The following is a 112,713-nucleotide window of genomic DNA, read 5'->3' as shown; positions in this document are numbered from 1 at the left end:
CGCCTCGGCCTGGCGGCTGACGCCGGAGCTGCAGATCGGGGTCGTGTCGGTGCGCGATCCGGACCAGGTCATGGAGCTGTTGCGGGAGAACCCGCGCGGGCGGGTCGGGATGAGCCCGGTGTTCACCGGCCTCGGCGACACCGCGCGCGCCCTGCACCTGGCACGGGTGGCACTGTCCAGCCTGCCGCCCGGGACGAAGGACGTGGCGCGGTTCCACGAGTCGCCGCTGGCCGGGCTCGTCGCGAGCGACCCGGAGGCGTCGGCCCAGCTGGCCGGGCAGGTGCTGCGGCCGATCCTGGAGCTGCCCGCCGAGGAGGGCAACGTGCTGCTGCTGACGTTGCGCGCCTGGTTCGACTGCGGTGGGTCCACCAAGCAGGTCGCCGAGCGGGTCTACTGCCACCCGAACACGGTGCGGCACCGGTTGAAGCGGATCACGGACGTGCTGGGCCGGTCGCTGAGCGACCCGTCGGACATCGCGGAGCTGGGCACGGCTCTGCGGGCACTCGCCATGTTCGGTGAAGGCGCCCGCAGAGCCGTGCGGAATTGACACGGACATCGCCTTGCTTGGCGGTGCGGGTAGCGGAACCTCAGACGCCCCCTCGCTGTGGGATCGCCTCCTCATGAATGCCGATTCACCACGTCGGCGCTGTCCTCGCGAGGGGCCGCCTGAGAACCCGCGGCGGTGCAAGGTGGCGGCCGCCGCCGGGAAAGCTCAATCGCCCAGCTTCTTCCCGGTCGCCTTGGTGAACGCCTTCGCGCCGGCGCGGTCCACCGCCGCCTTCACCCCGCCGAAGATCGCTCCCTGCAGCACCGCCGCGGTGAGCACCTCCTTGGTGGAGTAGTCGCCCGAAGTGGCCTCCGGCGCGTTGTCCTCGCCGGTGACCGCCTTCCAGGCCTGCTTGAACAGCATCCCGGCGAGGATCCCGCCCAGCGCGCTCACGGCCAGGTTCAGCGGCTTGTACAGCAGTTTCATCCCGTCACCTCTCCACAGTGGACCCGGCTCCACCCATCCGGGTACCCCGCGGTCCGGTGGCTGACACCCGGACCCTCCCGCTCGCACGTTGTGCGGCGGCGGCGAGGGGCGTACCTTGGCGCGATAGTTCGCCTGGAGGGTCGCTGGTGGTCAGGGGCAAGGTCGTCCGGTTCGACGAGATGCGCGGGTACGGGTTCGTGGCGCCGGAGGGGGGTGGCGAGGACGTCTTCATGCACGTCAACGACCTCGACGTGGACAAACACCTGATCACGCCCGGGGTGGTCGTGGAGTTCACGGTCGAGGACGGCGAGCGCGGGCTCAAGGCGTCCGACGTGCGGCTGGTGCGCCAGGCCGGCGACGAGAACAGCGACGACGGGTACTCGGCGCGCGACTTCCGCGAGGAGCTGACCGAATCGCTGCTCACCGGCGTTCCGACGCTCACCGCCGAGGAGGTCCTCCGGGTCCGCCGCGTCGTCCTCGAACTGGTCCGCGACCACGGGTGGCTCGGCGGCTGAATGTTTCGGTGACCCGGGTGCGGGCACACGAACACCCATGAAAGCTGTTACCTGGCACGGCAAGCGGGACGTCCGAGTCGACGAGGTCCCGGACCCCCGGATCGAGGAGCCCACGGACGCGATCGTCCGCATCACCTCGACCGGCATCTGCGGCTCCGACCTGCACCTGTACGAGGTGCTCGGGCCGTTCATGGGGGAAGGCGACATCCTCGGCCACGAGCCGATGGGCATCGTCGAGGAGGTCGGCTCCGGCGTCGCGAACCTCAAACCCGGCGACCGCGTCGTGGTGCCGTTCAACATCTCCTGCGGCCACTGCTTCATGTGCGCCCAGGGCCTGCAGTCGCAGTGCGAGACCACCCAGGTGACCGACAAGGGCAAGGGTGCCGCGCTGTTCGGCTACACCAAGCTCTACGGCCAGGTGCCCGGCGGGCAGGCCGAGTACCTGCGCGTGCCGCAGGCCCAGTACGGGCCGGTGAAGGTGCCCGAGGGGCCCTCCGACGAGCGGTTCGTCTACCTCTCCGATGTGGTGCCCACTGCGTGGCAGGCCGTCGAGTACGCCGCGGTCCCCGACGGCGGCAGCGTCGTGGTGTTCGGGCTCGGCCCGATCGGGCAGATGTGCTGCCGCATCGCGCGGCACCGGGGCGCCGGCCAGGTGATCGGCGTCGACCTGGTGTCCGAGCGGCTGGCGCTGGCCGGACGTTACGGCGTCACCACCATCGACGCCAGGGCGGAGAAGGACGTGCCCGGTGCGGTGCGGGAGATGACCTCGGGCCGCGGCGCCGACGCCGTGATCGACGCGGTGGGCATGGAGGCGCACGGCGCGCCGCTGGGCAAGCTCACCCACCAGATGGTCGGCCTGCTGCCGGACGCGATCGCCGCGCCGCTGATGGAGAAGGGCGGCGTGGACCGGCTCGCGGTGCTGCACCAGGCCATCGCGACGGTGCGCCGCGGCGGCACGATCTCGTTGTCCGGCGTCTACGGCGGCATGCTCGACCCGCTGCCGATGATGGAGCTGTTCGACAAGCAGATCCAGCTGCGGATGGGCCAGGCCAACGTGCGCCGGTGGATCGACGACGTGCTGCCGCTGGTCAGCGACGACGCCGACCCGCTGGGCGTGGAGGACCTCGCCACCCACAAGCTGCCGCTGGAGGACGCGCCGCGCGCCTACCGCATGTTCCAGCAGAAGCAGGACGGGGCGATCAAGATCCTGCTGCAGCCTTCGGCGTGACGGGGGCCGCGCGCCCGGATTTCCGGACAGCGGAGCGTAGCCCCGGATGATCACCCGGCTATGATCTGGCTCCCCGGGATTGTCCAACAGCGTGGCACCCGTGTTCGAAGCAACTCCACCGCAGGAGCCGTACACGCATGTCCACGCCCCGGAAGCCGGACCCCCTGTCCGACCTGCCCGCAGGCCAGAGCGCCGATCAGGTCGGGATGTACCACTGGGACGTCCGTGCCGCGACGTGGACGTGGTCGCCGGAGATCTACCTGATGTACGGCTACCAGCCGGGCTCGGTGCTGCCCGGTCTGGAGCTGGTCACCAAGCACGGACACCCCACCGACCGGCGCCAGCTGGCGGCGGTGTTCGACGAGGCCCGGCGCACCGGGCAGCCGTTCAGCGCGCAGCAGCGCATCCTCGCCGCGGACGAGAGCACCCGCGCGGTCGTCGTGGTCGGCGACGTCGAGCGGGAGGACGGCGAGGTGGTCGGCGTGCACGGGTACTACGTCGACCTGACCACGGCCCGCGTGCGTGAGGCCGAGCAGCTGTCCGAGCTGGCCGGCGAGGCCGCCGGGCTGCAGCGCGCGATGGCCTCGCGCGCCACGATCGAGCAGGCCAAGGGCATGATCATGCTGGCCTACGGGCACGACCCGGCGGCCGCGTTCGAGCTGCTCATCCGGGTGTCCCAGCAGAGCAACGTCAAGCTGCGCGACCTGGCCGACCGGCTCGTCGACGCGGTGCAGGCCGCCGGCGAGCCGCCTGCCCAGGCGCGGGCCCACCTTGAATCGATTCTGGCACGGTTGTCGGTGGCCGAGGACGTGTAGCCGGCGCGTCTCGAGGTACCCGGAGCGGGACCGGGTGAAAGGAGACATGCCGAAATGAGCACGATCACCGAGTCCGTTGACGTGAACGTCGACGTGCGCACGGCCTACAACCAGTGGACCCAGTTCGAGTCCTTCCCGCAGTTCATGGAGGGCGTCGAAGAGATCCGCCAGCTCGACGACACGCACACGCACTGGGTGACCAAGATCGGGGGCGCGAAGCGCGAGTTCGACGCCACGATCACCGAGCAGCACCCCGACGAGCGGGTCGCGTGGCGGTCCGATTCCGGGCCGAGCCACGCCGGTGTCATCACGTTCCACCGCTTGGACGACCACAAGACCCGGGTGACCGCGCAGATGGACATCGACCCGGAGGGCTTCGTCGAGCAGACCGCCGACAAGCTGGGCATCCTGGACCGCCGCGTGCACGGCGACATGGAGCGCTTCAAGGCGTTCATCGAGAAGCGCGGCGGTCAGGAGACCGGCGCCTGGCGGGGCGACGTGGACCGTCCCGGCAGCTGATGGCCACCAAGACACAGCGGACCGCCGCCGAGTTCGTGCCGGACAGCCGCGCGCTGGACCGGCTCCGCTCGGCGGCGCTGCGCTGCCAGGGATGCGATCTCTACCGCGACGCGACGCAGACGGTGTTCGGGGACGGCCCGGCGCCGGCGAAGGTCATGATGCTGGGCGAGCAGCCGGGCGACCGCGAGGACGTGGCGGGGGAGCCGTTCGTCGGCCCCGCCGGGCGCCTGCTGGACCGGGCGCTGGAGGAGGCCGGGGTCGACCGGACGCAGGTGTACGTGACGAACGCGGTGAAGCACTTCAAGTTCGTGCGCGCCGAGCGGGGGAAGCAGCGGATCCACAAGAAGCCCTCGCGCGGGGAGATCGTGGCGTGCCGGCCGTGGTTGGTGGCGGAGCTGGAGGCGGTGCAGCCTTCGGTGGTGGTGTTGCTCGGGGCGACCGCGGCTTCGTCGTTGATGGGGCCGTCGTTCCGGGTGACCGCTCATCGGGGCGAGTTGCTGCCGGCGCCGGAGGAGTTCGCCGGCCGGTTCGAGCGGGTGCTGCCGACGGTGCACCCGTCGTCGGTGCTGCGGGCTCCCGATCGGGATGAGGCGTACGCCGCGCTGGTGAACGACCTGCGAGCGGTGCCCGGGGTGATGTGATTCGGGCGTCCCGACAGAAGAAAGGCCCCTCACCGCCGCGGTGAGGGGCCTTGCTTGCCGGGGGCCTTGTGTGCCCGGCTCAGGTGTTGCGCTTCGACAGGCGGTCGCGGATCTTGTCGATCAATCCGGCGCCCGGGTCGAGGATCAGGTTCATCGGCGGGCGGTCCGGCGCGCTCGGGTGCGGGCGGGTCGGCGCCATCTTCTTCGCCTTCTCCACCTTGTCGCCCAGGTCGCGCAGCTCGTCGGGCGAGCAAGCGGACTGCAGCTTCGGCAGCAGGTCCTTCTCCTCGTCCTCGATGTGGTGCCGGATGTCCTCCATCAGGCGCCCCATCAGCTCGTCGAACCGGCGCTCCGTCGCCGGCACGTCCTCCAGCTGCTTCATGACCTCCTCGGCCTCGGCGTGTTCCTCCAGCTCGTGGTCGACCAGCTCGTCACCGTTCTCCAGGTACTTCCGCGCCGCCGGGTACATGAACTGCTCCTCGGCGACCGAGTGGCGCACCAGCTCGGCGATGACGTGGTCGGCCAGGTCACGGCGGTGCTCCGGAGTGCCGGCGCCCGACTCCAGCTCGGTGAAGACGCGTTCGATGTGGCGGTGATCGGAGATGATCACCGCGATCAGGTCTGGTTTCTCTGCGGCAGTCATGCGCTTGTCGATACCCACCCCATCGGGCGGCTAACCTCACGGATGCCCGGTCAGGCGCAACGAGAAGTTGTCGAACGTCGCCGGCAGCGGGCGGCCCGGCGCGGGCTTGGGGGAGGAGTCCACTGTGTAGTCCCGGTCCCCGATCAGCGTCGCCAGGACGGTCGAGCTGCTGAACAGCACCAGGTTCTTCGCCGGGCACTCACCCGGCCCGGCGCTGAACGGAACCAGCGACGGCTCCTCCCGCGCCCGCCCGTCCAGCCAGATCTCCGGCGCGAAGCTGTGCGCGTAGGGCAACCGCGAATCGTCGCGGTGGAACAGCGGCGCGAACACCAGCAGGCCCGTCCCCGCCGGCACCCGGTGGCCGTTCCAGTCCAGCTCCTTGGTCGTGTCCCGCAGGATCGCCGGCGTCGTCGGCCACAGCCGCACCGTGTCCAGCACGCACGCCCGCAGGTAGCCCAGCTCCGTGCCGGACGCGAGGTCCTGCCGCGCCTGCTGCCGCTGCGCGGGGTGCGTCGCCAGCAGGGCCAGCGTGCGGAAGGTGACCATCCCGGCGGCGTCGAACGCGAACAGCCAGTGCCCGATCTGGCTGGCCACCTCGTCGTCGGCCGCGAGCCCGCCGGCGAGGCTGTCCTCCGGCGCCCGGGCCAGCAGCGACCGCACCCGGCCGAGGAACTCCGCCCGCAGCCGCCGTCGCCGGGGCAGCAGGTACGACCAGTTCGCCGACAGCCGCAGCCGTTCCGGCAGGTCCGTCGTCGCCTGGTCGTCGCGCGCGTGGTCGCCGAACACCACCCGGCGCACCATCCGCCACCACACCGGCGCGAACGTGTCCCAGTCCAGCGGCCCCGGCCCCAGCGCGGCGAACTCGTCGGCCACCTTCGCCCGCACCGACGGCGCCAGGTGGTGCGTCGGACGGCTCGTCTCCAGCGCGCGCTCGGTCCACTCCCGGCGCCGGTCGCGGTCCGGGCCCTCGGAGATCAGCACCCCGTGCGGCTGGAACTGCGACAACGCCTTCTTCTTCTCCAGGTTCGCCGGCGTGAACGGCTCGGGCGACTCCGCCAAGACCCGCCCCACGTCGTCGGGGGAGAGCACCAGCGCGAACGACCGGCCGGGCACCGCCAGCCGCAACAGACCGTCACCGCGACGGGCACGCAGCCGCTGCAGCGTCCGCACGGCGGAGGCGTCGGCCTGCGTCTTCTCCAGCAGCGTCATCACCCGCGGCCGCCGCTTGATCACGCCACCGGCGAGCGTCGGCCCGACGACCCCGGCGAGCACCCGCACCGTCTCCGCCACCGAGGCCGTGGGCAGGCCGCTCATCGGGTCACCAGCTCCGCGATCCGGTCCAGCGCGTGCTTCGCCTCCGGGATGTTCGCGATCATCCACGCGTGGAACATCCCGCCGTACTCCCAGTACTCCAGCGGGACGCCCTGTTCGGCCGCCTTGTGGTACAGGTTGCGGGCGTCGGCCAGCAGCACGTCCCGCGTGCCGATGAAGCAGCTCAGGGCGCCCAGCCCGCGCAGGTCGCCGTTGATGGGGCTGACCAGCTCGTTCGCCGGGTCCAGGCCGCTCGCGTAGAGCCGCCCGGCCTCCCGCAGGCCGGTCACCCCCAGGTACGGGTCGTGTCGGTCGTACTCGGGCAGCGCGGGATCGGTCATCGTGATGTCCAGCCACGGCGAGAGCATCACGACCTCCTTCGGCTGCGGCCGTCCCTCGTCCCGCAGCGCCCGCGCCAGCACCAGCGACAGACCGCCGCCGGCCGAGTCGCCCATCAGGACCTGGTCGGCCGGGTCGACGTCACCCAGCACCTCCTTGTAGGTGGCGTGGATCATCGACAGCGTGTCGTCGTAGTGGCTGCCGGGCGCCAGCGGGTACAGCGGCGCCGTGACCGCGCATCCGGTGCGGGCGATCAGCCGGGCGAAGAACTTCCAGTGGTCGCCCTGGATCTGGTGCACGTACGCGCCACCGTGGAAGTACAGGACGTGCCGCGAGGTGGCGTTCGCCCGCGGCCGCAACGTGTACACGGGGTGACCGTGCACCTCGACGCGGTCGACGTCGACCTGCTTGCGCACCGCGGGCGGCGGCACCGCGTTCTCCCGCTGCTGCCGCGGCCCCATGCTCTTGTGCAGCGCGTCCACGTCGGAGAACGTGCGCTTGCGCCCGGTCAGGAGCATCTCGGCGATCAGCAGTTTGGCGTGCAGGCTCGTCTTTCCGATCACCGGTTGCGGTTACCCCTGCTCCTCCTCCGCGAAACTAGACCAGGTCGCGGGGGAACCGGCGGTGCCAGTTGCGGGAGAACACCCGGTGCGCGCCCTCGTAACCGTCCAGCGTGGCGTGCAGCACGAACTCCTTGTCGGTGCAGGACAACACCGTGCGCGTTTCCGTGCGAGCTTGCCAGTCGCCGCGCGCGAACGTCATGCTCCACTTCGTCTCGCCGCACACCGAAGCGAAGTCGTCGGCCACCGAGCTGTAGCGCTCGTAGGCGCGCCGCGAGATCTCCAGGTCGAGGTCGTCCAGCCGCACCGTGCCGGAATCCTTCACGATCTCCAGCGCCGACCGGTACTCCACCAGGTCTCGCGACACCGTCCAGCGCTGCTCGCCCGGCCGCAGCACGGTGGAGGTCATCGGCGGCGAACCCTCCGGCTCACCGAAGACCTGGCCGCTCACCTCGTCGGACTCGCGGATCGGCCGCACCGGCAGGGCCAGCGAGCTGCCCTTCGTGTACACGGTCAGCCGCGCCGGCTCGGGCGCCGGCCAGGCCAGCGGCCAGTACGAAGTGGACAGTGACAGCCGGATCCGGTGCCCGGGCGGGAACGCCTGCGCCACACCGTTGAGCTCCAGCTCCACCTGGTAGCGCTTGCCCGGCTCCAGCGGCCGCGGTTCGTGGTTGCTGTCGCGGTGGGTCAGGTTCAGCAGCCCGTAGGTGATGCGGGTGGCGCGCCCGTCGGGGTGCACATCGGACAGCCGCGCCGCGACCATCGCCACCGGCTTGTCCACTGACAGCTCGAGCCGCACCTTCGGCGCGCCGAGGATCTCGCACGTCTCGGTCAGCTCGTCACCGTCGAACACCAGCGACCCGCCGTCCTCCTCGCGCTGGTCGTAGGGCAGGTCCGGCGGGGCGTTGTAGGAGGCCCACTTGCCGGCGAACTGGCCCACCGACAGCGGCGATTCGACGTGCAGCGCGGTGTCCGGCGGCTCCTCGTCCGGCCGCGCGATCCGGTGCTGCGCCAGGGGATAGGTGCGCCAGTCGATGTGCGGCGAGGGCCACTGCGGCTCACCGACCCACCGACCGGGACGCTCCTCGTAGGACGTCGACGGCGGCACGCTGTCCTGCATCCAGGTCAGCAGCATCGGCCCGTCCATCACGCCGTTGTCGCGGTCCTTGAGCCAGTGGTCCCACCACTTCACGACCTCCTGCAGGTACCCGATCGCCGGGCCGGGCTCGCCCAGGTGCGGGTACTTGTGCGACCACGGGCCGATCAGGCCCTTGCGCGGCACGGACAGGTTGGCCAGCAGGCGGGTCACGGCGTTGGAGTAGCCGTCGGCCCAGCCGCTGGAGGCCAGCACCGGCACCTGCACGTCGCTGTAGTTCTCGCACACCGAGGCGTGGCACCAGTACTCGTCGCGGCGCTGGTGCTCCAGCCAGGTGTCCACCCACGGGCCGACGCCTTCGGCGCGTTCCAGCCACATGTCGCGCCAGCGTTCGCCGACCAGCGCCGGGTCCGGCGGCAGGGTGCTGTAGGCGAACATCGTCCCGGCCTCGCCGAGGTTGTCCGACAGCATGCAGCCGCCCATGTAGTGGAAGTCGTCGGAGTAGCGGTCGTCGGTGAACGACGAGATCACGATGGCGCGCAGGCTCGGCGGTTTCCGCGCGGCCACCTGCAGCGCGGCGAACCCGCCCCAGGAGATGCCCATCATGCCGGTGCGCCCGTCGCACCACGGCTGCCCGGCGATCCAGGCCAGCACGTCCTCGGCGTCCAGCTGCTCCTGCTCGAGGTACTCGTCGGTCAGGACCCCCTCCGACTCACCCGTGCCCCGCAGGTCCACGCGCACGCACGCGTACCCGTGGCCGGCGAGGTAGGGGTGGTGGACGGAGTCCCGGACCGCGGTCAGGTCCCGCTTGCGGTACGGGATGTACTCGAGGATCCCGGGCACCGGTTCGTCGTCGGCGGACACCGGTCGCCAGATCTTCGCGGCCAGCCGGGTGCCGTCCGACACCGGTATCCAGACGTGCTCTTCCTCGGTGATCTCGTACGGCAGGGAGCGGACCTCCCGCATATCCGATCAAACCTCCTCGAACTCGAACCGGAGCGAGTCGATCGTGCGCTGGTACTTGTCCTTCAGCTCGGCTTCGCTGTCCGCGCCGACGTAGACGAAGGCCAGCTCGAAGCTGTAGCTGTCCTGGGCGTCCATATCGGACAGACGCTGGCCCTCGGCGGGCACGACGTCCACCTCGACACCGGGGATCTCCCGCTGCAGCCGCCGGATCTCCTCCTCGGTGGGGATCCGCTTGACGACGCCGTCTTCGAAGCGGCGGTGGTACCACTTGGCCGCGATCTTGTACTCGCCCTTGTCGTGCGGCATCTCCGGGCGGCGGCCCAGCCCCAGCTCGATCATGTTGTAGTGGTCGGGCACGCCGTCGACGTCTTCGAACATCTCGGCGTGCGACTGCGAGTGCCGCGGGTTGATCTCCAGCAGCTTCACGTCACCCGTTTCGGGCTGGCAGAAGAACTCGATGGAGAACGTGGAGTTGTTCAGGCCGATCTGCTGGATCACCTTCTTGGAGACGTCGAGCATCTTCTCCACGACCGGCTCGGGCAGCTGCGAGGGGTACTGGTGGCGCAGGAACGACGAGCTGTCCGGGTAGTTCAGCGAATCCAGGGCGCCGTAGACGACGACCTCGCCGTCGTGGACGTAACCCTCGGTGGCGGCCTGCTGTCCGGTCATCTCCTCCTCGGCCAGCGCGGCGAGCGCCCCCGCGTCGGCGATCTCCGGCGGGATGTCCACGCTGGTCACTTGGTCCAGGATGTACTGGAACGGCTTGCCCACGCGCCCGATCCCGGCGCGGATCTCCTCGACGGCTTCGGTGAAGTCCTGTTCGTCCTTGACGTGGAAGGCCAGTTCGGACGAGAACGACTTGACCGGCTTGAGCCACATCGGGAACGACAGCCCCTCCGGCGGTTTCGGGTCGCCGTCGAGGTCGACCAGCGCGAAGTTGGGGATCGCGTCGGTGGCCTTCTGCTGCTCCAGGCGGCTCCAGTACTTGTGCTCGCACTTGAGCACGCCTTCGAGGTTCGGCGTGGGCACGCCGTAGCGGCGGCCCAGGATGGGCACCATGGTGGTGACCGGGAAGTCCCAGTAGCCCACGATGGCGCCGATCTCGCCGTCGAAGGCGTCCAGCTCGGCCACGGCTCTGTCGATCAGGTCGGCGATCGGGATCTCGCCCTCCTGCACGTCCGCCTGCGTGAGGAGTTGGTGGTAGCGGTAGTTCTCCGCTCCCGGCACGCGCCGCAGGGTGCGCAGGTTCGCGTCGTCGAGTCCCAGCACGAAGATGTTGGTTTCGCTCACCACGAACTGATCCCCGTTGTCGCCGTTCGGTAAACACCCCCGGGTGATGCGGGTAACCTCGGCCACGTGCCCGATCTCAGCGAGTACCGGCGGAAACGCGATCCGCGGCGGACGCCGGAACCGATGCCCGACCGGGTGGTGCCGCGGGGTGAGGACGACGTGTTCGTCATCCAGGAGCACCACGCCCGCCGGCTGCACTGGGACGTGCGGTTCGAGCGGAACGGGGTCCTGGTGTCGTGGGCGGTGCCGAAGGGGCTGCCGCCGCGCCCTGGTCCGCCCCGGCTGGCGGTGCACACCGAGGACCACCCGCTGGAGTACGCGACTTTCGAAGGCGAGATCCCGAAGGGCGAGTACGGCGGGGGGAAGATGCTGATCTGGGACCGCGGCACGTACGAGGTGCTGCACTGGAACGACCACAAGGTCGAGGTCGACCTGTACGGGTCGCGCGTGCGGGGCCGGTTCGTGTTCGTCAACAGCCACAAGGGTTCCGAGTCGCGGGACTGGCTGGTGCGCCGCGTGGATCCTGGGAGTGGCGAAGAGCTGCCGGAGTTCGTGAAGCCCATGCAGGCGCGGGCCGGTGCGCTGCCCTCGGACGACGGCTGGGCGTACGAGTTCCGCTGGCAGGGCGAGCGGGTGCTGGTCCGGGTGGAGGGCGGCCGGATCACGGTGCGTGACCGGGCCGGCGAGGACGTCACTGTGTTGTTTCCGGAGCTGCGCGCCCTGGGCGAGTCGCTGGGCGCGACGGAGGTCCTGCTGGACGGCGAGCTGATCGTGCTGGAGGAGGGCCGCCCGAGCCGGAAGGCGCTGAAGGAGCGGGTTTCGGCCGAGCCTCGTTCGGTGAAGCGGCTGTCCGAGCGGTCCCCGGTGCTGTTCCTGCCGTTCGACGTGCTGCACGTGGACGGGAAGTCGCTGCTGGAGCAGCCGTACCGGAAGCGCCGCGCGAGGCTGCGGAGGCTGAAGCTGGCAGGGGAGTACTGGCGAACGCCGGATTCGTACGACGGCGGCGGGGCGGACGTACTGGCGGCGAGCCTGGCGAACGGACTCGGCGGAGTGACCGCGAAGCGCCTGGATTCGGCGTACGAGCCGGGGCGACGGAGCGAGGCGTGGCGGAATGTGGCGAAGTAGGGAGTGGGCCGACCTCGGCCCGGGGCGCACCCCACCCAACAAACCGCAAGCCGGCGACGCAACAGAACCGACTACGCCCCAGACCTCCCCCGCCCCCGATCCACAGCCTGCTTTTGGTCGCCGACCAGGCGTGTCAAGGTACTCTTTCCCGCCTTGACACGCCTGCTCGGCGACCGAAACACAATCAAGGAGCGGGGGCGGGGGAGGTCGCCCAAGGTGACCGCTAGGCGCCGTAGGCGCCTTTGACCCTGCGCGGAGCGCAGGGAAAAGATCAAGAGATGTCCTCGCCGGACGGGCAGGCTCCGGGATGACGGAAAGCCCCTCATCTCACCTTGTCGAGGTGGGAGCTGGGTGCACAGCGCAGGCGTTTCGCCTGGCTTGTGGTGGGGCAATCTGGGCCGTGAGCATCCAGCTGCCTGAACCCCGCTCCCTCTGGGTGGAGACCGCTCCGGCGCCGGGCCGGGCTGGGCGCGACCTGCCCGCCGAGGCGGACGTCGTCGTGATCGGGGCCGGCATCGCGGGTCTCACCACCGCCTACGGGCTCGCCCGCGCCGGCAAGGACGTCGTCGTCCTCGAGGCCGCCGAGGTGGCCTCCGGCGTCTCCGGCCACACCACCGCCAAGCTGTCCGCCCAGCACGCCCTCAAGTACGCCACCCTCACCTCCCGCAAGGGCAAGCAAGCCGCCACCAGGTACGGCCGCGCCCAGCTGGAGGCGATCGAGTGGGTGGCCCGCACCTCGTCCGAACTGGGCATCGACTGCGGCTTCGTCCGGCGGGACAGCTTCGTCTACTCCACCGACACCGCCCAGCTCAGCAAGCTCCAGCAGGAAGCCGAGGCCGCGGCCGAGGCCGGGCTGCCCGCGGACTTCGTCGAGCACGTCGACCTGCCGATCACCACCATCGGCGCCGTCCGGTTCGTCGACCAGGCCCAGTTCCACCCCCGCCGCTGGCTGCTGGGCCTCGCCGACGCGATCGAGCAGCTCGGCGGCCGCATCGTCGAGCGCGTCCGCGCCCGCAAGCTCGACGAGCGGCCCACACCGACCGTGCACACCGACCGCGGCCAGGTGAAGGCCCGCGACGTCGTCGTCGCCACCCACTACCCGATCTTCGACCGCGGCTTCTACTGGGCCCGCCTGGACATCACCCGCGACCTCGTCGTCGCCGGGGAGGGGCAGGCGCCGCCCGGCGTGTACCTCGACGCGGTGACCCACCGCTCCATCCGCGGCCACACCGAGGGCGACCGCCACTACGTCATCGTCGGCGGCGAGCACTACCGAACGGGTGAACCGGTCGACGTCGAGGCCCGCTACCGGCGCCTCGCCGAGGCCGCCACCACCTTCGGCGTCACCAAGGCCACCCACCGCTGGTCCGCCCACGACATGACCACCCTCGACAACGTCCCCTACATCGGCCGCTACCACCCGGCCACCCGCAACGTGTGGGTGGCGACCGGCTTCGGCCAGTGGGGCATGACCGGCGGCACCTCGGCCGGCCTCGTCCTGACCCGGCTGATCACCGGCGGCGACCACCCCGCGGCGAGCCTCTACGACCCGAACCGCTTCGACCTGAAATCCTCGGTCACCCTCGCCGAGGACGGCGTCAAGGTCGGCAAGCAATACGTGACCGGATACTCCCGAGCCCTCACCAGCACCCCCGACGACCTCGCCCCGGGCACCGCGAAGGTGTCCCGCCGCGGCGCGGACGTCGTCGCCTCCTACCGCGGCGAGGACGGGCAGCTGCGGGAGGTCAGCGCCCGCTGCACCCACCTGGGTTGCGTGGTCGCGTTCAACAACGCCGAGAAGACCTGGGACTGCGCATGCCACGGATCGCGATTCGCCACGGACGGCTCGGTGATCCAGGGCCCGGCGACCCGGCCGCTGCCGCCGGCCTGACCGTGGGCGTCGAGGAGGAGTTCCTGCTCCTCGACCCCGCCACCGGCGCGACCCTGCCGCGCGCGGCCGCGATCCTGGCCGCGGACCCGCCCCTGCCGCCCGGCGCCCGACTGCACCGCGAGCTGCGCGCCACCCAGGTGGAGACCGCGACCGGCGTGTGCACCGAGGCGCGTCAGCTGCGCGACCAGCTCGTGATGAACCGCAAGGCCCTCACCGACGCGGCCCGTGTGCACGGCGCCGTCGTCGCCTCCTGCGGCACCCCGGTCCTGTCCGGACCGTCCACATCGGAGAACCAGGACGGCCGCTTCGGTGACATCGACCGGATCTACCGCGGCATGGTCGCCGACTACGAGGCGTGCGGCTGCCACGTCCACGTCGGCGTGCCCGACCCCGAGACGGCCGTCGCAGTCATGAACCACCTGCGCCCGTGGCTGCCCACCCTGCTGGCGCTGTCGGTGAACTCGCCCTTCGACCACGGCCGCGACACCGGCTACGGCAGCTGGCGGATGGTGCAGCAGTCCCGCTTCCCCGGCGCGGGAATCCCGCCGTACTTCCCCGATCACGACGCCTACCGCGCCGAGGTGCGGCGACTGGTGGACTGCGGCGCGCTGGTCGACGAGTCGATGTCGTTCTGGCTCGTCCGCCCGTCCTCGTCGTTCCCGACGCTGGAATTCCGGGTCGCCGACGCCGCGTCCACAGTGGACGAGGCGGTCCTGCAGGCGGTGCTGTCCCGCGCCCTGGTCCGGCGCGCGCTCGCCGACGACACCGCGCCGCCGGGGATGTCCGAACAGGTCGGCGCGGCCGCGCTGTGGGCCGCGGCCCGGGACGGGATTGACGGCGAGGGAGTCCACCCACTGCGCGCCACCCGGATGCCGGCCTGGCAGCTCGTCGCCGAACTGGTCGACCACGTCGCCCCCGCGCTCGACGAAACCGGTGACCGGGAGCTGGTGGCGATCGTCCTGGAACGCCTGCGCCGCGAGGGCAGTGGTGCCCGGCGGCAACGCAAGGCCGCCGCGGCCGGCCTGCCCGCCCTGCTCGCCACCCTCACCCACCAGGGTTGACCAGCACCGAGCAGGGGTAACCGGCCGTCGTGACGACTGCCATGACGCTTTCGGCTGCCCTCCCGGCAGCCAGGGGACCGCTCTCCGCGGCCGTGATCGAGGCCCTCGGCCGCGACGAACGCGGGGACTTCCCGGAACTGCCCGAGACGGCGGCCGCCGACCCCTTCGGCGAGGACCTCCAGCTCGCCCTGCACGTCTGCTACGAACTGCACTACCAGGGGTTCACCGGGGTCGACCCGGACTGGGAGTGGGACCCCGACCTGCTGCGCCTGCGTGCCGCCATGGAGCGGGTGTTCCTGGCCGCGCTGCGTGCGCACACGCCCGGCGGCGACGACGTCGAAGAGGCGCTCGCGCCCCTGCTCGTCGAGCCGGTCAACGGCACCGGCCTGTCGCACTTCCTCGCCGCCGAAGGCACCTGGGACCATGTCCGCGAGTACTTCGTGCTGCGGTCGATCTACCACCACAAGGAGGCCGACCCGCACGCGTGGGTGATCCCGCGGCTGCGCGGCAAACCGAAGGCCGCCCTGGTGGCCGTGGAGTTCGACGAGTACGGCGGCGGCCGCGCCGACCAGGTGCACGCCCAGCTCTACGCCGACCTGCTCGACGGCGCCGGGCTGAACTCGCAGTACCTGCACTACCTGGAGCACGCCCCGGCGTGCATGCTCGCGGTGGTCAACATGATGTCGCTGTTCGGCCTGCACAGGCGGTTCCGCGCCGCGCTGGCCGGGCACTTCGCCGCCGCCGAGATCACCACCGCGCCCAGCGCGCAGCGCCTGGAGAAGGCGTTGCGGCGCCTGGACGCCGACGAGCGGTGCCGGTACTTCTACACCGAGCACATCGAGGCCGACGCGGTGCACGAGCAGGTCATGCGCCGGGACGTCCTCGGCGGACTGCTGGCGACCGAGCCGGAACTGGCCGGCGACATCGTGTTCGGCATCCAGGCCACCGACCTGGTGGAGCAGCGCTTCGCCGACCACGTGCTGGGCGCCTGGCAGGAGGGCCGAAGCGCCCTGCGAAAGCCCCTGTAGACGAAGGACGAGCGGCCGGCCCAGCCCGCCGCTCCTCCTTCAGTTCCGCACGCGCTTGCGGTGGCTCGTGTCGCAGAAGGGATACCGCTTGCTGCGGCGGCACGCGCACAAGGCGACCAGGAACCGGTCGGAGCGCGCGACCGTGCCGTCGGGCATCTCCAGCTCGACGGGGCCCTCCACGAGCACCGGCCCGCCCTCGACGAGCGTCACCTTGCGGGGTTCAGCGTTCGGTCCGGTCGGCACGGATCACCACCAGCTCCTCGTGTCGCTGCCCCGGCGCGATGAGCCCGGAGCGTTCCAGGAAGTCGACGCGGCCACGCAGCACCGGGCCGAACGGCTCGATCGCCCGCGCCACCACGGAAGTCTTCAACCCGTTGTCGCGCAGCATCTCCACCGTCTGGCGGGTGCCGCACAGCGACGAGTGCACCACCAGCATCGTGCCGCCGGGGGTGAGCAGGTCGTAGGCCCGGTCGCACAGGCAGTCCAGGTGCTTGCGCCCGTCCACGCCGGCGTCCCAGGCCATGGCCGCGCCGTCCGGGTCCGCGCCGGACTCGCACGGCACGTACGGCGGATTGGCCAGCACCACGTCGAACGGCGCGCCGTCGATCGTCCGCGAGAGGTCGCCGTGCCGGACCTCCACGGGGAGCCCGCGCACCCGCGTGTTGAACCGCGCGCTCAGCACCGCGGGCAGGTACCGGTCCACCGCGGTCACGCTCGCCGCTCCATTGCGGACCGCGGCGATCGCCAGCGCGCCGGTGCCGGTGCACACCTCGAGAACCCGCGCGCCGGCCGGCAGGCGGGCTTCCCGCATCGCGCGCATCAGCAGCCAGGTGTCCGCCTGCGGCCGGTACACCCCGGGAAGTCTCAGCAGTTTCACCCGTTGCAGGTACCACCAGGTGGAGAAGTCAAACGTTGTCCAGCAGGCGGACGACCGCGCGCTCCAGCACCTCGCGGTCCTCGTCGCCGCGGACCTCGCCGAGCCGGTGCACCGCCGAGGCGATGGTCCGGCCCCGCGCGTGCGCCTCCACGATTCGCGGGTCCACATAGGACTTGCGGCACACCGCGGGGGTGTTGCCCAGTTCTTCGGACACCTGGCGCATCACGGCGGCCTGCGTGCGTTTCAGACCGCGCTGGGACGTCACCTCCTCGGCGGCGGCGAACGCGGTGGCGGCGAGCACGGTCGCGTTCCACGTCCGCAGGTCCTTCACGGTGAACTCGTCACCGACCATCTCCTTGAAGCGTTCGTTGATCTCGTCGGCGTGCACCTCGTGCCAGCCGTTGGGGGTTCGGTAGACGAACAGCCGGTCGCTGCCCGTCCGCGCGCGGCGCAACGCCTTGACCGCCGCGGCCAGGTCGGCGTCGGTCAATGTGATGTCGCGTTCGATCCCGCCCTTGGCCGGGTAGCAGAAGGTCAGCTCGTCCCGTTTGACGCTGACGTGCTCGCGCAGCAGGGTGGCGGCCCCGTAGGTGCCGTTGTTCTCGGCGTACTCCTCGCTGCCGACCCGGAAGACGCCCCGGTCGATCATCCGCAGAGCGGCGGCCAGCACCCGCTCGCAGCCCAGGCCGGGCTGGACCAGGTCCTCGTCGATCCGCCGGCGCCACCGCGGCAGCCGCTTCGCCAGCTCCACGACGCGCTCGTGCTTCTCCTCGTCCCGCTCTTGGCGCCAGCGGTCGTGGTAGCGGTACTGGCGGCGGCCGGCATCGTCGGTGCCCACCGCCTGGATGTGGCCGTTCGGGTACGGGCAGATCCACACGTCGCGCCAGGCGGGCGGCACGGCGAGGCTCTTGATCCGCCGCAGGGTCTCCTCGTCGCGCAGCGGCTCCCCCTCGGGGGTGAAATACCGGAAACCGCGGCCGCTGCGCCGCCGCCGGATGCCGGGTTCGGAGAGCTTGCTCTTGCGCAGCCGCATGGCGGTCAGGTGACGTCGGCGCAGGCGCTGGTCACGGCGTCGAGGTCGGGGTAGGTCGAGTCGGGGATCGCGCCCAGGTGCCCGAGCGTGCTGTCGTCCGCGCCGTGGGCCGTCGCCTGGCGGATCAGCTCGGCCCGATCGCACGGGAAGTCCACATCGGACAGCAATGTGCGCAGTCGTTCGGGGTCGGGCGTGGTCATGGCCGCCGGATACCCCACGTCCAGTGCGGCAAACGGGTGCCGGGGCAGACCGGTCTGTCCAGCCGGTTCCGAACCCGGTTCGGCGGGGTTATCATCGGCGCGCCATGACCACCACCATCCCCGCCGGTGCCCGTGAGCGGATCCTGGCGACCGCCTACGAGCTGTTCTCGCGCCGCGGCATCCGCGCCGTCGGCGTGGACGAGGTGATCGCGCGCTCCCAGGTGGCCAAGGCGACCCTGTACCGGCACTTCCCGTCGAAGGACGACCTCGTGCTCGCGTTCCTCGACCGGCGCGAGCAGCTGTGGACCGTCGGGCTGATCGAACGGCAGGCCCGCGCCCGCGGCGAGACGCCCGAGGGACGGCTGCTGGCGATCTTCGACGTGCTCGACGACTGGTTCCGCTCGCCCGAGGACTTCGACGCGTGCGCGTTCGTCAACGTCCTGCTCGAGATGGGCGCCGACCACCCGCTCGGCCGGGCCTGCATCCGGCACCTGGACACCCTCCGGGGCATCGTGGCCGGGCTCGCGCGCGAGGCCGGGCTGGCCGAGCCCGAGGACCTCGCCCGCTCCTGGCACCTGCTGATGAAGGGCGCGATCGTCTCCGCCGCGGAGGGCGACGCCGACGCCGCCGTCCGGGCCCGGGAAATGGCCCGCGACCTGCTGGCCCGGCACCGGAAATAAGCCCGCGTCCGGCGCGGTTGCGATCAGTATGACAACCGATGGTCGTGGCCGGGTCCGGACCGAGCCGGGCACTAAGCGCGTACGGGCGGTATTCGGCGGGCAGGTCGTCGCCGACACGCTGCGCCCGCTCATGGTGTGGGAGGTCCCGTACTACCCGACCTACTACGTCCCGCGGGACGACGTGCGCGGCGATCACCTGGTCGCCACCGGCGAGACGGCGCATTCGCCGAGCCGGGGCGACGCGAACGTGTTCACCGTGCGGGTGGGGGAGCGCGAGGCGGCCGGCGCGGCGCTGGAGTACCAGGACTCGCCGCTGGAGGCGCTGAAGGGGCACGTGCGGCTCGACTTCGCGGCGATGGACGCCTGGTTCGAGGAGGACGAGGAGATCTTCGTGCACCCGCGCGACCCGCGGACCCGCATCGACATCCTCGCCAGCTCGCGGCACGTGCGCATCGAGATCGACGGCGTGACCGTGGCCGAGTCGCGCAGCCCGCGGCTGCTGTTCGAGACCGGGCTGCCGACCCGCTACTACCTCCCCAAGACAGACGTGCGGCTGGACCTGCTCGAACCCAGCGACACGATCACGCGCTGCCCGTACAAGGGCGAGGCGGAGTACTACTCGGTGCGGGTCGGGGATCGGTTGTACTCCGACGTGGTCTGGTACTACCGGACGCCGCTGCCGGAGAGCCAGAAGGTGCAGGGGCTGGTCGCCTTCTACGACGAGAAGGTCGACGTCTACCTGGACGGGGTGAAGCAGGAGCGGCCGAAGACGAAGTTCTAGTCTTCGGGGCATGTCCGACCGCTTGTACTTCCGCCAGCTGCTGTCCGGCCGCGACTTCGCGGTGGGCGATCCGGTGGCCACCCAGATGGTCAACTTCGCCTACCTGATCGGCGACCGGGAGACCCGGGAGGCGGTGGTCGTCGACCCCGCGTACGCCGTGGGGGACCTGCTGGACGTGCTGGCGGCCGACGACATGCGGCTGACCGGGGTGCTGGCGACGCACCACCACCCGGACCACGTGGGCGGCAGCATGATGGGTTTCACGCTGGCCGGGCTGCCCGAGCTGCTGGCGCGGGAGAGCGTGCCGGTGCACGTCAACCGCAATGAGACGGAGTGGGTCCAGCGGGTCACCGGCGTGTCGGCGACCGACCTGACCGGGCACGACCACGACGACGTCGTGGAGGTCGGCGCGGTGTCGATCCGGCTGCTGCACACGCCCGGCCACACGCCGGGCAGCCAGTGCTTCCTGGTGGACGGGCGTCTCGTCGCCGGGGACACCCTGTTCCTCGAGGGGTGCGGCCGGACGGACTTCCCCGGCGGCGACGCCGAGGCGATGTACCACAGCCTGCGGTGGCTGGCCGAGCTCCCGGGCGACCCGGTGGTCTACCCGGGGCACCAGTACTCGGCCGAGCCGTCGGCTTCGCTGTCCTCGGTGAAGGTGAACAACTTCGTCTACCGCCCCCGCAACCTGGACGAGTGGCGCACGCTGTTCGGCGGCTAAGCCCTGGTACGAAATGGCTTGCGTCCGCTGAGGGCGGTAGCGGCTCGCCACCGCCCTCAGCGGACGCGCTTCGCGCGACTGCGCCCGTTCAAACCGGCGCCGGTGCGAGTTGCTTGCCCGCCGAAGCGGCTTCGCCGCTTGTGAACAGCCCTAGAGGAGCTCGCGCGCGACCCGCTCGGCGAGCCGCTCCAGCAGCGGCGCCGGCTCGGCGAGGCAGCGCTCCACGTCCGGCTCGATGTCGGTCAGGCCGTAGGCCGCGGTGAAGCCCGCCGCCCGGAGGGCCTCCGGCGGCAGCGTGTTGCGCCCGGCCAGCGCCACCACCGGGATGCCGCGCTCGGCGGCCGCCGCCGCGATGCCCGCCGGGCCCTTGCCGCGCAGCGTCTGCTCGTCGAGTGAGCCCTCGCCGGTGATCAGCAGGTCCGCGCCGGGCAGCTTCTCCGTGAGCCCGGTCAGCTCCAGCACCACGTCGATCCCCGGCCGGAACGACGCCCCGAGCATCGCCAGCGCGTACCCGGTGCCGCCGGCCGCGCCCGCGCCCGGCACGTTCGCCACGTCGATCCCCGACGCCCGCACGACCTCGTCCAGGTGCCGCAGCGCCGATTCCAGCAGCTCGACGTCCTCGGGTGACGCGCCCTTCTGCGGCCCGTACACCGCCGCCGCGCCGTGCTCGCCCAGCAGCGGGTTGTCCACGTCGCTCGCCACCAGCAGCTCGACCTCCCGCAGCCGCGGGTCCAGCCCGCCCAGGTCGACCCGCGCCAGGCGCGCCAACGCGGCCCCGCCCGGCGGCAGCTCCGCGCCCGCGGAGTCCAGCAGCCGCGCACCGAGCGCCTGCAGCAGCCCGGCCCCGCCGTCGGTGCTCGAACTGCCGCCCAGCCCCAGCACCAGCCGGGAGGCACCGGCGTCCAGCGCGGCCCGCATCAGCTCCCCGACCCCGAGCGTCGTCGCGGTCAGCGGCGCCAGTTCGGTCAGCAGGGCCAGCCCGGACACCGCCGCCAGCTCGATCACCGCCGTGCCGTCGCGGCGCGCGTAACCCGTGGACACCGGCTCGCCGACCGGCCCGCTCGCCCGCACGGGCACGAATTCGAAGCCCGCGGCCACAGCGGCCGCCACGGTCCCGTCGCCGCCGTCGGCGATCGGGCACTCCAGCACCTCGACGTCCGCCCGCGCGCGCCGCAGCCCGGCCGCGATCGCGGCGGCCACCGCGTCGGCGGGCAGCGTGCCCTTGAACTTGTCCGGAGCGACGACGACCCGCGTCACACCTGCGCCCCGTCGCCGTCCGGCGGGCCCTGCTTGACCCGCAGCAGCAGCAACGCGATCGCGATCGCCAGCGCCAGGATCCCGAGCGGGGTCGCGACGGTCGTGCTCACCCCGACCACCCCGGGCACGATCAGCATCAGCAGCCCGACGACGAAGAACAACAGCACCACGAACGCGCCCTTGCCCGGCCGCGGCAACGGCGGCGGCTCCGGCGGCACGTAGTGCTCGTCGTCCCCGGCCGGGTCGTCGCCCAGCACGGTGTCCTCCCACGCGGTGCCACCACCGCGCCAGCCCGCCTCGGCGACCGGTTTCTCGGGTTCGGCGGGTTTCTCCGGCTCGGGCCGCGCGGGCGTCCGCTCGGCCTCGACGTCCTCGTCGATCAGGCCGACCCCCTCGGCCCGCAGGTCCGCGACGATGGCCGCGAACGTGGCGTCGACGTCCTCGGGATCGGGTACGCGTGAGTTCATCGGGCCCCCACCTGCCCCGGGTCACGGACCGCTTCCACGAACTCGACACTACGCCGGAAGATGAGCGGCGCGTCGTGGTCCAGGGTCGCGACGTGGAAACTCTTCTCCAGCACCACTTCCGTCACGTCCCGGCTGCGCACGCCGTCCAGCACGATGCGCGCGTTCTCGGGTTCCACCACGTGGTCAACGAGCGAGTGCAGCAGCAGGAGCGGCTGGGTCACGCGCGGCAGGTCGGCGCGCACGAGCTTCCACAACCTGGCCAGGCTGGCCGCCGCCCGCACCGGGACCCGGTCGTAGGCCAGCTCGGTGACACCCGGTTTGGCGATGTCGCCTGCCACGCCGCGCGACCACGGCACCACCCGCGACAGCACGGGAAGCAGCTTGGTGTCCCAGCTCAGCCGCGTCACCGACGGGTTGACCAGCACCAGCCCGGCGACCGCGTCCCCGTGCTGCTGGGCCAGCCGCAGCGCGAGCGTGCCGCCCATCGACTGGCCGAACACGAACACCGTCTGGCAGCGCTCCCGCAGGTCGAGGAACTCGCGCTCGACCGCGCCGTACCACTCGGGCCAGCCGGTCTTGTTCATCTCCTGCCACGTCGTGCCGTGGCCGGGCAGGCGCGGCAGCCGCACGGTGAAGTCCCGCGCGGCCAGGTGCTCGGCCCAGTCCCGCAGGCTCTGCGGCGTGCCGGTGAAGCCGTGGCACAGCAGCACCCCGACCTCGGCCGAACCGGTGTGCGCGAACGGTTCCGCACCGGCGAGCACAGGCATGGCATCCGCCCTTCTCCTCCGAACGCGGCCCCATCGTCGCATGCCCCGGCCCGCTCCGGGACCGCCCGTCGCGACGACGTCCCCCGGCTGTGACCTCCCGCCCACTGCGGGTGCGGCCGTTGTGCGGTTGGACGGCGTTTCCTACCCTGGACGCGGCAGGCTGTTCGGGCAGGTAGGAGGGCACGTCGCGTGCTGTACCGGTTGCTGAAGTACGTGCTGCTCGGGCCGGTGCTCCGGCTCCTGTGGCCCACGAAGGTGACCGGGGTGGAGAACGTCCCCGACACCGGTGGCGCCATCCTCGCGAGCAACCACCTCGCGGTCGCCGACTCGTTCTTCATGCCGTTGCGCGTCAAGCGCCGCGTCACCTTCCCGGCGAAGCAGGAGTACTTCACCGAGAAGGGGGTCAAGGGCACCCTCAAGAAGTGGTTCTTCACCGGAGCCGGCCAGATCCCGATCGACCGTTCCGGCGGCTCGGCCGCGCAGGCCGCGCTGGACACCGCGATCCGGCTGCTGCGTGAGGGCAACCTGCTCGGCATCTACCCGGAGGGCACCCGCTCGCCGGACGGGCGCCTGTACAAGGGCAAGACCGGCGTCGCCCGGGTCGCTCTGGAGGCCGGTGTCCCGGTCATCCCGGTCGCCATGATCGGCACCGACAAGGTCAACCCGATCGGTTCCAAGATGTGGATCCCGCGCCGCCTGGAGATCCGGTTCGGCAAGCCGCTGGACTTCTCCCGGTACGCGGGCCTGTCCGGCGACCGGTTCATCGAGCGGTCCATCACCGACGAGATCATGTACGCGTTGATGGAGCTGTCCGGCCAGGAGTACGTCGACATCTACGCGGCCAAGGCCAAGGAGCTGATGGCTGCCGAGGCCGCCGGGGTGCGCGCGGTCGTGCCGGCGCAAAGTGGCCTGGCCGACGCCGACCGGGTACCGGAGACCAAGGCCGGTTGAGGCCCTGTCTAAGGTGCCACGGTGCGGTTTTTCTACGACACCGAATTCATCGAGGACGGCGTGACGATCGACCTGGTGTCGATCGGTGTCGTGGATGAGCGGGGACGCGAGTTCTACGCGGTCTCCACCGACTTCGACCCCGCCAAGGCCGGCCCGTGGGTGCGCGAGAACGTCCTGCCGAAGCTGCCCTCACCGGCGGACAAGGCGTGGCGCAGCCGGGCCCAGATCCGGGCCGACCTGCTGGAGTTCTTCGGCCGCCCGCCCGGCGGGATCGAGCTGTGGGCCTGGTACGCGGCCTACGACCACGTCGCGCTGGCCCAGCTGTGGGGCACGATGCCCGAGCTGCCGCGCCAGCTGCCCCGGTTCACGCGCGACCTGAGGCAGCGGTGGGAGGACGTCGGCAAGCCCAAGCTGCCCCTGCCGCCGCAGAACGCGCACGACGCCCTCGCCGACGCCCGCTTCAACCTGGAACGGTGGCGCATCATCGACGAGGTGCGACGACGCAAGGGCTACCCGGCATAACCAGGCCCCGCAGCCAGCCACCCAACCGCCACCCTGCAACGCAACGCCCCCACCCCCACGAGCCACCCCTCTCCCGCAACCCGATCCCCAGCCAAATCGGTTGCCGAGCAGCGGGGTCAAGGCACGCTTTCCCGCCTTGACGCCGCTTCTCGGCAAGCGAACACTGAAAGATCGGGTTCGGGAGGGGCAACGGGGCGTAGCGAAGCGAGCCGGCGCTTTCAGCCGCGCGCAGCGCAACCACCCGCGTAGCGCCGACTCACCGTCGAGCCACCACAGCGGAAGCAAGCCGGTCCAGCAACGCCCCCGTGCTCCGCCAATCCAGGCACGCATCGGTGATCGACTGCCCGTAGGTCAGCTCCTCCGCGTGCCCCAGCACGAGATCCTGCCGCCCGGCCTCGAGGAAGCTCTCCAGCATGATCCCGGCGATCCCGCGCTCCCCGGCGGCGATCCGGTCCGCGATCTCCCCGGCCACCACGCCCTGGCGGACGTGGTCCTTGCCGCTGTTGCCGTGGCTCGCGTCGATGATCACCCGCTCCGGCAGCCCCGCCTTCGCCTGCCGGGCCAGGGTGTCGGCCACCGTCGCCGCGTCGTAGTTCGGTCCGGCGGAACCGCCGCGCAGGATGACGTGGCAGTCCGGGTTGCCCGCGGTGGTGAACAGCGCGGCCAGGCCGTCGTTGTTGATGCCGGCGAACACGTGGCTGGCCGCGGCGGCGCGGGTCGCGTCCACCGCCACCTGCACGTCGCCCTCGGTGGAGTTCTTGATCCCGACCGGCATGGACAGCGCGCTGCACAGCTGCCGGTGCACCTGGCTGGCCGCGGTCCGGGCGCCGATCGACCCCCAGCTCACGGTGTCGGCGATGAACTGCGGCGTGATCGGGTCCAGGAACTCGCACCCGACCGGCAGCCCCAGCGCGGAGATGTCCAGCAGCAGCTTGCGCGCCATCCGCAGGCCCTTGTTGACGGAGTAGCTGCCGTCCAGGTCCGGGTCGTTGATCAGGCCCTTCCAGCCCAGCGTGGTGCGCGGCTTCTCGAAGTACACGCGCATGATCACGTGCAGTTCGTCGCGCAGGCCGGCGGCGTGCTCGGCCAGGCGGTGGGCGTAGTCGAGGGCGGCCGCGGGGTCGTGCACCGAGCACGGGCCGACGACCACGATCAGCCGGTCGTCGTCGCCATTGAGGATGTCCACGGCGGCGGACCGGCCCTGCGCGACGGTCTTGGCGATCGCCGCGTCCACCGGCAGCTCCTGCCGCAGCAGGGCGGGGGAGATCAGCGGGCTGACGCCGAGGGTGCGCTGGTTGTCGAGGCCTTCGGTGATGTCCGCGGGGCCTGCGCTGAGGGTCATGTGCGGGGGTTTCCTTTCGGTGACCGGCCCGCACGAGTCCCTGACGAGCCGGTCGGTCATCCGGCTCCAGGGTGGAAGGTCAGCGCGCAGCGAGGCCGCCGGCTGGCCCACCCAGGGCCGGCCCGCTAAACCAGAAATAGCGCTGCACGTCCGACACCCTAGCACCCGCTCCCGCCGCTTTACCGATCAAGGGTGACTACCGCTACTCTGGCGGTCGCCAGGTGTGACCAGGACAACTTTTCGGAGGTCTGATCAGATGCGTGTCGGCGTGCTGACCGGTGGCGGCGACTGCCCCGGGCTCAACGCGGTGATCCGCGCGGTGGTCCGCAAGGGCATCGAGACGCACGGGTGGGAGGTCGTCGGCTTCCGCTCCGGCTGGCGCGGACCGCTGACCGGCGACAGCCGGCCGCTCGGCCTCGCCGACGTCGAGGAGATCCTCAACCGCGGCGGCACCATCCTCGGCTCCTCGCGCACCAACCCGTACAAGGAGGAGGACGGCGTCCAGCGGATCAAGTCCGTTCTCGCCGAGCAGGGCGTGGACGCGCTGATCGCGATCGGCGGCGAGGACACCCTCGGGGTCGCCAAGAAGCTCACCGACGACGGCGTCGGCGTGGTCGGCGTGCCCAAGACGATCGACAACGACCTCGCCGCCACCGACTACACGTTCGGTTTCGACACCGCGGTGCACATCGCCACCGAGTCGATCGACCGGCTGCGCACCACCGCCGAATCGCACTACCGCGCGATGGTCGTCGAGGTCATGGGGCGCCACGCGGGCTGGATCGCGCTGCACGCCGGCCTGGCCGGTGGCGCCAACGTGATCCTGGTGCCGGAGCGGCCGTTCTCCGTCGAGCAGGTCGTCGAGTGGGTCGAGCGCCGCTTCGAGAAGATGTACGCGCCGATCATCGTCGTCGCCGAGGGCGCGGTGCCGGAGGGCGGCGCCGAGGTCCTCAAGACCGGGGAGAAGGACGCGTTCGGGCACGTCCAGCTCGGCGGCGTGGGCACCTGGCTGGCCGACGAGATCGCGGCGCGCACCGGCAAGGAGTCGCGCGCGGTCGTGCTCGGGCACACCCAGCGCGGCGGCACGCCGACCGCCTACGACCGGGTGCTCGCGACCCGCTTCGGCCTGCACGCCGTGGACGCGGTCGCGGACGGCGACTTCGGCACGATGGTCGCGCTGCGCGGCACCGACATCGTCCGGGTCAAACTCTCCGAGGCGACGGCGGAGCTGAAGACGGTGCCGCCGGAGCGCTACCAAGAGGCCGAGGTCTTCTTCGGCTGATGGCCCAGGGGCGCAACGGTTTCGCCGTTGCGCCCCGGCTTCCTCCGGTCACAGCACGCCGGGCAGGACGAGCGCGCCCCAGGCCAGTACCGGGCCGAAGGCGACGATGCCGCAGGTGTAGCCGATGATCTGGCGGTAGAACCGCTGCCGGTCCACGCCGCGGGCGTTGCTGAGCACGAGGGCGCCGTTGGTGGAGAACGGGGAGACGTCCACGATCGTCGTGGAGATGGCCAGCGCCGCGACCAGCCCCGCCGCGCTCAGGTGGCTGGACAGCAGCAGCGGCACGGCGATCGGGATGATCGCGGTGAGGATCGCCGTCGACGAGGCGAACGCGGAGGTGATCGCCACCGTCAGGCACAGCAGCAACGCGACGACCAGCGGGGCGCCGACTTCGGCGGCGTGTTCGGAGATCATGTCGATGGTCCCAGCTTTCTCCAGGATGCCGACGTAGGTGACCATGCCGGCGACGAGCAGGATCGTCGACCAGCTGATCCCCTCGACCGCCTTCGCCTGGTTCTTCACGTCGACCAGCGCCAGCAACGCGCCCGCGGCCAGGGCGAGGAACCCGATCTGCAGGTGGAACACGAGCGCGCCGACCACGAGCCCGGCCAGCAGAGCCAGCGTCAGCCACTGCCGCCAGCCCACGCTCGCCACGGCGGGCTCGGCGCTCGTCCCGGTGGCGGTGTCTTCCGGCGCCGCCTGGGTGCGGTGTCGCAACAGGACGAACGTGAGCGCGGAAAGCACCAGGTTGAAGCCGAAACTGGCGAGGAACACCGCCCAGGCCGGCACGGACAGCGGGGTGTCCGCGATCATGCCGTTCACCAGTGCGCCCGACACGGCGATCGGGGAGAAGGCGCCGGCGTGCGCGCCGCAGATGATCATCATGCCCATCATGAGCGGGCTCATGCCGTGGCGGAACGCGATCGACATCCCGATGGGCACGAGCAGCGCCACGGCGGCCGGGGTGAAGGTGCCGAACGCGGTCAGCACCGCGGCCACCACGAACAGCACCCACGGGATCAGGGCGACCCGGCCGCGCACGAGCCGGACGCCCTGGGCCACGAGCAGGTCGATGGTGCCGTTGCGCTGCGCGATGGAGAACAGGTAGGTGACGCCGACGATCGTGACGAACAGCGAGACCGGGAATCCCTCGAAGATCTGCTCGTCGTCGAGGCCGAGCGCCGCGGTGCCGATGAGGAACGCGGCCACGAACGCGAGGATGCCGATGTTGATCGGCAGCAGCGTGGCGACCAGGAACATCACCACGAGCGCACCGATGGAGATCAGTTCAGGAGACATCGTTGTCCTTGGGGTCCGGGGACGAGGGGATACTAGGCGGAGACGGGAAGAACGGGGCCGGGCACGAAGATCCTTGCCTCGCAAAGGATGCGTGCGGCGCGACGGACGGTGACGCGGCGCGGGCCTGCTTCGCCGGTGCCGGCGGAGTCGATGGTGACGACACCGGCCGGGGTGCCGATCCGCAGCCGCGATCCGCCCGGCGCCGTGGAACGGGCGGCGACGACCGACCCGTCGAGCAGGTTCGCCACCGCGACCCCGACCGCCGACGTCAGGCCGATCGCGGGATGCGCGTCGTTCATGGACAGCATCCGCACCGAGACGTCGTAATCGGAACCGCCGACCTGGTCGCCGGTCGTGGTCACATAGGGCGCCGGGCCGCCGACCAGGCCGACCTTGGGTACCGCGTCGACCGGCTCCGCCCCGGCGGCCACCAGCCCCATGGCGCGTGCGGCCGCGTGCCGGACCGCGCGCAGGCGGGGCACCTCGCTGCGGACCGCCGCGAGCCGCTCCACCCCGGTTCGCCCCGCGGACGGGGCGTCGATCAGCACCATCGGCGCGCCCGCGTCCACCATGGACACCCGGAGCACCTCGCCGTCCACGGCAAGGGCATCGACGACCTGGCCGGTGGGCAGCAGGGCGCCGGTCGAGCCGCCCGCCGGGTCGAGGAAGCTCAATCCCACCGCCACCCCGCCCGAGCGGGTGCCCGGAACGGTCTGGGTGCCGAACTCGTGCACCACTCCGCCTCCGGTGTCCACCTCCGCCTGCAGCACCGCGCCGGTGTTGGCGTTGCGCATCACCACCGTGGTGACATCGCCGGTGACCGGCACCAGGGACCGGGTCACCGACCACAGGGCGATCGCAGTGGCGCAGTTGCCGCAGTTGCTGCCCCACTCGACCGTCCCGACACCGATGCCGACCTGCCCGAACAGGTACTCCACATCGATTCCGGGCTCGTCGCCGCGCCGGACGACGGCCGCCTTCGACGTGGTCGGGGTCGCGCCACCCACGCCGTCCAGCTGCACGGGATCCGTGGCGCCGTACGCGCCGACGAGCAGCCGCTCCAGCCGGCCGAGGTCATCGGGAACGTCTTCCTGCCGGAACAGCCAGCACTTGCTGGTGCCACCACGCACCAGCGTCGCGGGAACATGCACGCCTGGGTCTTCCTTCCACGGGAACCGCTTGCCGGACGCGGTTCACGATGACCTCCCGCCGAGTTGAGCACAATGCTCGTTCTCTTACATCGGGTTAAGCTCAGCTCAACTCGGAGGGAGACGCGGATGTTCGACGTGCGACGGGTGTTGCTGCTGGCGGAGGTCGCCGACCACGGGTCGCTGACCGCCGCGGCCGAAGCGGCGGGAATGACCACCTCGGCCGCGTCCCAGCAGATGTCCAGGCTGGAATCCGAAACCGGGCAGCCGCTGCTCGAACGTTTTCCCCGCGGCGTCCGGCTCACCGACGCCGGCGCCGCGCTGGCCGCGCGAGGCCGCGCCATCCGCCGGGAACTGAGAGCCGCCGAGGCCGACCTCGACTCCTTCGCCCGGCTGGACCGCGGCACCCTCCGGCTCGGCTCCTTCCCCACCGTCAGCGCGAGCCTGCTGCCGCTGGCCCTGACCCGGTTCTCGCGCAAGCACCCCGGCACCCGCGCCACCGTCCGCTCGGGCGTGCTCTCGCAACTGCTCGAGTTCCTGCACACCGGCGAGACCGAACTCGCCCTGCTCTGGGACTACCGCTGGAATCGCATCGACGACGACGCGCTGGTCCTGACCCACCTGCTCGACGACCCGACCGTGCTCGTCGTCCCCGCGAACTCCGAGCTGCTGGACGTTCCGGAAGTCAGCCTGACCGGGTTGTCCCGGCAGGACTGGATCATCCGCGCGGACAACCACCCGGTCGCGGAGGTCCTGCGCCGGAGTTGCCGGCTCGCCGGGTTCGAACCCCACATCGCCTACGAATCCCACGACTACCAGGAAGCCCAGGCGATGGTCGCCGCCGGGCTCGGGATCGCCATCGCGCCCCGGCTCGCGCTCACCAACCGCCGCAACGACGTCCGGCTCATCCCGTTCGGCAGCGACGTCCCGGCCCCCACCCGGCGCATCCTGCTGGCGCAGGCCCGCAACCGGACACCCACCCCGGCCGCGCTCGCCATGACCGCGATCCTGCACGCCGTGGCCGACAAGTTCACCGGCAGCGCCCTCGACCGCAACCAGCTCGGATCCGTGCGCCACTCGTCCAGCGCGCGAACCGGCCGCTAGCTGAACGTCTAGTCCGGCGTGGAACCGCCTGGCGCAGCTCACCGTGCGGTTTCTCCCTCGCGAGACGGAAGATCTCCGCCAGCACACCGGTGTCGAGGTCGGCGAGTCGCTTGAAGCGGATGCAGCTCTTGCCGACCGACGCCTTCGGCAGCTTATCGGCGCGGCTCGTCCAGCGCGTCGGCGTAGCTGTCCGGCGTGTCCATCCGGAGGATTATCGTGGCGCGGTGACGAAGTTCGCCGGTTTCGGAGAGCACGCGGTCGAGTTCTACGACGGCCTGAGCGCCGACAACTCGAAGCCGTACTGGGAGGACCACGTCGAGATCTACCGGTCCGACGTGCGCGGCCCGATGGAGGCGCTGCTCGCCGAGCTGACCCCGGAGTTCGGCCCGGGCTTCGGCGAGGGCAAGGTCTTCCGCCCCTACCGCGACGTGCGCTTCTCGAACGACAAGACCCCGTACAAGACCCACTGCGGCGGCGTCATCGAGCAGGGCCGCGGCGGCGGCGCCTACTACGTCGAGGTCTCCTCGGCGGGGATGCGCGTCGGCGGCGGCTGCTTCCACCTGCAGTCCGACCAGCTGGCTCGCTTCCGGCAGGCGGTCGACACCGAGATCCACGGCAAGGCGCTGGCCGACATCCTGGCGAAGCTGCGCCGCGCCGGCTGGACCGTCACCGGCGACGTGATGAAGACCAAGCCCCGCGGCTACCCGGACGACCACCCGCGCCTGGAGCTGCTCAAGCACCGCTCCCTGTACGCGGTGAAGTCCTGGGACCCGGACGACACCCTGCACGAACGCGCGTGCCTGGACCGGGTCCGCAAGGCCTGGCGGCAGGTCCGCCCGTTCAACGAGTGGGCCCGCGACCACGTCGGCGTCAGCGAGAAGCCGCGCCGCTGACCCTCCCCGGTTCGGGTGAACTCGGTCCCGGTCCGGTTGTCCGGCCCCTGAGCAGCCGTGACGCGGCTCACTGGTGAACGTTTCCTGAACCGTTCGAGAGATCGGTACAGACGTGCGCGGGGTAAGCGACTACGCTATTGGGACGTGAGCCGACGCGCGAAGATCGTTTGTACTATGGGCCCCGCGACCGCCACGGCGGACAAGGTGAGAGCCCTTGTCGACGCCGGGATGGACGTGGCGCGGCTGAACTTCAGCCACGGCAGCCACGGCGACCACAAGCAGGTGTACGACCTGATCCGGGAGGCCGCGGCCGAGACCGGGCGCGCGGTCGGCATCCTCGCCGACCTGCAGGGCCCGAAGATCCGGCTCGGCACCTTCGCCGGCGGCCCGGTCGAATGGCGCACCGGTGACGTCGTGCGCATCACCGTGGAGGACGTCGCCGGCACCCACGATCGGGTCTCCACCACCTACAAGGGACTGGCCAAGGACGCCAAGCCGGGTGACCGCCTGCTCGTCGACGACGGCAAGGTGGGCCTGGTCGTCAAGGGCGTCGAGGGCCCGGACGTCGTGTGCGAGGTCACCGAGGGCGGCCCGGTCAGCAACAACAAGGGCGTCTCATTGCCCGGCATGGACGTCTCCGTGCCGGCGCTGTCGGACAAGGACGTCGAGGACCTGGAGTTCGCGCTCGAGCTGGGCGCCGACTTCATCGCGCTGTCCTTCGTCCGCTCGCCGGCCGACATCGACCTGGTCCACCAGGTGATGGACCGCGTGGGCAAGGGCCGCCGCCCGGTCATCGCGAAGCTGGAGAAGCCCGAGGCGGTCTACAACCTCGAGGCGATCGTGCTGGCCTTCGACGGCGTCATGGTCGCCCGCGGTGACCTGGGCGTCGAGCTGCCGCTGGAGCAGGTGCCGCTGGTGCAGAAGCGGGCGATCCAGATCGCCCGGGAGAACGCCAAGCCGGTCATCGTGGCGACGCAGATGCTCGACTCGATGATCAACAACTCGCGCCCGACCCGCGCCGAGGCCTCGGACGTGGCCAACGCGGTGCTCGACGGCGCGGACGCGGTGATGCTCTCCGGTGAGACGAGCGTGGGCCGCTACCCGATCGAGACCGTGCAGACCATGTCCCGGATCGTGGAGGCCGTCGAGGCCGACACCCCGGCCGTGCCGCCGCTGTCGCACGTGCCGCGGACGAAGCGGGGCGTCATCTCCTACGCGGCGAAGGACATCGGCGAGCGGCTCAACGCCAAGGCGCTGGTCGCGTTCACCCAGTCCGGTGACACGGTGCGCCGCCTGGCCCGGCTGCACACGCGGCTGCCGCTGCTGGCGTTCACGCCGGAGGAGAGCGTGCGCAGTCAGCTGTCGCTGACCTGGGGCACGCACACCGAGCTGGTGCCGTCGGTGGACTCGACCGACCGCATGATCAAGCAGGTCGACCGCGCGATGCTGGAGACCGGGCGCTACCAGGCCGGTGACCTGGTGGTCATCGTGGCCGGGTCCCCGCCGGGGACCGTCGGGTCGACCAACCTGATCCGCGTGCACAAGCTCGGTGAGGACGACCACGCCTGAGGCGCGCCCCGTAGGCTTCTGCGCATGACTGAGCTGGCTCGGGACGCTGCCGCGGGACTGGACGTCCAGGAAGGCGCCGGCGGGCAGGCCGTCCTCGACAACCTCGTCGCGCTGCTCGACCTGGAGCGCATCGAGGAGGACATCTTCCGCGGGGTCAGCCCGCCGCACTCGCCGGTGCGGGTGTTCGGCGGGCAGGTGGCCGGGCAGGCGCTGGTCGCCGCCGGGCGGACCGTGCCGCCGGAGCGGAGGGTGCACTCGCTGCACGCGTACTTCATCCGCGGCGGTGACCCGCGGGTGCCGATCGTGTACGAGGTGGACCGCATCCGCGACGGACGGTCGTTCACCACCCGTCGGGTGGTGGCGGTGCAGCACGGCAAGGCGATCTTCGCGTTGTCCGCGTCGTTCCAGAAGGTGGAGCAGGGGCTGGAGCACGCGGACGCGATGCCGGACGTCCCGGACCCGGAGACGCTGCCGACGTACGCCGAACGGATGGCCGAGTTCCCGCAGGCGCTGCCGGACGTGCGCAAACGCCCGCGGCCGATCGACATCCGGTACGTCAACGACCCGCCGTGGGTGACCCGGCAGACCGGCGAGCGGCCCGATCGCAACCAGGTGTGGATGCGCGCGGACGGCGTGCTGCCGGACGACCAGCTGCTGCACGTGTGCGTCCTGACCTACGCGTCGGACATGACGTTGCTGGATTCGCCGCTGGCCAGGCACGGCGTGTACTGGGACCTGGACCGTGTGCTGGGCGCCAGCCTGGACCACGCGCTGTGGTTCCACCGCCCCTTCCGGGCTGATGAGTGGTTCCTGTACGACACGGAGTCACCGTCGGCTTCGGGTGGCCGCGGACTCGCCACGGGCCGCTTCTTCAGCCGGGACGGCCGCCTGATCGCGACGGTCGTGCAGGAGGGCCTGCTGAGGGTCCTGCCGCCGGACGGCCAGAACGCCCAACAGGACTGAGGCACCCGGCCCTGCCCGGGCCTCAGTCCGCCCGATGCGGCACGGCGGAGATCTCAACGCCCCCGGCACCGCCGGGTTTCCGGCCGCAGCGCCTGCCCGCGGCGCGTCCCTCAGCCTAGCGGGCTCAGTGAAGCCGCCCGCCGGCGCCGCAGGTGCTTCGTCCGCGGCTTGACGACGTCCTCGATCCCCGGACCCAGGCTGAGCTGCGCCGCGAGGTAAGCCCGGCACGGCGTCCGCCCGCGACGGCGGAAGAACAGCCGCGACATGCGGCTGCGGCAGACGGGGCAGTGGCCGCGCGCGTCCGGCGCGTGCGTGGCCAGCGTGGCGCGCAGCGCTTCCACCAGCAGCGGGATCTCCCGCGCGGCGAGGTCGGCGGCCTGGATCGGGTCGGCGAGGTCGACCGATCGGCTGAGATCGTCCAGCCGGCGCTGCACGGACGTCTGGAGTGGACCGACGATGGTGTCGCGGTCGAGCACGCCGCCTCCTGGGGAAGTTCAGTTCGCGCGGGCCAGATTACCGCGGCATTATGCAATTTGCAGACCGCTGAACCCGGAAGATACCTCAACGGGGTGAGCTACCCGGGTTTTCGGATTCTGCTGGTTAGATGGAGCGGGTTGTCCACGAGCCGCCGGGGGGAATGCGCGGGCCGGAGTGGAGGAGCGGACATGAGTCGGGGTCAGGGTCCTACGATTCGCCGGCGGCGGCTGGCGAGTGAACTGCGCCGGTTGCGTGAGGCCGCGGACCTCACCATCGACGAGGTCGCCGAGAAGCTCGAGTGTTCCGCGTCCAAGATCAGCCGCATCGAGACCGGCCACGTCGGTGTCACACCACGCGACGCGCGCGACATGCTCGAGCTGTACGGCATGACCGGCGACGAGCGGGAAGCGCTCGTCCAGCTCGCCCGCGAGGCCCGCAAACCGGGCTGGTGGCAGGCCTACAAGGAGGTCTTCACCGGCACCTTCGTCGGGCTGGAGGCCGACGCCAGCTCGCTGCGCGCCTTCCAGGCGCTGCTCGTGCCCGGCCTGCTGCAGACCGAGCCGTACGCGCGCGCGGTCATCCGCGCCATGCGGCCGGACGCCGAGGAGTCCGACATCCAGCGCCGGGTCGCCGCGCGCACCGCCCGCCAGCAGCTGCTGACCGACCCGAACCCGCCGGAGTACTGGGCCGTCATCGACGAGGCGGTGCTGCACCGCGTGGTCGGCGGGCCGGAGGTGATGGCGCACCAGGCCGAACGGCTGCTGGCCGTCGCGCAGCTGCCGCACGTCACCATCCAGGTGGTCCCGTTCGGGGCGGGCGCCCACCCGGGGATGGAAGGACCGTTCCTGATCCTCGGATTCCCCGAGCAGGCCGATCCCGATGTGGTGTACGTGGACAGCACTTCGGGTGGTTTTTTCCTCGAGCTGCCCCCCGATGTGCGCCGCTATATCCTCATGTTCGATCATTTGCGTGCGACGGCTCTGAAACCGGACGACTCGGTCGAGGTGATCGCCGCGGCCGCCGAACGTTTTTCCGGATAACGGTGGCCGGTGAGCCGTACCCAACGTGTGCCTGGGAAGTGAGGAGCGGGGAGAAATGTCCCATGTGGAGCGAGTTGCCCCGGTGTGGCGCAAGAGCAGCCACAGCGGTGGCGGGAACGACTGCGTCGAGGTCGCGATGATCGCCGGAGGTGTCGGCGTGCGCGACTCCAAGAACCCCGGCGCGGGCGAGCTGCACGTGTCCGCCGACAGCTGGCGCGGCCTGCTCCGCGCCGTCGGCGCGCTCGACCGCGCCTGAGGTGAGCCGAACGGACGACCCCTTACACCGCCGAGCAGGGGATGAGGCGGGGTAAGGGGTCGTTTCGCGTCCGGGACGAGGTGATCGTCCGATGCCGGGAGGCGGCCCTCAGGACGACTCTGAGGTTCACCACAGGAACTGAGTGAGCCGGAAGAGGGAACTCCCGATGCGCAACGAATTGATGTTCGACGCGGTCATGGCCGAGGTGGCCTACCGTCGCGAGCAGCTGGAGAAGGCCGGCCGTCCCGGTGGCCGCTGGTTCAGGCGGGCCAGGAGCAAGGCCGAGATCCGGGTGCCGGAGCAGCGCCGTGCGAGCACGGTCGAGCTGGTACAGGCGCGGTAGGGCCGGTGTGGGTCCGCCCACGGCGAAAAGTGTGCCGGTTTTGTCGGTGGGGTGCGACAGAATGATGCTCGTGCCCCGCCTAGGTTCCGGAATCCCACTGGTCGCCCGCGCCGACGAGCTGCGACGGCTGCGTGCCGCCTTCACCGCCGCCGAGCGGGGTGAGGCGGGCGCGGTCCTCGTATCGGGTGATGCCGGGGTGGGCAAGACGCGTCTGCTGACCGAGCTCGCCGAGCACGCCACCTCCCGCGGCGCGCTCGTGCTCGCCGGACGCTGTCTGGACGTGCGTGAGGGCGGTCTGCCCTACCTGCCCTTCGCCGAGGCGTTGTCGCCGCTGAGCCTGGACGACGACCCCGAGATCGCCGAGGCGGTCCGGGTGCGGCCGGCGTTGGCGCGGCTGCTGCCGCAGGGGGCCACGCCGCCGTCGCCGAGCGGCGACCACCTGGGGCTGGACACGTCGGGGGAGCGGGACGTGCCGTACCGGGTGCGCCCGGAGCAGGACCTCGGGCAGCTTCAGCTGTTCGACGCGGTGCTGGGCGTCCTGGCGCAGGTCGCCGTGCACCGGCCGGTGCTGCTCGTGCTGGAGGACCTGCACTGGGCCGACTCGTCCACCCGGAACCTGCTGTCGTTCCTGCTCAACCGGCTGCGGGGGCAGCGGTTGCTGGTGGTCGGCAGCTACCGGGAGGAGGACGTGCACCGGCGGCACCCGTTGCGGGCGATGCTGGTGGAGCTGGTCCGCCTGCCCGCGGTCACGCAGATCGAGCTGCGGCCGTTCGGCACGGCCGAAGCGCACGCGTTCGTCGAGGCGCTGGCCGACGGGCCGGTGTCGCCCGAGATCGTCGCGTGGGTCGCGGAGCGGTCGGAGGGCAACCCGTTCTTCGCCGAGGAGCTGATGGCCGCGGGCGTGGAGTGCGAGGACCTGCCTGCGGGGCTGGCCGAGGTGCTGCTGTCCCGGCTGGAACGGCTCTCGCCCGAGGCGCGGCGCGTGGTCCGCACGATCTCGGCGGCCGGCGACTCGGTGGCGCACGCGGCGCTGGCCGAGGTCACCGGGCTGGGTGAGCTGGAGCTGGACGAGGCGCTGCGCGAAGCGGTGCACCACCACGTGCTGGTCATCGAGCGGGGCGCCTACACGTTCCGGCACGCGTTGCTGCAGGAAGCGGTGTACGGGGACCTGCTGCCGGGGGAGCGGGTCCGCATGCACGCGGCCTACGCCGAGCGCATCCGCCGCATCCCGCAGGGCCGCGGCCACGACGCGAAGCTCGCGTACCACAGCCTGCGCAGCCGGGACCTGAAGACGGCGCTGGCCGCGTTGCTGCAGGCCGCCGACGAGGCCGAACGGCTGGGCGCGCCCGGTGCGGCGCTGCGGCACATCGAGCAGGCGCTGGAGATCTGGGACGCGGTGCCGCAGGCGGACCGCCCCGCGGACGTCGACGAGCTGAAACTGCTGCAGGAGGCGTCCTATTTCGCGGCGACCTCGGGCGAGCCGGAGCGGGCCATCGCCTACGGCCGGTCCTCGGTGCAGAACCTGAAGCGGGGCGTGCCGCCCGAGAGGGCGGCGAAGGTGTGGCGGCGGTTCGCCGAGGTGCTGCTCAACGCCGAGGGCACGCTCACCGAGGCGCTCGACGCCATCAACCGCGCGTGGGAGCTGGTCGCGGAGGATGAGCCGAGCAAGACACGGGCGTGGGTGCTCGCCACGCGGGCCACGATCCTGCGCAACGCCGGCCAGTACGAGGACTCGCGGTGGAACGCGAACGCCGCGGTCGCCGACGCGCGGGCCGTCGGCAACACCGGCGCGGAGGCCGCGGCGCTGGTCACGCTGGGCGCGCTGGCCGATGCCGTGGGGGAGCCGGCTGAGGCTCGGGAGCGCCTGGCGGAGGCCGAACGCAAGGCCTTGGATTCCGGATCGCTCAACGTCGCGTTGCGCGCGGTCTGCTTCCTGGCGTTCAGCTACGAGGACCTCGGCGAGTACGGCCCCGCGATGGACATCTACCGGCGCGGGGTCGAGCGGGCCGAGCAGACCGGGCTGACGTGGAGCATCTACGGGCTGGAGATGCGGGCCCGGTACCTGACGCTGCGGTACCTCACCGGCGATTGGCCCGCGATGGCGAGCACGAACGCGCCCGCGCGGGGTGTGTCGAGCGTGCTGGCCGCGCGGATGACGTCGTCGTGGCTGCCGTTCGCGGTCGCCCGGGGCCGGGTCGACACGGCGGAGAAGTACCTGGCGGAGCTGCGGCCGCACTGGCGGGCGGAGCCGCTGACAGCGATCGTGAGCGGCGCGACGGGCGCCGAACTCGCGATGTGGCAGGGCGAGTACGAGCAGGCGATCGCGTGGGTGCGGAAGGTCACCGAGTTCCTGCTGTCGTTCGACGAGGGGTACCTGCTCGCCACCGTCCGCCTCGGCGCACTGGGGGTCGAGGCGGCCGCGGCGTGGGCGGCGAGTGCCCGCAAGCACGGTGACCACGGGCTGGTCGAGCAGGCCGTCATCGCGGGCCGGAAGCTGATCGAGCAGGTCCGGTACGCCGGCGAGAACGGCAAGCCGCGGGCCCAGACGCTCGGCCCGGAGGCGCGGGCGTGGCTGGCGCGAGCCGAAGCCGCCGCGAGTGGCCTGGAGGGCCCGGCCGACCCGGCGCTGTGGGCCGCGGCGGTGGCCGCGTTCGACTACGGGGCGGTGTACGAGCAGGCGATCTGCCGCTGGCACCACGCGGAAGCGCTGCTGGCCGCCCAGGGCGACGCGGGCCTGGCCGCGAAGGAACTGCTGGCCGCCCACGACGTCGCCGACCGCCTGCGAGCCGAACCCCTCCGCGACGCGGTGCGCGAGGTAGCCCGGCGTGCCCGCATCGATATCCCCGGCGTAGAGCCGAAACCGGCCGCCCGCCCGGCGATCGACCCCCTGACCGACCGCGAACGAGCCGTCCTGGAACGAGTGGCACTGGGCCGAACGAACAGACAGGTCGGCGAGGAGCTGTACATCAGCGAGAAGACGGTGAGCGTCCACCTGTCGCGCGTGATGGCGAAACTGGGAGCCAGCCGAAGAGCCGAAGCAGTGGCCATCGCCTACGACAAGGGCCTGCTGACCTGACGGCCGGGCGCCGTGCCCTCGATCTTTGAACAGAACCCGAGCTGGGTGGTCATCCCGGAGCCTGCCCGTCCGGCGAGGACATCCCTTGATCTCTGAACCCGCGCCCGGCACGGCGAAGAGCCCACCCCACGGGCGGCCCCCACCGCACGGGCGGCCACCCACCCCACGAGCGAAGCGCCTCACACCGCCGGACGGTCACCTCGGGTGCCGCCGCGTCTCCAGAAGCGACACTCAGCGGCCCGGCAGCTTGCCCAGCAACCGAAGTCCCACCGTCATCCCGCGCGCCCAGACCTTCCCCGGCACCACTCGCGGCGGCCGCAGCCGCACGCCGCGCTGCACCGCGATCGACTGTGCCTCCGTGTACTTCAGCAGCCCTTCCTTGCCGTTGCGCCGCCCGAAGCCGCTGTCCTTCATGCCTCCCATGGGCAGCCCGACGGTCCCGAAAGTCGCCGCGTAACCCTCGTTCACGTTGACCGTTCCGGCCTTCAACCGGGACGCCACCGCCCAGCCCGCCGCCGCGCTGCCGGACCACACGCTCGCGTTCAGGCCGTACTCGGTGTCGTTCGCGCGCTCGATCGCCTCGTCCAGATCGGTGTAGCCGTAGATCGCCACCACCGGGCCGAACGTCTCCTCCCGGAACAGCGCCACGTCCTCGGTCACGTCCGTCAGCACCGTCGGCTCGTAGAACAGCGGCCCCAGATCGGGACGCGCCCGGCCGCCGGTGAGGATCGTCGCCCCCTTGGCGCGCGCGTCCTCCACGTGGGCGCTCACCGCCGCCAGCTGCGCGGCACTCGTCAGCGAACCCATGTCCGCGCCGAACCCGAGCTCGGCGCCCAGCCTCAACGCCTTCGTCCTCGCCACGAACGCCTTCGTGAACTCCTCGCGGATGTTCTCGTGCACGTAGATCCGCTCCACCGACACGCACAACTGTCCCGCCGAGGAGAAGCACGCCGAAACGGCACCCGCCGCGGCCTTCGCGACGTTCGCGTCCGGCAGCACGATCATCGGGTTCTTGCCGCCCAGCTCCAGCGAGTACCCGGTGAGCCGCTTCGCGACCTTCTCCGCCAGCGCCTTCCCCGTCGGCGTGGAACCGGTGAAGCACAGGTAGTCCGACTCCTCGACGAGCGCGTCGCCGATGCGCGAACCCCGCCCCAGCACGATCCGCCACACGCCCGCCGGCAGCCCGGCCTCCTCGGCCAGCTCGTGCAGCCACAGCGCGGACAACGCGGTCTGGTTGTCCGGCTTCTGCACGACGGCGTTCCCGGCGGCGAGCGCGGGCAGCACGTCCATCGCGGTCAGCGCGAGCGGGTAGTTCCACGGCGAGATGACCCCGACGACGCCCTTGGGGTGCCGGATCTCGCCCGCCTTCGTCGCGACCGGGATGACCCCGGCGGCGCGCCGGGCGCTGAGGAACTTCGCGCTGTGCTTGCCGTAGTAGCCCGCGACCAGGGCCGTCGCGCTGACCTCGTCGAACGCGTCGATCCGGGCCTTGCCCGCCTCCAGCTGCACCAGGTTCAGGATTTCCTCCTGGCGGCCGAGGATCAGGTCCCCGAGCCGCTTCAGGACGCGCTGCCGCTCGGTCACCGGGCGGGCGGCCCACGCGCGCTGCGCCTTGCGGGCCTCGGCGAACACCGCCCGCACGTCGGCGTCGGTGGCCTGCGGCAGGGTCGCGGTCGGCAGCCCGGTGAACGGGGCGGTGATCTCGACCGGGGCGGAGTCCTGGCCGCCTTCGGCGCGGCGGGCGAGCTGGGCGGCCTGGGCGGCGGTGGGTGCACCGGCGATCCCGCCGACGGTGTTCGGCCCCGTCGAAGCCTCGCCCGTGCTCGCGGTGGTGCTGGTCATCGGCCCTCCTGGCGCTCGTCGGCAACGTTACCGGCGAGTACAGCATACCGCCGGTATGGCGCCGGACCCTTTCCGTTCGCGAACGTCACACTCGGAGATCCACACGTCTCACGAGGGAGCGGCCGGCCCGGGCGAGGGCCGGGCCGGCCGCTCCCTCCCCGGGCGTCTCTTGAAGCTGGCGCGAGACACGCGAGCGGCGCGTTCCGCCGGGAGTGGGCGCACCGCCGGCCCCTCCCGCCGCCCGTGGTCACCCCTCGATGTCGCCCCGGTACGCGGCCAGCGCGAGCCGCTTCCACTCCTCCAGCAGCTGCTTCCGTCGTGCGGGCGCGCCGCCCAGCTCGGCGTCCAGCGCCAGGCCGCGCGTGAAGTTCACCGTCAGCCAGAACAGCGTCTCCAGCCGTTCGCGGGGCAGGTCCGGTGCGAAGTTCCGGATCAACGTCAGCGTTTCGCGGCCCAGGGCCCGGTCGACCGGTCGGATCGCCGCCCGCAACGCCGGGTCGGTGCGCGCCGCGATCCACAGTTCGGTCGCGGCGGTGGCGAGCGTGCCCGAGTAACCCGCCCACAGCAGGTCGATCGCCGCCGGGATGGCGTTCTCGCCGCGCGGCAGGTCCGCGAACGACTCCGACAACGCCGCCGTCCGCCGGGTCGTGAGATGCGCCACAGCGGCCGCCATCAGGTCGGCTTTGTCCGCGAAGTGGTGCTGCGCCGCGCCCTTCGACACCCCCGCCCTGGTGCAGATCTCCTGCACCGACGTGCGGGCGTAGCCCAGCTCGACCAGGCACTCGATGGTCGCGTCGAGCAGGGCCGTCCGGGTCTGCTCCCGGCGCTCGGCCTGCGTGCGGTGCCCCCGCGCGGTCACGTCGCCTCCTTTACCGGCGTCGCCGCCGGATGTACATTCCACCCGGAACTTACATTCCGTCCGTAATGTTTTCCACCGCTGGAGGTCACCGATGCCGTTGCCCGCACCGAAGAGTTCCTGGGCGCAGGACCTGGGCGAGTTCCGCGAGCTGGCCCGCTCGTTCTGCCAGAAGGAGCTCGTGCCGCACCAGGAGCGGTGGAACCAGCAGAAGTCCGTCGACCGCGAGCTGTGGACGAAGGCCGGCGAGGTCGGGCTGCTCGCCATCTCGATCCCCGAGGAGTACGGCGGCGGTGGCGGCACCTTCGCGCACGAAGCCGTGCTGTACGAGGAGCAGGCCCGCAGCGGCGACAGCTCGTGGGGCGTGTCCGTGCACAACGGCATCGTGGCGCACTACCTGCTCCACTACGCGACCGAAGAGAAGAAGAAGGAGTGGCTGCCCAAGCTCGCCAGCGGCGAGTGGGTCGCCGCGATCGGCATGACCGAGCCGGGCACCGGCTCCGACCTGCAGGGCATCAAGACCCGCGCGGTGCGCGAGGGCGACGAGTACGTCATCAACGGCGCCAAGACGTTCATCAGCAACGGCGGCATGGCCGACGTGGTCGTGGTGGCCTGCAAGACCGACCCGGACGCCGGCGCGGCCGGGGTGTCGCTGATCGTCGTCGAGACCGACCGCCCGGGCTTTCGCCGCGGCCGCGTGCTGGACAAGGTCGGCCTCAAGGGCCAGGACACCGCCGAGCTGTTCTTCGACGACGTGCGGGTGCCGGCGGCGAACCTGCTCGGCGAGGAGGGTCAGGGCTTCATCCAGATGATGCAGCAGCTCCCGCAGGAGCGGCTGATCATCGCGGTCACCGCGGTGGCCGGCATGGAGGCCGCGATCGACCTCACCATCGAGTACACCAAGGGCCGCACCGCTTTCGGCCGCCCGGTCTACAACTTCCAGAACAGCAAGTTCAAGCTCGCCGACGCGGCGACCGAGGCGGTCGTCGCGCGCGCGTTCCTCGACCAGTGCATCGAACGCCACCTCAAGGGCGAGCTGGACGTCCAGGGCGCGGCGATGGTCAAGCTGTGGACCACCGAGCGCGCCAACAAGGTCGTCGACGACTGCGTCCAGCTGCACGGCGGCTACGGCTACATGACCGAGTACCCGATCGCCCGCGCGTGGACGGATCTGCGCATCTCCCGCATCTTCGGCGGGACCAGCGAGATCATGCGCGAAGTCATCTCGCGGACGCTGTGATGGCGGGACCACTCGCCGGGCTGAAGGTCGTCGAGCTGGCCGGACTCGCCCCGGCGCCGTTCGCCGGCACGCTGCTGGCCGACCTCGGCGCGGACGTGGTGCGGGTCGACCGGGCCAAGCCGGGGGCGGACGTCCTCGGCGTGCCCAACGACCCGCTCACGCGCGGGCGCCGGACCATCGGCGTGGACACCAAGAGCCCCGAGGGCGTCGAGGTCGTGCTCCGGCTGGCGGAGCGGGCCGACGTGTTCATCGAGGGCTTCCGCCCGGGCGTGGCCGAGCGCATGGGGCTGGGGCCGGACGACGTGCAGGGGCGCAACCCGCGCATCGTCTACGGCCGGGTGACCGGCTGGGGCCAGGACGGGCCGTTGGCGTCGGCGGCCGGGCACGACATCAACTACCTCAGCGTCGCGGGCGCGCTCGAACCGATCGGGCGCGCGGGGGAGCGGCCGGTGCCGCCGCTCAACCTCGTGGGTGACTTCGCCGGTGGCGGGATGCTGCTGGCGTTCGGCATCCTCGCCGCGCTGCACGAGCGGAACACCTCGGGGCGCGGGCAGGTCGTGGACGCGGCGATGGTCGACGGCGCGGCGCTGCTGATGACGCAGCTGTTCGGGATGCGGTCGGCCGGGATGTGGCCCAACGAGCGGGGCGGCAACGTCCTCGACGGGGGTGCGCCGTTCTACGACACGTACGAGACCGCGGACGGCAAGTACGTCGCGGTCGGGGCGATCGAGATGCGGTTCTGGGGTGATCTGGTCAAGGTGCTCGAGCTGGACCCGGACGAGCTGCCGGTGCACCTGGACTGGAACCAGTGGCCGCGGCTGCGGGAGATCCTCGCGGCGGCGATCGGCAAGTACACGCGCGACGAGCTGGTGGCGCGGGCGGAGGGCACGGACGCCTGCCTGACGCCGGTGCTCAGCCCGTGGGAGGCGGCGGCCCACCCGCACAACGCGGCGCGGGGCACGTTCGTCGAGATCGGCGGCGTGGTGCAGCCCGCCCCGGCGCCGCGGTTCGACCGCACCCCGCCCGCGACGCCCGAGCCGCCGCACGAAAAGGGGGCGGACACGGCGGATGTCCTGGCCGAACTCGGGTACGACGCCGAGGGGGTGGAGGCACTGCGGCAGGCGGGGGCGATCGCCTCCTGAGGGCGCGTCCGGGCCAGGGCGGGCGCGAGCTTCCCGTGGCCATGAGTCGTCTCGCCGGAGGCGGGTATTCCCGGTCCGGGAGGCGCGGGGGTGATCGCCTCCTGACGCGGTCGCGACAGATCGTTTAGAGTGGTCACATGTCCCGGCTGGGCACGCAGCGTCACGGCTCCCAGCCATCCGTGTGAAGGGGTGTCGAAAACGTCCCGGTGACGGCAGGATTGCCGTTGATCGGGGGGAACCAGGGCCGCGGGCCCAGTTGGAGCGAGGGGAACACGGCCATGTCGGCGAACACCAAGAAGATCGTCATCGTGGCCGTCGTCGCGCTCGTGTTGTTCTTCCTGATCACCCGTCCCACCGAGTCCGCCGAGGTGGTGCGCAGCGCACTGGGCTGGCTCCGGGACGGCGCCGAAGCCATCGTGACCTTCGTCCGCAGCCTCTTCTCCTGACCCCATCCGGCCACGGCCGGCACCGCCCTCCCGCGGTGCCGGCCGTGGCCGTGCGCGTCCCCAGGGGAACTACGTAAAGTCACCAATCTCGGCATCTGAGCGGCACTGTTCGACCATCCGGGTGGATTGATGTGATTAACCTGCTGGTCGTCGAATTCCTTGCCCGGAACCTCTGGCGCGACGGCCCGGATTCGCCCTACGGTGCTCACATTGCGTGACCGGCCGGTTCTCGCCGGCGAAACGGTCGATCGCTTCGATCATCGCCGTTCGATGGTGGCTTTCAGTTGGGGCACGAGGAGGCAGGGATGACCGGAGATCCCGGGGTGGATGCGGTGATTGCCCAGTGGGCGTCCGAGCTCGAGCGCACGCCCGAGGAGATGGAGGCCGACCGGATCGCCTCCGCCTGGCTCGCCGAACTGCCGCAGCAACCACCAGGGATTCCCGGCCAGCGCGCCCGCACCGGCACCCGCACGTGGAAGCCGGTCGAGTCGGCCGACCCGGACTACCTGGACGCGATGCGGGAACGCCTGCCCGAGGTGCCGGTCGACCTGCTGGTCGCCGCGGCGGGCTGGTGGCAGATGGTCGGCGACATCGAAGAGGCCAAGGCCTGGTGGGACGCCGGCATCAGCCCGCTCGACCAGCGCGCCCTGGACTACCGGTCCGCCGGCCTCACGCCGTCCGACCTGTCCCGCCGTCTCGGCCCGATGACGGTCCTGCAGCACCTGCGCCGCGGCAGCGCCCCGGCCTGGTGCGTCGCCCGGCTCGCCCGCCAGCAGCGCGCCAGCTGACCGTCGTGGCCGCGTAACGTCAGGAAACGCGGCCTCGTTGGTCAGGTGAGGCTTTAGCGCTCGCTTGACACCGGCACACCTATCGTCGGCCCGCGAAGCGCGTGCGGACGTCGGTGGGAGGCCAGGTTCTTGGACACGGAGCAGATCGAGCACGACCCTGCGGACGTGTCCACCGAGGACGACACCGTGGCACGGCCCGCCCGGGCCGTGCCCGCGGTGCTCGGCAGGCTCGCGGTCGTGGTGCTGGTGCTGGCCGCGGCGGTCGGCGGGATCTGGACGACCAGCGCGGTCACCCGTCCCGACCGCACGGAGACCACCACCGAGATCCCCGACCTGGACAACGCGGCGGCGCAGGTCGAGCCCGGTTCGGCGGCCCCGGTCAACGCGACCATCGAGGGCACGCCCGCCGCGCAGACCCAGCCGCAGCAACAACCCCAGCAGCAACAGCAGTCCGGCGGCGGGGACCTGCTCTCGCAGTGGGCGGCCAAGGTCGCCGACGTCACCGGCATCCCCGCCCGCGCGCTCGTCGCCTACGGCAACGCCGAGCTGGAGATGCGGGCCACCCAGCCGAAGTGCCGGCTGTCCTGGGCCACGCTCGCCGGCATCGGCCGGGTCGAGTCCAACCACGGCCAGTACGGCGGCGCGGTGCTGCAAGCCAACGGCCTGCCGTCGAAGGCGATCGTCGGCGTCCCGCTGGACGGCTCGCCCGGCATCAAGGCGATCGGCGACAGCGACGGCGGCCGGTTCGACGGCGACCCGACCTACGACCGGGCGGTCGGGCCGATGCAGTTCCTGCCCAGCACCTGGGCCCGCTACGGCGGCGGCTACAACCCGCAGCAGATCGACGCCGCCGCGCTCGCCGCCGCCAAGTACCTGTGCGTCGGCGGCCGCGACATGGCCAGCGCGAACGGCTGGTGGTCGGGGATCCTCTCCTACAACAACTCGGTCGACTACGCGCAGAAGGTGTTCGGCCTGGCCGACGCCTACGCCAAGGCCGCCCAGGTCGTCAAGGTCTCCTGACCCGCGGGTGCTAGCGTCGTGGTGTGCCCACGGGTCTGTTCACGCCGCGCCGGATCGCGATCGGCGTCCTGTGCGTCGCCGCGTTCGCGGTGTGCTGCGGGCTGGCCTGGTGGCAGTGGAACCGGTTCGAATCGGCGAGCGGCTCGTTCCAGAACCTGGGTTACGTGCTGCAGTGGCCGCTGTTCGGGGTGTTCCCGGCGTTCATGGTGTGGCGGATCTGGAAGCTGCGCCGCGAGGCGGCCGCGGAGGACGCCCAGCCGGAGGACTCGCGTGCCGAGTGGGGCCACCAGCCGGCGCGCGAGGTGCCGGCGCCCCGGGTGCGGCGGCAGCTCCCGGCCGAGGACGACGACCCCGAGCTCGCCGCCTACAACCGCTACCTGGCCGAGCTGCACGCCCGCGACCAGCGCGAGAGTTAGAAAGGCAGACTGCGATGGTGGACACGGACGAACGCGAAGGCGCCCCGGTCGCGAAGGCCGCGCCGGCCCTGCGGGGACCGCTGCTGCGCTACCGCGTGCTGGCCTACGCCACTGGTATCGCGTTGCTGCTGCTCACGGCGGCCTTCATCCTCAAGTACGCGTTCGACTCGCCGGGGATGATGAGCTGGGCCGGCGTCAGCCACGGTGTCTTCTACATGGTCTACCTGGTGTTCGCGGTCGACCTGGCGCTCAAGGCGCGGTGGTCGATCAAGGGCACGATCCTGGTGCTGCTCGCCGGCACCATCCCGTTCCTGTCGTTCGTCGCGGAGCGGTCGGTCACGCACCGCGTCCACGCGGGGCGCAAGCTCTGAGCGAGTAGGGCACGACGGTCGACCCGCGCAGGGTGGCCGCGTCCAGCGTCGCCGGTGTGAAGCCGTCCAGGTGGGCGATCATCGTCCCCACCGGGTCGGCCACCTCGTCCACGCGGCCGGACAGGAAAGCCCACTCGTGCTCGTCGGAGCCGAAGTACACCGGCGTGGCGAACACCTCGGTGAACCGGGCCCAGGCGACCCGCAGCGTGTCGTTGCGCCACAGGGTCGGGCAGCCGCCCTGGCAGCACACCACCCCGCCGGGCGCGAGCAAACCCGCGCACCGGCGCAGGAAGTCCGCGCCGTACAGCCGGTTGTGCTGGGCCTGCGGGTCGGTGTTCTCGTCCGGCAGGTCGATCACCACCAGGTCGTACCCGCCGTCGGAGGCCTCGACGAACGAGAACCCGTCCGCGTAGTGCACCCGCACCGGCCCCTCACCGCGCTCGGCCGCGTCCAGCTCCTCGACCGTGTAGCCGTAGGGGAGCAGCGAAGCGCACCTACGCACCGCCACCCGGTCGATGTCCACGTGGTCCACGTGCGCGGCACCGAACGCCACCGCCAGCTGGCTCGCCACGCCCTCGCTGGACCCGATGATCAGCACCCGCCGTAGCTGCGAAGCCAGCAGCATCGCCGGCACCATCAGCGCCTCGTGGTAGACGAGCTGGCTCGCCTCGGTGCTCTGCCGCTCGTCGTCGCAGAACAGCGACACGCCCTGGGCCGTGCGGCCGATCAGCAGCCGCTGGAACCCGGTGTGCTCGTCGAACAGCACCTCCGACACGTCCCACACCCGCGACAACCCCGGGCCCAGGGGCTCAACGATCTGCCGTGACATGCTTCTCCCCGCGCTCGACGACCGACATCTCCACGTCCGCGGTGCCCAGCGCGGCGGCCAGCAGGCGCACCGCGAGCACCGGATCCGCCTGGTCCCCGCACGTGAACACGTCCGCGAACACCGCCCCGATCTCCGGGTAGGTGTGCACCGAGGCGTGCGATTCGGCCAGCAGCGCCAGCACCGTCACGCCCTGCGGCTCGAACCGGTGGCCGACCACCTCGCGGACCGTCGCACCGGCCTCGGTCACCACGCTCCGCAGCGCCTCGCGCAGGAACGCCGGATCGTCCAGCAGGCGCGGGTCGATGCTCCGCAGCTCGGCCAGGACGTGCCGTCCGGCGAACGCGCCGATCTCACGTGCCATCGGCGAGCGTGCCTCCTTCCAGGCAGTAGGTGCGCAGGGGCGGGATCCCGTTGAACGCCACCGACGAATAGCTCGCCGTGTAGGCGCCGGCGTCGAGGATGTCCAGCCGGTCCCCGGCGCGCAGCGACAGCGGCAGCTCGTAGGGAGTCCGTTGGTACAGCACGTCGTCACCGTCGCACGTCGGCCCGGCCAGCACGACGGGACCCCGCTCGCCGCCTGAGTCCAGCGGCTCCAGCCGGTAGGGGATGGCCTCGTTCTCGGTCTCGGCCAGGCCGTTGTACCGGCCGACGTCGAGGTAGACCCATCGGCGGCCGAACCGGGTGGACACCAGCACGACCTCGGTGCGGATCAGCCCGGCCTCGGCGACCACGGCCCGGCCCGGCTCGAGCAGCACCTCCGGCTCGCCGGGGAAGTACGCCGCCACCGCCGCCCGGATCGCCCGGGCATACGCGGCAAGCTGCGGCACGGCCTCCCGGTAGGTGATGCCGAAGCCGCCGCCGATGTTCAGGCGGCGCGGCCGCACCCCGCGTGCGGCGCAGTCGGCGAAGATCTTGGCGGCCGCGGCGATCCCGGCCTCCCACGCCTGCGGTTCCGGCTGCTGCGAGCCGACGTGGAAGGCGATCCCGGCCGCGTCCAGGCCCAGCCGGTCCGCCTCCACCAGCAGGTCGGCCGCGCGCTCCGGTTCGCAGCCGAACTTCTGCCCGAACGGCGTCGCCGACGCCGGCCCGTCCACCAGGATCCGCACCGACACCGACGCGCCGGGCGCGTGCTCGGCCAGGCTGGCCAGGTCACCCTCGGCGTCGGTGGTGAAGTCCCGCACCCCGCGCGACCACGCGAACGCGATGTCGGCCGGCTTCTTGATCGTGTTTCCGTAGGACAGGGCCGTGGGCTCGGCGCCGGCCGCCAGGCACGCTTCGATCTCGGCCGGGCTCGCCACGTCGAACCCGCCGCCCGCGCCCAGCACGGCCCGCAGCACCGCCGGCTCCGGGTTCGCCTTGACGGCATAACACAGACGCGCGTGCGGGAACTCGGCCAGGAGTTCCCGCACGCGCGTGGCGACCGCGTCGGTGTCCACGACCAGGCACGGCGTCGGCACGTCGTGCCCGGCCAGGAAGCGCCGGATCCGGTCGAGGCTTCGGGGTGTCACCCCCGAAGCGTCTCAGGAGCCGATGCCGGTCAGCGAACGGACCTCCATCTCGGCGTGCTTGCGCGGGTCGGCCTTGTCCTTGCCGAGGATCGTGCCGAGGAAACCGCACAGGAACGAGAACGGGATCGACACCAGGCCCGGGTTCTTCAGCGGGAACCAGTGGAAGTCCACGCCCTTGATGATCGAGTCCGGCGTACCGGACACCACCGGCGAGAAGATCACCAGCACCAGGCAGGCGCCCAGGCCGCCGTAGATGGCCCACAGCGTGCCGGTCGTGTTGAACCGCTTCCAGAACAGCGAGTACAGCAGCGTCGACAGGTTCGCCGAGGCCGCGACCGCGAACGCCAGCGCGACCAGGAACGCGATGTTCTGCCCGTTGGCGAGGATGCCACCGATGATCGCCAGCACCCCGATCACGATCGCGGTGAGGCGCGCCACCCGCACCTCGTCGACCGGGTCGGCGTGGCCGCGCTTGAAGATGTTGGCGTACACGTCGTGGGCGAAGGACGCCGACGCGGTCAGCGTCAGGCCGGCCACGACCGCCAGGATCGTCGCGAACGCGACCGCCGCGATGACGCCCAGCAGCAGCGTGCCGCCGATGTGCAGCGCCAGCAGCGGCGCCGCGGAGTTCTCGCCACCGGGCGCGGCCTTGATCTCGTCGGTGCCGACCAGCGCGGCCGCGCCGAAGCCGATGACCAGGGTGCACAGGTAGAACACGAACATGCACGCGCTGGCCCACACGACCGAGCGGCGCGCCTCCTGCGAGTTCGGCACGGTGTAGAAGCGCATCAGGACGTGCGGCAGCGCGGCCGCGCCCAGGATCAGTGCGACGGCCAGCGACACGAAGTCCAGCTTGGTGGTGCCGTTCGCGCCGTACTGGCCGCCCGGCTCGAGCAGCTTGTCGCCCATCGGGCTGTGGTAGGCGGCCTGGGAGAGAAGGTTCGACAGGCTGAAGCCGAACTTGCCGAACAGGAACACGGTCATCAGCACCGCGGACAGGATCAGGATGCTCGCCTTGATGATCTGCACGTAGGTGGTGCCCTTCATGCCACCGACCAGCACGTACAGCACCATGACGATGCCCACCACGGCGATGATCAGGGCCTGCCCGAAGCCGCCGTGGATGTCCAGCAGCAGCGCGATCAGTCCACCGGCGCCGGCCATCTGGGCCAGCATGTAGAACAGCGAGATCACCAGGGTCGACGTCGCGGCCGCGGCGCGCACCGGGCGCTGCTTCATCCGGAAGCTCAGGACGTCGCCCATGGTGAAGCGGCCGGTGTTGCGCAGCAGCTCGGCGATGAGCAGCAGGTCCACCAGCCAGGCGACCAGGAAGCCGATCGAGTAGAGGAACCCGTCGTAGCCGTGCACGGCGATGGCGCCGGCGATGCCGAGGAACGACGCGGCCGAGAGGAAGTCGCCGGACAGCGCGATGCCGTTCTGCCGTCCGGTGAACGCGCTGCCCGCGGCGTAGTAGTCGGAACGGGAGGAGTTCCGGCTGCTCACGCGGTACACCACGAACAGCGTGATGGCGACGAACAACGCGAAGACGGCGATGTTGAGGACCGGGTTGCTGGCCGCGGTCGGGGCGCCCGCGGCGAGAAGGTGGCTCATCGGGTTACTGCACTCCTGCCTGCTGGCGGACCTTGTCCACGTCGGGGTCGATCCGGCGCCGGGCGAACCGCAGGTACGCGGCCGTGATCAGGGCGGTCGAGACGAACTGGAGGATCCCCAGCACGATCGCGACGTTGACCTCGCCGAAGAGCTTGATGCTCATGAAGTCGTGCGCGTACGCGGCGAGCAGCACGTAGACCAGGTACCAGAGCACGAACGCCAGGCTCATCGGGAACACGAACCGCCGGAACCGCCCGCGGAGCTCGGTGAACTCCTCGCTGCGCTGGATCGCCACGAAGTCCGGGCCCGTCCGGCGCCGCGGGCCGGGCGGTTCCCCCGTGGCAGGGCCGCTGTTGCCGAACAGCGGCCGCATCGGTCCCGTGTCTTCCACGGGGTTGCGCGTCGCAGCGGTGGGGGCCACGTTCTGCATCTCTGCCTCCCGGCGAGCGAGCGAACTTGGTGAAACTCTTTCGGTGGGCGCACATGCTAACTACGCCGACCTGGGGCTCTGACATCGGAGGACCTCTTCAGAGTGACGCGGGCCTGCGCCACCCGGACGGGTTAATCCGCTGATCGGGCGAAAGGCGGGCGTGATTCCGCCGAAGCACGTAACCGCCCGTGAGGTGACGCGGGGTGCCGTCCCTGGAAGGGGTGAGGCGCGCGATACCGCGTAACACCGCGGCTGTGGTGAAAAAGCGCTGGCCAACCGTGGTGACCGGGCAGAAATCCACATCACAGCGAAAGCCACAAGATCGGGGGGTATTCGGCTCGCCGAGCACGCGGCGTCCGCACGGTCGGTGTGGATTTTCCGGTTCGTCCGAGCGGGCTCTGGGCTAAGTGGGTGACAGGTCCACAGTGTGGGCGTGCCCTGCCGTAACCGGAAGCCGCGCTTCTGGCGCCCTGACAAGGCATTTCTCGTAAACCCCTTGTCACCAGCGGTATTTCCGCAGGTCAGCACCGCCGGATTCGACGGGCTTGGCGGAAGCCCGTTTGGTGTACGCTTCCTGGGCCACGCTGACTCGCTGTGACCGAGCGTAAACCGGTGTTGTGCGCCGCATCGTGCACACCGCATGATGCACCGGCAACGGCGCCGGGCCGGTCCGGCGGGACGGCGGGCGGCCGGGCCAGCGCCGTCGGCTGGGGCTGCAGGAGAAGCGACGAGTTCCACCCGTTGATGAGGAGAGCCATGCGGTTGAGGCCACACGGTGCCGCCGCCGTGCGCTCCGGCACGGGTCCGGCCCGCCACGGACGCGCACAGCACACGCCGGACAGGGAGTCACCTTCGTGACCGTTGCAGGACAGGGCCAAGTGCCTGTGGGACAGCTCCTCGGCCAGCAACCGAAGGAGCCGTCGAAGTGGGCCACGCTGACGCGCTGGCGGGACTGGCGGCTGTCCGCCAAGCTCGCCGCCGTGTCCCTGGTGCCCATCGTGGTCGCCCTGGTTCTGGGCGGGATCACCATCGGCAACCAGGTCGAGCGCTCCGGCAACTACGAGCGGATGAACCGGCTCGTCGAGTTGAACGGCGCGGTGCGCACGCTGGTCGACGCGCTGCAGCAGGAGCGCACCGAGACCGCGGCGCTGCTCACCCAGGGCACCGTCGGCAGCTCCCCGCAACTGGACGCCGCCCGGCAGCTGGTGGACGGCGCGACCGGCCCGCTCGCCGGCGCCACCGGGCACGCCGCGGACGCCGACGACGGCATCCGCGCGCCCGGCGAGGCCGCCGCGGCCGCCGTCGGCCGTCTGCCCGAGGTCCGCCGCCAAGTCGCCGAGGGCCGCCTCGACGCGGTGCAGGCGCTGGCCGCCTACAGCGAGATGACCGACTCGCTGATCGGACTGGACACCGCGCTGGTCGCCGGCATCGGCGATGACGCCATCGGCGGCACGCCGAGCGCGCTGCACGACGTGCTGGTGGTCAAGGAGGAGGCGTCCACCGCCCAGTCGCTGCTCGGCTACGGCATCGCGCGCGGCAACCTCACCCCGAGCCAGCTCAACGACCTGCGCACGGCCGAGCTGCGGCTGACCGACCGGCTCGCCGACTTCCGGGCCGCGGCGAGCTCCGCGCAGGAGGCGCAGTTCGACCGCACCGTGATGGGCCAGGACTTCAACACCCGCAGCCGCCTGGTCAACGGCGTGCTCGCGGCCGAGGGCGCCTCGGTGCCCAGCGCGTTGCGCGGCATCTCGGCCCAGCAGTGGACCGCGGTGTCGGCGTCGGTGATCGCCGCGTTGAACACCGTCAGCGACAGCCTGGGCGACGAGCTCACCACGACCTCCGCGGACCTCGCGGACAACGCGGGCACCGACGCCGGCCTGCTTGCGGTGCTGCTGTTCCTCGCGCTCGTGGTCACCGCCGCGGTCGTCATCCTCATCACCCGCCAGCTGCTGCACTCGCTGCGCGTGCTGCGGGCCGGCGCCCTGGACGTCGCCGACCGCCAGCTGCCGGCCGCGGTGCGCAACATCCAGGAGGGCCGCGAGCAGACCACCGACGTGCAGCCGGTCCCGGTCGGCACGAAGGACGAGATCGGTGAGGTGGCCAAGGCGTTCGACGCGGTGCACAGCCAGGCGCTGCGGCTCGCGGTCGAGCAGGCCAACATGCGCACCGGCTACAGCAGCGTGTTCATCAACCTCTCGCGCCGCAGCCAGAGCCTCGTGCAGCGGCAGCTGCAGCTGATCGAGCGGCTGGAGCGCGACGAGGAGGACGCCGACCAGCTCGCGACGCTGTTCCAGCTGGACCACCTGGCGACCCGCATGCGGCGCAACAACGAGAACCTGATGGTGCTCTCCGGCGCCGAGCCGGGCCGCCGCTCCGGCCAGCCGGTCACCACCTCCGACGTGCTGCGTGCCGCGGTGTCGGAGATCGAGCAGTACCAGCGGGTCGTGGTGCAGACCCCGCCGGACGCGCGCATCGTCGGGTTCGCCGCGAGCGACCTGATGCGCCTGGTCGCCGAGCTGCTGGACAACGCGACCGCGTTCTCCGCGCCGGAGACCCAGGTGACGGTCACGACCCGCGCGAACGACCACGGCGGCCTGGTCATCGACATCATCGACCAGGGCATCGGCATGAACGAGGCCGAGGTAGCCGAGGCCAACGCCCGGCTGACCGAGGCCGGCACGGTCGACCTCGCGACCTCGCGCCGGATGGGCCTGTTCGTGGTCGGCCGCCTCGCCGGGCGGCACAACATCGGTGTGGTCCTGCACGGTGGCAAGGACATCGTCGGTGTGCGGGCGACCGTCACCGTGCCCGCGGATCTGGTGATGGACCTGCCCGCCCGGGCTCCGGTCCAGCCGGACCCGTCGACCGCGCTGCCGCGGCGGCGCACGGTCAACGGCGCCGGGCGGCCGGAGGCGCTGGCGAACTTCGGCCAGACCCCGACGCCCGGGGATGGCGCGAACGCCCCGTCGTGGGCGCAGAACGGGCACTCCGGGGTGCTGCCGCCGCGGCCGCCGTCGGACCTGGAGATCTCCGGGACCGCGTTGTTCACGCCGATCCCGGCCGAGGGTGCGGAGCCCGCGCCCGCTCCCGCGCCCGAGGTGCCCGCCGAGCCGGAGCCGGAGCCGGCGCCGGATGAGCTGCCCAGCGGCAAGGCGTTGTTCACGGCGAACAGCAGCCCGCTGTCGGAGTGGTGGAGCTCGGCGGCCAACGAGCCGAAGCCGGCCACGCCGCCGCCGTCGCGCCGCGAGACGACGCCGATCTTCGACGAGACCCTGTCGGCGTGGTTCCGCAGCGACGACCCGCCGGCGGCCCCGAAGGCGGCCCAGTCCACCTCGGCGGAGCAGTCCACTTCGGACAAGCCGGAGAGCGCCAAGGCGGCCAGCGGCTGGGACTTCGCGGTCGACGAGAACTGGCGCGCGGTCCAGGCGGCGTCCCGGGTGGAGCCGAAGACGTTCACCGACGCGGGCCTGCCGAAGCGGCGCCGTGGCGAGCAGCTGCTGCCCGGCAGTGCCGCCGCGGAGACCCCGGCGCCGAACCCGCAGCGCGAGATGCCGGTCCGCGACCCGGCCGACGTGCGGGGCCGGCTGAGCAGCTTCCAGCACGGCGTGAACCGGGCCCGCCACGCGAAGCGGGACGCGGAAGGCGCTGGCGGCCGGGAAAGCGCTACCAGCGCGGACGGAAGCGCAGCGACTACGCAGGGCAGCACGGGCGCTGCCGGTGCGCAGGTGACTGCCGCGCCCGCTGCGCAGGGGAGCACCCCCGCGCCGGGAAGTGCTGCGCCTGGATCCGCTGCGCAGGGGAGCACCCCCGCGTCGGGGAGCGCCGCTGCGTCGGGGAGTGCTGCCGCGCGGGAAAGCGCTGCCACTTCGGCGGAGGGCGCTGCCGCCCGGACGGCGCAGCCGGAGGCCGGCCGACCGCGCCCGGCCGCGGAGGCGCCGCAGCTGGACAGCGGCCTCCCCCAGCGCGAGCCGAAGGCGACGGAGGCGACGGAGAGCGGCCTACCCCGCCGCAAGCCGATGGCCGACGCACTGAAGCCCAGTGCCCAGCCGAAGAGTTCGGACGGCGCGTCGAAGCCCAGCGCAACGGACAGCGGCTTGCCCCGCCGCCAGCCCAAGCCCGAGCCCACGGCGAAGGACAACGCCGCCGACCTGCCCCAACGCCAGCCGAAGCCCGCCGCGGCCGCGGAGCCTCAGCCGACGCCCGCCGCGGCTGCCGACGCCCAGTCGGAGACCGGCCTACCGCAGCGCCAGCCGAAGCCCGCTGCGGCTGCCGAGGCTCAGCCGGAGTCCGGCCTGCCGCAGCGCCAGCCGAAGTCTGCTGCGGCCGCCGAGGCCCAGCCGACGCCCGCCGCGGCTGCCGAGGCTCAGTCGGAGTCCGGCCTACCCCGGCGCCAGTCGAAGTCTGTTGCGGCTGCCGAGGCCCAGCCCGAGCCCGGCCTACCCCAGCGCCAGCCGAAGCCCGCCGCGGCTGCCGAGGGCCAGTCGGAGACCGGCCTACCGCAGCGCCAGCCGAAGCCCGCTGCGGCCGCCGAGGCCCAGCCGGACCCCGGCCTGCCCCAGCGCAAGCCAACCGAGACCGCCCAGACCGAGAGCGGCCTGCCGCAGCGCCAGCCGGCGTCGGCGCAGGCCGAGGCGGCCCTGCCGCAGCGCCAGCCGCGCCCGGCGGAGGGCACCGGCCTCTTCCAGCGCCCCACCACCGGCGAGGGCACCGGCGTCTTCCCGCGCACCGGGGAGGGCACCGGCCTCTTCCAGCGGCCCGAACCCGCCCGCGACCAGCAGCCCGGATCCACCGCGGACCGCCAGCCGGCCGAAGCGGGCGGTGACGGCGCCTGGTCGTTCGCGTCGGACGAGAGCTGGGCGGCGGTTCAGACCGTGTCCTCGTCGGCGCCGTCGAACTTCACCGCGGCGGGGCTGCCCAAGCGGCGCCGCGGTGAGCAGTTGCTGCCCGGCAGCGCCCTGTCCCCGGGGACCCCCGCCCCGGCACCGCGGACACGCCGTGATCCGCAGGATGTGCGTGGCAGGCTGAGCAGTTTCCAGCAAGGTGTTCAGCGTGGGAGGCACCGGACCGCTCAGTCCGCCGACCCCGATCAAGGAACCATGGAGGGTGAATGACCACGCCGCAGCCACAGAACCAGTTCGGATGGCTGGTCAATGATTTCGCCGAGCGTGTGCCTGGCGTGGCGCACGCGGTGGTCGTTTCGGCCGACGGCCTGCTGCTGACCGCTTCGAACCGGTTGCCGCTCGACCGCGCCGACCAGCTCGCCGCGGTGGCCTCCGGGCTCGTCAGCCTGACCCAGGGCGCGGCGCGGTGCTTCGAAGCCGGTGCGGTCAACGAGACCGTCGTGGAGATGGAACTCGGGATCATGATCCTGATGTCGATCAGCGACGGGTCCTGCCTGGCGGTCCTGGCCGCCCCGAACTGCGACATCGGCCAGGTCGCCTACGAGATGACCATGCTGGTCGACCGGGTGGGCCAGATCCTCACCCCCGAACTGCGGGCTCAGCTGCAGGGAGCCGGTGGGCCCCTGATCGGCGAACCGGTGGGATGATGCCGACATGACCACGGGATCCGAGAGTGGCTCCCCATCCGGCGGCGAACCGGAGCCGACGTTCGCCGACGTGATGAACAGCTTCAGCCTGGACTCCGGGCGTGGCCGCTGGAAGCGCAAGAAGCAGCGCGACCGGCAGCCCGGGACCGAGACGGCCGAGGCGTCCGAAGCCCCGCGGGCCGAACAGGCGCCGCAGCCGACGCCGTCCCCGCAGCCGGCACCCGCGCCGCGACCGGAGCCGGAGTACCCGGACCGTCCGGCGAGCCTCTTCGACCCCTCGCCGGGCAGCGGGTTCTTCGACCCGGTGCAGCCCGCGCAGCCGGCCCCGCCCGTGCCGTCGCGCCGCGAGGAGCCGGAGATCCACCCCGCCGAGGAGACCGCGGTGGTGCGCCCCTACGCGCTCACCGGCGGCCGCACCAAGGCCCGGGTCGCCCTGGAACTGGAGACGCTGATCTCCGTCCAGGATGCCGTCCTCGCCCGGCTCGACGCCGGAGCGCTGACGGTGCAGTTCGAGCACCGCTCGATCATGGAAGAATGTCGGACACCGCGGTCGGTCGCGGAGGTCGCAGCGCTGCTGCGGGTCCCGATCGGCGTGGCCAGAGTCCTCATCAGCGACGCCGCCGATGCTGGTCTGGTCACCGTGCACCGCACGGTGTCGACCAACGACGACGCCGAGGCGCATCTCATGTTGATGGAAAGGGTGTTGAGTGGACTCCGTCGGCTTTAAGGCACCGCGGCAGGCCTCGCCGCAGACCATGACCTCGGCGAAGATCGTGGTCGCCGGTGGTTTCGGTGCCGGCAAGACCACCTTCGTCGGCTCGGTCTCGGAGATCGTGCCGCTCACCACCGAGGCGATGATGACCGACGCGAGCCGCGGCATCGACAACCTCGACCAGACACCCAACAAGGCCACCACCACCGTGGCCATGGACTTCGGCCGCGTATCGCTGGACAAGGACCTGATCCTGTACCTGTTCGGCACGCCCGGTCAGCAGCGGTTCTGGTTCATGTGGGACGACCTGGTCCGCGGCGCGATCGGCGCCGTGGTGCTCGCGGACACGCGGCGGCTGGCGGACTCGTTCGCGCCCGTCGACTTCTTCGAGGACCGCAGGCTGCCCTACATCATCGGCGTCAACACGTTCGACGGTCAGCTGCACCACGAGCTGAGCGACGTGCGCGAGGCGCTGGCGATCGACGAGAGCATCCCAATCGTGCGGTGCGACGCCCGCGACCGCGAGTCGACCAAGCAGACGCTGATCACGCTGGTCGAGTACGCGATGCGGCAGTGGATCGCGATGCGCACGGCCGGCGCGCGCTGACGCCGGCGAGGTAGCTGGGGAAGTGCCGGGCGGGGGCCCGGCACCCGTCCGGACGCCCGTGGCTTCGTGCTGCCCGCGTTCTGAATCGTTACGGTCCCGCGGTGGATGTCGCTGCGGTCACGCTTGGGTTTGCGATAGTAGGAAGTCCAAGTATTTTTGAGGCATGAACGCCTCCCTTCACCGGCCCGTGCACCCGGTGCGGTTCGTCACCGCATCGAGTCTGTTCGACGGGCACGACGCTTCGATCAACATCATGCGGCGCATCCTGCAGTCGCAGGGTGCGGAGGTCATCCACCTCGGCCACAACCGGTCGGTGGACGAGGTCGTCACGGCCGCGATCAGCGAGGACGCCCACGGCGTCGCGATCAGCGCCTACCAGGGCGGCCACGTGGAGTACTTCAGCTACCTCGTCGAGCTGCTGAACGAACGCGGCGCCGGGCACATCAAGGTGTACGGCGGCGGTGGCGGCGTCATCGTGCGCGAGGAGATCGAGCTGCTGCACTCCCGCGGCGTCGCGCGCATCTTCTCCCCGGACGACGGCCTTCAGCTGGGCCTGCCGGGCATGGTCAACCTGATGATCAAGGAGTGCGACTACGACCTGGCCGAGGTGCCGGCCGGATCGGACGACGACCTCCTGGCCGGGGACGTGCCGTCGCTGGCTCGGTTCATCACGCAGCTGCAGGCCGGCAGCGTGGCCGAGGACCGGCTGGCCCGCATCACGGACGCGGCGCGGGCCCGCACTGTCCCGGTCCTGGGCATCACCGGCACCGGCGGCTCGGGCAAGTCGTCGCTGACCGACGAGCTGCTCCGGCGCTTCCGGCTGGACCAGGAGGACAAGCTGCGCATCGCGGTGCTGGCGGTCGACCCGACCCGCCGCCGCGGCGGTGGTGCCTTGCTGGGCGACCGGATCCGGATGAACGGCCTGGACGGGTCGCAGGTCTACTTCCGCTCGATGGCCACCCGTCAGGCCACCGGTGAGGTACCCGAGGGCCTGGACGAGGCCGTGCTGGCGTGCAAGGCCGCGGGCTACGACCTGGTGATCGTCGAGACGCCCGGCATCGGGCAGGGCGACGCCGGCATCGTGGACCACGTCGACTACTCGCTGTACGTGATGACGCCGGAGTTCGGCGCCGCGTCGCAGCTGGAGAAGATCGACATGCTCGACTTCGCCGACGTGGTGGCGATCAACAAGTTCGAGCGCCGGGGCGCCGAGGACGCGCGCCGCGACGTCGCGCGCCAGCTGGTGCGCAACCGCGAGGCGTTCGGGGCCGCGCCGGAGGACATGCCGGTGTTCGGCACCAGCGCCGCGCGCTTCAACGACGACGGCGTGACCGCGCTGTACCAGTACCTGCGCGACGCGCTGGCCGAGCGCGGCCTGTCGGTGTCGGCGGGTCAGCTGCCGAAGGTGGAGACCAAGGTGTCCACCGGCGCGACCGTGATCATCCCGCCGTCGAAGGAGCGCTACCTCGCCGACATCGCCGCCACCGTGCGCGGCTACCACGAGAAGACGCGGGACCAGGTCGCGGCCGTGCGCAAGGTCGACCAGCTGCGTGCCGCTAAGGAGGCGCTGGCCGCCGACGGCGCGGACACCGGCCCGATCGAGGCGCTGCTGGCGAAGGCGGAGTCCGAAGTGGACCCGTCGGTGGCCGGGCTGCTGGAGCGGTGGGACGAGCTGTCCGAGTCCTACCGGCAGGAGGAGCTCGTCGTCCGCATCCGGGACAAGGAGCTGCGCACCCAGCTGTGGCGGGAAACCCTGTCCGGCAACCGGATCCCGCGTGTGGCGCTGCCGCGTTACACCGACCGCGGCGAGCTGCTGTCGTTCCTGCGGCGCGAGCACCTGCCCGGCTACTTCCCCTACACGGCGGGCGTCTTCCCGTTCAAGCGGGAGGGTGAGGACCCGGCGCGCATGTTCGCCGGTGAGGGCGACGCGTTCCGCACCAACCGGCGCTTCAAGTACCTGTCCGCGGATTCCGAGGCGAAGCGGCTGTCCACGGCGTTCGACTCGGTGACGCTGTACGGGCACGACCCGGACACGCGACCGGACATCTACGGCAAGATCGGCACCTCCGGCGTGTCCATCGCGACGCTGGACGACATGAAGGCGCTCTACGACGGCTTCGACCTGACCGCGCCGAACACCTCGGTGTCGATGACGATCAACGGGCCCGCGCCGACGATCCTGGCGTTCTTCCTCAACACCGCGATCGACCAGCGGATGGACGCGTTCCGGGCCGAGCACGGGCGCGAGCCGACGCCGTCGGAGGCCGAGGACCTGCGCGAGTGGACGCTGCGCCAGGTGCGCGGCACGGTGCAGGCCGACATCCTCAAGGAGGACCAGGGGCAGAACACCTGCATCTTCTCCACCGAGTTCAGCCTGCGGATGATGGCCGACATCCAGGAGTGGTTCATCGAGCACGGGGTGCGCAACTTCTACTCGGTGTCGATCTCCGGTTACCACATCGCCGAGGCGGGCGCGAACCCGATCTCGCAGCTGGCGTTCACGCTGGCCAACGGGTTCACCTACGTCGAGTCCTACCTCGCCCGGGGTATGCACATCGACGACTTCGCGCCGAACCTGTCGTTCTTCTTCTCCAACGGCATGGACGCCGAGTACTCGGTGCTCGGCCGGGTCGCGCGCCGCATCTGGGCGGTCGCGATGAAGGAGCGCTACGGCGCGAACGAGCGTTCGCAGAAGCTCAAGTACCACGTGCAGACCTCGGGCCGGTCGCTGCACGCGCAGGAGATGAGCTTCAACGACATCCGCACCACGCTGCAGGCGCTGTGCGCGCTGTACGACAACGCGAACTCGTTGCACACCAACGCCTACGACGAGGCGATCACCACGCCGACGGAGAACTCGGTGCGCCGCGCGATGGCCATCCAGATGATCATCAACAAGGAGTGGGGCCTGTCGAAGAACGAGAACCCGTTGCAGGGTTCGTTCATCATCGACGAGCTGACCGACCTGGTCGAGGAGGCCGTGCTCACCGAGTTCGACCGGATCGCCGAGCGCGGCGGCGTGCTGGGCGCGATGGAGACCGGGTACCAGCGCGGCCGGATCCAGGACGAGTCGATGCTGTACGAGCGGCTCAAGCACGAGGGCACGCTGCCGATCATCGGGGTGAACACGTTCCGCAACCCGCACCCGGAGGACGACGAGGTCGAGGTCGAGCTGGCGCGCGCGACGGAGGAGGAGAAGCAGTCGCAGCTGACGCGGCTGGCCGACTTCCAGCAGCGGCACAGCCACGACGCCGAGCAGGCGCTCAAGGCGCTGCGCGAAGCCGCCACGCGGGGCGAGAACCTGTTCGGGGTGCTGATGGACGCCGCGCGGGTGTGCTCGCTCGGCCAGATCACGGAGGCGTTCTTCGAGGTCGGGGGCCAGTACCGGCGCAACGTCTGACGCACACCGGAGAACTCCCCGCCGCGGCCCGGCCGCGGCGGGGAGTTTTTTCATGCTTGACATCCCCACGTGAAACAACATATAACCAAGGAAAGCCACATCGCAACGGCAAGGAAGCCACATGTACGCAGAGGAGCGTCAGCAGCACATCGTCGAGCGGGCGCGCAGCGTCGGCCGCGTCGACGTGTCCTGGCTCGCGGCGAACTTCAACGTCACCATGGAGACGGTGCGGCGCGATCTGACCGTGCTGGAGCGCCAGGGGGTGCTGCGCCGCGTGCACGGCGGCGCCATCCCGGTCGAGCGGCTCGGTTTCGAGCCCGGCCTCGCCGACCGGGACGCCGTGATGACGGCCGAGAAGGAGCGGATCGCCAAGGCCGCTCTCGCCGAGGTGCCCGACGAGGGCGCGATCCTGCTGGACGCCGGCACCACCACCGCAAGGCTCGCCGAGATCCTGCCCGCCGACCGGGAGCTGACCGTGGTCACCAACGCGGTGTCGGTCGTCCCGCAGCTAGCCCTCCGCCCGCAACTGACGGTGCTGCTGCTGGGCGGCCGGGTGCGGGGCCGCACGCTGGCCGCGGTCGAGGACTGGACGCTGCGCGCGCTCGCCGACACCTTCGTCGACGTCGCGTTCGTCGGCACCAACGGCATCTCCGCCGAACGCGGGCTCACGACGCCCGACATCGGGGAGGCGGCGGTCAAGCGCGCGATGATCCGGGCTGCCCGCCGCACGGTCGTGCTGGCCGACCACACCAAGGTCGGCAACGACTGCCTCGCCCGCTTCGGCGAGCTGTCCGAGGTGGACAAGTTCGTGACCGACACCGGCCTGGACGACGGTCTGGCAGACGAGCTACGCGCGGCCGGGCCTGAGGTGGTGCTGGCATGATCCCCACTGAGAGTCCCAGCCTTGCCCCCGCGCTCGTCCACCGGGGCGAGGCGCGGCACGCCGGCCCCGACGAGCGGTGCCCGGCCGGCCCCTCCCACCATCTCGCGCGCTGCGCTGTGCAGCCCGCCGTCGCCGGACCCGCGGATCAGCCGTGCCCGGTTGGCCCCAAGGTGGTGCCGGCGTGATCGTCACCGTCACCCCCACCCAGGACCACACGCTCGAGGTGAACTCCCGGCAGTGGAGCGAAGTCCTGCGCGTGGGCCCGTCCCACCGTCTCGCCCGCTGCGGCGAGCTGTCCGAAGTGCAGCTGGCCCCCGCGTCCGGAAGCGCGGCACAGGGCCGGCCACGAGGTGGTACTCCCATGACCGTCACCGTCGGCCCGTCCCACCGTCTCGCCCGCTCCGCGGAGATGTCCGAAGCGGAGCTGGCTGCCCCCGGGCGCCAGGTGGGCCCCAGGGTGGTGTCGGCGTGATCGTCACCGTCACCCCCAACCCCAGCCTCGACCACACGGTCGAGCTGAACTCCCTGCGCCGGGGCGAGGTCCTGCGCGCCGGCCCGTCCCACCGTCTCGCTCGCTGCGCTGTGCAGCCCACCGTCGCCGGGCCCGCGGATAAGCGGCGCCCGGTGGTCCCCAGGGTGGTGTCGGCGTGATCGTCACCGTCACCCCCAATCCCAGTCTCGACCACACGGTCGAGCTGAACTCCCTGCGCCGGGGCGAAGTCCTGCGCGCCGGACCGTCCCACCTGGACCCCGGCGGCAAGGGCGTCAACGTCGCGCGGGCGCTGGCCGCGCACGGCCGCAAGACCGCCGCCGTGCTGTTCGCCGGGGGCGCCGACGGGCGGCGGCTCACCGAGCTGCTCGACGAGCAGGGGGTCGCGGTGCGGCAGGTCCCGATCGCCGGCGACACCCGCACCAACATCACCCTCGCCGAGCCGGACGGCGTGGTCACCAAGCTCAACCTGCCCGGCCCGCTGTGCACCGACGGCGACGCGGAGGCGTTGCTGCGGGCCGCCCTCGACGCGTGCGACGACGGCACGGCCTGGCTCGCCGGGTGCGGCAGCCTGCCACCCGGTGCGCCCGAGGACATCTACGCCCGGCTGGTCCGGCGCGGCCACGACGCCGGGCTGCGGGTCGCGATCGACTCCTCCGACGCGGCCCTCGCGCGTTCCCTGGCCGCGGGCCCGGATCTGGTCAAGCCCAACCGGGAGGAGCTGGCCGCGTGCGCCGGCATCCCGGTGGGCACGCTGGGCGACGCCGTCGTGGCGGCCCAGGTCCTGCGGTCGCGGGGCGCGCGGGCCGTGCTGGCGAGCCTCGGACCGGACGGTGCGGTGCTGGTCGACGAGCACGGCGCCCTGCACGGCGAGGCGCCGGTCCCGGTCGCGCGCAGCACCGTCGGCGCCGGGGACGCCCTGCTCGCGGGGTTCCTCGCCGCCGGTGGCGCCGGCCGTGACGCCCTCGCCCGGGCACTGGCCTGGGGCGCCGCCGCGGCGGCGCTGCCCGGCAGCCGGATGCCCGCCCCCGCCGATGTCGCCCGCATCGGCGTCACGATCCACCCTTCGGTCGCCGCCGACCGAGAACTCAAGGAGTGATACCGATGGCCGAACTCATCACCGCCGATCTGGTCGACCTCGACGTCCCGGGCACCGACCGCGCGGAGGTGACCGCCGGGCTCGCGCGCCGGCTCGTCACCGCCGGGCGGGTCACCGACCTGGACGGCTTCCTCGCCGACATCCGCAAGCGCGAGGAACAGATGCCGACCGGGATCGAAGGCGGCATCGGCATCCCGCACGCTCGCTCGGCGTTCGTCACCGAACCGACGCTCGCGTTCGGCCGGTCCGCGGCCGGGGTCGACTTCGGCGCCTCCGACGGCCCGGCCCGCCTGATCTTCCTCATCGCCGCACCCGAGGGCGGCGGCGAGGAGCACATGACGATCCTCGCGCAGCTCGCACGACGTCTCGTGCACCAGTCGTTCCGCCAGTCGCTGCTCGACGCGCCCGACGCGGACGCCGTCGTCCAGCTCGTTCGCCAGGAGGTGCTCGGACGATGAAGTTCGTGGCAGTCACATCGTGCCCGACCGGGATCGCGCACACCTACATGGCGGCCGAGGCGCTCGAACAGGCCGCGAAGGCCGCCGGGCACGAGATGAGCGTGGAAACCCAGGGCGCGGCCGGGTCCGCGCCGCTGGACGCCGCCCGGATCGCCGAGGCCGACGCGGTGGTCTTCGCCGCGGACGTGGACGTCCGGGACCGGGAACGCTTCGCGGGCAAGCCCACCGTCACGGCGGGGGTCAAGGCCGCCATCAACGACGGGGCCGGCCTGATCGCGCAGGCCGTCAAGGCCGCCGAGGAGGGCGCCGCTCCGGCCACGACGTCCGCGCCCGGGCCCGAGCTGGCGTCCAACGTGGACAGTTCCGCGGGCTTCGGCACCCGGCTGCGCCAGTGGCTGATGACCGGGGTGTCGTACATGATCCCGTTCGTCGCCGCGGGTGGCATCCTCATCGCGCTGTCGTTCCTGATCGGCGGCCCGGAGGTCGCGGCGAAGGTCGGCGGCGGTGACTTCCAGGGCGTCACCTACCCGGGCATCGAGAACGTGTCCGACCTGATGAGCCAGGCCGGCATCGCCGGGGTGCTGTTCAAGATCGGCTCGCTGGCGTTCGAGATGCTCGTGCCGATCCTGTCCGGGTTCATCGCCTTCGGCATGGCCGACCGGCCCGGCATCGCGCCCGGCATCGTGGGCGGCCTGCTCGCCACCGCCACCGGCGCCGGGTTCCTCGGTGGGCTCGTGTCCGGCCTGCTGGCCGGTGCGGTGACGCTGGGCCTGAAGAAGCTGAAGGTGCCGCGGGGTGTGGCCGGGGTGATGCCGGTCGTGGTGATCCCGCTGGTGTCCACCCTGGTCGTCGGGTTCCTCATGGTCGTCGTGGTGGGTGAGCCGATCGCCGCCGCGCAGACCGGCCTGAGCGGCTGGCTGTCCGGCTTGTCCGGGGGCAGCGCGTGGGTGCTCGGCGCCCTGCTCGGGCTGATGATGGCCTTCGACATGGGCGGCCCGGTGAACAAGGTGGCCTACACGTTCGGCCTGGCCGCGCTCGCCAGCGGCAACTACGTGATCATGGCCGCGGTGATGGCGGCGGGCATGACGCCGCCGCTGGGGCTCGCGCTGGCGACCCTGGTGCGCCGCAGCCGGTTCACCCCGGCCGAGCGGCAGGCCGGACAGGCCGGCTGGCTGCTAGGCCTGTCGTTCATCACCGAGGGCGCGATTCCGTTCGCCGCGGGCGACCCGTTCCGGGTCATCCCGTCGCTGATGCTCGGCAGCGCCACCACCGGCGCGCTGGTCGCGGCCTTCGGCGCCACCTCGCCCGCCCCGCACGGCGGCATCTGGGTGGTCGGGCTCATCGGCAAGCCGCTGCTGTACCTGCTCGCAGTCGCGATCGGCACGCTCGTCACCTGCGGCTGCGTGCTGCTCGCCAAGAGCATCGGCCGCGACCGCGCCCCCGCCGGTGCGGCCACCACCGGATCGTCCACCCAGCCCGTCGCGGCCTGACGCACGAGGAGAACCGCCATGCCCGAACGCCGTGTCGTCGTCGGCTCCAGCGTGGGCCTGCACGCCCGCCCCGCCGCCCTGTTCGTCAAGGCCGCCGCCGCGCAGCCGGTGCCGGTGTCCATCGGCAAGGACGGCGCCGAACCCGTCGACGCCCGCAGCATCCTGTCCGTGCTCGGCCTGGGAGCCCGCGGTGGTGACGAGGTCGTGCTCAGCGCCGACGGCCCGCAGGCCGAGCAGGCGCTCGACGAGCTGGCCGCGATCGTGGCGGCGGACCACGATGGGTGAGGTCGATGTTCGCCCGGTGACCGGGATCGGCGTGAGCCCGGGTGTCGCACACGGCCCGGTCGCCCGGCTCGCCGAGCCGCCGCGGCTGCCGGAGACGGACGTGCCCGAAGCCGACGTGCCGGCCGCGCTGGAACGAGCGCGGGCGGCGCTGGCCGAGGTCGCCGCGTTCCTCGACGAGCGCTCGGCCCAGGCCGGTGGCGAAGCCGCCGACGTGCTGCTCGCGCAGTCGATGATGGTCCTGGACCCGGCGCTGCCCGACCGGATCCGCGCCCGCCTGGAGGACGGCCGGGGCCTCGCGCACGCCGTCGCCGACGCCTTCGCCGGGTTCCGCGACGCACTCACCGCGACCGGGGGTTACCTCGCCGAGCGGGCCGCCGACCTCGACGACCTGCGCGACCGCACCGTGGCCCGCGTGCTGGGCGTCCCGATGCCCGGCGTGCCCGACCCAGGGCACCCGTTCGTCCTGGTCGCGCGGGACCTCGCACCCGCCGACACGGCGGTGCTCGACGCGCGGAAGGTGCGCGCGATCGTCACCGAGCTGGGCGGGCCGACCAGCCACACGGCGATCCTGGCGAAGTCGCTGGGCATCCCCGCGGTCGTGGCGTGCGCGGACGCGGCCGGACTGGCCGACGGAACCCCGGTGCTGGTGCGCGGCGCGTCCGGCGAGGTGGTCGTCGACCCGCCGGACTCGCTCGTCGAGGCGGCGGAGGCCGAAGCGGCCGCGCAGGCCGCGGCCCTGGCGGCTTCGAGCGGCCCCGGCCGGACCGCCGACGGTGTTCCGGTGGCGTTGCTGGTGAACGTCGGCGCGGCGCGGGACCTGACGGCCGCGGCGGCGGCCGACTCGGAGGGCGTCGGGCTGCTCCGCACCGAGTTCCTGTACCTGGACCGGGCCGAGGAGCCGACGGTCGAGGAGCAGCGCCGGAGTTACGCCGAGGTGTTCGCGGCGTTCGCGGGCCGGAAGGTCGTGGTGCGCACGCTCGATGCGGGTGCGGACAAGCCGCTCGCGTTCGTCGACCACGGCGACGAACCCAACCCGGCGCTCGGGGTGCGCGGCCTGCGTCTGGCCCGCCGCCACCGACGCATGCTCGATGATCAGCTGACCGCGATCGCCGCCGCCCGGGAGGAGAGCACGGCCGACGTGTGGGTGATGGCGCCGATGGTGTCGACGCCCACGGAGGCCGCGGACTTCGCCCGCGCCGCTCGCGCCCACGGACTCCCCGTGGCCGGGACGATGGTCGAGGTGCCCGCGGCCGCGCTGCGGGCCGACGCGGTGCTGGCCGCGTGCGATTTCGTCAGCATCGGCACCAACGACCTCGGCCAGTACACGTTCGCGGCCGACCGGATGGCCGGTGAGCTGGCCGACCTGCTCGACCCGTGGCAGCCCGCGCTGCTCGAGCTGGTCCGCATCACGGGCGCGGCGGGCGCGGCGGTGGGCAAGCCGGTCGGCGTCTGCGGCGAAGCGGCGAGCGATCCGCTGCTGGCGCTGGTGTTGGTGGGCCTCGGGGTGACGAGCCTGTCGATGGCGCCGGCCGCCCTGCCGGCTGTCCGCCTCGCACTGGCAGCCCACACGGCAGCCGACTGCGCCGCCCTCGCCCGGCTGGCGCTGACCGCCCCGGACGCCGCAAGGGCCCGCGAGGAGGTAGCCGCCGCAGCGAAGCAGATGTGATCGCCTGGTGGGCGCTACGTGCATCACCGGACGCCGAAGTGAGGAAAAGCGCGGCCGGCTCCCGGGGTGGGAGCGCCGATGGCGCTGCCGCGCCGGCGGCCGACGGCGCCGACCCAGCCTGGCCGACGGTGGCATCCCCACACGCGACGGCGGCCTGACCTCCCCGGACCCGTCGGCCTGCAGTGGGTGGCCGCGCTGGCCTCCATTCGCTTCATGGTGGTCGGCTGCGCCGGCTTGCCCCGCCTGGCGCTGGCCGCCCCCGGACGCGCGACGGCCCGTGCCCGGGCGGAGCTGGGGTGGTCGTCCGGTGCTGTCCGCGTGGGTGGCCGCGCTGGCTGTCGTTCGCGTTGCGGCGGCCGGCTGCGCGGACCTCGTCCGCCTGGCCTGGCCGCCCGGGAGTGTCGCCTGGGCGCGCGGCTGGCCGCGCTGTCCACCCCACGGCGGTCGGCTGCGCCGACCTGGCCCGCGTGCCCTGGCCGCCCCCGGACGCGCGACGGCCCGCGCCCGGGCGGAGACGGGGGTGCTCATCTGGTGTCCGCGTGGGTGGCGGCGCTGGCCGCGCTATCCGCCACATGGCGACCGGCTCGCCGCCCTGGCCGCGCCGGGCGCGACGACCCACGCTCGGGTAAGGGCCCGGCCGGGGAATAGCGCGCCCGGGTTCCGGGGTTACCGGGAAACATGAAGTTCGGGATCTCGACGTTCATCACCGACGAGGGCATTCGTCCTGGCGCGCTCGGCCGCGCGCTCGAGGAGCGCGGGTTCGACTCGCTGCTGCTCGCCGAGCATTCGCACATTCCGGTCAGCCGGGAGAGCCCCTACCCGGGCGGGGGTGAGCTGCCGCGCGTCTACTACCGCACCCTCGACCCCTTCGTGGCGCTGACCGCCGCCGCGGCCGAGACCCGCGACCTGCTGCTCTTCACCGGCGTCGCCCTGCTGGTCCAGCGTGACGTCATCCACACCGCCAAGGAGGTCGCGAGCCTCGACCTGCTCTCCGGCGGCCGGGTGGCCTTCGGCGTCGGCGTGGGCTGGAACCGCGAGGAAATGCGCAACCACGGCACCGACCCGCGCACCCGCGGCGCCCTGATCGACGAGCAGATCCAGGCGCTCAAGGCGATCTGGACCCAGGACGAGGCCGAGTTCCACGGCAAGCACGTCGACTTCGATCCCATCTGGCAGTGGCCCAAGCCGGTGCAGCGCCCGCACCCGCCGATCTACGTCGGCGGCGAGAGCGAGGCCGCGCTCACCCGGCTCGCCAAGCACGCCGACGGCTGGATGCCCCGCTCCCACACCCCGCCGGAGGAGATCAAGCGAGTCCGCGCCTGGCTGGCCGAACAGGGCCGCACCGACGTCCCGTTCACCGTCTTCGGCGCGGGGCGCAGCGAGGAAGCCCTGGCCGGATACGCCGAGGCCGGCGTGGAGCGCGTGACCTTCCTGCTCGGCACCCGCCCCGAGTCGGAGACGCTGACCAAGCTGGACGAGCTCGCGGCACTCGCGGAGGGCTACCGGTGAAACTCGGTATCTCGACCTTCGTCACCGACGAGAGCGCGCGGCCGGACGTGCTGGCCAAGGCGGTCGAGGACCGCGGGTTCGACACCCTGTTCGTCGCCGAGCACTCGCACATCCCGGTCAGCCGGGACACCCCGTACCCGTCGGGCGGCGAGATGGCGCGGGCCTACTACCGCGCGCTCGACCCGTTCCTCGCGCTGACCGCGGCCGCCGCCGCGACCACCACGCTCAAGCTGGGCACCGGCATCACCCTGCTGATCCAGCGGGACGTCCTGCACACCGCGAAGTCCGTCGCGAGTCTGGACCTGTTGTCCGGCGGGCGGTTCCTGTTCGGGGTGGGCGTGGGCTGGAACCGCGAGGAGATGCGCAACCACGGCACCGACCCCCGCACCCGCGGGGCGCTGCTCGACGAACAGATCCAGGCGCTCCGGACATTGTGGACGAACGACGAGGCCGAGTTCCACGGTGTGCACGTGAACTTCGACCCGGTGTTCCAGTGGCCCAAGCCCGCCCGGGACGTGCCGGTCTACATCGGAGGCAACAGCGCCGCGGCGCTGGACCGCGCGAAGCGGCTGGAAGCCGGCTGGCTGCCCAACGCCCTGCGTGATCCGGAAGCGGCGGCCGAGCAGGTGGCGCGGGCCGGATCGGTGCCGGTGACCGCGACGTCCGCACCGCCGGACCCGGCCCTGCTCGACGCCTACGCCGAAGCCGGCGCCGAGCGCGTCACGCTGGGCCTGCCGGCCGCCTCCGAGGGCGACACCCTCCGCCGCCTCGACGCCCTGGCCGCACTCGTGCCGCGCTTCAGCTGAGTTCGCGATGCCGTGACCGGTAGCGTCCGGGACGGCGTCGCGTGTGCCACGCGTCGGCTGGAATCGCTCCGGTCGGCTGACGCCCGGCGTCAGCCGACCAGCGATCCCAAGGCTCTGGTGCCCGCGGTGAGCGCCGTGGGGAGCGTGCGGTAGTAGCGGGACGGCGCACTGCACAGCACGATCACCACGTACCGGGCGTCCTCGCCGAGCAGGCCCGTCGTGTTGTACACAGCCTGTGTACCGCTGGTGCCCCAGCCCTGCTTGATCGCCCACGTCGTGCCCGGCAGCCCGTCCGGGATGCCGAAGAACTGGTTCGTCCCGTCCGAACCGGCCTGGGAGGCGTGGTACATCGCGTTGTAGAGGAGGTCGTGGGCGGCCCGCGGCAGGGTGTCCTCGATGTAGTTGTAGACCTTGACCATGTCCGCGGCGGTGATCTTCGTCGAACCCCACTGGCCCGGCGAAGACGGCGGTTGGGTGCCGGTCAGCTGCAGCAGTTTCGCCATGCGGGTGACGATCGCGGTGCCGCCCTGCTGAACCCACAGGCTGCTGGCGATGTCGTCGTCGCTGACGGTGATCATCCGCGTCAGCCGGGCCTGCATGCTCTCGTCCGGCAGGTCCCATCCGTTGGCGCGCAGCACATCCAGCGCGATCAGCAGCTTGACCACGGACATCGAGAAGAACTGCCGGTCGGCGTTGAGCTCGGTCAGCACGACGCCGGTCGCCCGGTCGTAGACCTCGATCCCGGCGTCGGCGCTCGCCACCTTCTCGCGCATCAACGCCAGGGCCCGCGCGGCGACCTCGTCGTGCTCCGCCGGCGGGGGCGAGCTGACGGCGGTCGGCGTCGGGTCGGCCTCGACACTCGGCGGTGTCGTTTCCGGCGTCGCGGTCGCCGGTGCGCTCACCTGCACCACCGAACTCGCCGAGGACACCCGCGGCTGGTGCTGGACCGTGAAGATGAGCATCGTGACGGCGCCGAACACGGCCGCCGGGAGCACGGCCTTGCCGGCCGTCCTGCTTCTCATGCCACACAAACGCGGGCTTGATCACGGCTTGTTGCAGCCGGATGCCGGTTTCCCGTGATCTACAGGGAACTCACAGCCGGCTGCGGGCAAGCTCCCAGCAACCGTGACGGTTGGCGACGAAACGGTGTCAGCGCGTGTTGTCCAGCAGCAGGTGCACCGACAGCTCCAACCGGTTCGCCACGTCGGCGGCGGACGCGCGCCGGGTCACCCACGCGACCAGGTTCGCCATCCACACGTCGGCGATGAGGTGGAAGACCGCGCGGTCGTGCTCGGTCGGCTCGTCGATGCCCATGGCGCGCGCGAACATGCTCTCCAGCAGCCGCCCGACCTGCTCGACCTCGGCGGCGGCCGTGGTGTCGGCGAACATGAACGCCCGGACCATCGCCTCGGTCAGGTGCGGATCGCGCTGCATCAGCCGGGTGTTGCGGCTGAGTACGAAGATGAGCCGCTCGCTCGGCGTGTCACCCGGGATGCTCGACCGCTGCAGCTTCTCGTGCGCGCGCTCGAACTCCCGTGCCAGGCCCGACACCAGCAGGTGGATCTTCGACGGGAAGTAGCGGTAGAGGGTGCCCAGCGCGACGTCGGCCTTCTCGGCCACGGCCCGCATCTGGACGGCGTCGTACCCGCCCTTGGACGCCAGCGCCAGTGTCGCGTCGATGATGCGCCGTCGCCGGTCCCGCTGCGCGGCGGAACCGAGCTCGTCGCTGGACAACGCGCTCATCCCGTTCTTGGGTGGGGTGGACGTCTTCGCTTTCGCGGCCATCGGCACCTGCTCCGGAACTTGTTTCAGTTTCACCCGACAGCTTACCGGTCCGCCTGCTGATCTCGCTCATCGAGTGGATCTGGCCACAAAACTGAAACACGTTCTATAGTGAGCCGCATGTCAGTGCTGACCGCGGAGCAGCGTGCCCTCGCCGGAACGATCCGCTCCGGCGGCCGGACCCGGGACGACCTGGCCGCCATCGGCGTGTTCGGGATCGGGGTGCCGGAGGAGCTGGGCGGGGCGGGCGGCACGGTCGCCGACGCCGCGGTGGCCGTCGAGGAGGCCGCGGCCGCGCTGGTGCCGGGTCCGGTGTTCGGGACGGTGCTGGCGGCGCTGGTGCTCGCGCGTCACGGCGAGTCGCCGGTGGCGAAAGAGCTGCTCCCGGCCTTCGCGGACGGCTCGGCCAGTGCGGGGGTGGCGTTGTCGCCGGACGGCCCGGTGCTCGACGCGGACGCCACGCACGTCCTGGTCGCCGACGGTGACACGTGGAGCGTGCGCTCTTCGGGCGCGGAACGGATCGAGTCGTTCGACCTGTCGCGCTCGTTCGGCCGGCTCGGTTCTGGTGAAGCGACGGTGTTCGAGGGCGATGATCCGCGGGTCTTCGCGGCGACGCTGGCCGCGGCCGAGGCGGCCGGCATCGCGCGGTGGTGCGTGGCGACGGCCTCGGAGTACGCGAAGGTGCGTGAGCAGTTCGGCCGGCCGATCGGGTCGTTCCAAGCGGTCAAGCACCTGTGCGCGGAGATGTTGTGCCGGGCCGAGCTGGCCGGAGCGCTGGCGTGGGACGCGGCCCGGGCGGCGGACGAGTCGCCGGAGCAGCACACCTTCGCCGCGGCGGTCGCGGCCGCCGGGGCGCTGGACGCGGCGGTGGACGCCGCGAAGGACTGCATCCAGGTGCTCGGCGGGATCGGCTTCACGTGGGAGCACGACGCGCACCGGTACTTGCGCCGCGCGGTCGCGCTGCGCCAGTGGCTCGGCGGTTCGGCCGCGTGGCGACGCGAAGCGGCCGCGCTCGCGCTGGCGGGGGCGCGGCGGGATCTGGCGGTCGACCTGTCGGAGCACTTCGACCCGGCGGTGCGGGCGACCGTCGAGGAGATCGCCGCGCTGCCCGACGGGGAACGCCGGGAGCGGCTCGCGACCAGTGGCTACCTGATGCCGCACTGGCCAGCGCCCTACGGCTTGGACGCGACACCGGCGCAGCAGCTGGTGATCGACGCCGAACTGGCACGAGCCGGGGTGCGGCGGCCCGATCTGGTGATCGGCGCCTGGGCCGTGCCGACCCTGCTCGAGCACGGCACGGACGAGCAACGGCAGCGGTTCGTGATGCCGACCCTGCGCGGTGAGCTGACCTGGTGCCAGCTGTTCAGCGAGCCCGGCGCCGGTTCCGACCTGGCCTCGCTGCGCACGCGGGCGCGGCCGGTGGACGGGGGGTTCGTGCTGTCCGGGCAGAAGGTCTGGACCTCGCTCGCGCGGGAGGCGGACTGGGCGATCTGCCTCGCGCGCACCGATCCGGAGGCGCCCAAACACCGGGGCATCACGTACTTCCTGGTCGACATGTCGTCCCCGGGGATCGACGTGCGGCCGTTGCGCGAGATCACCGGCGTGGAGCGGTTCAACGAGGTCTTCCTGGACGAGGTGTTCGTCCCGGCGGAGAACGTGGTCGGCGAGGTGAACGGCGGCTGGCGCCTGGCCCGGACGACGCTGGCGAACGAGCGCGTGGCGATGAGCGGCGGATCGTCGGTGGGGGAGGCGGTGGAGTCGCTGCTGGCGTCGGTGCGTGATCCGGATCCCGCGGTGCTGGAGCGGCTGGGCGCGCTGGTCGCGGAGGGGTCGGCGTGCGCGCTGCTCGACCTGCGCTCGACGTTGCGGCGTCTGGCCGGGCAGGACCCTGGGCCGGAGTCGAGCGTGCGGAAGCTGATCGGGGTCCGGCACCGGCAGGCCGCGGCCGAGGTCGCCCTGGAGTTGCTGGGCCCGCAGGGGGTGCTGGTGACCGGCGAAACGTCTGCCGCCCAGCACGAATTCCTGTTGTCGCGCTGCCTGAGCATCGCCGGCGGGACGACGCAGATCCTGCTGTCGGTGGCGGCGGAACGCCTGCTGGGACTGCCGCGCTCCTGAAACTGTCGGTGGCCCCGCCTATCGTGGCCATCGTGGAATGGACCGAGACGACCAGGGCGATCTTCGTGCCCTCGGACCCGCCCCGCGACGGTGTGCTCGCCGTCTGGGGTGACGAGCCGGGGCCGACGCCGGTCGAACTCGTGCTGCCCGCGGGCGCCGGCAAGTCCTTCCGCCGCACCAAGGTCGACGCGCACGTCGTCCCGCTCGCCGACGCCATCCCGCGCCTGCTCGCCGTGAGCGACGGCAGCCCGTCCGTGCGGGCGTGGTCGGCGGCGGTCAGCGCGGGCCTGAACCTCGTCGCCCGCGGCCGGCTCCTGCCCGCCGCGAGTCCGTCCGGTGTGGACGCCTGGCGCGCCGGGCCGCTCGACTCCGCCGACGAGGACCTGCTGCGCGACCTGGCCGCCGCACTGCCGCCCGAGGCGCACGCCCTCCCGCTGTCCGGCCTCAAGCGCATCCGCCTGCATTCGCCCGAAACACTCGTTCGCGCGCTGTGGGACGCCACCGCCGACGTGCTCGTCCGCACCCCCGCGGCCCGTGTGGTGGCTGGTGGTCCCGCCTTCGCCGCCGCGGAGCCGACCCTGCTCGGCGAGGACAGCGTCGCCTGGCTCAACGACCTCGCCGCCGAGCAGGAGGCCGGCGCGCAGCTCCAGCTCCGCGTCGAGGTTCGCGAGACCGGCGACGACTTCGTCTTCACGGGCGTGCTCGCCGTGCGCAGCCGCGCCGACCCCAGCCTGGTCGTCGACGCGGCCACGCTGTGGGACGCGCCGGACGCCGTCTTGTCCCGCTTCGGCGAGCAGGTCGAGGCCCAACTGCTCATCGGGCTCCGGCGGGGCGCCCGCGCGTGGGCCCCGCTGGGGCGCGTGCTCGAAGCCGCCACGCCCAGCGAGCTGGCCCTGGACGACTCCGAGGTCGTCGAGCTGCTCGACGGCGGCCGCGACGCCCTGGCGTCCGCCGGTATCGAGGTGCTGTGGCCGCGCGGCATGTTCGCCGAACCGGTGCGGGCCAAGGCGAGCGTGACGCCGTCGCCGGGCAGCGAGGGCGGGGCCGTGTTCCGGCTGACCGACCTGCTGCGGTTCCGCTGGCAGCTCAGCCTGGGCGGCGAAACCCTCAGCGAGGCCGACGTCACCGCCCTCGCCGAGGCCAAGCGTCCGCTGGTGCGCCTGCGCGGGCAGTGGGTGCGCGTCGACTCGCACCTGCTGGCCCGCCTGCGTCGCCGGGGCCGCACCGTCACCGGCGCGCAGGCGCTGGCCGCGGCCCTGACCGGCGGGTTGCGGGTCGACGACGAGGAGCTGGAGTTCGCCGCGCCGCCCGCGCTCGACGGTCTCGTGGACCGGTTGCGCACCCCGGCCGGGCCGGTCGAGCCTTCTTGCGACCTGCAGGCCACGCTGCGGCCGTACCAGCGGACCGGGCTGTCCTGGCTGGCCCGGATGACCGAGCTGGGCCTCGGCGGCATCCTCGCCGACGACATGGGCCTGGGCAAGACGATCCAGCTCATCGCCCTGCACCTGCACCGCCGCCCGTCCGGTCCGACGCTGGTGCTGTGCCCGACGTCGCTGCTGGGCAACTGGGAGCGCGAGTTCGCCCGGTTCGCGCCGAAGGTCCCGGTGCGGCGTTTCCACGGTGGCCGGCGGCACCTGGACGACCTGGAGCCCGACGAGGTCGTCCTCGCCACCTACGGTGTGCTGCGCCGCGACCGGGCGATACTGTCCGAAGTGGACTGGGGGATGGTCGCGGCCGACGAGGCGCAGCACGTCAAGAACCCGCTTTCGGTGACGGCGAAGGAGCTCCGCAAGATCCCCGCCGCGGCGCGTATCGCGTTGACCGGCACGCCGATGGAGAACCGGCTCACCGAACTGTGGTCCATTCTGGACTGGACCACGCCGGGTCTGCTCGGCACGCTGGAGCATTTCCGTCGCACGATCGCGCGCCCGGTCGAGCGCGACCGCGACGCCGGCAGTGTGGAACGCCTGGCCGCGATGGTGCGGCCGTTCCTGTTGCGGCGCCGCAAGACCGACCCGGACATCGCGCCGGAGCTGCCGCGCAAGACCGAGACCGACCGGTACGTGCCGCTGACCACCGAGCAGGCCACCCTGTACGAGGCGGTGGTGCGCGAGAACCTGGCGGTGATCCGCGAGTCGCGGGGCGTGCAGCGGCGCGGGCAGGTGCTCAAGCTGCTCACCGAGCTGAAGCAGATCTGCAACCACCCGGCGCAGTACCTCAAGGAGAACGGGCCGGTCGCCGGGCGGTCGGGCAAGCTCGCCGCGTTCGAGGAGCTGCTGGACGTGATCCTCGACGAGGGCGAGAGCGTGCTGGTGTTCAGCCAGTACGTGCAGCTGTGCCGGCTGCTGGAGGCGCGGCTGGCCGAACGCGGGCTGCCGGTGCAGCTGCTGTCCGGCGCCGATCCGGCGCGGCGGCGGGAGGAGATGGTGGCCCGGTTCCAGCGGGGTGACGTGCCGGTGTTCCTGCTGTCGCTCAAGGCCGGCGGGGTCGGGCTGAACCTGACCCGCGCGACGCACGTGATCCACTACGACCGGTGGTGGAACCCGGCGGTGGAGGACCAGGCGACCGACCGCGCGTACCGGATTGGACAGGACCGGCCGGTGCAGGTCCACCGGCTCATCGCGGAGGGCACGCTGGAGGAGCGGATCGCCGGGGTGCTCGCGGAGAAGCGCGGGCTGGCCGAGAGCGTGATCGGCGCGGGGGAGGACTGGATCACCGAGCTGAGCGACGCGGAGCTGACCGACCTCGTGCGGCTGGGAGAGCCGGGATGAACGTGCGCGCGGGCTCGGCCGGGCGGAGGCGCCGCTCAGGCGGCCGCCTCGCGCGCGGCTCCGCCCGCCCCGGCGCCGTGTTGGCCGCCCCAGGCACCGTGGTGGCCGCTTCGGGCACCGGGTTGGCCGCGCCGGGCGCCGCGGTGGCCGCCCCGGGCACCGTGGTGGCCGCCCCGGGCGCCGCGTTTGCCCCTCGGGGCGCCCTGTTTGCCGCTCGGGCGCCGTGTTTCCTTTTACGGGCACCGTGTTGGCCGTTCCAGGTGGTGTGTTTGCCGTTCCGGGCACCATGTTTTGCCGTTCCGGGCGGTGTGTTGCCCGCCCCGGGCGCTGTGTTTGCCGCCTCGGGCGGCGTGTTGGCCGTTTCGCCCGCCGTGATGGCCGTTCCGGGCGCTGTGCCAGCTGTGCCGGGCGGGAGTGATCCGGGGTGAGCCGCCGGGGATTCGGGCGCACGTGGTGGGGCCGGGCGTGGGTGCAGGCCCTCGAGGGGCGCGCCAAGCTCGATCCCAACCGGCTTCCGCGTGGGCGCACCTACGCGCGCAAGGGCCTGGTCAGCGCGCTCGAGGTCAGCGCAGGCGAGATTCGCGCGCAGGTACGTGGCTCGCGGCCGGTGCCCTACCGCGTGACCATCCGCACGCACCGCTTCACGACCGCGCAGTGGGACACGCTGCTGGCGACCCTCGGACGACAAGCCGGCTACACCGCGGCCCTGCTCGACGGCGAGCTTCCCCCGGAGGTCGCCGAGACCGCCCGCGCCGCCGGGGCCGATCTGCTCCCCGGGCCGGGCGATCTGAAACCGCGCTGCTCGTGCCCGGACTTCGCCGATCCGTGCAAGCATTCCGCCGCTGCCTGCTACCTGGTGGCGGACGAGGTCGACGGGGACCCGTTCGTGCTGTTCCTGCTGCGGGGCAAGGACCGCGCCGAACTACTCGGCGATCTGCGAGCCCGACGTCGTCGTCCCACGCGGCCGGAGCTGCCGAAGCCGGCCGAACAGGGCATCGCGCCCGCGGACGCCTTCGCGCGGGAGCCCGCCGACCCACCGGCGCTGCCGCCTCCGCCCGCCGCGCCGGGGCGGCCCGCTGACGTCTCGCCGCCCCCGGCGACCGGGCTCCGAAGAGAGGCGCTGGCCGCCCTCGCCACCGACGCCGCCGCCCGGGCGTGGCGGCTGCTGACCACCGGCGAAGCCGAGCCGGACCTCTCGGTGGACGAGGATCTGGTCCGCCGCGCGGCCACCGCCCTGCACGACGGCACGATCGCCGCTCTGGCCGCCGGGGCCGGCATGTCGACCCGCGAGCTGACCCGGTGGGCGATCGCCTGGCGCGAGGCCGGCCGCGGCGGTTTCGCCGCGCTGCGGGAGACGTGGCAGCCACCGCCCGGGGCGTTCTACGCGGTGATCGCCGAGCTGGACGAGTCGGGCCTGCCTGGCGAGACGAGGATCTGGCGCAACCGCCTCACGCGCGGCGCGCTGCAACTCCGCCTCGGGCGGGATGGCCGGTGGTACCGCTTCACGCGCCGGTTCCAGGACTGGCTGCCCGACGGCCCCGGCGCGGCGCAACCGCTGGACCTGCTGTGACTACTCCGAGGGAACGGCACAGCAGGGCGCGGTCAACGTGGTGCCCGGGAGGGGCCAGCGCGGTGCCGGGGAGGGCCTACACGGTGCCCGGAGGGGCCAACACGCTGCTGGGAGGGCCGACACGGTGCCCGGGAGGGGGCGACACGGCGCCGGGCGCAGTCGACACGGTGCCCGGGAGCGCGTCCACCAACCCTTAGCCCCGCTGGTCGCGCAGCCAGCGCAGGTACGTCCACTCCAGGAAGCGCTCCACCCCGCGCACCACGTGCGCCGACCGGATCGACGGGAACACGTCGAACGCGTGCTGCGCCCCCGGCAGCTCGGCGTACGCCACCGGCTGCTCCGAGGTCTCCCGTAGGCGCCGGACGAACTCGCGCGCCTCCCGGACCGGCACCAGCGAGTCGTGCGCGCCGTGGATCACGAAGAACGGCGGCGCCTTCTCGGTGATCCGGTCCAGCGGCGAGGCGGCGATGTAGTCGTCCAGGAACCGCACCGGGTCCTTGCCCACCACGTACCTCGCCAGCAGCCCGTGCAGCCGCTGCTTGCTCGCCGGCGAACCGCTCGTCGCGGCGAAGTCGTACACGCCGTAGTGCGGGGCGCACGCCTGCACCGATGTGTCCGCCTCCGCGAAACCCGGCTGCAGGCCGGCGTCGTTCGGGGTCAGGGCGAGCAGCGCGGCCAGGTGACCGCCCGCCGAACCACCCGTCGCGGCCAGGAACGACGGATCACCCCCGTACTCATGAACGTGCTCCCGGATCCACGCCACCGCCCGCTTCACCCCGACGATGTGGTCCGGCCAGCGCGCCTTCGGCGAGAGCGGGTAGTTCACCGCCACGCACACCCACCCGCGCTGCGCCATGTGCAGCATCAGCGGGATCCCCTGGTGGTCCTTGCTGTCGATCATCCACGCGCCACCGTGGATCTGCAGCAGCACCGGCCGCCCCTCGACCGGCTCCCGCGGCCGGTAGATGTCCATCAGGAACCGCTTGCCGCCCGGCGCGTACGCCAGGTTGCGGTCCCGCCGCACGTCCCGGTTGCGCATCCGGAACGGCAGCACCAGCTGTCCCCACGGCGTCGCCAGGTCCTTCGCGTCCGGCGGCCGCGACAGGTCCGCCACGTACTCCGGCCCGAGCGCCTCGGCCAGCGCGTCCTCCACCGCGCCCCGGGCCCGCTGCGAGGTGACGATCAGCGACCCCAGCCCGGCGGCCGACGCCGCGGCCAGGCCCACCCCGACACGATCCGGCACCGACCGCGCCCCGTGCCGCGCCAGGTGCGCCGCCGTGTCGGCCGCGGTCAGCGCGAGCAGGTGCGGCGCAAGCTCCCCGGTCAGCCACCCGGCGAAGAACGCGGGCACCGACGCCCGCACCCCCGGCACCGGGCGGAGCGCGTTCGCGGTCAGGGCCAGCTGGATCGCCCGGCGGGTGAGGAAACGGGGTCGCATACTCCGTGATCGTAGTCAATCTCGCTTACCCTGAGCAGGTGCGACCGCTGAGTGGACTCGACGCCAGTTTCCTGTACCTGGAAACGTCTTCGCAGGTGCTGCACGTGTGCGGACTGCTCACGCTGGACGGATCGACCATACCGGGCGGATACCGCTTCCCCGAGTTCAAGCGCGCGCTCGCCGAGCGCATCGCCGCGATCCCGGAGTTCCGCCGCAAACTGCACAATTCCCCGCTGAACTTCCTGCACCCGGTGTGGGTGGAGGACGATGCGTTCGAGATCGACCACCACCTGCACCGCGTCGCTGTGCCCGCGCCCGGCGACCGCGAGACGCTGGCCGAGCTGTGCGCCCACTTCGCCGGCCAGCCGCTCAACCGTGGCCGCCCGCTGTGGGAGCTGTACGTGATCGAGGGTCTCCCGGACGACGGGATCGCGGTGATGTTCAAGATGCACCACGCGACCGTCGACGGCGTCGGCGGCGCGAGCCTGATCGCCTACCTGGCGGGCACCGAACCGGGTGAACTTCCGCCGTTGCCCGAGCCCGAGCGCAACCCCGCGCCGCCCTCGCACCTCGAGCTGCTCCGCACCAGCGTGCAGGAGCTGGCGCGCCGTCCGGTGGAGATGGCGAAACTGCTGCCCGGCCTGGCGAGCATGGCGCCCCGCTGGATCGGCCGCGCCCTGCGCCGCCAGGGCATGCCGGTGCCGTTCACCGCGCCGCGCACCTCGTTCAACTCCACCATCTCCAGCGTGCGCGCCATCGCCTACAGCACGGTCGAGCTGGACGACGTCAAGACCGTGAAGAACGCCTTCGGGGTGAAGGTGAACGACGTGGTGCTGGCGTTGTGCGCGGGCGGGCTGCGCCGGTACCTGCAGGCGCGCGGCGAGCTGCCCAAGGACCCGCTGGTGGCGACCGTCCCGGTGTCGACGCTGGACCGCACCAGCCAGGAGGGCGACAGCAACAACAAGGTGTCCGCGTTCTTCGCGACCCTGCCCACCCACCTGCCGGAGGCCGCCGCCCGGGTCTACGCGGTCGCCGAGAGCAACCGCCAGGCCAAGGAGCACCACCACTCCATCGACGCCGACATGCTGCAGGACTGGGCCCAGTTCGCCGCGTCCGGCCTGTTCGGGCTCGCGGTGCGGGCCTACGCGGCGCTGCGGCTGGCCGACAAGCACCCGGTGGTGCACAACCTGGTCGTTTCCAACGTGCCCGGCCCGCCGATGCCGCTGTACTTCGTCGGCGCGCGGGTCACCGCGTTCTACCCGCTCGGCCCGGTGTTCCACGGCGCGGGGCTGAACGTGACCGTGCTGTCCTACGCGGGCAAGGTCGACATCGGCCTGCTCGCCGCACGAGAACTCGTTCCAGATCTGTGGTCGCTGGCCGACGCCATGCGCGACGAGATGAAGGAACTGCTGGACGCGGCCTCCACCCTTGCCTGAACGCCGCTCCTCGGCTAAGACTAGAACAGGTTTCAGTCTTGCAGCCGAGGAGCCGGTGTGGACTTCACCCTGGACGCGACCCAGGCCGAGATCGCCGCGCTGACCGCGGAGGTCCTGGCCCGGGATCCCGAGCACGCGTGGCCGGCGTTGGCGAAGGCCGGCCTGCTGGCGCTCGCCCTGCCGCCCGAGCTGGGCGGGGACGGGCTCGGGCCGGCCGAGGTCGCGGTGGTGCTGACCGAGGTGGGCCGGGCGGGCGCGCACGTGCCGGCGCTCGCAGCCCTCGCACTCGGGGTGCTGCCGCTGAACCGGCTGGGCATTCCGGAACAGCGGGCGCGGTGGCTGCCGGAGATCGCCTCCGGCGAGGCGGTCGTCACGGCCGCGCTGCACGAACCGTCCGCGCCGTTCGTCACGCAGCCCTCGACCGAGGCCGTGGCCGCGGACGGGGGCTGGGCGCTGACTGGCACGAAGACCCTGGTGCCGTCGCTGGCCGAGGCCCGGTGTGTGCTCGTGCCGGCCACGCTGCCGTGGGGCACCGGCGTGTTCCTCGTCGATCCGCGGGCGCCGGGCGCGGAGGTGCACGGCACGTCGTTGCGCCTGTCCGGCGTGCGCGTGGGCGAGGCGGACCTGTTGCGCGACGGGTCGGTGGCGGACCTGCACCGGTTCGCGCTCGCCGGCGCGGTCGCGCTCGGTGACGGCGCCGTGGCCGGGGCGCTCGCGCTGACCACCGAGCACGTGCGGCGGCGCGAGCAGTTCGGCCGTCCACTCGCGACGTTCCAGGCGGTGGCCCAGCAGATCGCCGACGTCTACATCACCTCGCGCACACTGCACCTGGCCGCGTTGTCCGCGGTGTGGCGGCTCGCCGAGGGGCTCGACCCGGACGAGGACCTGGCCGTGGCCGCGTACTGGCTCGCCGAGGAGGCGCCGAAGGCGCTCGCGCTGTGCCACCACCTGCACGGCGGCCTCGGCGTCGACATCACCTACCCGCTGCACCGGCACTACGGGCTGGTCAAGGAACTCGCCGCGGTCACCGGCGGCGCGAGCACGCGGCTGGACCGGCTCGGCGACCTGGTGGAGGGCTGATGCACATCGAACTCACTGCCCCGCAACGGAAACTGCGGGACGAGCTGCGCGAGTACTTCGCCGGGCTGATCACCCCCGAGGAGCGGCAGGCGCTGCTGCGGGAGCGGCACGGCGAGGTCTACCGCCGCATCGTGCGGCGCATGGGCAGCGACGGGCGGCTCGGCGTGGGCTGGCCCGAGGAGTACGGCGGCGGCGGGTTCGGCGACCTCGAGCAGCACCTCTTCGCCGACGAGGCCGCTCGCGCCGACGTGCAGCTGCCGTCGGTGACGCTGCAGACCGTCGGGCCGACCCTGCAGGAGCACGGCACGCCGGAGCAGAAGGCGTTCTTCCTGCCGAAGATCCTGGCCGGCGAGGTGCACTTCGCGATCGGCTACACCGAACCGGACGCGGGCACGGACCTGGCGTCGTTGCGCACCACCGCGGTGCGCGACGGTGAGTCCTACGTGGTCAACGGGCAGAAGATCTTCACCACCGGCGGCCACGACGCCGACTACATCTGGCTCGCCGTGCGCACCGACCCGGACGCGCCCAAGCACAAGGGCATCTCGATCCTCATCGTCGACACCCGCGATCCCGGCTACTCGTGGACGCCGATCATCACCTGCGACGGCGCGCACCACGTCAACGCCACCTACTACTCCGACGTCCGGGTCCCGGTGTCGATGCGGGTCGGCGAGGAGAACCAGGGCTGGAAGCTGATCACCACGCAGCTCAACCACGAGCGGGTCATGCTCGGGCCGGCCGGCCGGATCGGCGGGCTCTACGACCGGGTGCGCGCCTGGGCCGCCGCGCGCGACCTGCTCGGTGAGCCCGACGTGCGCCGCGCACTGGGCGAGACGCTCGCCGTGGTGCGGATCAACGAGCTGCTCAACTGGCAGGTCGCCGCGGCGGAACCGGACATCGCGGACGCGTCGGCGACCAAGGTGTTCGGCTCGGACCGCATCCAGCGGGTGGCGCGGCTGATGGAGGAGATCGTGGCGCGGCACGGGGATCTGTCCGATCCGGGCACGGCCGCGCTGGCGGAGTGGCTGGACGTGCTGGCGCGGCGGAACATAGTGCTGACTTTCGGGGGTGGCGTGAACGAGATCCAGCGTGAGCTGATCGCGATGGCCGGGCTGAAGCTGCCGAGGGTGCCGCGATGAGCGTCGAGGACGCGGCGGCCCGGATCCGCGCTCAGGGCGAGTCGTCCCGGCGCCTGGCGCGCGATCCGGTGAACCAGGCGATGATCAACAACTGGGTCGAGGCGATCGGCGACACCAACCCCCGGTACACCGAGGGGATCGCGCCGCCGGCGATGGCGCAGGTGTGGACGATGAACGGCCTGCACGGGCAGCGCGCGGCGGACGATCCGCTGGGCGCGATGATGGCCGTGCTCGACGAGGCCGGGTACACCTCGGTGGTCGCGACGAACTCCGAACAGACCTACCACCGCTACCTGCGCGTCGGCGAGCACGTGTCGGCCTCGACCGCGCTGGAATCGGTGGTCGGCCCGAAGCGGACCGCGCTGGGCGAGGGCTGGTTCGTCACCACCCGCACCTCCTGGTACGTCGGCGACGAGCTGGTCGCCGACATGCTGTTCCGGGTGCTGAAGTTCGCGCCGCCACCGTCGTCGCCGGGTGCGTTGCGGCCGGTGATCAGCCGGGACACCGAGTTCTTCTGGGACGGCACCAAGGCCGGTGAGCTGCGGATCCAGCGCTGGGGCGACACACTGCGGCACCCGCCCGGGCCAATGCCGCCGGACGGCGACCTGGACGCGAAACCGGACTGGATCGTGGCGAGCGGGCGCGGCACCGTCTACAGCTACGTGGTGCACCACCGGCCGGCCGTGCCGGGCAAGCAGCTGCCGTTCGTGATCGCGCTGGTCGAGCTGGAGGAGGGGGTGCGGATGCTGGGCGAGCTGGTCGGCGCCGATCCGGCGGAGGTCCACATCGGACTGCCGGTGACCGCGACCTTCCTGAAGGTGGACGACGACCTCACTTTGCCGGCCTGGCGGGTGGCGCGATGATCACCGCCGGAACCGAGCTGCCCGAGCTGGCCTTCGACGTCACGCCGACGTTCGTGATCAGCACGGCCCTGGCCACGCGGGACTTCCAGGACGTGCACCACGACCGGGACGCGGCGGTCGCGCGCGGCTCGAAGGACATCTTCCTCAACATCCTCACCGACACCGGGCTGGTGCAGCGGTTCGTCACGGACTGGGCGGGGCCGGACGCGCTGGTGCGGTCGATCAAGATCAAGCTGGGCGTGCCCTGCTACGCCGGGGATCGGCTGGTGTTCACCGGGCGCGTGGCGTCGGTGGACGGGCGCGTCGCGGTTGTCGAGGTGACCGGGACCGGCGGACTGGGGGCGCACGTGAGCGGAACCGTGACCGTGGAGCTGGCGGCATGACACTGTCGGGCAAGGCGGCGATCGCCGGGATCGGCGCGACGGAGTTCTCCAAGGACTCGGGGCGCAGCGAGCTGCGGCTGGCGGCCGAGGCGGTGCGGGCGGCGCTGGACGACGCCGGTCTGCGGCCGTCCGATGTGGATGGTCTGGTGTCGTTCACGATGGACGGCAACGCCGAGATCGCGGTGGCGCGGGAGCTGGGCATCCCGGAGCTGACGTTCTTCAGCCGGATCCACTACGGCGGCGGCGCGGCCGCGGCGACGGTGCAGCAGGCGGCGATGGCGGTCGCGACCGGGGTGGCCGAGGTGGTGGTGGCTTACCGGGCGTTCAACGAGCGGTCCGGGCACCGGTTCGGGCAGGTGTCGTCCGCGGCGGCGGGGCAGGTGAACTCGTCGGGGGTGGACAACGCGTTCCACTACCCGATGGGCCTGGCGACCCCGGCGGCCACGGTGGCGATGGTGGCGCGGCGGTACCTGCACGACTACGGCGCGTCGACCGAGGACTTCGGCCGGGTGGCGGTGCTGGACCGCAAGCACGCGGCCACGAACCCGGCGGCGTGGTTCCACGGCAAGCCGATCACGCTGGAGGAGCACCAGGCGTCGCGGTGGATCGCCGAGCCGCTGCGGTTGCTGGACTGCTGCCAGGAGTCCGACGGCGGCGTCGCGCTGGTGGTGACCAGTGTGGACCGGGCCCGGGACCTGCGGCAGAAGCCGGCGGTGATCGCGGCGGCGGCGCAAGGCAGCGGACCGGACCAGTACATCATGACCAGCTACTACCGGGACGAACTCGCGGGACTGCCCGAGATGGGGGTGGTCGCGCGGCAGCTGTGGGCGCAGGCCGGGGCCGGGCCGGCGGACATGGATGTGGCCGTGTTGTACGACCACTTCACGCCGTACGTGCTGATGCAGCTGGAGGAGCTGGGGTTCTGCGGGCGCGGGGAGGCGCCGGGGTTCGTCGCGTCTGGGGCGCTGGAGCTGGACGGCTCGCTGCCGCTCAACCCGCACGGCGGTCAGCTCGGCGAGGCGTACATCCACGGGATGAACGGCATCGCCGAGGGGGTGCGGCAGATTCGCGGGACGTCCTGCAACCAGGTGTCGTCGGTGTCGCACGTGCTGGTGACGGCCGGTACGGGTGTGCCGACGAGCGGGCTGGTGCTGGCTCAGTCGTAGCCGCGGATGAGGTGGCTCTCGTCGTCGACGAGGACCGTCTCGGGCGGGGTGTCGTCGTCGAGCACGGTGGGGTTGTCGCTGATCGGTTCGGTGGCCGGCATCGTCTTTCGTCCTTCCTGACGTCGCCTACTCTGTGTGGTTCCCGTCACAGTACGCATGAAACACCGGCGATTTTCAGTGGGTGGGAACCGGGATCCAGGAGGGCCACCCGTCCGGGTGCTCGAACCAGCAGGACATCTTGGGGCTGTAGGGATCGACGAACAGCGGGATGTTGATCACCCAGTAGAGCCAGGTGACCAGCAGGGCCGCCGCCAGCAGGACCGCCGGCGTCCACCAGCGAAGGTGCGGCCACAATCGGCGGTGCAGTCGGTGCACCCCGAGTACGGCCAGCGTCATGACCACCAAGTCGGCTGGCAACGCCACCAGGATGAGGGGGCTGACGCCAGGGTTGTGGCACGCCCGCGCGTACCACCACACGGCCTGATGGGCCGCGAAGAACCAGGCGAACCCGGCCACGGCGTAGAGGAACGTGTGCCGGCACCCGCGCAGGATTTCGGTCTCGGCGTCGTCCTCCACGGGGCCCCGTTCTGCCGGGTCATCACCGGCTGCGTCGTCTCGCGGTGTGGAATTCACCTCGATGACCTCTAGCGCCCACGGCACTTCATGGGCGAACTTGAGGACGTGCACATCCCGGCCGTGGTTGCGTGGAGCCTGACGGTGGCGTTCGCGATGCTCGCTGTGCCCAGCGTGGTCCGGTTGGTGCGCCTGGACGCCACCACCACCGCCGACACGCGCCAGCAGGACCTCGCCGAACTGCTGATGGTCCTGGCGATGCTCGCGATGGTCTCGCCGCTCGGGGGGCCCATCCCGGCGGCCGGGTGGCAGGCGATCCTCGTCCTCACGGCCGGCTGGTTCTTCGTCGCCGTGTTGCGGGGGCGGCGGTGCTGCGCGGGGCACCACCTGGTCTCCGCCGCCGCGATGCTGTACATGATCACCGCGATGCCCGGCCACGGCGACGGGCCCTGGATGTCCATGACGCCCGGCGAACTCGCCTGGCCGGCGCTCGCCCTGGCCGGGATCGCCTACTTCGCCGTCGACAGCGTCCGCTCGGGCATCCTCGGCGCGCGCTGGGCCCGCACCGAGAGCCTGCGTGACCACCGCGCGGTCCGCCAGGTCTGCCGCGCCCTGATGGGCGTCGGCATGGCCTACATGCTGGTCACCGGCCTGTAGGCACCAGCACCGCGTCCGCCAGCACCGGCGCGTCGCGCTCGACCGCGACAGTCGCCACCAGCAGGCGATCGCCCTCGTCCCACACCCGCGTCCGCAGCGTCTCCCCGGGCAGCACGATCCCCGCGAACCGCGCGGAGAACGACCCGACCCGGGTGACGTCGGCGTCCAGCAGCGCGTCCGTGACCGCCTTGGCGACGATTCCGTACGTGCACAGCCCGTGCAGGATCGGTGCCTCGAACCCCGCCGAACGGGCGAACTCCGGGTCGATGTGCAGCGGGTTCCGGTCACCGCACAGCCGGTAGATCAGCGCCTGCTGCGGCAGCGTCGGCGTGTCGATCACCGCGTCCGGCTCCCGCTCCGGCAGCTCGACCCGCTCCGAAGTCCCCCGCGAACCGCCGAACCCGCCCTCGCCGCGGGCGAAGATGCTCGACCGCGCCGTCCACAGCGGCGACCCGTCCGTGGACGTCACCGACGTCTCGTTGACGATCACCGCCGCCTTGCCCTTGTCCAGGACGTCCACGATCCGCGTCCGCGCCACCGCCTTGCCCTCGACCGGGATCGGCCGGTGCACGGTCACCGCCTGCGTTCCGTGCACCACCTTCGCCAGGTCGATCTCGATCCCCGGGAACGAGACCGCCGGCGGCTCGTAGATCCGCAGGTTCGCCGCGACCGTCGCGAACGTCGGCAGCACCCGCAGGTCACGCTCGAAGGTGTAGCGCAGCTCCCGCGGGTCCGCCGGCCGGGCGCCCGCGCCCAGCGCCAGGTGGTAGAGCAGCACGTCGGAGGGCATCCACTCGAACGTCAGCTCGTCGAGCTCGGCACCGATGGCGACGTCGGGATCGATGGGCAACGCGGGCCCTCCTACTCGTAGGTGACCGACACTTCGTCGGTCAACGGTACCGACTGGCACGCCAGCACGATGCCGTCGGCGATGTCCTCGGAATCCAGGACCTCGTTGTTCAGCATCTTGACCTCACCGGAGACGATCCGGCACGCGCACGCGCTGCACTGCCCCTCCCGGCACGAGTACGGCGCGTCCAGCCCGCGCGCCAGCAGGAAGTCCAGCAGCTTCTCCTGACGCGGCCAGGAAAAGGAGTGCTGTGAACCGTCCAGATCCACCGACAACGCAGTCGTCCCGGCCTCCTCCGAAGCTGCGGCCTCCGCGCGATCCTCGAACGGATTCCCGCCCAGCGACACGAACCGTTCCAGGTGGATCCGCTGCCGCGGCATCCCGAGGTCCTTCAACGCCTGCTTCCCGGCCGTCATGAACGCCTCGGGCCCGCACACGAACGCGTCGAACTCCGCGTACGGCCGGACCAGCTCACGTAGCTGCGTCACCGACGGCAGCCCCTGCACGCTCTCCAGCCAGTGCACCAGGACCAGCCGCTCCGGATGCTCCCGCGCCAGCGCGGCCAGCTCGGAGGCGAAGATCACCGACGAGGAGTCCCGGTTCGCGTACACCAGCACGATCCGCCCGCCGCCGGAAACCAGCGCGGACTTCAGGATCGACATCACCGGCGTGATCCCGCTGCCACCCGCCATCAACAGCAGGTCGGCGTCCAGCGACGCGGGCGTGAACACCCCGGACGGGGGCAAGACATCCACACTGGACCCGGCGGAGACGTTGTCGCACAACCAGTTCGACCCGTACCCGCCCTCAGTGCGTTTCACAGTCACCTTGAGCCGCGAACCCTCGTGCGGCGCGCTGGACAACGAATAGCATCGCGCCGCCTCACCCGCGCGCAGCGTCAGGAACTGTCCGGGCCGGTACGCGAACTTCGACGCGTGCTCCTCCGGCACGTCGAACACGATCGACGACGCCTCGGCCGTCTCCGCGATCACTTCGGCGACGGTCAGTGTGTAGCTATCCGGCATCGAGAACCCCGAACTCCCCGTCCCGCACAGCCGCGTCGATGCTGTCCACCAGCTTGGGGCACGTGTCCAGCAGCGCGGTGTTGCGCCCCTCGGCGACCTCCTGCGCGAACACCGGGCAGCTGCCCGCGTCGGTGGTCCACTGGATGCTGGTGTGCTTGACGCTGTTCTTCTTCACCAGCACCCGCGTGCCGCACGACGCGCAGGCGTGCGGCCGCAGGCCACCGGCCAGGAACTCGGTGCGCTCGGCGGTGGTCATCCGGCGACCCCCGCCTCCTGCTGCCGGGCCAGGTTCTCGGCCACCTCCCGCGCCCACACCTCGTTGGCCTTGGTGGTGTCCACCTCGAACTCGAACCGCCGCGTCATGTCCTCGGTGATGTCCTCGACGTCGGTGTAGAACTGCTCGTACCAGCGGCGCAGCTGGTAGACCGGGCCGTCCTCCTCGCACAGCAGCGGGTTGTCGATGCGGGTCTTGTTCTTCCAGATCTCCACGTCCTGCAGGAAACCCACCCCGATGCTCTTGGCGAACTTGCCGGCGATCTTGTCCGCCTGCTCGTCCGACACGCCCGGCAGCTTCTTCACGCTCACCCCCCACTGCAGCACGAACGAGGTCGGCGTCACCGGGTAGTGGCAGTTGATCAGCACGTTTTCGATCTCGAAGCCCTTGTACGTGTTCAGCAGCTTGTTGATCATGTACGACGGCCCGAAGTAGGACGCCTCCGAGCGCAGCAGGTTGTCCTCGCCGCCGTAGTTGGACGCCATCCCGACGTCCGGGCGGCCCTTGGTGTTGAGGTACTGCGTCGCGATGTGGCCCTCGAACACGTTCTTGAAGTAGGTCGGGAACGCGTAGTGGATGTAGAAGAAGTGGGCCATGTCGACCATGTTGTCGATGATCTCGCGGCAGTTGGACCCCTCGATCAGCACCGAGTCCCAGGTCCAGTTGCTCCACTCGCCGCTGAAGATGCCGTCGATGCGGGGGATCACGACGTCCGGCGGCGGCGGGTTGCCCTGCGGGTCGTGCCACACGAAAAGCTGCTTGTTCTCCTCCAACGTGATCCACGACCGGGTGCGGGCGCGCAGCGGAACCCGTTTGGCGTAGGGGATCGAGACGCACTTGCCGTTGCCGCCCCAGCGCCAGTCGTGGAACGGGCAGGCGACCTCGTTGCCCTTGACGCTGCCCTGGCTCAGGTCGCCGCCCATGTGGCGGCAGTAGGCGTCCAGGACGTTGAGCTCGCCGTCCTCCCCGGCGAACACCACGAGCTTGGTGCCGAACGCGTTGACGGCGTGCGGTTTCCCGTCGCGGAACGTCTCGGCCAGGCCCAGGCAGTGCCAGCCGCGGGCGAACCGCGCCGGCGGCGCACCCGCGTCGATCGTGCGGACTTCAGTCATCATCGACCTCCAGTGCGATTCTGGGTGGCCAGGTGGCGTGAGGCAAGGAACCCGAAGACCATGGCCGGCCCGATCGTGGCGCCGGGCCCGGCGTAGGTGTGTCCCATGACCGCGGCGCTGGTGTTCCCGGCCGCGTACAACCCGGGGATCACCGACCCGTCCTCGCGCAGCACGCGGGCGTGGGTGTCGGTGCGCAGCCCGCCCTTCGTGCCCAGGTCGCCGGGCACGATCTTGACCGCGTAGAACGGGGCCTTCTCGAGCGGGCCGAGGCTGGGGTTCGGCTTGTGGCGGGGGTCGCCGTAGTAGTGGTCGTAGGCGCTGCGCCCGCGGTGGAAGTCCTCGTCGACACCGCGCCGGGCGAAGCCGTTGAACCGCTCGACGGTGGCTTCCAGAGCCGCGGTCGGCACCTCGATGCGGGCGGCCAGTTCGGCCAGGGTGGGCGCCTTGGCCACGATCCCCGCCTTGAACCAGCGCCCGGGCAGCTTCTGCCGCGGCCCGACGCCGGTGAACATGTACCGGTCGCGGTAGCGCTGGTCGAAGATCAGCCAGGTGGGGATGTTCTCCGCGGGCCCGTCGCCCGGCCCGTACATCGCGTGCACCGCCTCGACGTAGGGCGCGGACTCGTTGACGAACCGTTCGCCACGCGCGTTGACCAGGATGCAGCCGGGCCGCGAGCGCTCGGCGAGGGCGAACCACGGGCCGCCGGTCAGCGGGATCGTCGGGCCCCACCACGCGTCGTCCATCAGGGCGACCGACGCGCCGAGCTTGAGCCCGGCGGTGATCGCGTCGCCGGTGTTGGCCTTCGCGCCCACGGTCCACTCGGTGCCGATCGGGCTGCGCTGGTACTTCGCGCGCATCTCCTCGTTGTGCTCGAACCCGCCGGCGGCGAGCACGACCCCCAGGCGCGCCCGCACGGTCACCTCCCGACCGTCCCGCCGGACCACCACACCGGTGACCCGCTCGTCTTCGGTGACCAGGTCGAGCAGCGGAGTCTCCAGCCACACCGGCACGCCGGCGCGCAGCAGCCCGGCCCGCAGCCCGGCGGCCAGCGCCTGGCCCATCGACAGCAGCCGCTTGCCGCGGGCCAGCCCGGCGAGCCAGCGCGCGCCGATGCGCAGCACCCGCAGCGGCCCCTTCGGGTGCCGGGCGATCAGGCTCAGCCAGCGGTAGTCCGCCTGGGTGATCGGCACGCCGAGCGGCGCCCCGCTGTAGGGCGGTTCGAGGTTGGCCAGTTCGGCGCCGAGCAGCCTGCCGTCGAACGGCGTCGGCTCGACCGAGCGGCCGCCGGCCCGGCCGCCGGGCGCCTCGGGGTGGTAGTCGGAGTAGCCGGGCACCCACTGCAGGCGCAGCGGCGTGACCCGGTGCACGAACGACACCACCTCGGGGCCGTGGTCGAGGAAGGCCTGTCGCAGCTCGGCGGGTACGACGTCGCCGACGATGGCCTCCAGGTAGGCGCGCGCCGCCTCCGGGGTGTCCTCCACGCCGGCCACGCGCAGCGCCTCGTTGCCCGGGATCCACACCCCGCCACCCGATCGGGCCGTGGATCCGCCGAACCTGGCTGCCTTCTCGACCACCACCACGGACAGGCCGGCGTCGGCGGCCGCGAGGGCGGCGGTCAGGCCGGCCGCGCCGCTGCCGGCCACCACGACGTCGAACTCGTCGGTCATGCCACCTCCGCTATAACACGTTCCACATTGCGCAGCGCCTGTTCGTCGGCCCGTCCGTCACGATAGACGAGAACGTGTTTCAGTTCTAGGGTAGCGGGTGTGAACCAGACGGCGGATGTGATCGTGATCGGGTTCGGAGCGGCCGGCGCCTGTGCGGCGATCGAGGCCGCCGATGCGGGCGCGGATGTGCTCGTGCTGGACCGGTTCGACGGGGGCGGGGCGACCGCGCTGAGCGGCGGCGTCGTCTACGCGGGCGGGGGCACCGCCCAGCAGCGGGAGGCCGGGGTCGACGACTCGGTCGACGCCATGTACGACTACCTGCGGCTCGAGGTCGGCGAGGCGGTGTCGGCGGAGACGCTTCGGCGCTTCTGTGAGCAGAGCCCGGGCATGATCGAGTGGCTGGAGCGCAACGGGGTGCCGTTCGAGGGCAGCCTATGCCCGTACAAGACCTCGTACCCCAACGACGAATACTACCTGTACTACTCCGGCAGCGAGTCCGCCGGCGGGTTCCGCGACCTGGCGAAACCGGCCGCGCGCGGGCACCGCACCAAGGGGCCGGGCACGTCGGGGAAGCTGCTGTTCGCCCGGCTGGCCCAGGCGGCGCGTCAGCGCGGCGTGCGGGTCCTGCCCGGCACGCGGGCCGAGTCGCTGATCGTGGAGAACGGCACCGTGACCGGCGTGCGCGTCCGCACGATGCGGGACGCGCCCGCCCGGGTCCGCGCCGCGCACGCCCGCATGGCGCGGTACGCCGCCAAGCCCGGCATCTACGTGCCCAGCGTCCGCAAGGCGCTGCAGCACCGGATCGAGCGGCTGGAGCGGCGGTACGCCCGCGAAGTGGAACTGACCGCCCGGCGCGGGGTGGTGATCGCGGCCGGCGGGTTCATCTTCAACCGGGCGCTGGTGCGCGAGCACGCCCCGGCCTACCGCGGCGGGCTGGCGCTCGGCACGATCGCCGACGACGGTTCCGGCATCGGGCTGGGTACCGCGGTGGGCGCCGCGACCGCCGAGATGCACCGGGTTTCCGCATGGCGGTTCGTCACCCCGCCCAGCGCGATGCTCAAGGGCGTGCTGGTCGACGTCGCCGGGCGGCGGATCATCGACGAGTCCCGCTACGGCGCCGCGGTCGGCGAGGTCATGATCGGCAAGCACGACGGCAAGGGCTGGTTGCTCGCCGACGCCGAGACGATCGCCGAAGCGCGCCGCACCGCGCGTCGGGAGAGCCAGTGGTTCCAGTGGCTGCAGGCCCGCTACCTGCTGCAACGCGGTCGGGTGTCAGCGAACAGTCTGGACGAGGTGGCGCGCAAGGCCGGGGTCGATCCGGACGGCCTCCGGGCGAGCGTCGAGGCCTACAACGCGGCGGCGGACGCGGGCGCCGCGGACCCGGCCGGCAAGCCGGCCGAGTACGTGCGGCCGGTCCGGACGCCGCCGTTCTCGCTGATCGACGTCTCCATCAAGCCCAGCCTGGGTTTCCCGTGCCCGATGCTCACGCTCGGCGGGCTCGTGGTCGACGAGTCGACCGGTCAGGTGCGGGACGCCGACGGCGCGGGCATCGCCGGGTTGTACGCGGCCGGCCGGTCCGCGGTGGGAATCTGTTCCAGGTCGTACGTGAGTGGTCTGTCTCTGGCCGACTGCGTGTTTTCCGGGCGAAGGGCCGGAATTTCCGCAGCTCGGCGGGCGCAGTGATGACAAAAACGAGAACGTGTTCTAGTCTTTCCGATGACAACGCAGGTACATGACGGACGGGGCGTGCAGATGACCGATCAGGATGGTCGCGGGGTGCTGGCCGGGGTCCGGGAGCTGCTTCCCGTCCTGCGGGAGCGGGCCCAGGAGACCGAGGACGCGCGGCGCATTCCGGACGAGTCGATCAAGGCGCTGCAGGAGACCGGGTTCTTCAAACTGCTGCAGCCCAAGACCTTCGGCGGCTACGAGGCCGATCCGGTGACCTTCTACACCGCGGTGAAGCTGCTGGCGAGCGCGTGCGGGTCCACCGGATGGGTCGCCTCGATCCTCGGGGTGCACCCGTGGCACCTCGGGCTGTTCGAGCCGCAGGCGCAGCAGGACGTGTGGGGCGAGGACGTCGACGTGCGCATCTCGTCGTCCTACGCGCCGATGGGCAAGGCCACCGTGGTCGACGGCGGGTACCGGCTGACCGGCCGGTGGAGCTTCTCCTCCGGCTGCGACCACGCGACGTGGGTGTTCCTCGGCGCGCCCGCGTTCGACGCCGAGGGCAGGCCGGTGGACTTCTGCACCTACCTGCTGCCGATCAGCGATTACACGATCGAGGACGTCTGGGACACCGTCGGCCTGAGCGGCACCGGCAGCAACGACATCATCGTCGAGGACGCGTTCATCCCGGCGCACCGCGCGTTGAGCTTCCAGGCCACGTCGAAGTGCCGCACGCCGGGGCAGAAGATCAACCCCGGGCCGCTCTACAAGCTGCCGTACGGGTCGGTGCACCCGTCGACGATCACCGCGCCGATCATCGGCATGGCGCAGGGTGCGTACGAGGCGCACGTGGAGCACCAGCGCAACCGGGTCCGCGCCGCCTACATGGGTGAGCAGTCCAAAGAGGACCCGTTCGCGAAGGTGCGGGTCGCCGAGGCGGCCAGCGAGATCGACGCCGCGTGGCTGCAGCTGACCCGCAACATCGACGAGCTCTATCAGCTGGCCTGCCGCGGCGAGAAGCTGCCGTTCGCCACCCGGCTGCGCGTGCGGCGCGACCAGGTGCGCGGCACCGAGCGCGCGATCGCCGCCGTGGACCGGCTCTTCGAGAACTCCGGTGGCCGCGCGCTCAAGCGGGGCACGCCGATCCAGCGGTTCTGGCGCGACGCGCACGCCGGCCGCGTGCACGCCGCCAACGACCCCGAGCGCGCCTACATCATGTACGGCAACGGCGAGTTCGGCGTCCCGGTCGAGAATGCGATGGTGTGACATGACCGAGGGCAAGTACGCCGAGGTCGGCGGGGGCTTGCGGCTGCACTACCACGAGGCCGGCATCGAGCACGCCGAGACCGTGGTGATGCTGCACGGCGGCGGCCCGGGCGCGTCGGCGTGGAGCAACTTCTCCCGCAACATCGACGTGTTCGCCAAGTCCTTCCGCGTCCTGGCGGTCGACCAGCCGGGGTTCGGCAGGTCGGACAAACCGACCGAGCACCCGCAGTACTTCACCCACAGTTCCAGGGCGGTGGTCGGTCTGCTCGACGCCCTCGGGGTCGGCAACGCACACCTGGTCGGCAACTCGCTCGGCGGCGGGACCGCGGTTCGGCTCGCGCTGGACCACCCGGACCGGGCCGGGCGGCTCGTGCTGATGGGGCCGGGCGGGCTGAGCACCAACCTGTTCGCGCCCGACCCGACCGAGGGCGTCAAGGCGCTCGGCCGGTTCGCCGCCCCGCCGGGACCGAGCAAGGAGAAGCTGGCCGCGTTCCTGCGGCTCATGGTGTTCGACCCGGCGCTGATCACCGACGAGCTGGTCGAGGAACGCTACGCCAACGCGAGCACGCCCGAATCGCTGGCCGCGATGCGCGCGATGGGCGCGTCCTTCGCGGGCGCGGACTACGAGCAGGGCATGCTCTGGCGGGAGGCCTACAAGCTGCGGCAACGCGTGCTGCTGATCTGGGGCCGCGAGGACCGGGTCAACCCGCTCGACGGTGCGCTGGTGGCGCTGAAGACGATCCCGCGCGCGCAGCTGCACGTGTTCGGCCGGTGTGGACACTGGGCTCAGGTCGAGCGCTTCGACGAGTTCAACCGCCTGGCCCTGGATTTCCTGCGAGGTGAATGAGATGGGCATCCGCTCGCTGGCGTACCTGCGCATCGAGGCGACCGACATGGCTGCCTGGCGCGAGTACGGCCTCAAGGTCCTCGGCATGGTCGAGGGCAAGGGCACGCATCCGGACGCGCTCTACCTGCGGATGGACGACTTCCCCGCGCGGCTGGTGATCGTGCCGGGGGACAGCGACCGGCTCGCGGTGGCCGGGTGGGAGGCCGCCAACGCCGCCGAGCTGGACGAGGTGCGGTCGCGGCTGGACGCGAACGGTGTGCCGTACAAGGAGGGCAGCGCGGAGGTGCTGGCCGAGCGGCGCGTCACCGAGCTGATCAGCTTCGACGACCCCTCCGGCAACACCCTGGAGGTGTTCCACGGCGTCGCGCTCGAGCACCGGCGCGTGGTGAGCCCGTACGGGCACCGGTTCGTCACCGGCGAGCAGGGCCTCGGGCACGTCGTGCTGTCCACGCACGACGACGACGCGGCGCTGCGGTTCTACCGCGACGTGCTCGGGTTCCGGCTGCGGGATTCGATGCGGCTGCCGCCGCAGATGGTCGGCCGCCCGGCCGACGGCCCGCCGGCGTGGCTGCGGTTCTTCGGCTGCAATCCGCGCCACCACAGCCTGGCGTTCCTGCCGATGCCGACGCCGAGCGGGATCGTGCACCTGATGGTCGAGGTGGAGAACACCGACGACGTCGGGCTGTGCCTGGACCGGGCGAAGCGGCGCAACGTGCCGATGTCGGCCACCCTGGGGCGGCACGTCAACGACCTGATGCTGTCGTTCTACATGAAGACACCGGGCGGGTTCGACGTCGAGTTCGGCTGCGAGGGCCGTCAGGTCGACGACGAGTCGTGGATCGCGCGGGAGAGCACCGCGGTGAGCCTGTGGGGCCACGACTTCAGCGTGGGGATGCGGAAGTGATCTCGTCCGCGATCGAACCGGCGCGGTTCCGGCAGGTGCTCGGGCACTTCGCCACCGGGGTCACCGTGGTGACCACGATGGACGGTGACGAGCCCGCCGGGTTCGCGTGCCAGTCGTTCGCGGCGCTGTCGCTGGACCCGCCGCTGGTGCTGTTCTGCCCCGCCCGCAAGTCGCGCACGTGGCCGTCGATCGAGCGCAGCGGCCGGTTCGCGGTCAACGTGCTGGCCGAGGGGCAGCACCAGGTCAGCGCGGTGTTCGGCGCGCGGGGCGCGGACAAGTTCGCCGCCGTCGAGTGGACGCCGGCGCCGTCCGGGTGCCCGGTGCTGGAGGACGCGCTGACCTGGGTCGACTGCGCGGTGGAGACGGTGTTCGAGGCCGGTGACCACTTCGTCGTGGTCGGCCGCGTGACGGCGCTGGGGGAGGCGTCCAACGGGCGGCCGCTGCTGTTCTACCGCGGCCAGTACACCGGCGCGGCGCCGGTCAAGGCGGACGTGCTCAGCTGGGCCGGTCCGGACGATTGGCTGTGACCGCCTCCCCGGCGATCACGATCACCGCCTGGCCGGGGGCCAGCTCGGCGGGCACCCGGCCGGCCGCGGGGTCGTCGGTGTCGAACTCGCATCGCCACCGGCCTGGGCCGGGGTCGAACGGGTGCGGCCGCTCGGAGAGGTTGGCGGCGACGACGACCGGGCCGGTGCGGTAGCCGAGCACGTCGCCGGTGTGGTCGAGCCACAGCGGCGCGGCGCGACAAGACGCGGTGCGGGCGCGCGCGGCGATGAGCCTGCGGTGGATTGACAGCGGGGAGTCCGGGTCCTCCCGTTGCACCGCGACCGTGTCCGACGGGCTGCGGTCGCCGAACGGCAGCCACGCCGCCGATGCGGTGGTGAAGCCCAGGCCCGGCCCCGGCTCCCAGGGCATCGGGGTGCGGGCGCCGTCACGCGACTGGCTGCCGCCGTCGGCCGCGGCGAGCGGGTCCTGCGAGCGTCCTCGTGGGACGGTCCCGTCGGGCAGGCCCAGTTCCTCGCCGTTGTACAGGAACGGGATGCCTGGCAGCCCCATGAGCAGGGTGGCCACGGCGATGGCGCGCCGGGCGCTGCCGTAGCGGGTCACGGCGCGCTTGCGGTCGTGGCTGCTCTGCACCCAGGCGAGGGTGGGCGAGGCGGCCGCGGCCGCCCGCAACGCGGTGACCACCCGCTCGGGCGCCCACCCGGACTCGACCAGGCCGAACCAGAACGTGGAGTGCAGGCCGTCCGCCTCCACGTAGGTGGCGAGCCGGGCGGGGTCGAGGATGTACACCTCGCCGATCAGCACCGCGTGGTAGGAGTCGGCGATCGCGCGCCAGCGGCGGTGGATGTCCATCGCCGACGGTTGCTCGATGTCGTACCGGTGGTCCTGCCGCAGCCATTCGGCCGCCACCCCGCCCTGCGACGGCACGTCTTCCGGCGCCAGCCACGGGTTGTCGGGGAGTCCGGGGTGCTTGGTGAGGTAGTGCGCGGTGTCGATGCGGAAACCGTCGAGGCCGCGGTCGAACCAGAAGCGCAGGATGTCGTCGACCTCGTCGGCGACCTCGGGGTTGTCCCAGTTGAGGTCCGGCTGGTGCGGGGTGAACAGGTGGAGGTAGTACTGGCCGGTGCGTTCGTCGAACGTCCAGGCGGGACCGCCGAAGTGCGCGAGCCAGTTGTTCGGCGGGCCACCGTCCGGCGCGGGATCGCGCCAGATGTAGCGGTCCCGCAGGGGGTCGGTGCGGGACCGGCGCGCGCTGCGGAACCACGGGTGCTCGCTGCTGGTGTGGTTCACCACCAGGTCGGCGACCACCCGGATGCCCCGCTCGTGGGCGGCGCACAGCAGCTTGTCCAGATCGGACAGCGTGCCGTAGCGCGGATCGACCGCGCGGTAGTCGGCGACGTCGTACCCGTGATCCCGCATCGGTGAAGGGTGGAACGGGCTGATCCACAGCAACGTGACGCCGAGGTCCCGGAGGTGGTCCAGCCGGCTGATCAGCCCGGGCAGGTCGCCCCAGCCGTCCCCGTCGCTGTCCTGAAAGGACGGTAGGTACACCTGGTAACCGATGGCGTCCTGCCACCACGGACGATCGCGCATGGCCCCAGGAAACCGTGCCGCGGCGGGGTTTTCCAGAACCAATCAGCAGAGATTGGCCGCCAGTGCCGCGCCGAGGACCCCGGCGTCGTCGCCCAGCCGCGCCGGGAGGACGGGACCGGTGTGCCAGCGCAGGGTGTGCGCGGCGGCGAGGTAGGCCTCCCGGATCGGGCCGCTTCGCGCGACCAGACCGCCGCCGAGCACGACGGTGTGCGGTGCGAGGACGGCGCAGAGGCTGTCCAGCCCGCGGGCGAACTGCCGGGCGTGCTGCTCCAACGCGGCCACGGCCCGTGGCTGCCCGGCCGCGGCGGCCGCGGCGAGCCGGGCGGCGCCGGGTGTTCCGTCGCCGGCCGGTCCCAGCGCGGCGCCGGTCCGGTTCAGCGCGACACCGCCCGCGAGCTGTTCCCAGCACCCGCGGTTGCCGCACCGGCACGGCGGCCCACCGGCGTCCAGCACCAGGTGGCCGACCTCGCCGGCGTGCCCGGTGCCCTCGTGCGGCCGTCCGCCGGTCACCAGCGCCCCGCCGAGCCCGGTTCCCACGGTCACCAGCAGGACCGTGGCCGCGCCGGCGCCCGCGCCGAGGCGGGCCTCGGCCAGTCCGGCCGCGCGGGCGTCGTTGATCACGGTGACCGGTCGGCCCAGTTCCGCGGCGAAGTCCACATCGGACAAACCGAGGTTCGCCGACCAGGTCAGCACCCCGTCGCGCACCGTACCGGCGACCGCCACGCCCACCGCGGCCACGTCGGGGTGGTCCGCCAGCACCGCCCGGACCGTGTCCAGCCGGGCCGCCGGACCGGGCGGCAGCACCTGCCGCGTCACGCCGCTGAGCCGGCCGGCCCGGTCGACCAGCCCGGCTCTGACGTGGGTGGCGCCCAGGTCGATGCCGAGGGTGGTCACAGCAGCACCGGCTGGTCGTCACCGGCGTGCCGGTACCGCGCCCACGCGGCGGCCAAGCGGCGGACGCCTTCGTCGAACACCTCCGGCGGCCGCGCGTACACGACCCGGACGTGGTCGTCGGTCAGCCCGCGCGAGGACAGCACGCCGCCGGGCACCATCGCCACCCCGAACCGGGCGGCCACCTCGCTGAACGAGGTCGCCGTCCCGGACGGCAGACCCAGCCACAGGCTCAGCCCGCCCTCCGGCGGGGTCCACCGGAACTCCGGCAGCGACACGGTGAGCGCCTCGGTCGCGTGCGTGAGCCGGTCGCGGAGTTCGGCGATCCGCTCGGCCCGCACCTCGTCCTCGACGCCGAGCAGCCGCGTGGCGAGCACCTGGTCGAGCACCGGGGTACCGAGGTCGGCGCGCGCCTTGGCCCGGGCGAGCGCGCCCACGAGCGACGCCGGTCCGCGGATCCAGCCGAGCCGCAGCCCGCCCCAGTGGAGCTTGCTGAGCGAGCCGACGGTGACCAGGTTGTCCGCGTCCGCGTACGCCGCGAGCGGCGGCGGCGCCTGCTCGAACGCCAGCCCGGCCTGGCTGACGTCGTCCACCACCAGGGCGTCCCGGCCGGCGAGCGCGGTGGCCAGCCGCTTCCGGTCGCTCGGGCCGAGGATCCGGCCGAGCGGGCCGAGCGTCGGCACGAGGTACACCAGGCCGGGGCGGATCCGGTCGACGAGTGCGGGCACGTCGTCGCCGCCGTCGGTCACCGGCGGGGCACCGCGCACGGGCACGGACAGCCCGTGCAGCACGTCGAGGATGCCGGGGCTGGTCGGCGCCTCCACCACGGCCGGTTCCCTGTCCGGCAGCGCGTGCGCGGCCAGCAGCGACAACGCCTGCTGGTCCCCGGTGGTGACGAGCACCTGGCCGGCGTCCGTGGGCAAGCCCTGCGCGGTCAGCCGCCCGGCCAGCGCGGCACGCAGCGCGGGCAACCCGGCGGGGTGGTAGCCGGGGGTGTCGAGCGCCGCCGCGGTGTCGGCGTCGGCCACTCCCAGCTCGGCGACCGCTTCGCGCAGACGGCGGTGCGCGGGCAACGCGGCGGTGGCGAGGTCGACCAGTGCCGCCGGGTTCCGCAGCGCCGCGACGGCCAGCGATTCGCGCGGAGCCTCCGCATTCCCCGTCCGGCGCGCGCCGGTGACCCAGGAACCGCTGCCCTGCCTGGTTTCCAGGATCCCGGCTTCGCGGAGGCGGGCGTAGGCGTGCATGACCGTGCTCCGGCCGATCGCCAGCCGCGTGGCCAGTGATCGCTCCGGCGGCAGCGCGGTGCCGGGCGGGATGTCGCCGCGATCGATCGCTGCCGCCAGCGCCGCGGACAACCGGGCGTACAGCGGGCCCGGACGAGCGGACCAGTCGCCGAGCGCGTCCTGGATGTGCATGACGATTCCAACCAATCGGACCGTGATTGGTCCTATTCGAGCCAGGGGGACTCCGTCATATTGGCAGCAACGAGGTAACCGATGTCAAACCACTGGCGGAAGGTCGAGGCATGCAACTCGGATTGGTTGGTCTGGGGAGGATGGGCGGCCCGATGGCGCGTCGCCTCGCGGAAGCCGGGCACGAGGTGATCGGCGCCGACTCGTCCCCGGCCGCGGCCGAGCGGGCCCGGGCGGAGGGCACCAGCGTCACCGGTTCACTGGGCGATCTGGTCGCCGCTCTCACGCCGCCCCGCGCGGTGTGGGTGATGGTGCCGCCGCCCGCGACCGGCGGGGTCCTCGCCGAGCTCACCAGGCTCCTCGCCGACGGTGATCTCGTGGTCGACGGAGGCAACAGCGACTGGCGGGAGGCGGCCGGGCGGGCCGCGCGGCTCGCGGAATCGGGCGTCCGGTTCCTCGACGTCGGGGTGAGCGGGGGCCAGTGGGGCTGGCGGCACGGGTACGGGCTGACGGTCGGGGGCGCGGCGGAGGACGCCGAGCGCATCCACCCGGTGCTGGGGGCTCTGGCCGCGCCGGACGCGGTCGCCGTGGTCGGGCCCACCGGGGCCGGGCACTTCGTCAAGGCGGTGCACAACGCCGTGGAGTACGGGCTGATGCAGGCCTACGCCGAAGGTTTCGCCTTGCTGTCCGCGCGCGACGGGCTCGACCCGCTCACCGCGCTGCGGGTGTGGCAGGCGGGCTGCTCGGCCCGGTCGTTCCTGCTGGAGCAGACCGTCGACGCGCTCGCCGCCGACCCCGCGCTGGCCGGTGTCGGCTCGGCCGTCGCCGACTCTGGTATGGGCCGCTGGACCGCGGAGGAGGCTGTCCGGCAGGGCATCGCCACGCCCGTGCTCACCGCGGCGCTGCAGGCCAGGTTCGCCAGCCGGGACGACGATCGGGCGGCGAACCGTCTGCTGGTCGCCGCGCGGGCCCGGATCGGAGGCCACGCGCATGTCTGACGTGCTGGCACGGGCCAGGGTGGTGCTCGCGGAGGTCCACGACGCGGTGACCGCCGTCGATCCGGCCGCCGCGGCCGCCCTCGGCACGGCCATCACCACGGCACGGACGGTGTTCTTCGACGCGCGCGGCCGCTCCGGCCTGGTGGCGAAAGCCCTGGCGATGCGGTGGATGCACCTCGGGCTGCGGGTGCACGTGGCCGGTGAGACCACCGCGCCCGCGATCGCGGCCGGTGACCTGCTGGTCTGCCTGTCCGCGAGCGGCCGCACCGCCGGCCCGCTCGCGAACGCCGGCGTCGCCCGTGCCCGCGGAGCCCGGGTGGCCGTGCTGACCGCCGCGCCGGACTCCCCGATCGCCGCGGAGGCCGACCTCGTCGTGGTCGTCCCGGCCGACAGCCGCCAGCACGGCGGTTCCCTCTTCGAGCAGGCGTGCCTCCTGCTCGGCGACGCCCTGTGCGGGGCGTTCCAGCACGCCCACGCTGTTCCGGACGCGGCGCTGGCCGAGCGGCACGCGAACCTGCTGTGAACGCGCTGATCGCCGCGGCCGCGGGGGACGCGGACACCGCGAGGCGGCTCGCCCGGGCGGGGGTGGACGTGATCGTCGCGTACCACTCCAGCGTGCTGCGCCGCCGCGGTCTGCCCTCGGTGGCCGGCTTGCTGCCCTGGGCCAACGCGAACGAGCTGACGCTCGGGATCGTCCCGGAGGTCGTCGCCGCGGCTGGGGGACGGCCCGTGCTGGCGACGGTGTGCGCGAACGACGCCCTGCGCCCACCCGGTCAGGTGCTGGACGAACTGGCCGGGCACGGCGTGGCCGGCGTGCTCAATGCGCCCACGACCGCTCTGCTGTCCGGACCGGTGCGGGTCGCGGTGGAGGAGGCGGGGCTGGGCTACCGGCGGGAGGTCGAGTTGATGGCGCTGGCGCGCGAACGCGGGCTGGCGGCCTGGGGGTACGCGTGCACGCCCGCTCAGGCGGCGGATCTGGTGGCACACGGCGCCGACGCGGTCGTGATCCACCTCGGGATCACCCGCCCCGGTCCGCTCACCGCGGAGCACATCGCCACCCTCACCGCGGTGGCGGCGGCCGTTCCCGTGGTGCCGCTCCTGGCGCACGGTGGTCCGCTGACCGATCCGGCAAGGTTCCCGCGAACCCGACAGGATGGGGCGGGCTTCGGATTCTTCGGGGCCTCGGTGTTCGAACGCGCCCAGGACCTGGACGGCACGGTGGCCGCGTGGCGGCGGGCCGTGGGGGAGAACGGAGGACCATGCCGGACCACGTGATCACGGTCGAGGACGTCGAGACCTGGACCGGCCCGCCGCTGGTCCTGTTCGTCGGCATCAGCACCGCGGGATCGCTGGCGCACGTCGTGTTCGACGGCTGGGCCGACGCGCTCGGCCGGCCGTGGGTGCTGCGCGGCGTCGACCTGCCGCCGGACACGCCGCCACCGGTCTACCGGCGGCTGCTCGCCGCGATGCGCCGCAACCCGCTGGTCCACGGTGCCGTGGTAACCGCGCACAAGCTGCGGTGGTACCGGGCGTGCGCCGCCGAACTGTCCGAACGCGACCGGCTGGTCGATCTGACGGGCGAAATCAACACCCTCGCCACCGGTGCCCGGGTGGCCGCCTACGCCAACGACGCCCGCTCACTGGCCGCGATCCTCGGGTCGCCCTCGGGTGACCGGATCGTGTGCCTCGGCACGGGCGGCGCCGCGACCGCCCTGCTGCTGGCACTGCACCTGGACGTCGAGACCGGCGAACCGCGTGCCGACGCGCCGGAGCGGCTGGTGTTCGCCGACATCGACCCGGCGGCGCTCGACGCGCTGCGACGGGTCGCCGAGCGGATCGGTGCGCGGCCGGAGCTGGTGCACCTGTCCGGGCCTGCCGACCACCTCGTCCCGGGCGCGACGCTCGTGGTCAACGCCACCGGGCTCGGCAAGGACCGGCCCGGCAGTCCCCTCACCGGGCACGCCCCGTGGACCCCCGGCACGGTGGCGTGGGACCTGAACTACCGGGGCGACCTGACGTTCCTGCACCAAGCGGCGGCCCACGGACTGTCCACACGGGACGGCTGGGAGTACTTCGTCGCCGGGTGGGCGGGGGCGCTCACCGCGATCGCCGGGGAGCCGTTCACCCCGCGAGCCCTGTCCGCACTGGCGGCCGCCGCCGCACCACACCGACCGAGGAGGACCGGCACGTGATCCCGTTCCGCATCGACATCCCGGAGGAGGAGCTGACCGACCTGCGGGAACGGCTCCTGCGCACCAGGTGGCCCGACGAGGAGCCGGTCGGCGACTGGTCGCAGGGCGTGCCGCTGGCCTACCTGCGCGAACTGTGCCACTACTGGGCCACCGGGTACGACTGGCGGGCCACCGAGCGGCGCCTGAACGCGCTGCCCCAGTACCGCACGGAGATCGACGGCGTCGGCATCCACTTCCTGCACGTCCGCTCACCGCACGAGCACGCGTTGCCGCTGGTGCTCACCCACGGCTGGCCCGGGTCGGTGCTGGAGTTCGAGAAGGCCATCCCGCTGCTCACCGAACCGGAGGATCCGGCCGACGCCTTCCACGTGGTGGTCCCGTCGCTGCCCGGCTACGGGTTCAGCGACCGCCCGGCCGCACCGGGCTGGGGCGTGCAGCGGATCGCCGCCGCGTGGCGCGAGCTGATGTCCCGCCTCGGCTACGAGCGCTACGGCGCCCAGGGCAGCGACTGGGGCACCAGCGTCACCACCAGCATGGGGCAGCAGGACACCGGTGAGCTGGCCGGAATCCACCTGATGCCGCCCATCGCGGCGCCGGACCCGGCCACGTTCGGCGACCTCACCCCGGCCGAGGAGGCGGCGCTGGCGGACCTGCGCCACGCGGCCGCGCACGAGTCCGGCTACTCCGAGCAGATGACCACCAGACCCCAGACGGTCGGCTACGCGCTGACCGACTCACCGGCCGGCCTGTGCGCGTGGATCGTGGAGAAGTTCGCGTCCTGGACCGACAGCGGCGGACGCCCCGAGACGGTCCTGACCCGCGACGAGATGCTCGACGACATCACCCTGTACTGGCTCACCCGCACGGCCGCTTCGTCGGCCCGCCTGTACTGGGAGAGCTTCCGGCAGGTCGGCGAGTGGTTCACCACGGCGACCGACGACACGGTCACCGTGCCCGCCGGCTGCACGGTGTTCCCGAAGGAGATGCCGCGCCCGTCCCGCCGCTGGGCGGCCAACCGTTACACCGACATCCGGCACTGGAACGAACCCGACCGCGGCGGCCACTTCGCGGCGTGGGAGCAGCCCGCCCTGTTCGCTGCGGAACTGCGTGCGTTCTTCCGCATGGTCCGGTGACGACCCCGGCGCCGGTGTCCACAGTGGAAGGAGGACGAAACCGGGCAAATCGCTCGTCGAAGTCGCCGCGATCGCCGCGTGACCTCCCGTCCGGCGCCGCGCGGCTCTAGAGTCGGGGAATGGATCTCAGGCACGACGCGCGCGAGCTGTCCGACGACCTCGTGGCACTCCGGCGCGCGCTCCACCAGGTTCCCGAACTCGGCCTCGACCTGCCGCGCACCCAGGAGACGGTCCTCGCCGCCCTCGACGGGCTGCCGCTGGAGATCAGCACCGGCACCGGGCTGTCGTCCGTCACCGCCGTGCTGCGCGGGCAGGGCGGCGACGGCGGCGGCCCCGTGGTGCTGCTGCGCGGCGACATGGACGCCCTGCCGGTCACCGAGAACACCGGGGCCGCCTTCAGTTCGCGGCACGAGGGCCGGATGCACGCGTGCGGGCACGACCTGCACACCGCCGGCCTCGTCGGCGCCGCGCGGCTGCTGTCGGCGCACCGGGACCGGCTGGCCGGCGACGTGGTGTTCATGTTCCAGCCCGGCGAGGAGGGCCACGACGGCGCCGGGCACATGATCGCCGAGGGGGTGCTGGAGGCCGCCGGCCGCCCGGTCGCCGAGGCCTACGGGCTGCACGTGGTGTCGGCGATGATCCCGCGCGGGCAGTTCGTGTCCCGGCCCGGCCCGATCATGGCCGCCGCCGACGGGCTGTTCGTCCGGGTGATCGGCGCGGGCGGGCACGGGTCGCGGCCGTACGCGGCGCTCGACCCGGTGCCGGCCGCGTGCGAGATGGTCACTGCGCTGCAGACCATGGTGACCCGCCGGTTCGACGTGTTCGACCCGGTCGTGGTCACCGTCGGCAACTTCCACGCGGGCACCCAGCGCAACATCATCCCGCCGGACGCCCGCTTCGAGGCGACCATCCGCAGCTTCTCGAAGGAGGCGCGGGAGCGGGTCGCGGAGCTGGCCGTCCCACTGTGCCGGGACATCGCGGCGGCCCACGGCCTGGAAGCCGAGGTCACCTACTCGCCCGAGTACCCGGTCACCGTCAACGATCCGGCCGGTCACGAGTTCGTCGCCGAGACCGTGCGCGAGGTGTTCGGCGAGGAGCGGTTCTCGGTGGCGACCGACCCGGTCACCGGATCGGAGGACTTCTCCCGCGTCCTCGACCGCGTCCCGGGCGCGTTCGTGTTCCTCGGGGCGACCTTCGCCGACGAGCCCGACTCCGCGCCCTACAACCATTCCCCGGAGGCATCGTTCGACGACAGCGTGGTCGCCGACGGCGCGGCGCTGCTCGCGTCGCTGGCCGCGCGGCGGTTGAGCGGGGTGGGCGCATGACCCGGATCCTGTTCGCCGGCGGCCGGGTCTTCGACGGCACCGGCAGCGACCCGTTCGACGCCGACGTCGTGGTGGAGGACGGCCGCGTCGCCGAGATCGGCACCGGGCTGGACGGCGACGAGGTGGTCGACTGCACCGGCACCACGGTGCTGCCCGGGTTGTTCGACTGCCACGTGCACGTCACGGTGTCCGACATCAGCCTGATCAAGCTGTTCCAGAAACCGTTTTCCTACCAGTTCTACGAGGCGGCGCGGAACCTGCGCAGCACGCTCGAACTGGGCATCACCACGGTGCGCGACGCGGGCGGCGCCGACCTCGGCATCAAGAAGGCACAGGCGGACGGGATGATCAGCGGCCCCCGGCTGGAGATCTCGATCGGCATCATCAGCCAGACCGGCGGGCACGGCGACGACTGGATGCCCTCGGGCCACTGCGTCCCGCTGACGCTGCCGCACCCGGGGCGGCCGTCCACGGTCGTCGACGGGCCGGACGAGATGCGCAAGGTGGCGCGGGAGTTGCTGCGCGCGGGCGCCGACGTGCTCAAGGTGTGCACCACCGGCGGGGTGCTGTCCCCGGGCGACGACCCGCGGCACACCCAGTTCACGCCCGCCGAGCTGGACGTGCTGGTCGCCGAGGCCGCGATGCAGGGCAAGGCGGTGATGGCGCACGCGCAGGGCACCGACGGCATCAAGAACGCCGTGCGGGCCGGGATCCGGTCCATCGAGCACGGCATCTACCTCGACGACGAGGCGATCGAGCTGATGCTCGCGCACGGCACCTGGCTGGTGCCGACGCTGATCGCGCCGATCGCGGTGATCCGCGCGGCCCGCGCCGGTGCCGCGCTGACCGACGAGATGGTCCGCAAGGCCGAGGACGTCGCCGAGGTGCACGCCGATTCGATGCGCCGCGCGGTGGAGGCCGGGGTGAAGATCGCGATGGGCACCGACAGCGGGGTCGGCCCGCACGGCACGAACCTCGAGGAGCTGCCGTTGATGCAGGCGGCCGGCATGAGCCCCGGTCAGGTGCTCGCGGCGGCCACGTCGTCGGCGGCGGAGCTGCTCGGCTACGGCGATTCGCTGGGCCGGCTGGCGCCCGGGTTCCGCGCGGACCTGGTGGTGGTGTCCGGCGACGCCTACGACCTGGCCGCGCTGCCCGGGCGGGTCCGGGAGGTGTGGCAGGACGGCGTGCGGGTGGTCGCGCCCGGTTCGCAGAAGTGAGAAAACCCCCGGACCGCGCCGAAACTGGGGGAGGATGGCGCGGCCCGGGGGCCTCGCTCCAGCGCCCGAGGGGGAGGTAAGCGCCGGAGCTCCGGCCGGTGTGAAACTGGGGAGGATGACACCGGCCGTATGAACTCAGGATAGCGCGCGTTCCGCGCCGCGGACCCGTTTCACAGGAACTCGACAGGTTTCGGCGTGGCGGGTCAGAGGACCAGGTCGGCGAGAACGGTGTTCAGGGCCTCGGCGAACGCTTCCGCGTTCCGCTGGGGGGCCAGGTGCGCCCCGGGCAGCTCGACGAACGGCAGGCCGAGTTCGAGGGCGAGCGCGCGGGCCGGGCGGTAGTGGTAGTAGCCGCGGCTGTCCTCGCCCGCGGTCAGCACGAGGGGCACCGGGCCGCGGCGCAGCGCGTCGAGGTCCGGCACGTAGCGGTAGATGCCGACGAGTTCGCGGTCGAACAGCAGGCGCCACTCGTGTTCGTGCGGCAGGCGCACGGTCTTGAGCGGGGGCAGTCCGGCGCCCGCGATGGAGGCGAGGAACTCTTGGAAGGCTCCGAAAACGTCGCCGTCCGCGCTGCGCGCCGCCTGTTCCTCGGCGAACGCGATCCAGTCGTCGGCGTCCGGCAGCAGGCCGACCGTGGGTGGTTCGTGGACGACCAGCCCGCTGACGGCGTCGGGGTGCCGGATGGCCAGTTCCAGCCCGATCTGGCCGCCGGCGCTGCTGCCGAACACAAGGGCCTTGCCGTAGCCGAAGTGCTCGATGACGGCTCGCGCGTCGTCCGCCTGCCGCGCGACGGTCAGGGGCCCCTCGGAGGAGTCCGTGCTGCCGAAGTGACCCCGCCGATCGTAGGCGAGAACGGTGTACCGGGCCGCGAGCCGCTGCGCGAGGGCCCGGTAGGAGGCGGCCGCCCCGGTCCCCCCGGGGATCAGGAGCAGCGCCGGGCCGGCCCCACTCCGCTCGACGTGCAACTCCCCGTCCGGAACCGGGCACGTGCTCTCCGAGATCATGCGCGAAGTCAAGCACAGCGCGGTGGCTGCCCGGTGGGCTCCCGGCCTTTCGCCGCCGCGGCGCCTTCGCCCCTTCGCGCGCGTGGGCCCCGCGTGTGGGGGTTTCGCGCGTGTGGGCTTCGCGCGTGTCGGCTTCGCGTGTGTCGGCCGTCACCCCGCTGGGGTGTTCACCACCGCGGCTGCCGAGTGGCGCCCCCTGAGGGATTCCGCCACGGCGGCTGCCATGCGGCAACCCGTTGGGGTTTCCGGCCACTGCGGCTGCCGAGTTCGCCTCCGGCCGGTGTGTTCGCACCGGCCGTTAGCCGTGTCGGCGACCCCGCGTGCGGGTTCGTAAGCGCGGCCGCTGTGTTCCTCACCGGCCGGGCTCTTTGCCACCGCGGCCGCCGGGTTCGTCACCCCGCGCCCGTGTTCGCCAGCCCGCGCCCGTGTCGCCACCGCTGCGCCGGTGCTGGCGTGCCAGCCACCGTCTTTTGCCGCTCAGACCACCCACCCACTCCATCCAAATAGGACAGTCCTCAGGCTTCCTTCAACGCCGCGGCCAGCCCCTCGCCCAGCGGGGTCGTCGGGCGGCCGATCAGCGCCGCCAGCTCGCCGGTCGCGTCCGCGAGCGTGCCCTCGGCGATGTTCCGGTCGAGCGCCACCACGAACCCGGCCGTCTCCGCGGGCAGCCCCGCCTCGACGAGCGCCGCGCGGTGCTCGTCGGCGGTCAGGTCGCGGTAGCGGATCTCCGTGCCGGCGATGGCCGAGATCTCGGCGGCGAGGTCGTCGAACGTCCACGCCACGTCGCCGGCCAGCTCGTACACCTTGCCCTCGTGCCCCTCGCCGGTGAGGACCGCGACGGCGCCCGCGGCGAAGTCGGCTCGCGTGGCGCTGGCGACGCGGCCCGAGCCGGCGCTGCCGATCAGGACCCCGCTCGCGATGGCCTGCTGAGCGTTCGGCACGTAGTTCTCGGTGTACCAGTTGTTGCGCAGGATCGTGAACGGCACGCCCGACGCCCGGATGATCTCCTCGGTCGCCTTGTGCTCGGGCGCCAGGACCAGCGTCGTGTCGTCCGCGTGCGGCGCGCTCGTGTAGACCAGGTGAGCGACGCCGGCCTGCGTCGCGGCGTCCACCGCCGCCTGGTGCTGCGGGACCCGGCGGCCCACCTCGTTGCCCGAGATCAGCAGCACCTTGCTCGCGCCCGCGAACGCCGCCGCCAGCGTCTCCGGCCGGTCGTAGTCGGCTTCCCGCACCTGGACGCCCAGGTCCGTGGCCTTCTCCGGGCTGCGCACCGCGGCGACGATCTGCTCGGCGGGCAGCGTTTCGCGCAGGCCGGCGATGACGTGGCGGCCCAGCTGGCCGGTGGCGCCGGTGACGACGATGGTCATGTTCTCGCTCCTTCTCGGAAGTCCGTGCGCTGTCGAAGTTAGTACTAACTTCTAGTAAGTGCCAACCAAGGGTAAGTACCATCACAGGGCATCGTGGGTCCGACCAGGTATCCTTGACGGCATGAGTTGCGACGCCGAGCACGACCAGCTGGTCGCCGACGTCTTCGCGCGCGCGTGCACCTCACGTGGCGTGCTGGAGCACGTGACGGGACGCTGGGGCACGCTCGCGCTGGCCGCGCTCGCCGAGGGGCCGTTCCGGTTCAACGCGTTGCGCCGCAAGGTCGACGGCGTCAGCGAGAAGATGCTGGCCCAGACGCTGCAGGCGCTGGAGCGCGACGGTTTCGTGCACCGCGAGGCCGAGCCGACGATCCCACCGCGCGTGGAGTACAGCCTGACGCCGCTCGGCGCCGAGGTCGCGGGCCGGCTGCGGGAGCTGATCGAGCTGGTCGAGGGCCGGGTGCAGGACGTGATGGCCGCGCGCCGCGCCTACGATGAGTCGAAGGCGGCGGTGGCGGGCTAGTCGCGCTGGGCCAGGAACACGAACTCCATCCCCGGCCGGTCCGGGGCGTCGCGCACATCGCTCACGCGGAATCCTTGTGCGGCAAGGCTTTTCTCGATCTCCTCGCGCTCCCGGAAGCGCAGGGTCGAATCGGAGGTCACCACTTCGCCGTCGCTGAGGAACCGGTACGTGAAGCGGAACGACACCAGCGGCAGGCTGATGTCGGTGACCTCGAGGCGGCGCTCCACCGGTCCGGTGCCCGGCACGTCGAGCACGAGCGGTTCGCTGGTCGCGGCCCAGTCCTCCCAGGCGCGCCGGTCCGGGCGCCGGGTCTCGAACACGAAGTGGCCGCCCGGTCGCAGCGCGGCGTGGATGCCCGCGAGGGTGCGGCTCCAGTCGTCGTCGGTGAGGAACACCTGCGCGACATTGCCCGTCATGGCAGCGAGATCGGCGCCCGCCGGCGGCAGATCCGTGGCGTCGCCGTGGATCCACGTGACCTTCCCGTCCGGGTCCTTGGCGCGGGCGACCGCCAGCGACGCCTCCGCCGGGTCGACGCCCACGACGGTGCGGCCCGTCGCGGCGAGCAGGACGGCCAGGCTGCCCGTGCCGCAACCGACGTCCAGCACGTGTTCGGCCTTCAGCTCGTCGGCGATCGACAGGTACAGGTCGAGGTCGTCGCGCTCGCCGTCGAAGGTGTCGTAGATCGGGGCGAGACGGGCGTGGGCGAAGATCGCGTCGGGCACGGTCGCACTTTATCCGTCCGGGTGACCGGCACGCGCCCGGTTTTTGTCGGTACCCCCTGGCACACTCCGGACGTGGCCAACTGGAGGGAATTCGAAGAGCAGGCACCGGCGCTGGCGACGGCGGTGCGTGAGCGGTTGACGGCCGCGGAGACGCACGTGCTGGCGACTCTGCGGCGGGACGGGTCGCCCCGGGTGAGCGGCACCGAGGTCGACTTGCGGGAGCCCGAGCTGTACATCGGGTCGATGTGGGGCGCCCGCAAAGCGCACGACCTGCAGCGCGACGGCCGCTTCGCGCTGCACGCACACCCGTCCTCGGAGGGCGACGCGAAGCTGTCGGGGATCGCGATCGAGATCACCGACAAGGCCGTGCTGGACGCCATCCAGGGCGACATGCAGCCCAGCCACCTGTTCCGGCTGGACCTCCAGCAGGCGGTGGTGACGACCGTCGAAGGCGACAAGTTGGTGGCGACGACATGGTGGCCGGACCGGGAGGTGGTGCGGTTCGAACGCAAGTGACCACGGGACCGACGCCCCTGGCGCCCATGAGGGATGGGGACGCGCTGTTTCGTTGGGGTGGCGCTGGCGGGGCCGGCCTGCCGGGTGGGGAGGGCTAGGCGGGCCGTTCGTGGTGGGCCGCCGGGTGGGTGGCTGCTGCGCCCTCGGCGGGCTGAGGCGTGGGCGCAGTGCACGGCCGGCTCGCGTCTGCGCACCGCTGCGCATGGCGCCTCCACCTCGGGCGCCGCGGCTC

Annotated in this window: 109 protein-coding genes (1 of these 109 only partly in view); 70 read left to right on the top strand and 39 right to left on the bottom strand. The window is 72.1% G+C overall.

What is annotated here, in order from left to right; all coding sequences use genetic code 11:
• Positions 1-547, top strand: the 3' portion of a protein-coding gene (locus IE290_RS21615; RefSeq protein WP_191246499.1) for a PucR family transcriptional regulator. 653 nt of this gene lie to the left of the window's left edge; the window shows 547 of its 1,200 coding nt (coding positions 654-1,200); its start codon lies beyond the left edge, outside the window; its stop codon occupies positions 545-547.
• A 165-nt stretch (positions 548-712) separates the two neighbouring features.
• On the opposite strand, the gene IE290_RS21610 is transcribed toward IE290_RS21615, so the two are convergent.
• Entirely contained in the window at positions 713-973 is a 261-nt protein-coding gene (locus IE290_RS21610) for a DUF4235 domain-containing protein (RefSeq protein WP_191246498.1), read from the bottom strand.
• A gap of 146 nt (positions 974-1,119) precedes the next feature.
• On the opposite strand from IE290_RS21610, the gene IE290_RS21605 reads away from it, so the two are divergent.
• The 5 genes from IE290_RS21605 to IE290_RS21585 all read left to right on the top strand — a co-directional run bounded on the left by IE290_RS21605 (position 1,120) and on the right by IE290_RS21585 (position 4,691).
• Positions 1,120-1,488 carry a cold-shock protein gene (locus tag IE290_RS21605; protein ID WP_191246497.1) on the top strand — a complete coding sequence of 123 codons (369 nt, stop codon included), beginning with the start codon at positions 1,120-1,122 and terminating at the stop codon, positions 1,486-1,488.
• Between the two features lie 37 nt (positions 1,489-1,525).
• Entirely contained in the window at positions 1,526-2,716 is a 1,191-nt protein-coding gene (locus IE290_RS21600; protein WP_191246496.1) for a zinc-dependent alcohol dehydrogenase, read from the top strand.
• Positions 2,717-2,853: 137 nt separating this feature from the next.
• Positions 2,854-3,531, top strand: coding sequence for a PAS and ANTAR domain-containing protein (locus IE290_RS21595; protein ID WP_191246495.1), 678 nt, complete (start codon positions 2,854-2,856; stop codon positions 3,529-3,531).
• Positions 3,532-3,585: 54 nt separating this feature from the next.
• Positions 3,586-4,050: an SRPBCC family protein gene (locus IE290_RS21590; RefSeq protein ID WP_191246494.1), complete on the top strand. Its 465-nt coding sequence runs from the start codon at positions 3,586-3,588 to the stop codon at positions 4,048-4,050.
• Positions 4,050-4,691, top strand: a complete 642-nt coding sequence (locus IE290_RS21585) for a UdgX family uracil-DNA binding protein (protein ID WP_191246493.1) — start codon at positions 4,050-4,052, stop codon at positions 4,689-4,691. The genes IE290_RS21590 and IE290_RS21585 overlap by 1 nt, the downstream gene beginning before the upstream one ends.
• Before the next feature lie 79 nt (positions 4,692-4,770).
• Here IE290_RS21585 and IE290_RS21580 read toward each other — a convergent pair whose 3' ends face one another.
• The 5 genes from IE290_RS21580 to IE290_RS21560 are packed head-to-tail and all read right to left on the bottom strand — an operon-like array spanning position 4,771 to position 10,896.
• Positions 4,771-5,334, bottom strand: a complete 564-nt coding sequence (locus IE290_RS21580; RefSeq protein ID WP_191246492.1) for a hemerythrin domain-containing protein — start codon at positions 5,332-5,334, stop codon at positions 4,771-4,773.
• Between the two features lie 36 nt (positions 5,335-5,370).
• Positions 5,371-6,648 carry a cytochrome P450 gene (locus IE290_RS21575; RefSeq protein WP_191246491.1) on the bottom strand — a complete coding sequence of 426 codons (1,278 nt, stop codon included), beginning with the start codon at positions 6,646-6,648 and terminating at the stop codon, positions 5,371-5,373.
• Positions 6,645-7,547: an alpha/beta hydrolase fold domain-containing protein gene (locus tag IE290_RS21570; RefSeq protein ID WP_191246490.1), complete on the bottom strand. Its 903-nt coding sequence runs from the start codon at positions 7,545-7,547 to the stop codon at positions 6,645-6,647. The genes IE290_RS21575 and IE290_RS21570 overlap by 4 nt, the downstream gene beginning before the upstream one ends.
• Positions 7,548-7,581: 34 nt before the next feature.
• Complete coding sequence (locus IE290_RS21565; RefSeq protein ID WP_191246489.1) at positions 7,582-9,606, bottom strand: CocE/NonD family hydrolase; 2,025 nt, start codon at positions 9,604-9,606, stop codon at positions 7,582-7,584.
• A gap of 6 nt (positions 9,607-9,612) precedes the next feature.
• On the bottom strand, positions 9,613-10,896 hold the full coding sequence (locus IE290_RS21560) for an ATP-grasp domain-containing protein (RefSeq protein ID WP_191246488.1): 1,284 nt from the start codon (positions 10,894-10,896) through the stop codon (positions 9,613-9,615).
• 66 nt (positions 10,897-10,962) lie between these two features.
• On the opposite strand from IE290_RS21560, the gene IE290_RS21555 reads away from it, so the two are divergent.
• The 4 genes from IE290_RS21555 to IE290_RS21540 all read left to right on the top strand — a co-directional run bounded on the left by IE290_RS21555 (position 10,963) and on the right by IE290_RS21540 (position 16,001).
• A complete protein-coding gene (locus IE290_RS21555) occupies positions 10,963-12,021 on the top strand; it encodes a DNA polymerase ligase N-terminal domain-containing protein (protein WP_191246487.1) in 1,059 nt (352 codons plus the stop codon).
• A 400-nt stretch (positions 12,022-12,421) separates the two neighbouring features.
• A complete protein-coding gene (locus tag IE290_RS21550; protein WP_191246486.1) occupies positions 12,422-13,912 on the top strand; it encodes an FAD-dependent oxidoreductase in 1,491 nt (496 codons plus the stop codon).
• The gene (locus IE290_RS21545; RefSeq protein WP_229874644.1) at positions 13,837-14,973 is read left to right on the top strand and encodes a carboxylate-amine ligase; all 1,137 of its coding nucleotides are present in this window, start codon (positions 13,837-13,839) and stop codon (positions 14,971-14,973) included. Before IE290_RS21550 ends, IE290_RS21545 begins: the two co-directional genes overlap by 76 nt.
• Before the next feature lie 41 nt (positions 14,974-15,014).
• On the top strand, positions 15,015-16,001 hold the full coding sequence (locus tag IE290_RS21540; RefSeq protein WP_191246903.1) for an iron-containing redox enzyme family protein: 987 nt from the start codon (positions 15,015-15,017) through the stop codon (positions 15,999-16,001).
• Between the two features lie 39 nt (positions 16,002-16,040).
• On the opposite strand, the gene IE290_RS21535 is transcribed toward IE290_RS21540, so the two are convergent.
• Genes IE290_RS21535 through IE290_RS21520 form a run of 4 tightly spaced genes read right to left on the bottom strand, consistent with a single transcriptional unit; the run spans position 16,041 to position 18,111 of the window.
• On the bottom strand, positions 16,041-16,244 hold the full coding sequence (locus tag IE290_RS21535) for a CDGSH iron-sulfur domain-containing protein (RefSeq protein ID WP_191246485.1): 204 nt from the start codon (positions 16,242-16,244) through the stop codon (positions 16,041-16,043).
• Positions 16,222-16,878: a HemK2/MTQ2 family protein methyltransferase gene (locus IE290_RS21530; RefSeq protein ID WP_191246484.1), complete on the bottom strand. Its 657-nt coding sequence runs from the start codon at positions 16,876-16,878 to the stop codon at positions 16,222-16,224. The genes IE290_RS21535 and IE290_RS21530 overlap by 23 nt, the downstream gene beginning before the upstream one ends.
• A 28-nt stretch (positions 16,879-16,906) precedes the next feature.
• On the bottom strand, positions 16,907-17,911 hold the full coding sequence (locus IE290_RS21525) for a DNA topoisomerase IB (protein ID WP_191246483.1): 1,005 nt from the start codon (positions 17,909-17,911) through the stop codon (positions 16,907-16,909).
• Between the two features lie 5 nt (positions 17,912-17,916).
• A complete protein-coding gene (locus IE290_RS21520; protein WP_191246482.1) occupies positions 17,917-18,111 on the bottom strand; it encodes a DUF2795 domain-containing protein in 195 nt (64 codons plus the stop codon).
• 104 nt (positions 18,112-18,215) lie between these two features.
• Here IE290_RS21520 and IE290_RS38295 point away from each other — a divergent pair, with 104 nt between their 5' ends.
• From IE290_RS38295 to IE290_RS21505, 3 genes are read left to right on the top strand one after another with little or no spacing between them, the layout of a single operon-like run.
• Positions 18,216-18,791, top strand: a complete 576-nt coding sequence (locus IE290_RS38295; RefSeq protein ID WP_191246481.1) for a TetR/AcrR family transcriptional regulator — start codon at positions 18,216-18,218, stop codon at positions 18,789-18,791.
• A gap of 28 nt (positions 18,792-18,819) precedes the next feature.
• A complete protein-coding gene (locus IE290_RS21510; protein ID WP_191246480.1) occupies positions 18,820-19,572 on the top strand; it encodes a DUF427 domain-containing protein in 753 nt (250 codons plus the stop codon).
• 10 nt (positions 19,573-19,582) lie between these two features.
• Positions 19,583-20,293: an MBL fold metallo-hydrolase gene (locus IE290_RS21505; protein ID WP_191246479.1), complete on the top strand. Its 711-nt coding sequence runs from the start codon at positions 19,583-19,585 to the stop codon at positions 20,291-20,293.
• Between the two features lie 150 nt (positions 20,294-20,443).
• Here IE290_RS21505 and IE290_RS21500 read toward each other — a convergent pair whose 3' ends face one another.
• Genes IE290_RS21500 through IE290_RS21490 form a run of 3 tightly spaced genes read right to left on the bottom strand, consistent with a single transcriptional unit; the run spans position 20,444 to position 22,784 of the window.
• Complete coding sequence (locus IE290_RS21500) at positions 20,444-21,550, bottom strand: glycerate kinase (protein WP_191246478.1); 1,107 nt, start codon at positions 21,548-21,550, stop codon at positions 20,444-20,446.
• Positions 21,547-22,017, bottom strand: a complete 471-nt coding sequence (locus IE290_RS21495; protein WP_191246477.1) for a hypothetical protein — start codon at positions 22,015-22,017, stop codon at positions 21,547-21,549. Before IE290_RS21495 ends, IE290_RS21500 begins: the two co-directional genes overlap by 4 nt.
• The gene (locus IE290_RS21490) at positions 22,014-22,784 is read right to left on the bottom strand and encodes an alpha/beta hydrolase (protein ID WP_191246476.1); all 771 of its coding nucleotides are present in this window, start codon (positions 22,782-22,784) and stop codon (positions 22,014-22,016) included. Before IE290_RS21490 ends, IE290_RS21495 begins: the two co-directional genes overlap by 4 nt.
• A gap of 189 nt (positions 22,785-22,973) precedes the next feature.
• Here IE290_RS21490 and IE290_RS21485 point away from each other — a divergent pair, with 189 nt between their 5' ends.
• Both IE290_RS21485 and IE290_RS21480 read left to right on the top strand, forming a co-directional pair.
• Entirely contained in the window at positions 22,974-23,735 is a 762-nt protein-coding gene (locus tag IE290_RS21485; RefSeq protein ID WP_191246475.1) for a lysophospholipid acyltransferase family protein, read from the top strand.
• Positions 23,736-23,756: 21 nt separating this feature from the next.
• Positions 23,757-24,257 carry a polyadenylate-specific 3'-exoribonuclease AS gene (locus tag IE290_RS21480; protein WP_020421002.1) on the top strand — a complete coding sequence of 167 codons (501 nt, stop codon included), beginning with the start codon at positions 23,757-23,759 and terminating at the stop codon, positions 24,255-24,257.
• A 256-nt stretch (positions 24,258-24,513) separates the two neighbouring features.
• Here the strand turns inward: IE290_RS21480 and IE290_RS21475 are convergent, their stop codons facing one another.
• Positions 24,514-25,599: a 3-deoxy-7-phosphoheptulonate synthase gene (locus tag IE290_RS21475; RefSeq protein ID WP_191246474.1), complete on the bottom strand. Its 1,086-nt coding sequence runs from the start codon at positions 25,597-25,599 to the stop codon at positions 24,514-24,516.
• A 256-nt stretch (positions 25,600-25,855) separates the two neighbouring features.
• Between IE290_RS21475 and IE290_RS21470 the strand changes: the two genes are divergently transcribed.
• Positions 25,856-26,881, top strand: coding sequence for a 6-phosphofructokinase (locus IE290_RS21470; protein ID WP_191246473.1), 1,026 nt, complete (start codon positions 25,856-25,858; stop codon positions 26,879-26,881).
• 48 nt (positions 26,882-26,929) lie between these two features.
• Here the strand turns inward: IE290_RS21470 and IE290_RS21465 are convergent, their stop codons facing one another.
• On the bottom strand, positions 26,930-28,180 hold the full coding sequence (locus tag IE290_RS21465) for an SLC13 family permease (protein WP_191246472.1): 1,251 nt from the start codon (positions 28,178-28,180) through the stop codon (positions 26,930-26,932).
• Positions 28,181-28,212: 32 nt separating this feature from the next.
• Entirely contained in the window at positions 28,213-29,331 is a 1,119-nt protein-coding gene (locus IE290_RS21460) for a PrpF domain-containing protein (RefSeq protein ID WP_191246471.1), read from the bottom strand.
• A gap of 126 nt (positions 29,332-29,457) precedes the next feature.
• Here IE290_RS21460 and IE290_RS21455 point away from each other — a divergent pair, with 126 nt between their 5' ends.
• The 4 genes from IE290_RS21455 to tesB all read left to right on the top strand — a co-directional run bounded on the left by IE290_RS21455 (position 29,458) and on the right by tesB (position 33,857).
• Positions 29,458-30,432 (top strand): LysR family transcriptional regulator, encoded by a 975-nt coding sequence (locus IE290_RS21455; RefSeq protein WP_191246470.1) that lies wholly within the window; start codon positions 29,458-29,460, stop codon positions 30,430-30,432.
• Between the two features lie 224 nt (positions 30,433-30,656).
• Positions 30,657-31,325 (top strand): DUF2461 domain-containing protein, encoded by a 669-nt coding sequence (locus IE290_RS21450; RefSeq protein ID WP_191246469.1) that lies wholly within the window; start codon positions 30,657-30,659, stop codon positions 31,323-31,325.
• Positions 31,326-31,469: 144 nt separating this feature from the next.
• Positions 31,470-32,894 carry a pyruvate kinase gene (gene pyk / locus IE290_RS21445; RefSeq protein ID WP_191246468.1) on the top strand — a complete coding sequence of 475 codons (1,425 nt, stop codon included), beginning with the start codon at positions 31,470-31,472 and terminating at the stop codon, positions 32,892-32,894.
• A 24-nt stretch (positions 32,895-32,918) separates the two neighbouring features.
• On the top strand, positions 32,919-33,857 hold the full coding sequence (tesB, locus tag IE290_RS21440) for an acyl-CoA thioesterase II (RefSeq protein WP_191246467.1): 939 nt from the start codon (positions 32,919-32,921) through the stop codon (positions 33,855-33,857).
• A gap of 110 nt (positions 33,858-33,967) precedes the next feature.
• Here tesB and IE290_RS21435 read toward each other — a convergent pair whose 3' ends face one another.
• Positions 33,968-34,333, bottom strand: a complete 366-nt coding sequence (locus tag IE290_RS21435) for a hypothetical protein (protein WP_191246466.1) — start codon at positions 34,331-34,333, stop codon at positions 33,968-33,970.
• Positions 34,334-34,522: 189 nt separating this feature from the next.
• On the opposite strand from IE290_RS21435, the gene IE290_RS21430 reads away from it, so the two are divergent.
• The 4 genes from IE290_RS21430 to IE290_RS21415 all read left to right on the top strand — a co-directional run bounded on the left by IE290_RS21430 (position 34,523) and on the right by IE290_RS21415 (position 39,049).
• Positions 34,523-35,374, top strand: coding sequence for a helix-turn-helix domain-containing protein (locus IE290_RS21430; protein ID WP_191246465.1), 852 nt, complete (start codon positions 34,523-34,525; stop codon positions 35,372-35,374).
• 55 nt (positions 35,375-35,429) lie between these two features.
• Positions 35,430-35,630, top strand: a complete 201-nt coding sequence (locus IE290_RS21425; protein WP_191246464.1) for a DUF397 domain-containing protein — start codon at positions 35,430-35,432, stop codon at positions 35,628-35,630.
• Between the two features lie 166 nt (positions 35,631-35,796).
• Complete coding sequence (locus IE290_RS21420; protein ID WP_191246463.1) at positions 35,797-35,973, top strand: hypothetical protein; 177 nt, start codon at positions 35,797-35,799, stop codon at positions 35,971-35,973.
• Positions 35,974-36,034: 61 nt separating this feature from the next.
• Positions 36,035-39,049, top strand: a complete 3,015-nt coding sequence (locus IE290_RS21415; RefSeq protein ID WP_191246462.1) for a helix-turn-helix transcriptional regulator — start codon at positions 36,035-36,037, stop codon at positions 39,047-39,049.
• 231 nt (positions 39,050-39,280) lie between these two features.
• On the opposite strand, the gene IE290_RS21410 is transcribed toward IE290_RS21415, so the two are convergent.
• Both IE290_RS21410 and IE290_RS21405 read right to left on the bottom strand, forming a co-directional pair.
• Positions 39,281-40,891 (bottom strand): succinic semialdehyde dehydrogenase, encoded by a 1,611-nt coding sequence (locus IE290_RS21410; RefSeq protein ID WP_191246461.1) that lies wholly within the window; start codon positions 40,889-40,891, stop codon positions 39,281-39,283.
• Between the two features lie 247 nt (positions 40,892-41,138).
• Positions 41,139-41,750, bottom strand: a complete 612-nt coding sequence (locus IE290_RS21405) for a TetR/AcrR family transcriptional regulator (RefSeq protein ID WP_191246460.1) — start codon at positions 41,748-41,750, stop codon at positions 41,139-41,141.
• A 91-nt stretch (positions 41,751-41,841) separates the two neighbouring features.
• On the opposite strand from IE290_RS21405, the gene IE290_RS21400 reads away from it, so the two are divergent.
• From IE290_RS21400 to IE290_RS21370, 7 genes are all read left to right on the top strand, one after another.
• Positions 41,842-42,987 carry an acyl-CoA dehydrogenase family protein gene (locus IE290_RS21400; protein ID WP_191246459.1) on the top strand — a complete coding sequence of 382 codons (1,146 nt, stop codon included), beginning with the start codon at positions 41,842-41,844 and terminating at the stop codon, positions 42,985-42,987.
• On the top strand, positions 42,987-44,129 hold the full coding sequence (locus IE290_RS21395; RefSeq protein ID WP_191246458.1) for a CaiB/BaiF CoA transferase family protein: 1,143 nt from the start codon (positions 42,987-42,989) through the stop codon (positions 44,127-44,129). Before IE290_RS21400 ends, IE290_RS21395 begins: the two co-directional genes overlap by 1 nt.
• Before the next feature lie 278 nt (positions 44,130-44,407).
• On the top strand, positions 44,408-44,575 hold the full coding sequence (locus IE290_RS21390) for a hypothetical protein (protein ID WP_020418820.1): 168 nt from the start codon (positions 44,408-44,410) through the stop codon (positions 44,573-44,575).
• A gap of 305 nt (positions 44,576-44,880) precedes the next feature.
• Complete coding sequence (locus tag IE290_RS21385) at positions 44,881-45,363, top strand: helix-turn-helix transcriptional regulator (protein WP_191246457.1); 483 nt, start codon at positions 44,881-44,883, stop codon at positions 45,361-45,363.
• Positions 45,364-45,492: 129 nt separating this feature from the next.
• Positions 45,493-46,383 (top strand): lysozyme family protein, encoded by an 891-nt coding sequence (locus IE290_RS21380; RefSeq protein WP_191246456.1) that lies wholly within the window; start codon positions 45,493-45,495, stop codon positions 46,381-46,383.
• Between the two features lie 23 nt (positions 46,384-46,406).
• Positions 46,407-46,799: a hypothetical protein gene (locus IE290_RS21375; protein ID WP_191246455.1), complete on the top strand. Its 393-nt coding sequence runs from the start codon at positions 46,407-46,409 to the stop codon at positions 46,797-46,799.
• Positions 46,800-46,813: 14 nt separating this feature from the next.
• Positions 46,814-47,170, top strand: a complete 357-nt coding sequence (locus IE290_RS21370) for a DUF3817 domain-containing protein (RefSeq protein WP_191246454.1) — start codon at positions 46,814-46,816, stop codon at positions 47,168-47,170.
• Here IE290_RS21370 and IE290_RS21365 read toward each other — a convergent pair.
• Genes IE290_RS21365 through IE290_RS21345 form a run of 5 tightly spaced genes read right to left on the bottom strand, consistent with a single transcriptional unit; the run spans position 47,136 to position 51,548 of the window.
• Complete coding sequence (locus IE290_RS21365) at positions 47,136-47,999, bottom strand: spermidine synthase (RefSeq protein ID WP_191246453.1); 864 nt, start codon at positions 47,997-47,999, stop codon at positions 47,136-47,138. The genes IE290_RS21370 and IE290_RS21365 overlap by 35 nt on opposite strands.
• Complete coding sequence (gene speD, locus IE290_RS21360) at positions 47,980-48,360, bottom strand: adenosylmethionine decarboxylase (RefSeq protein WP_191246452.1); 381 nt, start codon at positions 48,358-48,360, stop codon at positions 47,980-47,982. Before speD ends, IE290_RS21365 begins: the two co-directional genes overlap by 20 nt.
• Positions 48,350-49,507: a type III PLP-dependent enzyme gene (locus tag IE290_RS21355; protein WP_191246451.1), complete on the bottom strand. Its 1,158-nt coding sequence runs from the start codon at positions 49,505-49,507 to the stop codon at positions 48,350-48,352. The genes speD and IE290_RS21355 overlap by 11 nt, the downstream gene beginning before the upstream one ends.
• 12 nt (positions 49,508-49,519) lie before the next feature.
• Positions 49,520-51,118, bottom strand: coding sequence for a monocarboxylic acid transporter (locus IE290_RS21350; protein WP_191246450.1), 1,599 nt, complete (start codon positions 51,116-51,118; stop codon positions 49,520-49,522).
• A 4-nt stretch (positions 51,119-51,122) separates the two neighbouring features.
• Positions 51,123-51,548, bottom strand: a complete 426-nt coding sequence (locus IE290_RS21345) for a DUF485 domain-containing protein (RefSeq protein WP_191246449.1) — start codon at positions 51,546-51,548, stop codon at positions 51,123-51,125.
• 884 nt (positions 51,549-52,432) lie between these two features.
• Here IE290_RS21345 and IE290_RS21340 point away from each other — a divergent pair.
• From IE290_RS21340 to IE290_RS21270, 15 genes are all read left to right on the top strand, one after another.
• Positions 52,433-56,659 carry a nitrate- and nitrite sensing domain-containing protein gene (locus IE290_RS21340; RefSeq protein WP_191246901.1) on the top strand — a complete coding sequence of 1,409 codons (4,227 nt, stop codon included), beginning with the start codon at positions 52,433-52,435 and terminating at the stop codon, positions 56,657-56,659.
• Positions 56,656-57,096: a roadblock/LC7 domain-containing protein gene (locus IE290_RS21335; protein ID WP_094008270.1), complete on the top strand. Its 441-nt coding sequence runs from the start codon at positions 56,656-56,658 to the stop codon at positions 57,094-57,096. Before IE290_RS21340 ends, IE290_RS21335 begins: the two co-directional genes overlap by 4 nt.
• A 7-nt stretch (positions 57,097-57,103) precedes the next feature.
• Entirely contained in the window at positions 57,104-57,823 is a 720-nt protein-coding gene (locus IE290_RS21330) for a DUF742 domain-containing protein (protein ID WP_191246448.1), read from the top strand.
• On the top strand, positions 57,804-58,415 hold the full coding sequence (locus IE290_RS21325; protein WP_191246447.1) for a GTP-binding protein: 612 nt from the start codon (positions 57,804-57,806) through the stop codon (positions 58,413-58,415). Before IE290_RS21330 ends, IE290_RS21325 begins: the two co-directional genes overlap by 20 nt.
• Before the next feature lie 163 nt (positions 58,416-58,578).
• On the top strand, positions 58,579-61,815 hold the full coding sequence (icmF, locus tag IE290_RS21320; protein WP_191246446.1) for a fused isobutyryl-CoA mutase/GTPase IcmF: 3,237 nt from the start codon (positions 58,579-58,581) through the stop codon (positions 61,813-61,815).
• Positions 61,816-61,936: 121 nt separating this feature from the next.
• Positions 61,937-62,698, top strand: coding sequence for a DeoR/GlpR family DNA-binding transcription regulator (locus tag IE290_RS21315; protein WP_191246445.1), 762 nt, complete (start codon positions 61,937-61,939; stop codon positions 62,696-62,698).
• Between the two features lie 181 nt (positions 62,699-62,879).
• Positions 62,880-63,170 carry a hypothetical protein gene (locus IE290_RS21310; RefSeq protein WP_191246444.1) on the top strand — a complete coding sequence of 97 codons (291 nt, stop codon included), beginning with the start codon at positions 62,880-62,882 and terminating at the stop codon, positions 63,168-63,170.
• Positions 63,167-63,349, top strand: coding sequence for a hypothetical protein (locus tag IE290_RS21305; RefSeq protein WP_191246443.1), 183 nt, complete (start codon positions 63,167-63,169; stop codon positions 63,347-63,349). The genes IE290_RS21310 and IE290_RS21305 overlap by 4 nt, the downstream gene beginning before the upstream one ends.
• Positions 63,346-64,287, top strand: a complete 942-nt coding sequence (pfkB, locus tag IE290_RS21300) for a 1-phosphofructokinase (protein WP_191246442.1) — start codon at positions 63,346-63,348, stop codon at positions 64,285-64,287. Before IE290_RS21305 ends, pfkB begins: the two co-directional genes overlap by 4 nt.
• A 5-nt stretch (positions 64,288-64,292) precedes the next feature.
• Entirely contained in the window at positions 64,293-64,745 is a 453-nt protein-coding gene (locus tag IE290_RS21295) for a PTS sugar transporter subunit IIA (RefSeq protein ID WP_191246441.1), read from the top strand.
• Positions 64,742-66,235, top strand: coding sequence for a PTS fructose transporter subunit IIC (locus IE290_RS21290; protein ID WP_191246440.1), 1,494 nt, complete (start codon positions 64,742-64,744; stop codon positions 66,233-66,235). Before IE290_RS21295 ends, IE290_RS21290 begins: the two co-directional genes overlap by 4 nt.
• An 18-nt stretch (positions 66,236-66,253) precedes the next feature.
• Positions 66,254-66,520 carry an HPr family phosphocarrier protein gene (locus IE290_RS21285; protein ID WP_191246439.1) on the top strand — a complete coding sequence of 89 codons (267 nt, stop codon included), beginning with the start codon at positions 66,254-66,256 and terminating at the stop codon, positions 66,518-66,520.
• Complete coding sequence (gene ptsP, locus IE290_RS21280) at positions 66,513-68,186, top strand: phosphoenolpyruvate--protein phosphotransferase (protein ID WP_191246438.1); 1,674 nt, start codon at positions 66,513-66,515, stop codon at positions 68,184-68,186. The genes IE290_RS21285 and ptsP overlap by 8 nt, the downstream gene beginning before the upstream one ends.
• 678 nt (positions 68,187-68,864) lie before the next feature.
• Positions 68,865-69,695: an LLM class F420-dependent oxidoreductase gene (locus IE290_RS21275; RefSeq protein ID WP_191246437.1), complete on the top strand. Its 831-nt coding sequence runs from the start codon at positions 68,865-68,867 to the stop codon at positions 69,693-69,695.
• Complete coding sequence (locus tag IE290_RS21270; RefSeq protein ID WP_191246436.1) at positions 69,692-70,501, top strand: LLM class F420-dependent oxidoreductase; 810 nt, start codon at positions 69,692-69,694, stop codon at positions 70,499-70,501. The genes IE290_RS21275 and IE290_RS21270 overlap by 4 nt, the downstream gene beginning before the upstream one ends.
• An 89-nt stretch (positions 70,502-70,590) precedes the next feature.
• Here the strand turns inward: IE290_RS21270 and IE290_RS21265 are convergent, their stop codons facing one another.
• Together IE290_RS21265 and kstR are read right to left on the bottom strand one after the other, a co-directional pair.
• Positions 70,591-71,523: a serine hydrolase gene (locus IE290_RS21265; RefSeq protein WP_229874643.1), complete on the bottom strand. Its 933-nt coding sequence runs from the start codon at positions 71,521-71,523 to the stop codon at positions 70,591-70,593.
• 127 nt (positions 71,524-71,650) lie between these two features.
• Positions 71,651-72,286 (bottom strand): cholesterol catabolism transcriptional regulator KstR, encoded by a 636-nt coding sequence (kstR, locus tag IE290_RS21260; protein ID WP_191246435.1) that lies wholly within the window; start codon positions 72,284-72,286, stop codon positions 71,651-71,653.
• Between the two features lie 117 nt (positions 72,287-72,403).
• On the opposite strand from kstR, the gene IE290_RS21255 reads away from it, so the two are divergent.
• From IE290_RS21255 to IE290_RS21245, 3 genes are all read left to right on the top strand, one after another.
• Positions 72,404-74,398: an acyl-CoA dehydrogenase family protein gene (locus IE290_RS21255; RefSeq protein WP_191246434.1), complete on the top strand. Its 1,995-nt coding sequence runs from the start codon at positions 72,404-72,406 to the stop codon at positions 74,396-74,398.
• Between the two features lie 32 nt (positions 74,399-74,430).
• Positions 74,431-77,169 (top strand): SCO1167/SCO6262 family helicase, encoded by a 2,739-nt coding sequence (locus IE290_RS21250; protein WP_373300485.1) that lies wholly within the window; start codon positions 74,431-74,433, stop codon positions 77,167-77,169.
• A gap of 424 nt (positions 77,170-77,593) precedes the next feature.
• On the top strand, positions 77,594-78,739 hold the full coding sequence (locus IE290_RS21245; RefSeq protein WP_191246432.1) for an SWIM zinc finger family protein: 1,146 nt from the start codon (positions 77,594-77,596) through the stop codon (positions 78,737-78,739).
• 193 nt (positions 78,740-78,932) lie between these two features.
• Here IE290_RS21245 and IE290_RS21240 read toward each other — a convergent pair whose 3' ends face one another.
• Positions 78,933-80,177 (bottom strand): alpha/beta hydrolase, encoded by a 1,245-nt coding sequence (locus tag IE290_RS21240; protein WP_191246431.1) that lies wholly within the window; start codon positions 80,175-80,177, stop codon positions 78,933-78,935.
• 38 nt (positions 80,178-80,215) lie between these two features.
• On the opposite strand from IE290_RS21240, the gene IE290_RS21235 reads away from it, so the two are divergent.
• From IE290_RS21235 to IE290_RS21210, 6 genes are read left to right on the top strand one after another with little or no spacing between them, the layout of a single operon-like run.
• Positions 80,216-81,613, top strand: a complete 1,398-nt coding sequence (locus tag IE290_RS21235; RefSeq protein WP_191246430.1) for a WS/DGAT/MGAT family O-acyltransferase — start codon at positions 80,216-80,218, stop codon at positions 81,611-81,613.
• Between the two features lie 57 nt (positions 81,614-81,670).
• The gene (locus tag IE290_RS21230; protein WP_191246429.1) at positions 81,671-82,693 is read left to right on the top strand and encodes an acyl-CoA dehydrogenase family protein; all 1,023 of its coding nucleotides are present in this window, start codon (positions 81,671-81,673) and stop codon (positions 82,691-82,693) included.
• Complete coding sequence (locus IE290_RS21225) at positions 82,693-83,835, top strand: acyl-CoA dehydrogenase family protein (protein ID WP_191246428.1); 1,143 nt, start codon at positions 82,693-82,695, stop codon at positions 83,833-83,835. The genes IE290_RS21230 and IE290_RS21225 overlap by 1 nt, the downstream gene beginning before the upstream one ends.
• Entirely contained in the window at positions 83,832-84,698 is an 867-nt protein-coding gene (locus tag IE290_RS21220; protein WP_191246427.1) for a bifunctional MaoC family dehydratase N-terminal/OB-fold nucleic acid binding domain-containing protein, read from the top strand. The genes IE290_RS21225 and IE290_RS21220 overlap by 4 nt, the downstream gene beginning before the upstream one ends.
• Complete coding sequence (locus tag IE290_RS21215; RefSeq protein ID WP_191246426.1) at positions 84,695-85,081, top strand: MaoC family dehydratase; 387 nt, start codon at positions 84,695-84,697, stop codon at positions 85,079-85,081. The genes IE290_RS21220 and IE290_RS21215 overlap by 4 nt, the downstream gene beginning before the upstream one ends.
• Entirely contained in the window at positions 85,078-86,247 is a 1,170-nt protein-coding gene (locus IE290_RS21210; protein WP_191246425.1) for a lipid-transfer protein, read from the top strand. The genes IE290_RS21215 and IE290_RS21210 overlap by 4 nt, the downstream gene beginning before the upstream one ends.
• Before the next feature lie 174 nt (positions 86,248-86,421).
• Here the strand turns inward: IE290_RS21210 and IE290_RS21205 are convergent, their stop codons facing one another.
• Positions 86,422-86,823, bottom strand: coding sequence for a hypothetical protein (locus IE290_RS21205; protein ID WP_229874642.1), 402 nt, complete (start codon positions 86,821-86,823; stop codon positions 86,422-86,424).
• A gap of 87 nt (positions 86,824-86,910) precedes the next feature.
• Between IE290_RS21205 and IE290_RS21200 the strand changes: the two genes are divergently transcribed.
• A complete protein-coding gene (locus IE290_RS21200; protein WP_191246424.1) occupies positions 86,911-87,477 on the top strand; it encodes a DUF5134 domain-containing protein in 567 nt (188 codons plus the stop codon).
• On the opposite strand, the gene chsH3 is transcribed toward IE290_RS21200, so the two are convergent.
• From chsH3 to kstD, 5 genes are read right to left on the bottom strand one after another with little or no spacing between them, the layout of a single operon-like run.
• Entirely contained in the window at positions 87,464-88,327 is an 864-nt protein-coding gene (gene chsH3, locus IE290_RS21195; RefSeq protein ID WP_191246423.1) for an enoyl-CoA hydratase ChsH3, read from the bottom strand. The two genes, IE290_RS21200 and chsH3, sit on opposite strands and share 14 nt — an antisense overlap.
• Before the next feature lie 11 nt (positions 88,328-88,338).
• Entirely contained in the window at positions 88,339-89,352 is a 1,014-nt protein-coding gene (locus IE290_RS21190; RefSeq protein WP_191246422.1) for a ferredoxin--NADP reductase, read from the bottom strand.
• A complete protein-coding gene (locus IE290_RS21185) occupies positions 89,342-89,608 on the bottom strand; it encodes a hypothetical protein (RefSeq protein WP_020418782.1) in 267 nt (88 codons plus the stop codon). Before IE290_RS21185 ends, IE290_RS21190 begins: the two co-directional genes overlap by 11 nt.
• Complete coding sequence (locus IE290_RS21180; RefSeq protein WP_373300484.1) at positions 89,605-90,741, bottom strand: 3-ketosteroid-9-alpha-monooxygenase, oxygenase component; 1,137 nt, start codon at positions 90,739-90,741, stop codon at positions 89,605-89,607. Before IE290_RS21180 ends, IE290_RS21185 begins: the two co-directional genes overlap by 4 nt.
• Complete coding sequence (gene kstD / locus IE290_RS21175) at positions 90,738-92,405, bottom strand: 3-oxosteroid 1-dehydrogenase (RefSeq protein WP_191246421.1); 1,668 nt, start codon at positions 92,403-92,405, stop codon at positions 90,738-90,740. Before kstD ends, IE290_RS21180 begins: the two co-directional genes overlap by 4 nt.
• Positions 92,406-92,504: 99 nt before the next feature.
• On the opposite strand from kstD, the gene IE290_RS21170 reads away from it, so the two are divergent.
• The 5 genes from IE290_RS21170 (at position 92,505) to hsaB (ending at position 97,614) form a co-directional block, all read left to right on the top strand.
• Positions 92,505-94,088: an FAD-binding protein gene (locus IE290_RS21170; RefSeq protein ID WP_191246420.1), complete on the top strand. Its 1,584-nt coding sequence runs from the start codon at positions 92,505-92,507 to the stop codon at positions 94,086-94,088.
• Between the two features lie 69 nt (positions 94,089-94,157).
• Positions 94,158-95,336 carry a 3-hydroxy-9,10-secoandrosta-1,3,5(10)-triene-9,17-dione monooxygenase oxygenase subunit gene (gene hsaA, locus IE290_RS21165; protein WP_191246419.1) on the top strand — a complete coding sequence of 393 codons (1,179 nt, stop codon included), beginning with the start codon at positions 94,158-94,160 and terminating at the stop codon, positions 95,334-95,336.
• Position 95,337: 1 nt separating this feature from the next.
• The gene (gene hsaD, locus IE290_RS21160) at positions 95,338-96,183 is read left to right on the top strand and encodes a 4,5:9,10-diseco-3-hydroxy-5,9,17-trioxoandrosta-1(10),2-diene-4-oate hydrolase (protein ID WP_191246418.1); all 846 of its coding nucleotides are present in this window, start codon (positions 95,338-95,340) and stop codon (positions 96,181-96,183) included.
• A gap of 1 nt (position 96,184) precedes the next feature.
• Positions 96,185-97,087 carry an iron-dependent extradiol dioxygenase HsaC gene (gene hsaC / locus IE290_RS21155; protein WP_191246417.1) on the top strand — a complete coding sequence of 301 codons (903 nt, stop codon included), beginning with the start codon at positions 96,185-96,187 and terminating at the stop codon, positions 97,085-97,087.
• Positions 97,084-97,614 (top strand): 3-hydroxy-9,10-secoandrosta-1,3,5(10)-triene-9,17-dione monooxygenase reductase subunit, encoded by a 531-nt coding sequence (hsaB, locus tag IE290_RS21150; protein ID WP_191246416.1) that lies wholly within the window; start codon positions 97,084-97,086, stop codon positions 97,612-97,614. Before hsaC ends, hsaB begins: the two co-directional genes overlap by 4 nt.
• Here hsaB and IE290_RS21145 read toward each other — a convergent pair.
• Genes IE290_RS21145 through IE290_RS21135 form a run of 3 tightly spaced genes read right to left on the bottom strand, consistent with a single transcriptional unit; the run spans position 97,583 to position 101,490 of the window.
• A complete protein-coding gene (locus IE290_RS21145) occupies positions 97,583-99,184 on the bottom strand; it encodes an alpha-amylase family glycosyl hydrolase (RefSeq protein WP_191246415.1) in 1,602 nt (533 codons plus the stop codon). The two genes, hsaB and IE290_RS21145, sit on opposite strands and share 32 nt — an antisense overlap.
• Before the next feature lie 42 nt (positions 99,185-99,226).
• The gene (locus IE290_RS21140; protein WP_191246413.1) at positions 99,227-100,078 is read right to left on the bottom strand and encodes an ROK family protein; all 852 of its coding nucleotides are present in this window, start codon (positions 100,076-100,078) and stop codon (positions 99,227-99,229) included.
• The gene (locus IE290_RS21135; protein ID WP_191246411.1) at positions 100,075-101,490 is read right to left on the bottom strand and encodes an aminotransferase-like domain-containing protein; all 1,416 of its coding nucleotides are present in this window, start codon (positions 101,488-101,490) and stop codon (positions 100,075-100,077) included. Before IE290_RS21135 ends, IE290_RS21140 begins: the two co-directional genes overlap by 4 nt.
• Before the next feature lie 110 nt (positions 101,491-101,600).
• On the opposite strand from IE290_RS21135, the gene IE290_RS21130 reads away from it, so the two are divergent.
• From IE290_RS21130 to IE290_RS21100, 7 genes are all read left to right on the top strand, one after another.
• Positions 101,601-102,485, top strand: coding sequence for an NADP-dependent phosphogluconate dehydrogenase (locus IE290_RS21130; protein WP_191246409.1), 885 nt, complete (start codon positions 101,601-101,603; stop codon positions 102,483-102,485).
• Positions 102,478-103,008 carry a 6-phospho-3-hexuloisomerase gene (gene hxlB, locus IE290_RS21125; protein ID WP_191246407.1) on the top strand — a complete coding sequence of 177 codons (531 nt, stop codon included), beginning with the start codon at positions 102,478-102,480 and terminating at the stop codon, positions 103,006-103,008. The genes IE290_RS21130 and hxlB overlap by 8 nt, the downstream gene beginning before the upstream one ends.
• The gene (locus tag IE290_RS21120; RefSeq protein WP_191246405.1) at positions 103,005-103,760 is read left to right on the top strand and encodes a phosphoenolpyruvate hydrolase family protein; all 756 of its coding nucleotides are present in this window, start codon (positions 103,005-103,007) and stop codon (positions 103,758-103,760) included. Before hxlB ends, IE290_RS21120 begins: the two co-directional genes overlap by 4 nt.
• Positions 103,745-104,677, top strand: coding sequence for a shikimate dehydrogenase (locus IE290_RS21115; RefSeq protein WP_191246403.1), 933 nt, complete (start codon positions 103,745-103,747; stop codon positions 104,675-104,677). Before IE290_RS21120 ends, IE290_RS21115 begins: the two co-directional genes overlap by 16 nt.
• Positions 104,674-105,810, top strand: a complete 1,137-nt coding sequence (locus IE290_RS21110) for an epoxide hydrolase family protein (RefSeq protein ID WP_191246401.1) — start codon at positions 104,674-104,676, stop codon at positions 105,808-105,810. The genes IE290_RS21115 and IE290_RS21110 overlap by 4 nt, the downstream gene beginning before the upstream one ends.
• A 119-nt stretch (positions 105,811-105,929) precedes the next feature.
• The gene (locus IE290_RS21105) at positions 105,930-107,135 is read left to right on the top strand and encodes a M20 metallopeptidase family protein (RefSeq protein ID WP_191246399.1); all 1,206 of its coding nucleotides are present in this window, start codon (positions 105,930-105,932) and stop codon (positions 107,133-107,135) included.
• Positions 107,132-108,352 (top strand): metal-dependent hydrolase family protein, encoded by a 1,221-nt coding sequence (locus IE290_RS21100; RefSeq protein WP_191246397.1) that lies wholly within the window; start codon positions 107,132-107,134, stop codon positions 108,350-108,352. Before IE290_RS21105 ends, IE290_RS21100 begins: the two co-directional genes overlap by 4 nt.
• Positions 108,353-108,555: 203 nt before the next feature.
• On the opposite strand, the gene IE290_RS21095 is transcribed toward IE290_RS21100, so the two are convergent.
• Both IE290_RS21095 and IE290_RS21090 read right to left on the bottom strand, forming a co-directional pair.
• Positions 108,556-109,356 (bottom strand): alpha/beta fold hydrolase, encoded by an 801-nt coding sequence (locus IE290_RS21095; protein WP_191246395.1) that lies wholly within the window; start codon positions 109,354-109,356, stop codon positions 108,556-108,558.
• Positions 109,357-109,871: 515 nt separating this feature from the next.
• Positions 109,872-110,723 carry an SDR family oxidoreductase gene (locus tag IE290_RS21090; RefSeq protein WP_191246393.1) on the bottom strand — a complete coding sequence of 284 codons (852 nt, stop codon included), beginning with the start codon at positions 110,721-110,723 and terminating at the stop codon, positions 109,872-109,874.
• A gap of 121 nt (positions 110,724-110,844) precedes the next feature.
• On the opposite strand from IE290_RS21090, the gene IE290_RS21085 reads away from it, so the two are divergent.
• Positions 110,845-111,243: a winged helix-turn-helix transcriptional regulator gene (locus IE290_RS21085; protein ID WP_191246391.1), complete on the top strand. Its 399-nt coding sequence runs from the start codon at positions 110,845-110,847 to the stop codon at positions 111,241-111,243.
• On the opposite strand, the gene IE290_RS21080 is transcribed toward IE290_RS21085, so the two are convergent.
• On the bottom strand, positions 111,240-111,965 hold the full coding sequence (locus IE290_RS21080; protein WP_191246389.1) for a class I SAM-dependent methyltransferase: 726 nt from the start codon (positions 111,963-111,965) through the stop codon (positions 111,240-111,242). The two genes, IE290_RS21085 and IE290_RS21080, sit on opposite strands and share 4 nt — an antisense overlap.
• Positions 111,966-112,037: 72 nt before the next feature.
• Here IE290_RS21080 and IE290_RS21075 point away from each other — a divergent pair, with 72 nt between their 5' ends.
• Positions 112,038-112,481, top strand: coding sequence for a pyridoxamine 5'-phosphate oxidase family protein (locus IE290_RS21075; protein WP_191246387.1), 444 nt, complete (start codon positions 112,038-112,040; stop codon positions 112,479-112,481).
• Positions 112,482-112,713: the final 232 nt, after the last annotated feature.

Source organism: Amycolatopsis deserti (assembly GCF_014653945.1).
Lineage (GTDB): Bacteria > Actinomycetota > Actinomycetes > Mycobacteriales > Pseudonocardiaceae > Amycolatopsis_E > Amycolatopsis_E deserti.
This window is presented reverse-complemented; position numbering and strand designations above follow the sequence as displayed.

What these genes read in the sequence shown, in the direction of transcription:
- IE290_RS21370 (WP_191246454.1), top strand. Translation starts at nt 46,814, where the DNA reads ATGGTGGACACGGACGAACGCGAAGGCGCCCCGGTCGCGAAGGCCGCG.
- IE290_RS21470 (WP_191246473.1), top strand. Translation starts at nt 25,856, where the DNA reads ATGCGTGTCGGCGTGCTGACCGGTGGCGGCGACTGCCCCGGGCTCAAC.
- hsaD (WP_191246418.1), top strand. Translation starts at nt 95,338, where the DNA reads ATGACCGAGGGCAAGTACGCCGAGGTCGGCGGGGGCTTGCGGCTGCAC.
- IE290_RS21390 (WP_020418820.1), top strand. Translation starts at nt 44,408, where the DNA reads ATGTCGGCGAACACCAAGAAGATCGTCATCGTGGCCGTCGTCGCGCTC.
- IE290_RS21330 (WP_191246448.1), top strand. Translation starts at nt 57,104, where the DNA reads ATGACCACGGGATCCGAGAGTGGCTCCCCATCCGGCGGCGAACCGGAG.
- IE290_RS21100 (WP_191246397.1), top strand. Translation starts at nt 107,132, where the DNA reads ATGACCCGGATCCTGTTCGCCGGCGGCCGGGTCTTCGACGGCACCGGC.
- IE290_RS21580 (WP_191246492.1), bottom strand. Translation starts at nt 5,334, where the DNA reads ATGACTGCCGCAGAGAAACCAGACCTGATCGCGGTGATCATCTCCGAT.
- IE290_RS21210 (WP_191246425.1), top strand. Translation starts at nt 85,078, where the DNA reads ATGACACTGTCGGGCAAGGCGGCGATCGCCGGGATCGGCGCGACGGAG.
- IE290_RS21315 (WP_191246445.1), top strand. Translation starts at nt 61,937, where the DNA reads ATGTACGCAGAGGAGCGTCAGCAGCACATCGTCGAGCGGGCGCGCAGC.
- IE290_RS21115 (WP_191246403.1), top strand. Translation starts at nt 103,745, where the DNA reads ATGCCGGACCACGTGATCACGGTCGAGGACGTCGAGACCTGGACCGGC.
- IE290_RS21135 (WP_191246411.1), bottom strand. Translation starts at nt 101,490, where the DNA reads ATGCACATCCAGGACGCGCTCGGCGACTGGTCCGCTCGTCCGGGCCCG.
- IE290_RS21595 (WP_191246495.1), top strand. Translation starts at nt 2,854, where the DNA reads ATGTCCACGCCCCGGAAGCCGGACCCCCTGTCCGACCTGCCCGCAGGC.
- IE290_RS21505 (WP_191246479.1), top strand. Translation starts at nt 19,583, where the DNA reads ATGTCCGACCGCTTGTACTTCCGCCAGCTGCTGTCCGGCCGCGACTTC.
- IE290_RS21430 (WP_191246465.1), top strand. Translation starts at nt 34,523, where the DNA reads ATGAGTCGGGGTCAGGGTCCTACGATTCGCCGGCGGCGGCTGGCGAGT.
- IE290_RS21400 (WP_191246459.1), top strand. Translation starts at nt 41,842, where the DNA reads ATGCCGTTGCCCGCACCGAAGAGTTCCTGGGCGCAGGACCTGGGCGAG.
- IE290_RS21545 (WP_229874644.1), top strand. Translation starts at nt 13,837, where the DNA reads ATGCCACGGATCGCGATTCGCCACGGACGGCTCGGTGATCCAGGGCCC.
- IE290_RS21180 (WP_373300484.1), bottom strand. Translation starts at nt 90,741, where the DNA reads ATGATGACTGAAGTCCGCACGATCGACGCGGGTGCGCCGCCGGCGCGG.
- IE290_RS21385 (WP_191246457.1), top strand. Translation starts at nt 44,881, where the DNA reads ATGACCGGAGATCCCGGGGTGGATGCGGTGATTGCCCAGTGGGCGTCC.
- IE290_RS21565 (WP_191246489.1), bottom strand. Translation starts at nt 9,606, where the DNA reads ATGCGGGAGGTCCGCTCCCTGCCGTACGAGATCACCGAGGAAGAGCAC.
- IE290_RS21200 (WP_191246424.1), top strand. Translation starts at nt 86,911, where the DNA reads ATGGGCGAACTTGAGGACGTGCACATCCCGGCCGTGGTTGCGTGGAGC.
- IE290_RS21105 (WP_191246399.1), top strand. Translation starts at nt 105,930, where the DNA reads ATGGATCTCAGGCACGACGCGCGCGAGCTGTCCGACGACCTCGTGGCA.
- IE290_RS21090 (WP_191246393.1), bottom strand. Translation starts at nt 110,723, where the DNA reads ATGACCATCGTCGTCACCGGCGCCACCGGCCAGCTGGGCCGCCACGTC.
- IE290_RS21575 (WP_191246491.1), bottom strand. Translation starts at nt 6,648, where the DNA reads ATGAGCGGCCTGCCCACGGCCTCGGTGGCGGAGACGGTGCGGGTGCTC.
- IE290_RS21510 (WP_191246480.1), top strand. Translation starts at nt 18,820, where the DNA reads ATGACAACCGATGGTCGTGGCCGGGTCCGGACCGAGCCGGGCACTAAG.
- IE290_RS21190 (WP_191246422.1), bottom strand. Translation starts at nt 89,352, where the DNA reads ATGCCGGATAGCTACACACTGACCGTCGCCGAAGTGATCGCGGAGACG.
- IE290_RS21525 (WP_191246483.1), bottom strand. Translation starts at nt 17,911, where the DNA reads ATGCGGCTGCGCAAGAGCAAGCTCTCCGAACCCGGCATCCGGCGGCGG.
- hsaC (WP_191246417.1), top strand. Translation starts at nt 96,185, where the DNA reads ATGGGCATCCGCTCGCTGGCGTACCTGCGCATCGAGGCGACCGACATG.
- ptsP (WP_191246438.1), top strand. Translation starts at nt 66,513, where the DNA reads ATGGGTGAGGTCGATGTTCGCCCGGTGACCGGGATCGGCGTGAGCCCG.
- IE290_RS21240 (WP_191246431.1), bottom strand. Translation starts at nt 80,177, where the DNA reads ATGCGACCCCGTTTCCTCACCCGCCGGGCGATCCAGCTGGCCCTGACC.
- speD (WP_191246452.1), bottom strand. Translation starts at nt 48,360, where the DNA reads ATGGCACGTGAGATCGGCGCGTTCGCCGGACGGCACGTCCTGGCCGAG.
- IE290_RS21475 (WP_191246474.1), bottom strand. Translation starts at nt 25,599, where the DNA reads ATGACCCTCAGCGCAGGCCCCGCGGACATCACCGAAGGCCTCGACAAC.
- IE290_RS21220 (WP_191246427.1), top strand. Translation starts at nt 83,832, where the DNA reads ATGAGCGTCGAGGACGCGGCGGCCCGGATCCGCGCTCAGGGCGAGTCG.
- hxlB (WP_191246407.1), top strand. Translation starts at nt 102,478, where the DNA reads ATGTCTGACGTGCTGGCACGGGCCAGGGTGGTGCTCGCGGAGGTCCAC.
- IE290_RS21345 (WP_191246449.1), bottom strand. Translation starts at nt 51,548, where the DNA reads ATGCAGAACGTGGCCCCCACCGCTGCGACGCGCAACCCCGTGGAAGAC.
- IE290_RS21295 (WP_191246441.1), top strand. Translation starts at nt 64,293, where the DNA reads ATGGCCGAACTCATCACCGCCGATCTGGTCGACCTCGACGTCCCGGGC.
- IE290_RS21610 (WP_191246498.1), bottom strand. Translation starts at nt 973, where the DNA reads ATGAAACTGCTGTACAAGCCGCTGAACCTGGCCGTGAGCGCGCTGGGC.
- IE290_RS21285 (WP_191246439.1), top strand. Translation starts at nt 66,254, where the DNA reads ATGCCCGAACGCCGTGTCGTCGTCGGCTCCAGCGTGGGCCTGCACGCC.
- IE290_RS21495 (WP_191246477.1), bottom strand. Translation starts at nt 22,017, where the DNA reads ATGAACTCACGCGTACCCGATCCCGAGGACGTCGACGCCACGTTCGCG.
- IE290_RS21255 (WP_191246434.1), top strand. Translation starts at nt 72,404, where the DNA reads ATGTCAGTGCTGACCGCGGAGCAGCGTGCCCTCGCCGGAACGATCCGC.
- IE290_RS21215 (WP_191246426.1), top strand. Translation starts at nt 84,695, where the DNA reads ATGATCACCGCCGGAACCGAGCTGCCCGAGCTGGCCTTCGACGTCACG.
- IE290_RS21415 (WP_191246462.1), top strand. Translation starts at nt 36,035, where the DNA reads ATGATGCTCGTGCCCCGCCTAGGTTCCGGAATCCCACTGGTCGCCCGC.
- IE290_RS21585 (WP_191246493.1), top strand. Translation starts at nt 4,050, where the DNA reads ATGGCCACCAAGACACAGCGGACCGCCGCCGAGTTCGTGCCGGACAGC.
- kstD (WP_191246421.1), bottom strand. Translation starts at nt 92,405, where the DNA reads ATGACCGACGAGTTCGACGTCGTGGTGGCCGGCAGCGGCGCGGCCGGC.
- IE290_RS21130 (WP_191246409.1), top strand. Translation starts at nt 101,601, where the DNA reads ATGCAACTCGGATTGGTTGGTCTGGGGAGGATGGGCGGCCCGATGGCG.
- IE290_RS21520 (WP_191246482.1), bottom strand. Translation starts at nt 18,111, where the DNA reads ATGACCACGCCCGACCCCGAACGACTGCGCACATTGCTGTCCGATGTG.
- IE290_RS21490 (WP_191246476.1), bottom strand. Translation starts at nt 22,784, where the DNA reads ATGCCTGTGCTCGCCGGTGCGGAACCGTTCGCGCACACCGGTTCGGCC.
- IE290_RS21095 (WP_191246395.1), bottom strand. Translation starts at nt 109,356, where the DNA reads ATGATCTCGGAGAGCACGTGCCCGGTTCCGGACGGGGAGTTGCACGTC.
- IE290_RS21185 (WP_020418782.1), bottom strand. Translation starts at nt 89,608, where the DNA reads ATGACCACCGCCGAGCGCACCGAGTTCCTGGCCGGTGGCCTGCGGCCG.
- IE290_RS21275 (WP_191246437.1), top strand. Translation starts at nt 68,865, where the DNA reads ATGAAGTTCGGGATCTCGACGTTCATCACCGACGAGGGCATTCGTCCT.
- kstR (WP_191246435.1), bottom strand. Translation starts at nt 72,286, where the DNA reads ATGGCCGCGAAAGCGAAGACGTCCACCCCACCCAAGAACGGGATGAGC.
- IE290_RS21290 (WP_191246440.1), top strand. Translation starts at nt 64,742, where the DNA reads ATGAAGTTCGTGGCAGTCACATCGTGCCCGACCGGGATCGCGCACACC.
- IE290_RS21465 (WP_191246472.1), bottom strand. Translation starts at nt 28,180, where the DNA reads ATGTCTCCTGAACTGATCTCCATCGGTGCGCTCGTGGTGATGTTCCTG.
- IE290_RS21265 (WP_229874643.1), bottom strand. Translation starts at nt 71,523, where the DNA reads ATGAGAAGCAGGACGGCCGGCAAGGCCGTGCTCCCGGCGGCCGTGTTC.
- hsaA (WP_191246419.1), top strand. Translation starts at nt 94,158, where the DNA reads ATGACCGATCAGGATGGTCGCGGGGTGCTGGCCGGGGTCCGGGAGCTG.
- IE290_RS21365 (WP_191246453.1), bottom strand. Translation starts at nt 47,999, where the DNA reads ATGTCACGGCAGATCGTTGAGCCCCTGGGCCCGGGGTTGTCGCGGGTG.
- IE290_RS21410 (WP_191246461.1), bottom strand. Translation starts at nt 40,891, where the DNA reads ATGACCAGCACCACCGCGAGCACGGGCGAGGCTTCGACGGGGCCGAAC.
- IE290_RS21395 (WP_191246458.1), top strand. Translation starts at nt 42,987, where the DNA reads ATGGCGGGACCACTCGCCGGGCTGAAGGTCGTCGAGCTGGCCGGACTC.
- IE290_RS21455 (WP_191246470.1), top strand. Translation starts at nt 29,458, where the DNA reads ATGTTCGACGTGCGACGGGTGTTGCTGCTGGCGGAGGTCGCCGACCAC.
- IE290_RS21600 (WP_191246496.1), top strand. Translation starts at nt 1,526, where the DNA reads ATGAAAGCTGTTACCTGGCACGGCAAGCGGGACGTCCGAGTCGACGAG.
- IE290_RS21335 (WP_094008270.1), top strand. Translation starts at nt 56,656, where the DNA reads ATGACCACGCCGCAGCCACAGAACCAGTTCGGATGGCTGGTCAATGAT.
- IE290_RS21350 (WP_191246450.1), bottom strand. Translation starts at nt 51,118, where the DNA reads ATGAGCCACCTTCTCGCCGCGGGCGCCCCGACCGCGGCCAGCAACCCG.
- IE290_RS21425 (WP_191246464.1), top strand. Translation starts at nt 35,430, where the DNA reads ATGTCCCATGTGGAGCGAGTTGCCCCGGTGTGGCGCAAGAGCAGCCAC.
- IE290_RS21540 (WP_191246903.1), top strand. Translation starts at nt 15,015, where the DNA reads ATGACGCTTTCGGCTGCCCTCCCGGCAGCCAGGGGACCGCTCTCCGCG.
- tesB (WP_191246467.1), top strand. Translation starts at nt 32,919, where the DNA reads ATGACTGAGCTGGCTCGGGACGCTGCCGCGGGACTGGACGTCCAGGAA.
- icmF (WP_191246446.1), top strand. Translation starts at nt 58,579, where the DNA reads ATGAACGCCTCCCTTCACCGGCCCGTGCACCCGGTGCGGTTCGTCACC.
- IE290_RS21145 (WP_191246415.1), bottom strand. Translation starts at nt 99,184, where the DNA reads ATGCGCGATCGTCCGTGGTGGCAGGACGCCATCGGTTACCAGGTGTAC.
- IE290_RS21085 (WP_191246391.1), top strand. Translation starts at nt 110,845, where the DNA reads ATGAGTTGCGACGCCGAGCACGACCAGCTGGTCGCCGACGTCTTCGCG.
- IE290_RS38295 (WP_191246481.1), top strand. Translation starts at nt 18,216, where the DNA reads ATGACCACCACCATCCCCGCCGGTGCCCGTGAGCGGATCCTGGCGACC.
- IE290_RS21420 (WP_191246463.1), top strand. Translation starts at nt 35,797, where the DNA reads ATGCGCAACGAATTGATGTTCGACGCGGTCATGGCCGAGGTGGCCTAC.
- IE290_RS21590 (WP_191246494.1), top strand. Translation starts at nt 3,586, where the DNA reads ATGAGCACGATCACCGAGTCCGTTGACGTGAACGTCGACGTGCGCACG.
- IE290_RS21225 (WP_191246428.1), top strand. Translation starts at nt 82,693, where the DNA reads ATGCACATCGAACTCACTGCCCCGCAACGGAAACTGCGGGACGAGCTG.